Consider the following 110,933-nt stretch of genomic DNA (forward strand, 5'->3'; position numbering starts at 1 on the left):
GATTTCTTCTGCGCGATCGCCGCCAGCAGACCCGAGCGATCGAAATACACTTCGTTGCGACGGATCTTGCCGGCCTCGTCCAGTTGCACGAAACACACGCCGACGATGTCGAGCACCGACTCGCCAACCGGAATGCGCGCGCGCCACTTGTTCAGGAAGCCATCCTCCATCGGGATGCCTTCGATCTGCGACCACACCCAGTCGGGGTTGTGGGCCAGCAGCTTCGTGAAATACGCCAGCAGCGCGGGCTTGCCGCGCACGCCCTGCGTCATGCCAGGGTCGAGATAGAACGCGTCGTCGGAATAGAAATCGGCCAGTGCGGCGGGATCGTTGCCGGTCCAGGCGGGCAACCAGCGCTCGGCGAACTGTCGGGCTTCGTCGGCGCTGAGGAACTTCATTCTTTCTATTCCTGGAGGGGACGCGCTCCGATCATACCTGCTCGCTCGCGCCGAATCGTTCGCTGTCCAGACGACGGGGCATGCGCGGCGCGGACGAAGCACGCCTGCGATTGAACACCAGCTCGACGAAGATCAGGTTCGGCGCCCAGCAAATCCAGGCAATCACCGGATAGGACTGGTCGAAGGGAATCCCGGAAAGGCCGGCCGCCGGCAGATACAGGCGCAGCATCACCGCCGCGAACGTCAGCGAGAAGTTGCGCAGGACCCACTGGCGATGTTCGGCCACGCGGCCCTGGCGAATCGACAGGAACGCGCGCAGGCCGGTGTACAGCCACATCAGGGCGAGACCGGTGAAGCCCGCTTTCGAGACGATGCCGCCATAGGCGTGCGCCGCCATGTACAGCCCGGAAAGTCCGCCGAACAACACGCCGATGCCGAGGTAGACGCGGCCCGCGAGGCGGTGAATGCAGGGGAAGTGATACCTCAGTATCGGCAGCAACTGCAACGGACCGAGCAGCAGCGCGGTCGCCGACGCGAAGATGTGCGTGTAGACGATGCTCTTGTGCGACAGGAAACTCAGCCGCATCGCTTCCGGAAGGTTCGCACCCATCGGCTGAAGCGTATAGATGGCGATGGCGAGGATCGCAATCGCGAAAGAAAGGAAGGCGATGCTCAGCCAGCCCAGGGTTTTCATGGCAACGGACTCCGGGAATCGGATCGGTGTTGCCTATGGATACGGGCAGGGCGGGGGCGGTTGCAGTTCTTGCTGCAGTACCCGCAGAGGCGCAGGCCGCACCTTCCGCCTGGGCCTCAACCGTAGCGCTGCTTCACGTCGTCGATCGAATCGATCACCAGCGCTTCGAGCACCGACTTGTCGATATCGGCCATCTGTTTGAAGTACAGGCAGCACTTGCTCATCTTGTGCTTGCCGAGTTTGGTCAGCAGCGACTTCTGGTTCTCGTTCTCGCAACACAGATAGACCACCAGCTCGCGGCCGCGGATGGCGAAGCCCGCCAAGGGCGCCTCGCCGGTGCGACCGCTCGCGTAGGTGTAGCGGTAGACGCCGTAGCCGACGATGCTCGGGCCCCACATCTTTGGCGCCTTCCTGGTGATCTTCTTGAACATGGCCATCAGCGCCTTGCAGTCCTTGCCCTGCTGTTCGTTGGCGCGCGAGGCGATGTACTCCTCGATGCTCGCATCGGTGGGTTTGGTCTTGTTTTCGGCCATGGGAGCGCTAGGTCGCCGCGGGATTCCAGGGTGCCCGCCAGGAAGGAGCGTAAAACAATTCAGCGCCCGGTGCGGCAACCTGGCCCCAGGCCGGACAGCGCTGTCGGCGGCCAAGCCCCTGACATGTCCTCAGCCGTTTGAAAGGCTGGACAGGGTTTATTGATCGCGCCGGGCCGCAAGCGGCACCGACGTCAAGGTTTTTCCAGGCACTAAGCTAGATGCTCGCCTGCCACCAGATGACCGCATCGGAAATCCGGAGCGAACGCGCATCGTCGGAAGAACTGTCGAAACGGAGAACATTGTTCCCGGCCTTCAGGACGCCGGAGGCGATCACTTCCTGGAAATACTGGACGCGTCTTCCGTCGGAGTAGTTCCAGTTCCAGATCTTCTCCCCGTTCAGGCGCAGGACGATGCTCGCGTCCTCGATGTTGAGGAACTCGAGCATGAAGCCGAGGACCGAACGGGATCCGGTGTGGAGCGTGTCCGGCACTTCAAACTCCACCTGCTCGTCGCCGAACTCGGAGACCCAACTATCGGTGATGATCGTAAAGTCAGCGATTCTTGCCATGGAAACTTCCCTCCTGGCGCGATGCGCGCGTCAAAAGCAACGCAGGAATGCGATGTTCACGGACATCCGGAAAGGGCCTGGCGTCCGGATCAGCTTCGGATGAACCCTCAGGCCCCCAGATAGCTCTCCGGCACCGCAATGCCCTGCTGTCGGAAGAACGAGAGCTGGTCGAAGTAGCCGCGCTGAAAGACGATCTGATCGTTCTGGACGCGGAAGAAGCCGCAGCCACGCAATCCAGCGGGATCGCGCCACTCCAGGATGGCCCATTCACCGTCCTCGAAGAGGTTCTCGGGGATGCAGGTCATCTTGGCTCGACCAAACTCGATGTCGAACATTCGGCGAATGGCGGCGCGGCCGTGGAGCGGATCGGTCACCACCTGGTGGTTGACCGCATCGACGGCGTACAGCGACTCGAGGCCGTCGATATCCGCATCGTTGAATCGTCGAACCCATTCCTGGACCAGTTGCTTGGGTGACATATGCTCTCTTTGTTTCAGTCGAGATTCCTGGGATGGCCCCGAGCCCAGCGGCCGCCGCACGCCGGTGCGGCCTTGCCTGTTCCAATGAATGGTCAGGCCACACTTCGAAGCCATGCAAGCAATGACGGGGCGAGATCCTTGCAGCCTAAGTATGCCCGCGTGAGCCCAGCTGCCTGAACTTCGTCTTCGTCGCCGTACACCATCAATTGGCCGCGGTCGTGAAGCAATCGAAACGCCCGGCCGGGACGGCTGAATGTGATTTCGAAGTTCCCGAACGAGTTCGGATGAAAACCATTCAACGTCGCAACGAAACCCATTCCCTCGATCTCAACGAGCAGATCACCGAGGGCTTGGCGAACCCGGAGGGGGAGTGATTCAGTGGTGGAATTCCGCTCGCCCATAGGCCGCCACCCCCCGGGCAGTCAATTAGGCCGAGTCTACACCCCGGCGCTTCGCTGCAATGATCGGCTAGGTGGCCAGCACGACAAACGGAACAGCCTGGTGCCACTGGCCGTCAATCAACCATTCCAGGACGCCACGGTCGGGACGATTCTTGCTCCCGACATACCGGAGATCGCGCTCAATCAACCGACTGACGAAAGCCGTCACTTCTTCGGCCATGTCCTCGTCGAGCTCTGAGACCGGCCTGTTGTCGTAGCCTTCGTAGTCGCACCAATCGGTTGCCCGCGAACCGGAGGGGCGCTGCTCGACATCGACAAACCATTCGAGGACTTCCGCGGGAACAACGACTCGCACTTCGACATCACCGCGCACCAGCTTCAGCTCCAGGGCAGCCCCTTTGGCTGCGATGGATACGCCAGGACGTCCATCGAACTGGCGAAGCTGGTGGAAAGCCGCAGTAGTCACTGGAATCCGCCTGACGATCGAACCGGGCGGCCGCACCACGGCGGTGAGCCTTTGCCTGCGAGGCATGCTAGCAGAGGCGTGGAGGGCAAGGCCTGCGGTGTCGACGCGGCCGCTCCCATGAACTGATACAACTCATTGGGAAGGAATCTGATGGGAAATCGTCGTGCGGCCGAGATGAAACGTTACGATGCGGCTGGTGCGGTCGAACTGAACCAATCGAACTTTCTGTTCGGTGAGCAGCCCTGGATCAACCTCTTTCAAGTCGAGCCGCTTCAAGAAGATTGACTCTGTGGTGGACTGGTCTATGGGTCTGTCGATGCTTACCTGGTAGAAAAGGTAAGTGTTGTTGCGTTCGTCATGGAAAAAGGGAACCCGGTCATTTCGAATGATGCCTGGGCCGTAACACGCGAGGTACGGCTCGGCACCGGGAAGGGGCGTGCAATTGATGCTCCATGTTTCCTTGCTCTGAGGCGGACCGGAGCAACCGGCAGCTGCCAAGAGAGTGATCAGCAGAATGCACTTTGGCAGCATCGTTGGGCCTAACGTGGGAGTTCAGTCGCGGCGCATGAGAAGCGAGGCTATGAGCGCGATGCCGGCTGGAAAGAGTTGTTGCGCGTCATGCGGTATCCGCCAGCAAGGAGACGATGCTTCCAGGCTTGCGGCTCAGGATTCCGCCAGCACCTTGAAGCCACCGTAGGTCATTCTCTTCATGTCGAATGGCAAATCCAGGTTAGCCAAACGCTTGTCCTTGATGACGCGCGCGTTCACCTGGTCTCGGTGCTTCCGCGATCTGAACAGACCCCAGCCGAACACGACGGATTCCGTAGGTTTCAGTTTCAGCAGCTTGGGGAATGGAAGGCCTGGTTGCCCCTGCATCGCGTCGCCCAAGCATTCAACGTAAGCGAGCGCACCGTGCTCTCGCCAGATCTTGGCTGCCAACCGGGCGATACGGCGATACTTCGCCAGATTCTTGGTCGGGACAGGGAGAACGAATCCGTCGACATAACTCATGTTGTGTTCCTTCGTCGCCTGTGCGTTGGTCTCAGTCTTGGCTCAAGCAGTGATCATGGCGCCCAAGCCTGAATTGTGCCGCTGACCCACCACGCAGCGACTGGGGCGTCGGCTTGAATGAATTGTTAGCTGTCAGTCCCCTGGACGTTCTTGTCATACCAAGCCTCAGAGTGAACGTCAGTCCTAGCTACCGCAATCCACTCCTCTAGCTGGTCGAGTGGAATGCGTACAGTTTGTCCGTGAACATTGATCTCCAATGACAGCATCTCGTCGTCGGGGTCAGCAACGAAGCTCGCGAAATAGGTTCTTACGCCGGCGACCTCGCATGCGAGCTCTAGCTGCATTCCCTCGCCAATTGGGCCGGCCCAAATCGCCTCAATGGCGGGGTAGAGAGGGTCGTTGCTCTTCATGACAGCTAACGCCTGAATTGAGCCGCCGCCGGCCGGCAGCGGTTGCATGCGCCGAGTCTACACCCGGCGGTCGGCTTGAATGAGTTGTTAGAACCCAACGACGCGCCAGGTCGTGCTGTGGGCACCTGGGGGCCTCAAAACTCTACGATCGCGACCTCGCCAGGAATGTCGATTTGGGTGGCGAGAGCAATCGCGTCTTCCATCGACTCGGGGTAGGCATGTGACGCGGTGAGCATGTCGTACGGGTTCGCGCCGTCCCCGATGCAGAACCAGTCGATAGCTTCTTCAACGTCTTCGGCGTCAACTCCGACCACGCCAACGTACTGAACCCCTGCGGCCATCCACTCAGCGACGAGCGCATCCAGCCCGGGTCGAAGGCCGCTCGTAGAGTGCAAAACAATCTTGCGCGCCGATGGCATTTGGGTTCTAACGCTTGAATCTAGCGGGCCGCCGGCCGGCAACCCTCGCATGAGCCAAGTCTAACCCCGGCGGTCCGCTGGAATGAGTAGTTAGGCCACAACGCCGGGCCGCCTACTTGCTTTCGTGCGACCGTCCCAGCCATTCGCAAGACTCGACTCTCTTGAGTTTGTCCCAGCTCTTCACGGTACGCTTTCCGCGGGTGTCACGGTATTGGAGCATCGGCTGGCCGGATTCACGGCTGATAAGGAGCGGTCCATTCAACCCGAGCGGTCGCTTGTCGGGATGCTCGGGTAGTAGTTGTAGGTGATTCGCATTGCGACTCCACTTGCCACTGGCGGTATCGATAGGGCCAATGTCCGCGACAACCGCCAAGTTGTATGTGCCATCGGGATTGAGTTCGATAAACAGCTCGAATCCCAGCGGCACCGGGCTCGCGCCGAAATAGCACCCAGGAAGTTCGCTATCGGTCGGGATCGGGTGGGTCTTGGCTGATGCTGAGGCGCAGATGCCCCCGAGAACAATCGCAACAGCCAATTTGGTCAGGACACGCATAGGTTTTCACTTGGGGCCTAACGATTGAATTGAGCGGCCTGCCGGGATGGCTGACCGCGACTGGCTGCCAGCATACCTGCCCGCGGCCAGGCGCGGCACCGCAGCGGTGAGTAGGCCCGTTCCAATGAATTGTTAGACGCCAATGCCAGAGCTCACTTGATCATTCTTGCCAAGACAGTCGGCACGCCATAGCCCCACATGGGCAGTGACAGGCCATCAGCCTGATGCGGTAGATCACCAAAGTCGATTGAGCTCTCACCTATAACGCTCCCGCCAGACTCGGTGATCGTCTTGATGTGTGCGAGTCCGTGTTCCACGAGCGGGCGACCGGCCAAGTCCTCGGTACGCGGTGGTGCGTTGCCCCGCCAGTTCACGACACCCGCAATGAAAATCCGGGTATCGGCCTTGCCGTACTTCGTGCAAGTGCCCACCACGCACCCGGCTCCGAACGTTCCATCTGAGACCGGAATCGCCCAGAACTGGCCGCGCTTTAGGAACGCCGTTGATTTTGGAACTAGCGCCATGCTGGACGTTGGCGTCTAACGCCTGAATTGAGCCGCGGACCAATCGCGCAGCGATTGGGACGTCGGCTTGAATGAATTGTTAGACGACACGCGGAAGATCACGACGTTTCCGGTAGCGCCGTAGCCCCTCCATGACTAGAGAGAACCTGCTACTTGCTCTGTAGTTGGTCAGAATGGCGAGTCCGCCCGTTGCTGCAATGAGGGCTTTAGTAGCTAAAGGATGCAAGGCGGTTGTGCATCTATCCGCGGCGGGTGAGGCGGCGCAGATGATCTCCTTGAGCTCGACTAAGGCAGGAACAGAGGCGAAGATGCCGAGCAAAAGGAGTGAAATGGTCACCAAACCCATTAAGCGGATCATTGATAAGACAAGAAATATTTCATTGTTCGCGAGGGCTTCAAATAGAACTTCGCGACGCGCTGCCTTGGCCTTGCGGCGCTCTCTAAAGCTATCTGAGAACCTTGCAATCAGACTGGCTATCCAGTCTTTCAGAAAGCCCGCAAAAATGCTGACAATGATGCCCACCAAGAACACGGTGAACCACCAAGACGGGTCTTTGATGTTCGAGATGATGGATTGCATGGTTGTGTCGTCTAACGCCTGAATTGAGCCGCGGACCAATCGCGCAGCGATTGGGACGTCGGCTTGAATGAATTGTTAGGCGTCTGCCTCAAGCAGCTCGCCTGCCTGTTGGAAATTGCCCTGCGAAACTAGCACAGCGGCTTGCGCAGCCCTAGCCATTTGCTCATCAGTGATGGTGGGAAGTGCCGACGCCGCGAAGCCGCCAAGCGCCACCAGCGCGCTTGCGAAGCTCTCCCGCATCTCCGCGGACGCATCAACTGGATTGTCATTGTCAGCAATGGCGATTGAGGCGGGAAGTAAGAAGAAGCTGAGGGTTGCTTTGTTTGGAGCCCGTGACAGCGTAGAGACGATCCGAGGAACGACCGCGATAGACGCCGGATAAATGTCGCCTTGATGGTAGAGTGCGCTCCAAAGGGAGAACCACGGCTCAGCATGCCAATCTGCCTCAGTCGGAAAGGTCTCAGTACGCTGCAGTAATGCCGGGATATCACTGGCAGAGCCGAAGGCATGGTGCAGCCGTTCCCAGTCAACCGTTTGCGATGCAGTCATGTGCTGACGCCTAACGCCTGAATTGAGCCGCGGACCGATCGCGCAGCGATTGGGACGTCGGCTTGAATGAATTGTTAGGCCGCACTAGTGCATGACTCCCCAGGACTCACAAATGCCGCCAAATGGCTGCATTGTTGAGCTGGTGCGGCGCTGAACGGAAGTAACTCCCTCGTAGGTGATGGGCCCAACAACCTGGAAGAGAACGTACCCGTCTCCGTCCTCATCTGGCTCGAACACCTCAATGCTGCCGTACTGCGAACGGAGTACCTCAAGTGCCGCTGAAGCAGGAGGCCAGGACTCAAATTCCACGTTGTAGTCAACGGCATAAGGTTTGGAGAAATCGAAGCCGTTGGCCTCAAGACGCCGAAACACATCCCCATCCGCATCATCTGGCCAGCTCATTGAACTCTCCATGCGGCCTAACGCCTGAATTGAGCCGCCGCCGGCCGGCAGCGGTTGTGTGCGGCGAGTCTACACCCGGCGGTCGGCTTGAATGAATTGTTAGGCGCCAGAATCTCTCGCCTTGCGATCTTTGGCTGCATGAATTTGAGCGGCAACCTCGGGCTCTAAGCTCCAAGTCATGTGGCATGCACATCCTTCTACTGGGCATTCCATCCAGCCTTCGGTTGGAGGATCGCCGTACCCCAGAAGGCGATGGGGATTGAAGGGGTGACCGCACTGCTCGCAAAGCTCATCTGAGCCTGGGATTTCAGCGGAATCCTGAGTCGTTGCCATCCTGTTTGGCGCCTAACGCCTGAATTGAGCCGCCGCCGGCCGGCAGTGGTTGTATGCGGCGAGTCTACACCCGGCGGTCGGCTTGAATGAATTGTTAGGGCCCACATTTTGTTGGAGCCAAGCGAGACCAGCCTGAGAATGATACTGCGCCGCTTGGCAATGTGAGAGTGCCATTTCGGTTCCGGTGCAAAGTGGTGGATTTGTTGATCAGGGCGCCGTTTGGTTTGCTTGCCTGGAGATAGATCTCGCTTCCAGACAACGACCAATTGCCAGTCGCATCACCCCAAACAGTGATATCTCCCTGGAGCCGCGCAGAAAAGGTGCCGTCAGACGAAAGACGAAGATATAGATGGTTGTATCTGCTTCCATCTCCCGCGGAGAAGCAGCCAACTGGGTCGACAGAAACTGAGCTCGTGGCGCACGCGCAAAGGCATAGCAATACTGACATCGACGACAGGATGCGCATGTGGGCCCTAACGCCTGAATTAAGCCGACCCGCGAAGCGGGTTCGGCTTGAATGAACTGTTAGGTGCCACGCCACGCTGTGCAATGAGCTCAGCGGCCTCGGCGAGATTCTTGCGGTCGAAGTCCATCTCGTCTTGGTAACCATCATAAGGCGTACGAAATGTGACTGTCCGATCGCCGACTTGCAGGAGCAGCCTGGGGACCCAGCGTGAGTCTTTGAAGCTGGCCTGCTTGATGTCGGAGAGCGGGTAGCGCCGCCAACGGGCGAGCCATAGCCAGAATGGCGAGAACAAGTAAACGGCGCTGCCAGTAATGGCAATTCCGTAGTCCCAGGTGCGATGAAAGGTAGGATTACTCGCGCACCAGATGACTTCCTCATCTTCCGACAATGTCAGCTTTGAGAACGGGAAGTGCCGGAGTGCGTCCATGTGGCACCTAACGCCTGAATTTAGCTGCGGACCAATCGCGCAGCGATTGGGACGTCGGCTTGAATGAACTGTTAGGCATTTGACCCGGAAAGACGGCGTTTGAGCAAGCGGACAGCTTTGGCGCGCCCATCATTGGACGGCAAGGCCTCTAGCCTGGAAATCTCTTGTTCCAGATCATGTCGGCTGCGGACGGCAGCTTGGTATGTTGCCAACTCCCGAGCCAAACGCTCTTGAGCCAATTGTTGCTGCAATGCCGCCCACTCACGGGGCTTGCCCTTGGGCGGGACCGGAATCTTGTAACCAAGGTACACGCACAGCTTGCCGCAAGTCGGGCAGGGAACCTCAGCGGTATAGGCCGTGTTGCGCCTTACCGAAGCGCGACACTCAAAGCACACCCAAGCCGCCGTACCCATGATTCAAATGCCTAACGCCTGAGTTGAGCGGCATTGAGCCGCCGAGAGCTACCAGTCTATGACATGAACCTGGCTGCGGCCCAATGTCCGCTTGAACGACTGGTTAGCCGCCGTACTGGCTGCCTAGGGAAACCAGAAGCACCGTATAGGCGCACACGCCAAGCCACCAGATCAGGCGATACCAGCTGGGAGATACAAATACCATGACAAGCTCGATGAGCGAGACCGCTGCGCCGAGCAGAAACAGAAAGACCAACGCGACGGCTCCGCCATGGACGTTGTTGAAGTCGCCCCAGCCCATGACTAGCAAGCCCAGCTGAATGAGTGCGGCAAGGGAAACGAGTAGGAGCTCGAACCAGCGAAGCTTGGCGCGCCCGGCGAAAGCGATTGCCAAGCAGACCGTCAGAAGACTTAGAAGAATTACGAGAAGGGCCAACGGAAACCTAAGCGGCTAACGCCTGAATTGAGCCGCGGAACAATCGCGCAGCGATTGGGACGTCGGCTTGAATGAATTGTTAGGCCGCACTAATGCATGACTCCCCAGGACTCACAAATGCCGCCAAATGGCTGCATTGTTGAGCTGGTGCGGCGCTGAACGGAAGTAACTCCCTCGTAGGTGATGGGCCCGACAACTTGGAAGAGAACGTACCCGTCTCCGTCCTCATCTGGCTCGAACACCTCAATGCTGCCGTACTGCGAACGGAGTACCTCAAGTGCCGCTGAAGCAGGAGGCCAGGACTCAAAGTCCACGTTGTAGTCAACGGCGTAAGGTTTGGAGAAATCGAAGCCATTGGCCTCAAGACGCCGAAACACATCCCCATCCGCATCATCTGGCCAGCTCATTGAACTCTCCATGCGGCCTAACGCCTGAGTTAAGCCGGCCCGCTGAGCGGGCGCGGCGATGGTTCAATCATAGCGCCAGCGCCGAGACCGCGAAGCGGGCTCGGCTTGAACGAATTGTTAGGGCGCGCTAGCTGAAAGAAAGACGGCGAGGGTCCTGCGCCTCGCCGTTGTGTTGCTCAGTGGGTGAGGAGGAGCCAAATGACAAGCAGGAGCTTGGTCGCTTGGCGCAGGTCCACCTTGACCCTGACGGAGATAGTCAGCATGTCGGTTGTCCGGCATGTGGCGTCCCCGGTGCACCGAGGACACCGTGAAAGTGCCCTCCATTCTTTAGCGTGGCGTTGCTACCACGTCACACCGGCGGGCTAGCACCGCAAGTGCAATTTCCGAGTCCTCCCATACCCTTGTCCTTTCACGCGGCGCCGGGTTTACGTCTGGCTAGGACGGGGTTGCCAGCCCCTCTGTCGTCGGGGCCATTCACGAGGTGCGCTAGTTGGATGGATATGGAACTTCCCGTTGAGCAGCTGGAGGGCCACTCCGGCTCCTTTCCAGGGAGCCTAGACCGCCTGATCGGGCACCGCCCGGACGATCTAAACGCACCATGGGGATAGTGAACCTGGCTTTCAAGGGCGGAAATTCTCTGAAGCGCCCTAACGCCTGAATTAAGCCGACCCGCGAAGCGGGTTCGGCTTGAATGAATTGTTAGGCCGTAGCTACCGGCACGGCAGTGAGCCAACCTTGCAGCCAGGTAGCTAGTGCCTGGCGATCAATATCATTCTCGCGGCCTGTCTCAACGGCTTGCATGAGCTGGCCATAGACAAGCTGTGCCTCTTTTACGCGCCCGTACTCCACTCCCTCAAGTGCGGTGCTGCTTCCGTAGAGTTCGGATGCGAATGATCTGACAGAGATGCGATCATGCTCGTAGTCCTGACCAACTTCCCGAAGCCGGGCCACAATGGTTGAGTTCGACATATCTTTCTCTGCGGCCTAACGCCTGAATTAAGCCGAGCCGCGAAGCGGCTTCGGCTTGAATGAATTGTTAGGCGATTCCTGCGACCGCCGCTTCGTATTGCGATCGCTCGAAAACAAAAGGACCGAACTCATTGTAGTGCCAATGACCGGCGGCAGAGTCCTCGCCCCTATGCGGCTGTTCAAATGAGCTCCAGACGACCTCGCTTGGGCCGACGTCAATTTGCACCAACAATGGCCAACAGCCGGGCGAGCCACATTGGCACGCTAGTAGTTCAACTCTATTGTTCTCGTCCGCGTCGATTCCAAGAAAGGCATCACGGGTAGAAGTTGACGCATAGGGCCAGGCGTAACCACCGGCAATATTTGAGTGCCCCTCGCGTTGGGCATATGGCATCTCGTGAGCTCGGAGCATCTCTAAAAAATCATTCCCATCAACGCTAATGCGTACGGCACGATAAGGCACTTCCATCGCATCTTGCGATTCTTCTATTTGGATTGCGATGGTGTTCACAAGAATCGCCTAACGCCTGAATTAAGCCGTGCCGCGAAGCGGCATCGGCTTGAATGAATTGTTAGGCGCCGCCACTCGGAGTGGATGCGCGGGATTGTCACGTATAAAAGCCTCAACGTCAGCTAACCTGTCCGGAAGCGGTGGCCCTGAGGTGCTGCGATAGCTGAAGAAGCGGAAGCCCGCCGCGAACAAGGCTTGGACCTTTGCCCATTGCGCCAAGTCCTTAGCGGGAGGCGCTTTGAAGGAGCGCCCCATCTCGTGGATTGTCCCGCCGCAACTAGGGCATACGGCCGACAAGTCTTGGCGGGGCGCGACCTTGAAGCTCTTGCGGCAGTCAAAGCAGGCATGGGCAATCAAGTACTTTGGACTTGGCATGCGATTCACCTGCAAAGGCGCCTAACGCCTGAGTTAAGCCGGGCCGCTTTGCGGCCACGGCAGAGTGACAATCCTACGACGCTCTGCCGTGGCCGCAAAGAGGGCTCGGCTTGAACGAATTGTTAGCGCTAAGGCAGTAGAGCAATGGGCGGCTCTGTGCACTCTGGATAGTTTGCGTCCACGAGCGGCCCGATCACGATTGATGAAGCTTCCGGTCTGAACGATAGCCAAGAACGAAGAGTCTCCCGGTCACTCTCGCTGGCGGACCCGATGCCATCGCGGTACACAAACGCTGATTCATTGCCGGCGAATAGCAGCTTGTTGGCTTCGATATGGGCGATGAGCGCGTCCCAGAAGCCGTTACTCTGCGCAATGGTCAGTTCATCGGACAACTTGAAGTCGACCTGGAACCCGAACTCTTGAAACTCGGCAATCCGAAGCTTCTTGCAAAGGCGGCGCTTACGCGGAGAGCGAGCCATTGGCTTCATTAGCGCTAACGCCTGAATTCAGCCGCCGCCGGTCGGCAGCGGTTGCTTGCGCCGATTCTACACCCGGCGGTCGGCTTGAATGACTAGTTAGGCCGCAATCGACGTTTCGAGGTTTGCGTGGAGCTGACGCAGCCGAACAAAACAATAGATTGGAGCGGCGATGACCCCGGCAAACAGCACGCCCACCAGCCAGGCAAGCCGCTGCCGTATCTCGATTGGGACGTCGAGCAGGATATAGATCGCCAGCAGGATCGTGCTAATAGAGTGCAGAGCAAAAGCGACGAACCACCAGTAGGCTATTACGTGCTGAAGGAAGCCAACAAACAGAAGATTGCAATTAGCCAGTCCTGGGTCGCAGAAGTATTCTCTTGCGAGGTAGTTCATCACGTCGATTCCGCCGAGAACTGCGAAAGCGACAATCGCGAACGGCGCCAGCACTACAACGAACAGGGTTCGTAGCAAGTAAATCCGTGCTTTCATTGCGGCCTAACGACGTGTAGACCCCAAAGTGGGGTGATAAACCGTATGGTCGGTTGAGCAGTGGTGCCCGTCAAGGGCAGATTCTTACAGGGTTTTCCGTCATTTTCCTTGCCAAGTCCTAAGCCGGATCGAGCTACGGTTCGCGGCATGACACGGCAAAACCACCCCGATACAGAATATCGGGGTCAGGACACCCCGAATAAGATTCCCAACGGCGGCGTGCCACCGCCTCGCCTGATGGATCAAGTTCGCGCCCGCTTGCGCCTCAAACACTACAGTTTGCGGACAGAGAAGGCTTATCTCTATTGGATTCGTCGGTATATCCACGAGCAAGGCAAGCGCCATCCTCGCGAGCTCGGCGGGGTGGCCGTTGAAGGATTTCTCTCGCGACTTGCGACAACGTACCAAGTATCCGCCAGCACCCAGTCGCAAGCGCTGTCAGCCTTGCTGTTCCTGTATCGGGAAGTGCTGGCAATCGATCTTCCCTGGATGGAGAACATCGTTCGGGCGAAGAAGTCCCGTTTCATCCCGGTCGTGCTGTCGCGAGCCGAGGTGGCCAGGGCGCTTGGGATCCTGCAAGGGCGGGAATGGCTGATGGCCAGTTTGATGTACGGCAGTGGATTACGCGTGATGGAATGCGTCCGCTTGCGCGTCAAGGATGTGGATTTCGAACGACACGAGATCGTGGTTCGCGATGGCAAGGGCGGGAGGGACAGGCGCACGATCCTGCCAAGCAGTCTGGTGGAACCCCTGAGCCGACAATGCCGGGAGGTGGCCGTTCTGCATCGCCGTGATCTGGACGCGGGCTTCGGCGAAGTCTGGCTGCCGTTTGCGTTGGCAAGGAAGTACCGAAGCGCGCCGCGCGAGCTTGGGTGGCAGTACATGTTCCCGGCGAGCCGCCGGGGAATCGATCCCCTCGACGGGCGCGAGCGCCGACATCACATCGACGAAAAGATCGTGCAGCGAGCCATGCGTCGGGCGGTGGTGGAGGCCGGCATCGTCAAACCGGCGAGTTGTCACACCCTGCGTCATTCTTTCGCCACACACCTGCTGGAGTCGGGTTCCGATATCCGCACCGTGCAAGAGTTGCTGGGCCACAAAGACGTGACGACCACGCAGATATATGCCGCACATGGATGTGCAAATGACGCGAAGGGCAGGACGCCCGAGAGCGTCCACGCATGTACTGAACCGTGGCGCTTCGGCGGTGCTCAGCCCTCTGGATCGGAGTTGACGGCGCGATGCGCCAGCCCCCGCTCCGGTGGCCCGAACAATTGCTTCAGTGCACCACGCAATCCCTGCGCGCGTCGCGCGTCGCGGAACATCGCGGCCCATTCGTGGAAGGTCAGGGTGATCGGGTTGTGGCTGTGCACTTGGCCGATGATGCCGTACTCGCAGGGCACGGCCAGGTCTTCCTCGACGAAGCTGCCGAACAGCTTGTCCCAGATGATCAGCACGCCGGCGTAGTTGCGGTCGATGTACTTGGCGTTGCGCGCATGGTGAACGCGGTGGTGCGAAGGCGTGTTGAACACCTTCTCGATCCAGCCGAGTTTGCCGATGGCCTGCGTGTGCACGAAGAACTGGAAACCGAGGTTGATGGCGACGACGGCCACGATATGCGTCGGTTCGAACCCCAGCCAGGCCAGCGGCAGCCAGAATAGCCACATGCCGGAGATCGGGTAGGTCAGGCTCTGCCGGAAGGCGGTGGACAGGTTCAGGCGTTCGGAGGAGTGATGGGTGACGTGCGAGGCCCACATCCAGCGGATGCGGTGATGCGCTCTGTGAAACCAGTAGTAGAAGAAATCCTGGCCGAGCACGAGCAGAAGAATGCCCCACCACGTCGCCGGCACGTCGAACAAACGATGCTGGTAAACGAGATAGAACAGGCCGATCGTCAGTGTCCAGGCGACGGCATCGGCGACTTGGTGCATCAGCGCGAGGCCCGCGTTCGAAAACGTGTCGACCCAGCTATAGATTTCCGGCCGGCGCGAACGCCAGTACCAGGCTTCCCAGACGATGAGCCCGAGGAAGACCGGCGCCATGCCGAGCAGGATCCACTTCTCCATCAGCGCGGTCCTTGCGCCAGCGCGCGCAGGCATTCGCGCATCGCGCGCTGCATGAAGAGTTTCAGCAGGGGCGCGGCCAGCGGCCAGACCAGCGGCGTGGTCAAGGTGAAGACGTAGTCCCAGCGCACGTCGGTGCCTTCGGGGATCCGGATGAATCCTTCGGCCATGAGGTTGTAATGCGCAACGGCAGCCACCGGGGCGAATCGCCAGTCGGCTTCGCCCTTGCGCACCAGCCAGGCCAGCGGCGGGCGCAGGCCGGAGAGTTCGTAGGCGTGGCGCACGCCGGGCTCGAAGGCGGTGATGCGCTCGTGCAGCACCGCGCCATCGCTGCTGTGCACCGCGCGTTGCGCGCCCAATGCCGGCTCGCCCAGCAGCTCGATCCTCGTCAGCGCTGGAATCGGCCCGGCGCCCCGAAAGGCGGCGACGAAACCTTGCGGATCGAGCGACTGCGCGAACACGAGCGCGGGCGCGGCGGCGAAACGCTGTTCGGCGGAGAGTCGGACTTGCATGCGGCCAGTGTTGCCGGACCCGCGCGCCCAGTAAAGGGTCGTTTCACCAACCACCAACCCGGTGCCAGAAAGAGGTTGGTGGTTCGTGGTGCGTGGTTTGTGGTGAAAAGCGACGGGCAAGGCTTTGCTGCTCTAACCACAGACCACCCATCACGCACCATCAACCCATTCTCAGTCTGCGTACTTGACCGAACAACCATAGGGCCGCGTCAGGGCGACACTGACCGGCTTGCCTGCCTTCAGTTCGGCCAGCGCCTTCGGTACGTACTGGGTGGCGGCGGCGATGTCGCCAGGGTCCGAACTCGGATTGCTGTCGATCGCGCCGGCGTAACGCAGTAGGCCGCGGCCGTCGATGATGTACATATGCGGCGTCGTCTTGGCGGCATAGGCGCGGCCGACGCTACCCTGCGGATCGAAAAGATAGGCGGACTGCGCAGCGCCGAGTCGGGTACGCGTGGCCTGGGCCTGTGCGGCATCCATATGCCCTTGCTTGCCGTCGGCGGACGAGTTGATCGTCAACCAGACGACGCCGGCCGCCGTGGCGGCGCGTTGCTGCGCCTGCATGTTCCCCGCGCCGTAATGCTTCTTGACGAAGGGGCACTCGGGATTGTTCCACTCCAGCACGACGGTCTTGCCCGCGTAGTCCGCCAGCGCGTGCTTCTTCCCGGTGGAGTCGATCAATGCGAATGCGGGTGCCGGTTTTCCGACCGCAGCCGTCGCGGCGGCGGCATCCTTTGCGGCGGGATCTTCGTAGGCCGCGAAGGCCAGGGCACCGACCAGGGCGGTGGCGAGCAGTCTGGTTTTCATCGTTTTCTCCTCCAGGCGAACAGCATCAGAACCAGGATCAGGCCGCCGGACAGGGCGTACAGCATCACGGACGACGGCCTGGGCGTGACGGGTTTCTTGTCGGTGAGTGCGGGCGTAGTGGTGGGCGCAGGCAGCGCGGCGGCGTGGGCGGCAGGCGCCGCGAGGCGGGCGACGAAACGTCGGGCAACGCCTTCGTCTTCGACCGCGACCATCGCAACCTCTGCAGGCAGGGTGGTGAAGTATTCGCTCTTGGACCATCGCGCCTGCCAGGTGTCGGCCGTGCGGCGCCACTGCGGATGCGCGCCGTTGGCGACGAGCTCGGGCGTTTCCGGAAACCATTGCCATGCCACCGGCATCGCGGCGGCGTCGAGGCCGCTCAACGTCAATAGCATCGCATCGCCGTCTTCGGCGATCGTCAGCACGGCCGGGGATTCGCTCGGCTGGTCGCGGCGTGCGGTCGCGAAATCGCCTTGCCATTGCCGATCGGGCTCGGCCGTGCGCCGCACCGGTAAATCGAGCGCGTACTCGGCCTTGCCGGGGATGCAGTTCTCTTCGCAGATCAGCCAGCGCGCCTTGACGCGGACCGGCAGCGTCAAGGCGGCGTAGTCGGCAGGAATCGCGATGATCACCGGCAGCAAATGGCGACCGCTGTAGCCGAAGTTGACGATGCCGGATATTTCGAAACGCTCCGGATGCGGCCAGGCGATCGGCGCGGCGACCACGCCCGGCGGCAGCGTCAGGTCGAGCCGCGTCGGCAGGCCGGAATCGCCCGGGTTGCGCCAATAGGTATGCCAATGCGGATCGTGCTCGAGCAGCAAACCCAACGTCAGGCGCGAACCCGGAACGGCGGTCGACGTTTCAGCGACCAGTCGTGAGCGCAGATGATCGGTCTGCACCGGCCCCGAGCCTGCCGCGAACGCGCCCGCCGACGCCAACCATGCGGCGAGCAAGGCGAACGACAGCTGCGGAATCAATGAGCGCGTCATGCCGGCACGAGGTCCTTCATGGATCTGGCGACGCGTCCAGCCTACCGCGATCGGCACCGCCGATCGCGTGCCGAAGGTCGGGGCCGGCAATTCGCAGGCCGGGCTTCGCGTCGTAGGCTGGGCTGACAAGCCCAGCACATCGGGATCACTCTCGGCGCTGGGCGTCGCGTCGTAGGCTGGGCTGACAAGCCCAGCACGATCTAGCGATGATCAATGCTGGCCTTCGTAATGCTCAGCCCAAGCCTACGGTTCTCGCCCAGCCTGCCGTCTGGGCTACCGCCCACGACACAGCACCCACCATCAACCCGCTCTCAAACGTCGATCATGGTCTTGAAGCCGCCCCAGAACATGCGCTTGCCATCGAAAGGCATCTTCTTCGGGTCCATGTATTTCGCCAGGCGCGGGTCGGACATGATCTTCTTGTTGGCGGTATCGCGCGCCTTGCGCGACTTGAAGATGGCGAAGGCGAAAACCACCACTTCGCCTTTCTTCAGCTTCACGCTCTGCGGAAACGAGGTCCACTTGCCGGGCTTGACGTCGTCCTCGACGGATTCGAGGTACTGCAGGCAGCCGTGATCCTTCCAGACCTTGCTGGCGAGGCGTGCCATCTTCTTGTAGTCGGCGAGTTTGGCTTGCGGAATCGGAAGAACGAAACCATCGACATAACGGGCCATGCGATTTCTCCTTGGGTGATCAGTGCGAAGCGCCCGAACGCGGTTGCTCGCGGATCGGGCGGAGGGGGCGGACTTCCACGCAGCCGACTTTCGCCGGCGGAATCTTGCTGGCGAGCTGGATCGCCTCGTTCAGGTCGCGCGCTTCGATCAGGTAGAACCCGGCAAGCGCTTCCTTCGTTTCGGCGAACGGGCCGTCGAACACCGACAGGCGACCGTTGCGCACGCGTACCGTCGTCGCGGTCGCGACCGGCTGCAGCGCTTCCGACGCGAGGCAATGGCCGCTCTCGCGCAGCTCGCGGTCGTAGGCCAGGCATTCGTGGTCGTCCATTTCGGCGATGCGGTCTTCTTCGCCGTAGACCAGGCACAGGTATTTCATCTCAGTCTCCTTGCCGTGCTTTTTCGAATGCCGTCATGTCCATGACCATCGGCTCCCAGATGTGGCCGTCGAGGTCCTGGAAGGAATGCGAATACATGAAACCGTAGTCGTCCGGCGCTCGCAGGGTCTTGCCGCCATGCGCGACCGCGAGGCGCACCAGTTCGTCCACCTGGGCGCGGCTGTCCAGCGAGATGCAGAGCAGGACCTCGGACGCCTTCTTCGCGTCGCTGATCGGCAGCGGGGTGAACTGGCGGAACTTTTCCTGCGTCAGCAGCATGACCGCCATGTTCTCGCCGACGATCATGCAGGTGGCGGTCTCGTCGGTGAACTGCGGGTTGAAGGAAAAACCGAGCGCGGTGTAGAACGCGATCGACTTCGGCAAGTCCTGCACCGGCAGGTTGACGTAAAGGCCGCCGGCGGTGAGGGGTTTGGCATTGTTCATGGCATTGCGCCTCAGGCTTGGGCAACGGGGAAGTTGAGCATCCACTGCACGCCGAAGCGGTCGGTGAAGCTGGCGAAGTAGGCGCCCCAGAACATGTGCTGCAGCGGCATTTCGATCTTGCCGCCTTCCGACAGCGCCTTGAACAGGCGTTCGGTTTCGGCCTGCGTATCGGGTTCGAGGCTGATGGAAACGTTGTTGCCGAAGCTCAGCTTGCCCATCGCCTCGGGGGTGTCGGTGCCCATCAGCGAGTGACCGCCGTACAGGGGCAGTTCGACATGCATGACGTAGTTGGCTTCGGCTTCGGCCGGCGGCGGGCAGTCGGGCATCGGCGGGATATCGCTGAAGCGGCGGATGCCGCCGTTGAATTCGCCGCCGAAGACCGAGCGGTAGAACAGGAAGGCGGCTTCGGTATTGCCCTGGAAGTTCAGGTAGGTGTTGACGCGTGCCATGGAGAAACTCCGTTGCGAAAGGGGTGGTGCGATGCCGGGAGCGCGGGCCTTCAGGCCTTGCCGCCGTGCGCCTGGCGGAACGCGGCATCGCCGTCCATGCCGATCTCGCGGAAACGCTCGAGCGACTCGCTCTCACCGAAATCCTCGAGCTCGAACATCTGCCGCACCTCGATCGCGCAGGGCGAGTCGTCGTGGTTCGGATTCGGGAAACGGCGCGACCATTCCAGCGCCTGCTCGCGCGTGTCCGTCCGGATGATGGTGAAACCGGCGATGATTTCCTTGGTCTCGGTGAAGGGCCCGTCCACGACGGTGCGGGTGTTGCCGTCGTAGTGCACGCGCCAGCCCTTGCTGGTCGCCTGCAGGCCGGAGCCGTCGATCAGCACGCCGGCGGCGGCGAGCTCCTCGTGGTATTTCGCCATCTCGGCGAACTTGGCTTCCGAGGGGCATGACGCTGGCTTCGGAGGCGGCGCTGGCCTTGACGATGATCATGAAACGCATGGGAATCTCCTGGGTTCTGGGGTGGCAGGCCGGCCTGGTTCGCGCCGCCTTCACTAGCTAGTCGAACGGGGCGGCGCCATTTCGACATCGTCCCGAAAAAATATTCCCGCCGTTCAGCCGAGCGCCGCCAGGCGGTCTTCCAGGAAGCGCCGTTCGGCGGCCTGCCGGGTCAAAGCCAGAGCGGCGACGTAGGCTTCGCGGGCTTCTTCGCGGCGGTCGAGGCGGCGGTAGAGATCGGCACGGGCCGCATGCGCCAGCCCATAGTCCGCCAGTTCGCCGCTGATGATCAGCGGGTCGATCAGGGCGAGGCCGGTTTCGGCGCCATCGCGCATGGCGACGGCGACGGCACGATTGAGCGCGATCACGGGCGAAGGGTGGACGCGCAACAGCACGTCGTACAGGCCAATGATCTGCGCCCAGTCGGTGGCATCGGCCGTCGCGGCCTGCGCATGCACGGCGGCGATCGCCGCCTGGATCGCATAGGGGCCGATGCGTCCGTCGCGAAACACGCGCTCCACCAGCGGCAGGCCTTCGGCGATCTGCGCATGGTTCCAGCGCGCGCGGTCCTGGTCTTCGAGCAGGACCAGTTCGCCCTCGGCCGACATCCGTGCGTCGCGCCGCGAATCCTGCAACAGCATCAAGGCCAGCAGCGACAGCGCTTCCGGCTCGGGCAACAGTTCCACCAGCAAACGTCCGAGCCGGATCGCCTCATTCGACAGTTCATGCCGCAGCAGGCTGTCGCCCGAATGCGCGCTATAGCCTTCGTTGAACACCAGGTAGATCACCCGCAGCACCGAGTCGAGTCGTTGCGGCAATTCGTTCGCCGTAGGGACTTCGTAGGGAATGCCGGCGTCGCGGATCTTGGCTTTCGCGCGCACGATGCGCTGCGCCAGGGTCGGCGCCGGCGTCAGGAACGCGGCGGCGATGTCTTCCGTGGCGAGGCCGCAGACTTCGCGCAGCGTCAGTGCGACCTGCGCATCCGACGCCAGGGCCGGATGGCAGCAGGTGAACACCAGGCGCAGGCGATCGTCTTCGACGCTGTCGGCCTCGGCCGATGGATCGTCCGTACCGCCGACATCGTGCCTTCCCTCGTCGAAAGCGTCGAAGCGCGCGGCGCGGCGCAGCGCGTCGATCGCCTTGAAGCGCCCGGCCGACACCAGCCAGGCGCGCGGCTTGTCGGGCAGGCCTTCGCGTGGCCAGCGTTCGAGCGCGGCGCGGAAGGCTTCGTGCAAGGCTTCTTCGGCGACGTCGAAATCGCCGAGCAATCGGATCAGCGTCGCCAGTACCGCGCGCGATTCGCGCCGGTAGATCGCTTCGATGCTCCCTGCCGTGGCTTCTGGCATCGCGCGTTCTCTCCGTGAACGGTCAGCGTCGGCGAAAGCGGCCTGCGTGCCGGCGGACTACAGCGGCTCGCGCGGCAGCAGCGGCAGTCCGTGCTCGTTGCGCTGCTCAAGCACCGCTTCGGCGGCGATCTGTTCGCGCAGCGAACGGCCGCCGGGATTCAGGGTCGTTTCGCCGCGCTGCGCCCGCAGCGCGTTGGCGTAGCTGAGCTGGGCACGCGCGCTGTCGTTGCCGGCGGTATGCAGGTGCCCGAGTTCTTCCCAGGCTTCGCTGCCCGCGCCCTGCGCGATCGCGCGGCTCAGCATGTCCTCCGCTTTGCTCCACGATTGCTGGCGCAGGTAGATGCGCCCGAGTGCGAGCGACAGTGCGGCGTCGGCCGGATGCTGGATCAGCCAGCGCTCGGCGCGCGCATGACGACGATCATCGCGTGCGGGCGGCAACAAGCCGAAAGCGCGCACCAGCGCCTCGTCCCACCGCTGGTCGAGCGCATCTGCCAGCGTATCGGCCGCCTGGGCTTCCAGCCCCAGTGCGCCGGCGCGTTCGGCATAAGCGACGATCAACGCGTGTTCGTCGCGCGCCGTCGCCGGCAGCGCCATCCAGCGGCGCTGCAGCTCGTTCGCGTCCGGACTCTGCCGCAGCATCGTCGCGCGCCAGCGGCGCTCGAGCAGCAGCAGGTTGTCGATCGACAACACATGTTCGCCGCGCAGCGACTCGATCGAAGACAGCGCCTCGTCGGCGCGGCCGAGCTGGCAGAGCGCCTCGCCACGCTGCAGTACGCCGCGCGGCGGCAGGTTGCGCTGCTCGACGAAGGGCTGCAGCAATTCGAGCACATCCTGCGGACGTTGCTGCGCCAACAAGCTGTCGGCGGCATGCAGGGCGGCGGCGATCGGATCGTTTTCGGTCAGCGCCGCCTGCAAGGTCGCGGCCGCGACGAGGTCGCCGCGGCGCAGGGCCGCTTCGCGCGCACCGATGCGCGCGAGCAGGCGGGCATCGTCGTCCGCGGCGGCTTTCGCCAGCAGGCTTTCCGCGCGCGCATGCCGGCCCTCGTGCAAAGCGACCAGTCCGCTGATCAGGCGTTGCCTCGCCTGCCGTTTCGCATGTCGGCGCCAGGCGACGAAAGGCAGTCGCGCCAGCGACCATAGGGCCCAGAACAACAGGCTGAGGATGGCCCAGGCGACCAGGGCGAAGGCGACGGTCGTGGTGATCGTCGTGCCATGCCAGCGGATGACGACATTGCCCAGGTCCTGCGACAGCAGTTCCCAGGCCAGCGCACCGAGCGCGGCCAGCACGAGCCACCAGAGCAGATGGCGGAAGAAACTCATGGCCGCGGCTGGCGACTGCGCTGCAGTAGATGCAGTTGTTCGAGACTGGAACCAGCCACCGGCAAGTCCAGCGTCAGCGGCTGCTGGCCGAGGCGACGCAGGCGTTCGCGTCGCTCGCGCAGCAGGGGCGCATCGGCGTACAGGCGCCGCAACCAGCTGTCGATGCGGACAAGCGAGGCCTTGAAAGCGGGTGCGTTGCGCCGCTCCAGCGCCGTGCGCGCCAGCGCGAGTTCGAGCGCGAGACCGGCTTCGCCGGCGCTGCGATCGGCCGGCGTCACCAGATCCTGTTCGCCGCTGGGGCGGACCTGCACGAGCGCATCGAGCAGGCGCTGGAAACCGGACGTGCCGCGGCCCGGTGTCGCCGTCGCGGGTTTCGCCGGGCCGCTGGCGGCCAGTTGCGGCAATACCGCTTCGAGCGCATCGAGTTCGCCGCTGGCCAGCGCCTTCGGATCCTTCGGCATCGCGCGCAGCGCGGCGAGTTCCTGCGCCAGCGACTGGCGAAGGTTCAGTGTGGCCGGATCGCGCAACGAGGACAGCACGCTGTCGGCCAATTCGGTGGCGCGGATCGCACCGGGCACGTCGCCGGCGAGCTGCAGTCGTTGCGCGGCCAGGGTCAGCAGCAGGTCGGCTTCGTCCAGGCGCAGCGCTTCTGCGCCTTCGCGGCGGTCGTCGGCCATTTCGCGCAGGCTGTCTTCCAGCAGGGCCGAACGTTGCGTGATGCCGAGCACTTCGTCGCGCAGCAGATTCGTGCGCGAGCTGGTGTCGCTCAAGCGTTGCTGCAACGATTCCTGGCTGCGATGCAGGCTGCCGAGTTTGCCTTCGGCCTGCAGCAGGCGCGAGTCGAGCGCTTCCGGACTCAGATCCGGCGTGTCGTCCGACACCATCGCCGGTGCCTTGTAATGGCGCCAGCCGACGAAACCCGCGAGCACGGCGCCGATCAGCAACAAGCCCCAGAGCGCGGCCGGAAAGCGGCGCCGGGGCGTCGTCGCGGCGACGGATGCGGGCGAGGTGTCGGGCGTGGAATCGTCCATGGCGCAGGCCGGGGTGAGGTAGGGAATGCTACCGGATGCGACCGCCGAGATGGGCTTCGGCGGCCGCGACCATCGCCGCCGCGCTGGTGTCGTCGGCGAGCACGCAGTTCCGCAAACCCCGGTCGGACAGATGCGCGCGCAGGCGCTCGCTGCTGGCGACGCAGCGGAATCGCCGCAATCGTTCGCGCTGTGGCGCGTTGCAGCCTTGCCACAGCGCGTCGAAGGCTTCGGCGCTGCTGACCAGCAGCACGCTGCGCGGCGGCAGGTCGAACAGGGCGGCCAGTCGCGATGCCGGGATGGGCCTGACGACGCGGCGATAGACCTCGGCCAGCGCAATGCCCATGCGCTGGCGCGACAGCGCCGCCGCGATTTCGCCGCGGCCGCCGGGGGCCGTGATCAGGCCGACGCGGTGGCCCTGCATCGCGGCGAGCGGAAGTTCGGCGAGCAGGTCTTCCGAGGTGGCGCCGCGGCGTGGCGTGCGCACCGCATCGACGCCGGCGCGTTCGAGCGCGGCCGCCGTACCACGACCCAGTGCGAACCAGGTCTGGCCGCGCCGGCGGCGCAGGTTCGCCTGCGCGGCGGCGAAACGCGCAGCGGCCGGACTGGTGGCGATCACCCACGGGCTGGACAGCGCCTTCGCCAGCGCAGTGCGCGCCGGCAGCGCCTGCAGTTGCAGCGTCGTCATGGCGAAACAGTTCGCGCCGCGCCGCGCCGCGGCGCGGCGCACGCCCGCGTGTTGGCCGAGCGGGCGCAACGAGATGACGTACCATGCAGGCGAATGAGCCGGGAGCGCGCGCGACATGGCGCGAGCTTGGCACAGGCTTCCCGACCAGGTCACGCATGGCGACAGGCATGGATGTTCCCGAGATCGCGGCCGATGCGCTCGCTGCGCTCAACGCCGAATACGAGGCGATGCCGCCGGTCGCGGCGATGCGCATCCGTGCCGTCGCCTTCGACGGCGAACGCCTGCGCCTGCTCGCCCCGCTGGCGAACAACGTCAACGACAAGGGCTGCGCCTTCGGCGGCAGCCTCGCCAGCATCATGACGCTGGCCGGCTGGGGCCTGGCGGTGCTCGAGTTGCGGGTGGCGGGCCTCGCGGCCGAGGTCTACGTGGCCGACAGCCAGATCCGCTACCTCGCGCCGCTCTACGATGAATTGCGCGCCGAGGCTGGCCTGGTTGCCGACCAGGACTGGCCGGCGATCCTGCAATGCCTGCGTCAACGCGGCCGCGCCCGCTTGAACGTGCACGCGCAAGTGAACGATGCTGGAGGCCGCGCCGTGGCCACGCTCGAGGCGCGCTTCGCCCTGATTGCCCCCGCAGGAGACTGACGTGATGAAAGCCATGATGCGTATTGCCACCCTTGCGCTGCTCGCATTGCTGTCCGCCTGCGGCACCACCAGCGGAAAGAGCGCCCAGCAAAGCACGTTGAGTGAGTACGCTGCGGCGATCCGCTGGGGCGAGTTCGATCGGGCGCAGGACTTCGTCGATCCGGTCCATCGCCAGGAACATCCGATCACCGACCTCGATCGCGAGCGCTTCAAGCACATGCAGGTGTCGGGCTATGAGGTGAAGCACGCCAGCATGACGCCGGACGGCGGCCTGCAGCAGACTGTCGAGATCCGCGTGATCAACAAGCTCACGCAGAGCGAACGCACCCTGACCGATCGTCAGACCTGGCGTTGGGACGAGGCCGGCAAGCGTCTGTGGCTGACGAGCGGCCTGCCGGATTTCTCGCAGCCGTAAGCCGGGTCGGGGCGCGGGGCGGCGGCATCGCCTGCCCGGCGGACGTTGCCCCTCCGGCGCCCGCGCCGGATAATGCCGCCCCCGTTCGTTTCGAGTCCTCGCATGACCCTGGAAGCCTTGCTGGCCTTCGCCCGCAGCAGTCCGATGCTGTCGCTGGCCTTCGTCGGCCTGACCCTGGCCATCGTCTATACGGAGATCGCGCGTCTGTTCCGCGGCTACCAGTCCGTGTCGCCAGCGACCCTGACCCAGCTGCTGAATCGCGACAATGCCCTGCTGATCGACGTCAGCGCGCTGGCCGATTTCGACAAGGGCCATATCCCGGGCGCGAAGAACGTCCTGCCGAGCCAGCTCGACCCCGAATCCAAGCTGCTCGCCGGCGCGCGCGAGCAGCCCGTCGCCCTGGTCTGCCGCAACGGCGTCGCCTCTTCGCAGGCCGCCCAAAAGCTGGTGAAGGCCGGTTTCAGACAGGTGAGCTGGCTGGACGGCGGCGTCGCCGCCTGGCAGCAGGCCAACCTTCCCCTGGTCAAAGGCCGGGGCTGATTCTCGCCGGATCGCTTGATTTGGCCGGTCTCGGGCCCCATGCGATAATGGCCCGTTTCCGTTTCCCACATTAATTTCCGCTTTTTTCCGGAGTTTTTCCCATGACCGACCAGACCACGCCCGTTGCCGGCGCCGACGATGCTGCCCAGGCGGCCCAGTTCACGATCGAGAAGCTGTACCTGAAAGACGTGAGCTTCGAAGCCCCGAACGCACCGCAGGTGTTCAACGAGCCGGGCCAGCCGCAGCTGAGCATGAACCTCAACCAGAAGGTCGGTCGCCTCAACGACGGCGCGTTCGAAGTCGTGCTCGGCGTGACGCTGACCTGCACGATCAACGACAAGACCGTGTACCTGGCCGAAGTCGCCCAGGCCGGCATCTTCGGTCTCGCCGGTTTCGACGACCGCACCCTGGACATGATGCTCGGCACCTATTGCCCGAACGTACTGTTCCCGTACGTGCGCGAAGCGGTCAGCGACCTGATCAACAAGGGCGGCTTCCCGCCGTTCTACCTGCAGCCGATCAACTTCGAAGCGCTGTACGCCGAAGGCCTGCGCCGTCGCGTCGAAGGCGCGCAGGGTTCGATCGAAGTGGCCGAGGGCGGCAACGCCTGATCTTGCCGTCGATCGCGCGAGCGAGGCGATGAGCGATTCCAAACCGCGTATCGCGGTACTGGGCGCCGGTTCCTGGGGAACCGCGCTCGCCTCGCTTTCCGCACGGCACGGTTATCCGACCGTGCTGTGGGGGCGCGATGCCGCGCAGATCGAATCGATCGCGCTGCGGCACGAGAACACGCGTTACCTCCCGGGCGTCGAACTGCCCGACACGCTCGGCGCCACCACCGACCTCACCGAGGCGGTGCGCAACGCCGAGCTGCTGCTCGTCGTTACGCCGAGCCACGCTTTCAACGAAACCCTGCACGCGCTGGCGCCGTTTCGCCAGCCGAATGCCGGCGTCGCCTGGGCAACGAAAGGTTTCGAGCCCGGCTCCGGGCGTTTCCTGCATGAAGTCGCCGGCGCCATCCTCGGTGTCGGCGTGCCGCTGGCCGTCGTCACCGGGCCTTCGTTCGCGAAGGAAGTCGCGATGGGCCTGCCCACCGCGCTGACGGTGCATTCGGACAACGACGACTTCGCCCAGACCGTCGCCGACGCGCTGCACGGCCCGGCGTTCCGTGCCTATACCGGTTCGGACATGCTCGGCGCCGAACTCGGCGGCGCGATGAAGAACGTGCTGGCGGTCGCCACCGGCATCGCCGATGGCATGGATCTGGGTCTGAATGCGCGTGCCGGCCTGATCACGCGCGGACTCAACGAAATGCTGCGACTCAATGTCGCGCTCGGCGGCCGCGTCGAAACCCTGATGGGGCTCGCCGGACTGGGCGACCTGGTGCTGACCTGCACGGGCGACCTGTCGCGCAACCGTCGACTGGGCCTTGCCCTCGGCCGCGGGCAATCCATCCGCGAAGCCGTCGCGCAGATCGGCCAGGTGGTCGAGTCGGTCCAGACGGTCGACGAAGTGATGCGCCTGGCCGAACGCCATGGCGTCGAGCTGCCGATCAGCGCGCTGGTGCAGCGCGTGCTGCACGAAGACATCACGCCGGCCGAAGGCCTGAGGCTGCTGCTGGCGCGCGAGCAGAAGCCGGAGTATCCGAACGGATTGTTCGGATGATGCTGGCGGTTCGCGGATGAAAAAAACCCGGCGAGAGCCGGGTTTTCTTTTCATTGCGCATCGCTCCGGGTCAGAAACTCGCGCGCACGCCCGCGCCCCAGGTGTTGAAGTGGTTGCTGTCGCGATCGGCGTAGTCGTACGAGGCGTACACGCCCCAGGTATTGCTGATGTGGAACAGGCCGCTGACGCCGGCGCCGAAACCGTTGCCGTAGTCGCCGACATCGGTGTAGGTCGCTTTCACGCTGCCCTCGAACTTGTCCGACATCAGGCTGCGCACGCCGCCGGCGACGCGGTAGCCGTTGTCGCTGCCGACCACATCGAGATCGTCCTGGACGAACGAGGCCTCGGTGAAGAAGTCGGTCTTGTCGCTGAGGCCGTGGCGGAAACCGACGCCGACGGCGGTCTCGGACAGATCGATGCCGTTGTCGCTGACGCGGTCGTAGGACGCGAGGCCGTAGAACTTGTCGCCGAAGGCGACCGAGCCCTTGACGCCGTAACCGTCCATGTCCAGGCCACCGATGTCGGCGGCGCTGTAACCGCCCTGGACGTAGTTGTACTTGAGGTCGGTCGCGTTCGCGGCGGTGAAAGGAAGAGCGGCGGCAAGTGCCAGGGCGAGCAGGGAAAGATTGCGATTCATGTTTATTGACGTCCTTGATATTGGAATTCACCCAGGGGAGGGCGAGGCCAGTATCGAAAAACGCGCGCAACCGGTACTTAATGCTGTTCTGCGCGGCGGGAACTTTTTCGCGCGATTCAGATTGCCGGCGATTCAGGAGACGCGCGATCGCTGCGACTCAGGGCTTCGCGCCGACGAAATCCCACTGGCGCCAGGCTTCGAACACCGCGACCGCGGCGGCATTGGAAAGATTCAGGCTGCGCTGGCCTTCGCGCATCGGCAAGCGCAATCGCTGCGCCTCGTCGATGCGCGCCCACAGTTCGGCGGGCAGGCCGCTCGATTCGGAACCGAAAAGAAACGCATCGCCTTCCTGGTACGAGACCTGGTCGTAGCGTCGCGTCGCCCGCGTCGAGAAAGCGAACACGCGCGTCGGCGCGATCGCCGCGAGGCAGGCGTCGTAGCTGTCGTGGACCCGCAGCGAGGCGTATTCGTGATAGTCGAGGCCGGCGCGACGCAGGCGCGCGTCGTCGAGTTCGAAGCCCAGCGGGCCGATCAGGTGCAACTGCGCGCCGGTGTTGGCGCAGAGCCTGATGATGTTGCCGGTGTTCGGCGGGATCTCGGGGCGATGGAGCAGGACGTGCAGGCGCATGCCCGCATTATCGTCTGCCCGATGCGTTCAGGCGCGGCAGGCGGTGGCGAAGCGGAACGTGCGCTGGTGCAGGTCGCCCGGGGCCGAGGCCAAGCGCAGTCGCGTGACCGATGTGATGCAGGCGCCTTCGCCGACCGAGGTGGTGACGGTGACCGGCGTATTGATGTGCACGATCCGGCCATCGCTGGCGGCCGCGCTGGCGACGTGCACCGCGGTCGGGATGGCCGCATCGGCTTTCTCGACCGTGTTGCCGAGCACTGCGAAGAAGCCCAGAAGGGACAGGGCGAACAGGCCGCGATTGATTTGCATGGAGAAGGACATGACGGACTCCTTGGCTGACAAGCCATAGATGCAGAAGCCGTGCCAAAGGTTTAAGCAAATAAAATCAGCGACTTGCGCCACTGTCCGGGGTGTCCGGACTGTCCGCGGCGTCCGCTTCAGCGTCCGGTCCGGCAGGTGGACAGCGGTACCGAGAGCGCCGCCGCCCACTCGGCCTCGGCCGAATCGCGCGGGGGCCGGGCGAAATCTATGCGCGCGTTCAGCGGCGCCCGGCCGGCATCGTTGCGCAGGTTGCTCGGTCCTTCGAAACGCAACAGGCGCTGCGTGCGCTGGCTGTAGAGCACATCGACATGCGGGGCCAGGAAGCGCAACCAGCCGCTCAGGCTCAGCCGAAACACCCAGGCCGGCTCGCCGGCGAAATCGGCGGCGCCGATGCGTTTGAGCGTGAAGCCGATGCTCTGCTGGCGCGCCGGGATCGCGAACGCCAGCGGCACGTCGCGGCCGGCGACGAGGCTGGGCCACTGGCGGCGGATGAATTCGTCGAAGCCTGCATCGGCCACCAGCCGCGCGGGCGCCAGCGTCGCGGCCTTCTCGCGTCCGGCGCCGCCTTCGCGCACGTACACCGCCGGCCCGTCGTTCCAGCGTAGTCCTTCGACGTAGTCGAATCGCCGGTCCTCGAAACGGAAATCGGGCGCCACGGTCGACCGCCGGTAGTCGATGCGCTTGCGCGCGAACGCGGTCCCGTCCGCGCAGCGATAGAGCACGATTCTTTCGCCGATGCCGTCCTCGCCATGCCGCGTCCAGTGCTCTTCGCGGTAGAGCAGGGCCTGCGACGCCGGATCTTTCGCCAAGCCTTCCTGGTAGCTCAATCCGGCCCAGGCCGGAGCGGCCCAGCCGAATCCGGCCATCGCCAGCACCGACCATGCGGCGGCGAATCGTCGCGAAAATCCGCGGAAATCCCCTGTCATGGCCGCAGTATGCCTCCGGCCCTAGTGTACGCGCCGTCAAACGCGGCTAGCATGGCCGACGTTTCTCCCCCAACAGGTCCTCCATGTCCCGTCTCGCTTTCCGGCCCCGCGCCTCCCTGCTCGCCCTGTCCATCGCGCTCGCCACCGGCCTGCCGCTCGCTTCGGCGCCCGTCGCCGCGAAACCGGCCGCGGTCGACATCGCCTTCGAACAGTTCACCCTGCCCAACGGCCTGCGCGTGATCGTGCACACCGATCGCAAGGCGCCGATCGTGGCGGTCAACATCTGGTACCACGTCGGCTCGAAGGACGAACCGGCCGGTCGCAGCGGTTTCGCGCATCTGTTCGAACACCTGATGTTCCAGGGCAGCGAGAACCACAAGGACGAATACTTCGTGCCCTTCAAGAAGGTCGGCGTGACCGACCAGAACGGCACCACCAATTCCGATCGCACGAATTACTTCCAGAACGTGCCGACCACCGCGCTCGATACCGCGCTGTTCATGGAATCCGATCGCATGGGCCATCTGCTCGGCGCGATCGACCAGGCCGCGCTCGACGAACAACGCGGCGTGGTGCAGAACGAAAAACGCCAGGGCGAGAACCAGCCCTACGGCCGCGTCTGGGACGCGCTGCTGAAGGCGAGCTATCCGGCCGGCCATCCCTACCAGCACAGCACGATCGGTTCGATGAACGATCTGAACGCCGCCGCGCTGGAAGACGTCAAGAACTGGTTCCGCGCCTGGTACGGCCCGAACAATGCCGTGCTCGTGCTCGCCGGCGACATAGACGTCGCGACGGCGAAAGCCAAGGCGATGGAATATTTCGGCGATATCCCGGCCAGCGCCACCCTGGTGCCGAAGCAGCCGATGCCGGCGCCGCGCAAGACCTCGACGCGCGAAACGCTGAGCGATCGCGTGCCGCAGACGCGCATCTACAAGGTCTGGAACGTGCCGCAGTACGACACCGCCGATGCCGATCGACTGGCCCTGCTCGGCCAGGTGCTGGGCGGCAGCGCGTCCTCGCGACTGGACCGTCGCCTCGTGCTCGGCGACAAGCTCGCCGACAACGTCAGCGCTGGCACCGACAGCAGCGAACTCGGTGGCATGTTCATCGTTACCGCCGACGTGAAGAAAGGCGTCGATCCGGCCAAGGTCGAAGCGATCATCCAGGAAGAACTCGACCGCCTGCTGGCCGACGGCCCGACGGCCGATGAACTGGTGCAGGCGCAGACGGTGATCCGCGCCGGCTTCATCCGCGGCATCGAGCGCATCGGCGGATTCGGCGGCAAGGCCGACGTACTGGCCGAATGCGCGGTCTACGCCGGCGACGCCGGCTGCTTCCGCGAATCGCTGGCGCGCCTGCAGAGCAGCACCGCCGCGCAAGTGCGCGATGCCGGCCGCACCTGGTTGCGCCAGGGCGATCACACCCTGACCGTGGTCCCCGGCGATGTGACGCCGATCGTCGAAGCCGCCGCCGAGAAGGCCGCGCCGATGACGATCCCGGCCGCCGATCCGAAGTTCAAGACCACCGCGAGCGCGCTCGATCGTTCCAAGGGCGTGCCGATGCCGACGGAATTCCCGAAGCTGGTCTTCCCGACCCTGCATCGCGCCACGCTCGACAACGGCCTGAAGGTCGTGCTCGCCGAACGGCACGATGTGCCGGTCGTGCAGATGAGCCTGCAGCTCAACGGCGGTTTCGCCAGCGACCCGGCCGGCAAGGAAGGCTTGGCCAATTTCGCCACCGGCATGCTCAACGAAGGCGCCGGCGACTACGACACCATCGCGTTCAACAATCGGGCCGAGCGCCTGGGCGCCAATCTCGGCGCCAACGCCGGTCTCGACGGCGCCGCCGCCAGCTTGTCGGCGTTGAAGGAGAATCTCGGCGATTCGCTGGCCCTGTTCGCCGACATGGTGCAGCGTCCGCGTTTCGACGCCACCGAAGTGGAGCGCGTTCGCGCGCAGCGCCTGGCCGGCCTGCAGCAGGAGAAGGCGCGCCCGCAGATGCTTGGTCAGCGACTGCTGCCCGGCCTGATGTTCAGCAAGGATCATCCCTACGCCAAGCCGATGAGCGGCACCGGCTACGAGTCGTCGATCGCCGGCCTCACCCGCGACGACCTGCTCGAATACCAGCGCCGCTGGCTGCGTCCGGAGAACGCGACACTGGTCGTCGTCGGCGATACCACGCTGGCCGAACTGGTGCCGCAGTTGCAGAAGACGCTCGGCAGCTGGAAAGGCCAGGGTGAAGCCGCCGCGGCGATCGCACCGAAGGCGCAGGCGAACGAGGACAAGGCGCGCGTGTTCCTGGTCGATCAGCCGGGTGCGGTGCAGGCCAACATCTTCGCCGTGCAACTGCTGCCGCCCTCGACCGATCCGCTGGCGGTCAAGCTCGAGTTCGCCAACGGCGTGTTCGGCGGCGATTTCACTTCGCGCCTGAACATGAACCTGCGCGAGAACAAGCACTGGTCCTACGGCGCACGCAGCGGTTTGCCGAGCGCGCTCGGTCCGCGCCTGTGGTCGGCGGCGGCGCCGGTGCAGATCGACAAGACGGCCGAGTCGGCCGCCGAGATCGCGCGCGAGATCGGCGAGTTCGCCGGCGGCAAGTCGCCGGCGCGGCAGGACGAAGTCGACCGGATCCGCGCGATCCAGGTGCTGTCGTTGCCCGGTTCGTTCGAAACCGCCGGCGCCGTGATGGCGCAGGTGAACTCGAACCTGCGCTACGGCCGCCCCGACAATTATGTCGAACTGCGTCTGGCCGAAGTGAAAGCGCTGACGCCGGAGCAGGTGCAGTCGGTCGCAGCGGCGAACTTCCGTCCGAACGCGCTGACCTGGCTGATCGTCGGCGACCTGAAGAAGATCGAGGCCGGCGTGCGCGCACTGAACCTCGGCGACGTGAAAGTGCTCGATGCCGAAGGCAAACCGGTGAAATAAGCGGCAACGGTCATCGACGGTTCACCACGGGCAGGGCGACAATCCTGCCCGTGGTTTTTCCGCCAAACGTTCTACACAACGGAGTGGATATGCGCGCACTGATGCTCGGCACCGGACTGCTGCTGCTAACGGCCTGCAGCTTCGAATTCGTCAAACTCGCGCCCGGGGCGGACAAGGTGCGCGTCGTGCGCAAGACCCAGGACATGGGGGCCTGCCAGAAGCGCGGCGAGATCGAGGTTTCGGTGAAGGATCGGCTCGGCCCGTATTCGCGCGACGCCATCCGCGTGCGCGACGAACTCGAGACCCTGGCGCGCAACGAAGCGCCCAGCTTGAAGGCCGATACCGTACAGCCCAAGGACGAGCCCAACGACGGCGTGCAGCGCTTCCTGGCCTTCCGCTGCGACGGCGCACCGATCCCACCCGCGCAAACGACGCGCGAAACCCAGGGCGCCGAGACCCGCCCGCTGCAGGACTGAAGCCCGAAACCTGCGGTTTTCCGCGACGAAGCCGGCAGATTGGCCGGCCTTCACGGCGTTTTCTTGAGGCCGGGGGCGGAAAAAGGTAAATTCTGCCGGTTTCCCCCAAGGCTACGCCCATGTTGTTCCAGCACGTCGCCATCGCCGGCCTCGCCCATATCGATGCCCCGCACGCCCTGAGCTCGGCAGACATCAATGCCCAGCTGAAGCCCACGATGGATCGCCTCGGCATCAAGACCGACGTCCTGCAGGACATCGCCGGCATTTTCTCGCGCCGCATGTGGGACGCGGGCGTGCAGTCGTCCGACGCCGCCACCCTGGCCGCCGAGAAGGCGTTGACCGACGCTGGCGTCGATCGCGCCAAGATCGGCCTGCTGGTGAACACCTCGGTCAGTCGCGACTATCTCGAGCCGTCCACGGCCTCGATCGTCTCGGGCAACCTGCGCCTGGGCGAGAACTGCCAGAACTTCGACGTGGCCAACGCCTGCCTCGCCTTCCTCAACGGCATGGACATCGCCAGCCGCATGATCGAGCGTGGCGACATCGAATACGCGCTCGTCGTCGATGGCGAGACCGCGAACCTCGTTTACGAAAAGACGCTGGCGCGATTGTCCGACCCGTCCGTCACCGAAGAGCAGTTCCGCAACGAGCTCGCCTCGCTGACCCTGGGCTGCGGCGCCGCCGCGATGGTGCTGGCCCGCGCCGAACTCGCGCCGGAAGCGCCGCGCTACAAGGGCGGCGTGACGCGCGCCGCGACCGAGTGGAACACGCTGTGCCGCGGCAATCTCGACCGCATGGTCACCGATACGCGCATGCTGCTGATCGAAGGCCTGAAGCTGGCGCAGAAGACCTTCATCGCCGCGCGTCTCGCCCTGGGTTGGGCGGTCGAGGAACTCGACCAGTTCGTCATCCACCAGGTCAGCCGCGTGCATACCGAAGCCTTCATCAAGGCCTTCGGCATCGATCCGCAGAAAGTACTGACCATCTTCAACGAGCACGGCAACATCGGCCCGGCCTCGGTGCCGATCGTGCTGAGCAAGCTCAAGGAAATGGGTCGCCTGAAGAAAGGCAATCGCATCGCCCTGCTCGGTATCGGCTCGGGTCTGAACTGTTCGATGGCCGAAGTGGTTTGGTAAAGGCGCCTGCTGCGCTCGTTCACGGGTGGCCGGGCGCAGGCTTTCACGCATGAATGCCGACAATCTGAGCGCCGAACAGGCGCGCGTGCTCGCCCAGGGCCCTTTCCCGGACTATCCGTTCACGCCGCAGGCCTTCGTGCACGCGAATGGGCTGACGCAGAGCTATCTCGACGAAGGCCCGCGCGACGGCGAAGTCGTGGTGATGTTACACGGCAACCCGTCCTGGAGTTTCTACTGGCGCAAGCTCGTGCTCGGCTTGCGCGATCGCTATCGCTGCATCGTGCCGGACCACATCGGCATGGGCATGAGCGACCGCCCCGGCGACGATCGTTACGAATACACGCTGCAATCGCGCATCGACGACCTCGATGCGCTGCTGCGCCATCTCGGCATCGACGGGCCGGTGACCCTGGCCGTGCACGACTGGGGCGGCATGATCGGTTTCGGCTGGGCGCTGAAGCAGAGCGAGCGCGTGCGCCGACTCGTCGTATTGAATACTTCGGCCTTCCCGTTGCCGACCGCCAAGCGCATGCCGCTGCGCCTGCGCATGGGTCGCGATTCGCGCATCGGCGGCTTCCTCATCCGTCGCTTCAATCTGTTCGCGCGCGGCGCGGCGCATTTCGGCACGCGCCGTCGTCTGTCGCCCGATGTGCGTCGCGCCTATTCGGGCTTGTACGACGGATGGGATGCGGCGATCAGCACCCTGCGTTTCATGCAGGACATCCCGCTGGCGCCGGGCGATCGTGCCTGGCCGTTGGTGGAAGCCTCGGCGAAGAAACTGCCCGACTACGCCGACCGACCGGTCTTCCTCGGTTGGGGCCTGCGCGATTTCGTTTTCGACAGGCATTTCCTCGAAGGCTTCCGCGCCGCGCTGCCGAAGGCCGAGCAGCTCGTCTATGGTGATGCCGGCCACTATGTACTCGAGGACAAGGCCGACGAGTTGGTGCCGGCCATCCGCGCCTTCCTCGACAAGCATCCTCTCTGAGCGCGGCGGCAGGCAGGATGCGCGCATGAGCGAGACCTGCAACATCGCCGCGATCCTGCCGCGCATGGCCGCCGAACGCGGCGAGCAGATCGCGATGCGTTGCCCGGGCCGACGCGGCGCCGACGGCTTCGCCGCCTATGACCTGACCCTGAGCTATCGCGAACTGGAGGATCGCTCGAACGCGATCGCCGCCGGCCTGCGCGGTTTTGGCATCTCGCGCGGTACGCGCACCGTGTTGATGGTCCGGCCGTCGCCGGAATTCTTCCTGCTGATGTTCGCCCTGTTCAAACTCGGCGCGGTGCCGGTCCTGGTGGACCCGGGCATCGCGCGATCGGCACTGAAACAATGCCTGGACGAAGCCGAACCGGAAGCCTTCATCGGCATTCCGCTGGCGCATGTCGCGCGCATCGTGCTGGGCTGGGCGCGCTCGGCCACGTGCCACGTCACCGTCGGCCGTCGTTGGGGCTGGAGTGGACGCACTCTGGCGCAGATCGAAACCGAAGGCGCCAATGCCGGCCCGCAACTCGCGGATACCGCATCGGATGAAATGGCGGCCCTGCTGTTCACTTCCGGATCGACCGGCGTGCCGAAGGGCGTCACGTATCGGCATCGCCATTTCGTCGCGCAGATCGAGTTGCTGCGCAACGCCTTCGGCATGCAGCCCGGTGGCGTCGATCTTCCGACTTTCCCGCCCTTCGCTCTGTTCGACCCCGCGCTCGGATTGACTTCTATCATTCCCGACATGGATCCGACGCGCCCGGCGCAGGCCGATCCGCGCAAGCTGATCGATGCGATCCGCCGCTTCGGCGTGACCCAGCTGTTCGGGTCGCCGGCGCTGGTGGATGTCCTGTCGCGCCACGGCGAAAAACTCCCGACCGTCACACGCGTGACCTCGGCGGGTGCGCCGGTGCCGCCCGACGTCGTCGCGCGCATGCGCGCGCTGCTGCCGGAAGGCGCGCAGCTGTGGACGCCCTACGGCGCTACCGAATGCCTGCCGGTCGCCGTGATCGAAGGGCGCGAACTGCAATCCACGCGCGACGCCACCGAACACGGCGCGGGCACCTGCATCGGCCGCCCGGTGCCGCCGAACGAGGTGCGCATTATCGCCATTGGCGATGAGCCGATATCCGAATGGCGCGACCGCCTGCTGGCATCGCCCGGGGTCGTCGGCGAAATCACCGTCGCCGGCCCCAGCGCAACCGACGAGTATTTCCGTCGTCCGCAGGCCACCGCGCTGGCGAAGATCGCCGAGACGATGGCCGACGGAACGCAGCGCATCGTGCACCGCATGGGCGACCTGGGTTACTTCGATCGCGAAGGCCGGCTGTGGTTCTGCGGCCGCAAGTCCCATCGCGTGCGCGCGGCAGGCGGCGAGCTCTATACCGAGAAGGTCGAGCCGGTATTCAACGTGCAGGCCGACGTGCGCCGTACCGCCCTGGTCGGCGTCGGCGCGCCGGGGTCGCAGCGCGCCGTGCTTTGCGTCGAACTCAAGGCCGGGACGCCATCGGCGAAGCGCCAGCAGGTGCTGGACGAGTTGCGCAGGATTGGCTCTGCGTTCGACCACACCGCCGATATCGACACCTTCCTGTTCCACCCGAAGTTTCCGGTGGATATCCGGCACAATGCCAAGATCGGTCGCGAGCAGCTCGCGCGTTGGGCGGCAAAAGAATTGGGAGCGAAGGCGTGAAGATTCTCGTCACGGGCGGCGGCGGTTTCCTCGGTCTGGCCCTGTGCCGCGGCTTGGTCGAATTCGGGCACGAGGTCACCAGTTTCCAGCGCAATCGCTCCGCCGAACTCGATGCGCTCGGCGTGCGCCAAGTGCTGGGCGATCTCGCCGACGGCGAGGCAGTGATGCAGGCCGGCGCCGGTCAGGACGCCGTCTTCCACAACGCCGCGAAGGCCGGCGCCTGGGGCAGCTACGAGAGTTATCACCGCCCGAACGTGATCGGCACCGAAAACGTCATTGCCGCCTGCCGCTTCCACGGCATCGGCCGTCTCGTTTACACCTCCACGCCCAGCGTCACCCATCGCGCGACGAATCCGGTGGAGGGCGGCACGGCCGAAACCGTGCCTTATGGCGAACATTTCAAGGCGCCGTACGCGACGACGAAGACGATCGCCGAAAAAGCCGTGCGCGCCGCCAGCGATTCCAACCTGCTGACGGTCTCCCTGCGTCCGCGCCTAATCTGGGGCGTCGGCGACAACCAATTGCTGCCGCGCCTGGTCGAGCGTGCGAAGGCCGGGCGACTGCGCCTGGTCGGCGGTGGACACAACCGCATCGACACCACCTACATCGACAATGCCGCGCAGGCGCATTTTGATGCCTTCGCCGCGCTGCAGCCGGGCGCGCCCTGCGCCGGCAAGGCCTATTTCATTTCCAACGGCGAACCGAAACCCGCGCGCGAAATCGTCAACTCGCTGTTGCAGGCCGTCGGCGCGCCGACGGTGGACAAGGCGCTGCCGTTTGCCGCGGCCTATGCCATCGGCGCGGTCTGCGAAGCGGCCTGGCATGCCTTGCCGCTGAAGGGCGAACCGCCGCTGACGCGGTTCCTGGCAGAGCAGCTGTCGACCACGCATTGGTACGACATGGCGCCGGCGACGCGCGATTTCGGCTATCGCCCTCGTGTCAGCATCGCCGAAGGCCTGCGTCGCCTCGGCGAGGACTGGACCCGGCGCCACCCGTAGTTCCGATGCGGCCCGGTACAATGAGCACATGAACCAGCCCGCGCCTTCGCCCTTCGATGCGTTCAAGCCCATGGCCGGCCGCGCGCTGGAAATCGCGCTGAATCGCGTGATCGCGCTCGATCCGGAAACCCGGGCCGCACTGGACTCGCTGGATGGTCGCCGCATCGAAATCGCGCTGGAATCCCCCGCGCTGGCGCTGTCCATCGCCGTACGCGATCGCAAGCTCTGGGTCGGTCCGCCCGAAACCGGTAGCGAACCCGACCTCGGCTTGCGCGCGACCCTGGGTGGCCTGCTGTCGCAGCTGCCTTTCACCCGTCGCGATGGCGCGCCGCCGGTCGGCAAGCTGCGCATCAACGGCGATGCCGAACTCGCCCGCACGCTGCAGAAGCTGGCGCAAGGTTTCGATCCGGACTGGGAACGCCCCTTCGCCGATGCGCTCGGTCCGATCCTCGGGCCGCAGGCGGCGCGGATGCTGCGCGAAGGCTTGCGCAACGGCCGCCGCGTCGCCGGCAATTTCGCGCGCGATGCCGCCGAGTTCGTCACCGAGGAAAGTCGCGATGTCGTCGGCAAGGACGAGCTCGCCGCTTTCCACGACGACGTCGATGCCTTGCGCGATCGCGCCGAACGATTGAACGCGAGGGTGGATCGCCTGCGGCAACGCGGAGACGCGGCATGAAGCCTTTCATCCGCGCGCTCGGCATCGCCCGCGTGTTGCTGCGGCATCGGCTCGACGGTCTGCTCGAGAACACCGCCTTCGGTCGCTGGTTATGGTTGCTGCGGCCCTTCGCCGGTGTGCGCAACGAGGAAGCGAACCTGCCGCGCGGACAGCGCCTGCGCCTGGCCTTGCAGGAACTCGGCCCGATCTTCGTGAAGTTCGGCCAGATCCTGTCCACGCGCCGCGACCTGATGCCGCCCGACGTCGCCGACGAACTGGCATTGCTGCGCGACCAGGTCGCGCCTTTCGATGGCGCGCTTGCGCGCGCCGAAATCGAACGGGCCTTGGGCAAACCGATCGAAGCATCGTTCGCGAGCTTCGACGCGACGCCGCTGGCGTCGGCATCGATCGCGCAGGTGCATGCCGCCGTTCTGCCGGACGGACGCGAGGTCGCGGTGAAGGTGTTGCGGCCTGGCATCCGCGCGAAGATCGAAGCCGATATCGCCTTGCTGCGCTCGCTCGCGGCCCTGGCCGATCGCCATCACCCCAGCGCGGACAAGATCCGGCCGCAGGAGATCGTTTCGGAGATCGAAACGACCCTGCACGCCGAGCTCGACCTGCAGCGCGAAGGCGCCAACGCCAGCCTGATGCGCCGCCTGTGGGCGAATTCTGACGACCTGTACGTGCCGGAAGTGCACTGGCCGCTGTCCGGCGAGACGGTGCTGACGATGGAGCGCGTGCGCGGCATCGGTTCGGACGACATCGCCGCGATCGACGCCGCCGGCATCGATCGTCGCCGCCTGGCGGAGAAAGGCGTGCGCGTGTTCTACACGCAGGTCTTCCGTGACAATTTCTTCCACGCCGATGCGCATGCCGGCAACATCTGGGTGGATACCGCCCGGGCCGAAAATCCGCGCTTCATCGCCCTGGATTTCGGCATCGTCGGGCAGCTCACTTCGCGCGACCAGTACTATCTCGCCGAGAACTTCATGGCGATCTTCCAGCGCGATTACCGGCGCATCGCCGAACTGCATGTCGAAGCGGGCTGGATGCCGGCGCACCTGCGCATCGACGAACTGGAGGCGGCCACGCGCGCCGTCTGCGAGCCTTATTTCACCCGCCCCTTATCGCAGATCTCGCTGGCCGAGGTCCTGCTGAAGCTGTTCCGTACCGCCCAGCGTTACGAGCTGACCCTGCAGCCGCAGTTGATCCTGCTGCAAAAGACCCTGCTCAATGTCGAAGGCGTCGCGCGGCAACTCGACCCCGAACTCGACATCTGGGCGGTCGCGCGGCCGGTACTGGAAACGATCCTGCGCGAACGCTACAGCCCGCGCACCCTGCTCGGCGAGTTCCGCAAGCGTCTGCCGGAGCTGGTGACGCAGGCGCCGGACATGCCGCGTCTCGTGCGCGACTGGCTGGCGCAGCAGGTCAGCGGCGCGCATACGCTGCACATGCAGTCGAACGAACTGGCCGAGCTGGCGAAGATCTCGCGCGAAGGCCAACGGCAGACGGTGTTCGCGATCCTCGGCACCGGATTGCTGATCGTCGCGGCCGTGCTGTTCTCTTTCGACCGCGGCGGCCCGCACTTCTTTTCGCTGACGGCAGCGACCTGGTTGGCGGGGCTGGGCGCGTTCGGCGCGTTCCTCGCCGCGTGGCCGCGGCGTCGGTGATCCTGTAGGAGCCAGCTTGTTGGCGACCGGCGTCCAGCGAGAATCGTTCCGATGAAGCGATCAGTCGCCAGCGAGCTGGCTCCTACGGATGGATTCGCCTTTGATTGAAGTGTTGTACGCCGACGCGCGCTTCGCCGTGGTGAACAAGCCCGCCGGCCTGATGGCGCACGCCAGCGCGATGGCGCGCGGCGAGGACGATTTTCTCGACGAACGCTTGCGCGAGCAGTTCGGCACCGCGGTGCACCTCGTGCATCGGCTCGATCGCGCCACCAGCGGCTGCCTGCTGGTCGCGCTCGATCGCGACAGCGCATCGGCGCTGGGCAAGGTCTTCATGTCGCGCGAGGTGCGCAAGGACTATCTCGCGGTGTGTCGCGGCTGGCCGGAGCCTTCGTTCGTGCTCGACTACGCGTTGGACGGCGGCCCGGGCAAACCGGAGAAGAAGCCGGCGATTACCGCGTTCGAGCGGCTGGCGACGGCCGAGCTCGACAGTCCCGATGCGCGCCATGCCACGTCGCGTTACGCCCTGATGCGTTGTTCGCCGGAGACCGGGCGTTACCGGCAGATCCGCCGCCACCTCAAGCACCTGTCGCACCATTTGATCGGCGACAGCAGCCATGGCGATGGCCGGCACAACCGCGCGTTCCGCATGCGCGGCGTGCACCGCATGCTGCTGCATGCCTGGCGCCTCGGTTTCGAACATCCGTTCAATGGCGAACGCGTCGAGGTGGAGGCGCCGCTGGATGCGGAGTTCCATCGGGCGCTGGAACTGCTGGACTGGGATCCGGCGACATCCGGCTTCCGCCAACGGCCCGTCGTCAAGGCTTGATCGCAGAAGGGCGAAGGCCCAACCTATCCCCATGGCCAAGCTCTATTTCTACTATTCGGCGATGAATGCCGGCAAGACGACGACGCTGCTGCAGAGCGCGTACAACTACCACGAACGCGGCATGCGCACGCTGGTGCTGACGCCGCGCCTGGATACGCGGGCCGGCGAAGGAATCGTCGCTTCGCGCATCGGCCTGAAGGCGAAGGCGATCGCCTTCGAACGCGACGACGACCTGTTGCAGATCGCCCGCGACGACATCGCGACGCGCGGCGAACTCGGCTGCGTGCTGGTGGACGAAGCGCAGTTCCTGAGCAAGTCGCAGGTCTGGCAGTTGAGCGAAATCGTCGACAAGTTGAAAACGCCGGTACTCGCCTATGGGCTGCGCACGGATTTCCGCGGCGAGCTTTTCGAAGGCAGCCAGTATCTGCTGGCCTGGGCCGACAATCTGGTCGAACTCAAGACCATCTGCCATACCGGCAAGAAGGCGACGATGGTCGTGCGGGTCGACGAGAACGGGCGCGCCGTCACCGACGGGCCGCAGGTGGAGATCGGCGGCAACGATCGTTACGTGTCGGTTTCGCGCGCCGAGTTCAAGAAAGTGATGGCGGGCGAAGGCCGCATCGAGGCGCAACAACCGCCCTTGCCGCTCGAGTAGTCGCGCTTCGCGCCTCAGTCCGGAATGCCGCGCCGGCCCGTGCCGGTCGTGCCCAGACAGGGATTGCCGATCGCACGCAGGCGGCGCTGCAGGCGCAGGTTCTCCGGCTCGGCATCGTGCGCCAGGCCCATCGCTTCGTTCAGGCTCATCGTTCCGCTGACGGCGGCGCCCTGCCGGCAGGCCGCCGCCGACTGCAGGGCCAGCGCCTGCCAGCGCCAGCGCCGGTCGGCCGTGGCCGAAGAACGCAGTTGCTGCGCCAGTCGCGCCATCGCGGTGCCGCCGCCGTCCTCGAGCTCGACGCGCGCGCGCGCCAGCAACAAGGCGGCGCTGTCGCCGCGATCGTCCGGCCACAGGGCCAGCCAATCCCTCGCCTGCTTGCGGTCGCCGCGATCGAGCGAAGACTGCACCAGTTCCGACAGGCGCACGCCGGCATCGCCCGTCCGCGCCGTGATCAGCGCATCGACACAGTCGCGGCCGAACTTCCAGCCGGCGGCTGCCTGCCCGAGATCGATGTGCGCGTTGGCGTTCTGGCACAGGGTGTGGCGGTACTCGCTGTCGCGATCGAGCTGGCGCCAGATGCGCTGCGCATTGTTCAGGGCCGGCACCGCTTCGTCGGCGCGATCGCGCATCAGGGCAAGGGCGCCGAGGCGGTCGTCGACGATCGCCACCGAATTGCTGTCGTCGCCCCAGCGCAGGCGTTGTCCCTCGCGCGAAAGTTCCACCAGCCGTTGCGCCTCGGTCAGCTTGCCGGCGGAGGACAGGGTTTCGGCGAGGTAACCCTGGGCCACGACGGTGCGCGGATGGCTGGCGCCGAAACGCGTCAGGCTGATGTCGAGCGCCTGTCGATACGCGGCTTCGGCTTCGAGGCGATTGTCCATCCGGCGGAAAGCGTGGCCGAGGTAACGCCAGATATCGACGCCCAGCGCATTGCGCTCGCCGCCGGCCTGGCGCAACTGGTCCAGGGCTTCGCGCAGTTGCTTTTCCGCTTCCTGCGGCTTGTTGGCATCGAGCAGCAGCAGGGCGAGATCGGTGCGGCTTTCGGCTTGCAGCGCGAGATTGTCGCTGTGCAGACGACGCAATTGCAGCGCCTGGCCGAACAGGTCGCGCGCGACGGCCTGGCCTTCGAGCTGGCGATGGCAGCGGCCGAGCTGGCTGAAGTACTCGGCGACTTGCAACGGATAGGTTGCGGTAGCGGCGTGCGCGGTCGTCAGCAGATGGCCGATGCTGTCCAGGCATTGCTGGCTGCGGCCGAGTTCGCGCAGGCTGCGACCGCGCAGGGCGGCCGATTCGAGCAGCATGCCATCGGTCGCCTCCGGGCCGAGGATGCGCAGCAGCTCCTGTTGGCGGTCGAGCAATTGCAGCGCTTCGCGATCGTCGCCGAGGCCGGCGCGCAGGCGCGCGATCAGCCCGAGCAGCTGCGCGCGCGCGACGGGTTGGGTTGTCAGTTCGGTATCGGCGCGACGCACGCCGGTGTCGAGCAGGGCGCGCACGTCCAGGCCCTGGTTGCCGCGCGAGTTGCCGGTGTTCTCGAACAGGGCGATGACGAAGTCCTGCATCGCCTGCGCGCGCGCCGCTTCCTGGAAGGCACGGTTGGCCTGCCAGGCGACGATGCCCAGCGTCACGGCGAGCACGAGGCAGATGCCGAGCGAGAGCACCATGCCGAGCGCATGTCGGTGCAGGTATTTGTGGATGCGATAACCCAGGCTCTGCGCGCGAGCATGCACAGGCTGGCCGTCGCGATAGCGACGCAAGTCCTGCGCCAACGCCTCCACCGAGGGATAACGCTGGTCGGGCTCCTTGTTCAGCGCTTTCAGCACGATGTTGTCGAGGTCGCCGGCGATGGCGCGCGCACGCCGGCGATCGCTGGCCAAGCCGCTTTCTTTCGCCAGGCGCATCGCCGCCAACGATGGCCTCAAGGCCTCCTCGTGCAGGATGGCTTCTTCCCAGGCCGCATCGCTCTGGCGCTCGACGTCGTAGGGTTTGCGTTCGGTCAGCAATTCGTACAGCACGACGCCGAGCGCATACACGTCGGTCATCGTCGTGATCAGTTCGCCGCGCAGTTGTTCCGGCGCGGCGTAGTGCAGGGTGAAGGCGCGCCCACCGGTCTTGGTGATCTCCACGCCCGGGTCGGTTACCTGGTCGAGCAGCTTGGCGATGCCGAAATCGAGCAGGCAGACCTCGCCGGCCGGCGTGACCAGGATGTTCGACGGCTTCAGATCGCGATGCACGACGAGGTTGGCGTGCGCGTGGCTGACGGCATCGCAGATCTGCGCGAACAGCGCCAGCCGCGTCGGCACGTCGAGGTTCTGCGTGCGCGCATAGGCCGTGATCGGATCGCCGCGGATGTAATCGAGCGCGAGGTAGGGCTGGCCGTCCTGGCTGATGCCGGCATCGAGCAGGCGAGCGATGTGCGCGTGGCCGAGTCGCGCGAGGATCTGCCGTTCGCGGGTGAAGCGCGCGCGCAGGCCGGCGTCGCCGAGACCGGGACGCAGCAGTTTCAGCGCGACGCGACGTTCGTACAGGCCGTCGGCGCGCACCGCCAACCAGACCTGGCCCATGCCGCCTTCGCCCAGCGGTACGACCAGGCGGTAAGGGCCGATCTCCTGGCCGGCCTGCGGCGCGAACACGGCACCGTCGACGACGGGATGCGCCATGAAATCGGGGCGCTCGTCCTCCAGCGCGATCAACTTCTTCAGCTCGGCCGCCAGCGTCGGGTCGCGCGCCTCGATCTGGCGCAGACGGTCGCTGCGCGCCTCGCCGTTGAGTTCCAGCAATTCGTCCAGCAGAGGCGACAGCTCGGTCCAGCGCTCGCCGATCATTCGGGGCCTCAGCCCTGCAGCGAGGCGAGCAGGTAGAGGCGGGCCTTCTGCCAGTCGCGGCGAACGCTGCGCTCGGATCGCTTGAGCAAGGCGGCGATCTCGGTTTCGGACAGTCCGGCGAAGTAGCGCAGCTCCACCACCTGCGCCAGGCGCTGGTCCACTTCGGCCAGGCGGTTCAGCGCCACGTCGAGGCCGAGCATTTCTTCATCCAGCCTCAGGCCGCCGCCGACGTCTTCGGGCAGGTCGGTCACGCGGTGCAGGTCGCCGCCGCGTTTCACCGCCAGGCGCTGGCGGGCGTAGTCGACGACCACGCTGCGCATGGCCGAAGCGGCATAGGCGAAGAAATGCGCGCGGTCTTCGAACTGCGCATCGGCGCGGCCGACCAGGCGCAAATAAGCCTCGTGCACCAGGCCGGTGGCGTCCAGCGTCTGGCCGTGCTGGCCGTTGAGCTGGCGACGGGCCATGCTGTGCAGCTCGCGGTAGAGCGTGGACAGCACGCGATCGAGCGCGCCACGGTCGCCCTCACGCGCCGCGCTCAGCCACTGGGTGATTTCGGCCGTCTCGCTCATGACTCCCCGGTCCCGTCTGCGCGGGTTTTGCACACTATAGCCCGATTGCGCGACAGCCATCGCAAAACGGCCTGTTTCAGGGTCGGAAAACCGCCGGTTCAGGCCAGGCAGGTTCAGGTCTGGCAGCGCCCGCACCAGGCGGTCGCCCGGCCACCCAGCCGGTCGCCACGCAGGCGCCGCCCGCAGACCTTGCAGGGCTCGCCTTCGCGGCCGTAGGCGAACAACTCCTGTTCGAAGTAGCCCGGCTCGCCATCGGGCGCGAGGAAATCGCGCAGGGTCGTGCCGCCGCGTTCGATGGCATGGACCAGGATGCGTTTGACCTCGACCGCCAGCCGCTCGTAACGCGCGCGACCGACGCTGCCCGCCTCGCGCAGCGGCGAAATGCCGGCGGCGAACAGGGCTTCGGCGGCGTAGATGTTGCCGACACCGACGACGATCCCCTGATCCATCAGGAAGTTCTTCACCGGCGCCTTGCGACCGCGGCTCAGGGCGAACAGATAATCGCCATCGAACGCATCCGACAGCGGTTCGGGGCCGAGGTCCCGCAGCAGTTCATGCGTCCGGCCTTGCGGTTGCCACAGCAGGCAGCCGAAGCGACGCGGATCGTTGAAGCGCAGCACGCGCCCGGAATCGAGCGCGAGATCGACATGATCGTGCGTGCCCACCGGCGTCGCGGCCGGCAATACGCGCAACACGCCCGTCATGCCCAGGTGCAGGATCGCGCTGCCCGGTTCGGTATCGAGCAACAGGTACTTCGCGCGCCGGCGCACACCGAGGATGCGTTGCTCGGGCAACAGGCGACGGATCTGCGCTGGAATCGGCCAGCGCAATTCGCGGCGGCGCAGCGTCACGCCCGTGATTCGCCGGCCTTCCAGATGCGGCGCCAGGCCGCGGCGCGTGGTTTCTACTTCGGGTAGTTCGGGCATGGGAGCGTGCGCTTGCGTACGGCCCTCATTGTCGCCCTTCCACCTCGTTCTTGCTTGAACCTTCGTCCTTCGGCCCCACTAATTCCCGTGACGCCCGCCGCGCCGCCGGGCATCATGTATCCGTCCCGACGCGTCGTCCCCCGGAGTGTTCATGTTCCCCGACCTGCTCAGCTGGCTGAGCCGAGGCCTGACCCAGGCCGAGTATTGGCAGATGGCCTTGGTGTTCCTGGCCCTGATCCAGACCACCATCTTCACCGTCACGCTGTACCTGCATCGCAGCGCGACGCATCGCGGCGTCGATTTCCATCCCGTGCTCGCGCATTTCTTCCGTTTCTGGGCCTGGCTGACGATGGCCATGGTCACCAAGGAATGGGTGGCCGTGCATCGCAAGCACCACGCCAAGGTCGAGAGCGCGGAAGATCCGCACAGCCCGCGTTTCTACGGCATCAACCGCGTGCTCTGGCGCGGCGTCGAGTTGTATCAGGATGCGCGCGAAGACGAGGCCATGTTGGAGAAGTACGGCCGCGGCACGCCGGACGACTGGATGGAGCGAAACGTCTACAGCCGCTGGTCGAATTTCGGCCCGATCACGATGCTGGTGATCGACGTCGCCTTGTTCGGTTTGCCGGGCTTGCTGATGTGGGCGCTGCAGATGGCCTGGATTCCGTTCTGGGCCGCCGGCGTCATCAACGGCCTTGGCCATTGGTGGGGCTATCGCAACTTCGATACCGACGACACTTCGACCAATCTCTTGCCCTGGGGCGTCTGGGTCGGTGGCGAAGAGCTGCACAATAACCATCACGCGTTCCCGAGCTCGGCGAAGTTCGCGCTGCGCCGTTTCGAGTTCGACATCGGCTGGGCGGCGATTCGCGTGCTCGAGACATTGCGCTTGGCGAAGGTGTTGCGCGTGGCGCCGGAGCTCGACGTGCGTCCGAACATCCCGGTGCCGGATGCGGAAACGCTGAAGGCGATGATGGCGCACCGCTGGCAGGTGGCGACGGATTATTTCTCCACCGTGCTCAAGCCGCAGCTGGCGATCGAAGCGCGCGAACTGCCGCGCCGCCTGCGCCGCGCGATGCGCAGCGAAGGCCGCTGGCTGGACGACGCGCATCGCGAGCGCATGCAGAAGTTCATCGACGAGCGCCCGCAACTGGTGCAACTGATGCAGTACCGCCAGCGCCTGCTCGACATCTACGAGATCAAGAGCGCCGCCGCCGAAGCCAAGCTCGAGGCCCTGCGTGAGTGGTGCGCCGAGGCCGAAGCCTCGGGTATTCGCGCGTTGGAAGAATTCTCGTTTCGCCTGAAGGGTTACGCCCTGGTACCGGCGCGGGTTTGATCGCGTCGCAAATCAGGTTGCTCGTAGGCTGGGCTGACAAGCCCAGCATTGCTTCAAGAGATCGATCGCCGCGGAAATCCTGCAGCACATAAGCTGGGCTTGCCAGCCCAGCCTACGGCTCATGGAACGTTCCGGGCTACGATCGCCGAATCGGTCGGCAGCTTGCCGGCGACAACCCCCGGGTTTCGCGCTACGCGCTCAATCCGGGCTACGTATTGCGCCGTTCGCGCAGCAGCGACTCCACCACGCCCGGATCGGCCAGCGTCGAGATGTCGCCCAACTGATCCGGTTGGTTCTCGGCGATCTTGCGCAGGATGCGGCGCATGATCTTTCCCGAACGCGTTTTCGGCAGGCCCGGCGCCCACTGCAGGTGATCGGGCGTGGCGATTGGTCCGATTTCCTTGCGGACCCAGGCCACCAGTTCCTTGCGTAGTTCTTCGCTCGCCGTTTCGCCGGCATTGAGCGTCACGTAGGCGTAGATGCCCTGACCCTTGATGTCGTGCGGGAAGCCGACGACCGCCGCTTCGGCGACTTTGGCATGCGCCACTAGCGCGCTTTCGACTTCCGCCGTGCCGATGCGATGGCCGGAGACGTTCATCACGTCGTCGACGCGCCCGGTGATCCAGTAGTAACCGTCGGCATCGCGCCGGCAACCGTCGCCGGTGAAATATTTGCCGGGATAGGTACTGAAATAAGTCTCGATGAAACGCGCATGGTCGCCATAGACCGTACGCATCTGGCCCGGCCACGAATCGAGTAGTACGAGATTGCCTTCGGCTTCGCCGTCGAGCAGTTCGCCCTGTGCATCGACCAGCGCCGGTTGCACGCCAGGCAGCGGCTTCGTCGCCGAGCCCGGTTTCAGATCGGTCGCACCGGGCAGCGGCGAAATCAATATGCCGCCGGTTTCGGTCTGCCACCAGGTATCGACGACGGGGCAACGCGAATCGCCGACCGTCTCGTAGTACCAACGCCATGCCTCGGGATTGATCGGTTCGCCGACGCTGCCGAGAAGGCGCAAGGATTTTCGCGAGGTCTTCTTCACCGGCGCATCGCCTTCGCGCATCAGCGCACGGATCGCCGTCGGCGCGGTGTAGAAGACCGTGACCTGGTGTTGGTCGATGACCTGCCAGAAGCGCGAGGTGTCGGGGAAGTTCGGTACGCCTTCGAACATCAAGGTCGTTGCGCCATTCGCCAGCGGGCCATAAACGATATAGCTGTGGCCGGTGATCCAGCCCACGTCGGCCGTGCACCAGTAGATGTCGTCTTCGCGCAGGTCGAACACGCACTCGTGCGTGTAGCTGGCATAGACGAGATAGCCGCCGCTGGTATGCAGCACGCCTTTCGGTTTGCCGGTGCTGCCCGAGGTGTAGAGGATGAACAGCGGATCCTCGGCGCCCATGCGTTCGGCCGGCGCGTCGTCCGGCTGGCCTTCGACCACGGCTTCCATCCAGCGGTCGCGTGGCATCTGCATCGGCACCGCGGCGCCGACATGGCGTACGACGAGCACGGTCTCGACGCAAGTCGTCCCCGGGCGGCGCAGGGCCTCGTCCACGTTCGCCTTCAATGGCACGGGTTTGCCGCCGCGACGGCCTTCGTCGGCGGTTATGACCAGCTTGCTGCCGCAATCGGCGATGCGTCCTGCGAGCGAATCGGGCGAGAAACCACCGAACACGACCGAATGCACTGCACCAATGCGTGCGCAGGCGAGCATCGCGACGGCGGCCTCGGGGATCATCGGCAGGTAGATGGTGATGCGATCGCCCTTGTCCACGCCGAGATTGCGCAGGGTATTGGCCAGGCGGCCAACGCGGGCATGCAGCTCGCGATAGCTGATGTGCTGCGCGGCCGCCGCCGGATCGTCCGGCTCGAACACGATCGCCGTCTTGTCTCCGCGTTCGGCCAGATGGCGGTCGAGACAATTCGCGGCGACGTTCAGTTCGCCATCGCCGTACCAGCGGATGCGGAAATCGTCCTTGTCGAAACTGACGTCGCGGATCTGCGTCGGCGCTTTCAGCCAATCGATGCGCTTGGACACATCGCGCCAGAACGCATCGGGCTCGGCCACAGAACGGGCATGGTCGCGTTCGTAAGCGGCGCGATCGATGCGCGCATGGGCGGCGACGGCGGGGTCGACGGGATAGAGTTCCTGGGACATGGCGGTTCCTCCGCTTGCGACTTTACTGCAGCCGGGGCGGGAATCGCGATCCATGGGCGCAACGGACCGTCCCCTGCAACGCGCGCAAACAAAAAGCCCGCCGAGGGGCGGGCTTTTCGTCATCGAACAATCCGCGGGCGGATTATTTGATTTTGCCTTCCTTGTACATGACGTGCTTGCGTACGACCGGGTCGTACTTGAGCATTTCCATCTTGTTCGGCGTCGTCTTCTTGTTCTTGTCGGTCGTGTAGAAGTGACCGGTGCCGGCCGAGGAGATCATGCGGATCTTGTCGCGCTTGGATGCCATGGTGATTTCTCCTTAGACCTTTTCGCCGCGGGCGCGCATTTCGGCGAGCACGGCGTCGATGCCGTTCTTGTCGATGGTACGCAGGCCATTGGCGGAGACGCGCAGCTTGATCCAGCGGTTTTCGCTGGCTACCCAGAAGCGGCGGTCGTGAACATTGGGGTTGAACGTGCGGCGGGTGTGGTTGTTGGCGTGCGAGACGTTGTTACCGCTCATCACGCGCTTGCCGGTTACCTGGCAAATACGGCTCATGACGTACCTCGATATCGGTTTTGTCACCCATGGCCCGGGTGAATTCGGCCCTGCGCGAACGGTTTCGCCGCGGCGCACGCGATGCAGGAGGGGAAAACACGTCGCGCCAGGGTCCGGAATCGCGTTTCCGGAGGGCCAGGCCACAAGGGCAGAGCGCAGCGAGCCGCGAAGTATGGGGGGATTGGTCAATCCGGTCAAGGACTTAGCGGGGTTTTTAATGGCTCTAAGCGGGGTCCTGCTCAAGCAGGCTTCGTGGATTTCCTGAAAAAACAAATATTTACGGAAATCCATCGCTTTGCCCTGCGGGCGGCGGCACCTTTTGTTTCGGCAAAAGGTGCCCCAAAACCATTGCGCCCGACACTCGCCGGCTCGAAATCCTTTCTCGCCGTACCCTGCGCTTCTCGCCGCCCGCGGGCCGGCCCGAACTCGCGCATCCCTGCGCTCGGACAGTCGGGCCTTTCCCCCGCGGTCGACTGCGATGCTCGGCTCGCTCTAGGGCGCGTTCGGCTCTAGGGCCGCGCATCCTGCGCCGCATTCCGGCGAGTGGGACCAGAAACGCCCTGCTGCCCGCAGGGCATTGCCCGGCGCAGCCGAACAGTTGCGACTTGCAACGCTCCTACAACATTGAGCGGATTAGGCCGGACTAGTGGTCCGCGCGATCGCGATGCCAGCCGCGGTGCTTGATGTCGAGGTACAGGCTGTAGGTCGCCGTGAAGGCGGGGAACAGGTTCTGCAGCACGCCGACGGCGTCCTGTTTCGACGAGAACAGGAAATAGCTCAGCGTCATCAGGCTGCCGACGATGCTCATGTACCAGAACGCGCGCGGGATCACCGGTTTGCCGTAACGCTTCGACGCGATGAACTGTATCAACCAGCGGCCGCCGAACATCAACGCACCGGTGAGGCCGATCAGTTTCCACGGCGTGATGTGCACGCCAAAACCGCTGAGCCAGACGATCTGCTCGTTCATGGCCTCACTCCAGCTCCTGCGTGCCGGTGACCTTGCTGCGCTGGATCAGCCAGGCGACGCCGCGCAGGTCTTTCAGGCCGACCCAGGCGCGGCCGAGGTTGTTGTACTTCGACACGCCGGCCGTGCGCTCGCGATGGTTCACCGGCACGCTCACCGAACGCCAGCCGGCGCGCTTCACCAACGCCGGCAAGTAGCGGTGCATGTGATCGAAGTAAGGCAAGTCGAGAAAAACCGCGCGATCGAACAGCTTGATGCCGCAGCCGGTATCGGGCGTTTCGTCGCGCAGCAGGCGCGAGCGGATCGCATTGGCGAACTTCGAGGCCCAGCGCTTCGAGCCGGTGTCCTTGCGGTTCACGCGCCAGCCTGCGAATAGCTTCACGTCCGGATCGGCGGCGTCGCGCGCGTCCAGCAGTTTCGGAATATCGGCAGGATCGTTCTGGCCATCGCCGTCGAGCGTGGCGATCCAGGCGCCGCGCGCGGCCTTCACGCCCGTGCGCACGGCCGTGCTCTGCCCGCTCTGCTTCAGGTGCGAGATCACGCGCAACTCCGGCGTCGTTGCCTTCAGGGCGCGCAGCACATCGAGGCTGTCGTCCTTCGACTGGTCGTTGACGTAGACGATCTCGAACGGAATCCGGCCGCGCAGCGCCGCCACCACCTCGCCGACCAGGGGCGGGATGTTGTCGCGCTCGTTGAACACGGGGACGACGACGGACAGTTCGATGCTCATGCCTGGCTTCCGAAATAATCGCGGCACCACTGCACGACGGGCGGCAGGCCGTCCTCGATGCCGGTGTGCGGCTCGAAGCCGAAGGCCGCCTTCGCGCGCGAGGTGTCCGCCATCGTCTCGACCATGTCGCCGGGCTGAAGTTCCTTGTAGATCTTCTGCGCGGGCCGGCCAGCCGCCTGTTCGATGACGGCGATGAAATGTTCGAGCTCGACCGGCGTGTGGTTGCCGAGGTTGAATACTCGATGAGGAGCGGCGCGGTGCGGCTTGGCGTCCTGCGAGGGATTGTCGAGCGCGCCGATCACGCCGGCGACGATATCGTCGACATGGGTGAAATCGCGTCGCATCTTCCCGTGGTTGAACACGTCGATCGGGCGCCCGGCGAGCACCGCGCGCGAGAACAGCAGCGGCGCCATGTCGGGCCGGCCCCAGGGGCCGTAGACGGTGAAGAAACGCAGGCCCGTGCTGGGCAGGCCGTAGAGATGCGCGTAGGTGAAGGCCATCAGCTCGTTCGCGGCCTTGCTAGCCGCGTAGTAGGACAGCGGCTGGTCGACGCGCTGGTCCTCCGAAAACGGCGGCTTGGCGTTGCCGCCGTACACCGAGCTCGACGAGGCGTAAGCGAGATGCTTTACGCCGTGATGGCGGCAGGCTTCCAGGATATGGGTGAAGCCGACGAGATTGCTGGCCGCGTAGGCTTGCGGATTCTGCAGCGAATAGCGCACGCCGGCCTGGGCCGCGAGATGCACGACGCGATCGGGCCGGATTTCGTCGAACAAGGCGCGCAGGGCCTCGCCATCGGCGACGTCGATCTCGGCGATGCGGGTGTTCGGGCAAAGCGCTGCGACGCGATCGCGCTTGAGCTGCGGGTCGTAATAGTCGTTGTAGTTGTCGAGGCCGACCACGCTCTCGCCGCGCGCGGCCAGCGCCTTGCACGTATAGGCGCCGATGAAGCCGGCGGCACCGGTGACCAGGATACTCATGCCAGAACCCCGCTTCGCCTGCTGCGCTCGGCATTGCACCGTCGTGCGGTGCTCGGAATGCTCATGTATTTGTACATACACTGCGCTTCCTGCGCTCCACCGCCGGCGCACTGCCTTCGCTCGCTACGGCGCACCGGGGCTCTGAAGAGGATCATCGCCGTACAGGCTACGCCTACTGGCTACCGCCGCGCAGCTTCTCGAGGATGCCGTCGAGCGTTTCCAGGCCGTGGTAGGCGATGACGAGCTTGCCGCGTCCGCCGCGCCCGTGCTGCACCGACACCTTGGCGCCGAGTCGTTCGGAGAGTTCGCGTTCGAGCGAGGCGATGTCGGCATCGGCCTTCTTGGCCGGCTTCGGTTCGCTCTTGGTCGGTACGCGACCCTGCGCCAGTTGCTGGCCGCGGCGCTCGACCTCGCGCACCGACAGCCCCTGTTCGGCGGCGGTATTCGCCAATGCGATCGCCGCAGCCGGCGCCAGGGTCAGCAGGGCGCGCGCGTGGCCCATTTCCAGTCGCTTGTGTTCGAGCAGCTTGCGGATCTCTTCCGGCAGTTCGAGCAGGCGCAGCAGGTTCGATACCGCCGCACGCGACCGGCCGACCGCTTCGGCGGCCTGCTGGTGCGTCAATGCGAATTCGTCGATCAATCGCGACAGAGCCTGCGCTTCTTCCAGCGGATTGAGGTCTTCGCGCTGGATGTTCTCGATCAGCGCCATCGCGATGACGGCGCGATCGTCGACTTCGCGCACCACCACCGGCACGTCGGCCAGGCCGGCCAACTGCGCGGCGCGCCAACGCCGCTCGCCGGCGATGATTTCGTATTTGTGCCGGCCGGTTTCGCGCACGACGATGGGCTGGATGACGCCCTGCGCCTTGATCGATTCGGCCAGTTCGGTCAGACGCTCCGGATCCATGCCGGTGCGCGGCTGGTAACGACCCGGATGCAGCAGGCCGATTTCCAGCGTGCGCATGCTGTCGCCGCGCACTTCTTCGGCGGCGGCCGCGGCCGGCTTGCTGGTGCCGAGCAGGGCTTCGAGCCCGCGCCCCAGGCCGCGCTTCTTGGTCGCCATCACGCGGTCTCCTTGTGTTTCTTCTCGCGCCGGATCACTTCGCCTGCCAGGCCCATGTAGGCGATGCCGCCGCGCGAGGAGCGGTCGTAGCCGACGATGCTCTGGCCGTGGCTGGGGGCTTCGGCCAGGCGCACGTTGCGCGGGATGATCGAGCGGAAGACCTTGTCGCCGAAATGCGAGGTCAGTTCGCCCGACACCGCGTTGGCCAAGTTGTTGCGCACGTCGAACATCGTTCGCACGATGCCTTCGATCTGCAGCGACGGGTTCAGGCGCTGCTTCAGGGCCTCGATCGTATTGACCAGCGCCGACAGGCCTTCGAGCGCGAAGTATTCGCATTGCATCGGCACGATGACGCCATCGGCGGCGGCCAGCGCATTCAGCGTCAGCAGCGACAGCGAAGGCGGGCAATCGATCAGGATGTACTGGTATTGCTCGCGGATCGGCTCGAGCGCGGCCTTCAGGCGGTTCTCGCGCGCCGGAAGATCCATCAGCTGGATCTCCGCGGCGGTCAGATCGATATTCGTCGGCAACAAGTCGTAGCCTTCCGGACTGCGCACGATCGCTGCGCGCGCTTCGGCTTCGCCGAGCAGCACTTCGCAGGCCGAGTCGCCGATCTCGCGCTTGTCCACGCCCGAGGCCATCGTCGCGTTGCCCTGCGGATCGAGGTCGATCAGCAACACCTTGCGTGGCGCGGCGGCCAGCGCGGCGGCGAGATTCACCGCGGTGGTGGTCTTGCCGACTCCGCCCTTCTGGTTGGCGATGGCGATGATGCGCGACATGCAATCCTCGATCGATGGCGTCGACGCTTTTCCATCGCGCGGCGGCCCGGGTCCGGACCGCCCGCGACCGGAAGGGACGGACGCAGGAAAGGGGATTATGGCCGCTCTAGGATTCGCGCGCGACCACGACCAGCTGCCGCTCGGCGTCCAGGCCGGGAACCGTGAGCGGATGCACGGCCTGCAGGCGCCAGCCCGGCGGCAGTTCGGCGACCTCTTCGTCCACGCGGGCGGCCTTCATGGCCAACAACTGTCCGCCGGGGCGCAGCAGATGCCCGCCCACACGCACGATGCCCGCCAGCCGGTCCAGGGCACGGGCGGTGATCAGGTCGTACTGCCCGGCTTCGTCCACCGCTTCGGCCCGCGATTCGATCACGCGCGCGTTTGACAAGCCGAGCTGTCGGACCGCCTCGCGCAGGAAGCGGGCCTTCTTGCCGTTGCTTTCCACCAGCGCCACCCGTAGCTGCGGCTTGGCGATGGCCAGCGGAATGCCGGGCAGGCCGGGGCCGGTGCCGAGATCGGCCAGGCGCTGGTCGTCGACGAAGGCGTGCATCGCCAGGGAGTCGAGCAGATGCTTGACCAGCATCTCGCGCGGATCGCGGATCGCGGTCAGGTTGTAGGTCTTGTTCCAGCGTTCGAGCAGGCTCAGGTAATAGAGCAGTCGTGGCGCCAGCGCGGGCGCGAGATCGAGTGCGATCAGGCCCGATTCCAGCGCAGGCTTGAGTTCGGCGAGCGGCGAGTTCATCGCCGCATTGTCCACGCAGCGACGGCCCGGGCCAAGGACGCGGGGTTCAGGCCGGATGCAGGGCGCAGCGCACGACGCGCAATCCGAGGCGCCCGACCCGGCGATTCATTTCCTGCTTGAAGGTTTCGGCAGACGCGCCGGCCTGCGCGATGGCCTCGCGGGTTTGCGCCGCCACCCAGTCGTCGACGCTGTCCAGGGCTTCGCCGGTCAATGCCGGCTCGAGGATCTGGTAGTACAACTCGGCTTCGCCGCGCGCAGCATCGGCGGGCACGTGCAGATGGTGTCCGGCCAGTTCGACGGTGGCGCCGGCGCGTTCGAGTCCGGGGCAGAGCCAGCGCCAGCCACTGCCCAGCGTGCGCCGGTAGCGGCCGAAACGATGCACGGTGAGCGCACTGCCCTCGGGTACGCGGCGCAGACCTGCGGCCGCCAGCAAAGCGGCGGCCGCAATGAACAGGGACAGGGCTACGAGGAAATCCATCTTCGTCGCCAGCGTTGGGGGGAAGGCCATCATTCTCCCGGCCGCGCGCGAAAAACGTGCGACAAGTCGCAATTCGGGTGTGAATGCCCGCCTTAACGCCGCGTAGGAATCAGGAGGCGAGTGCGCGTTTGGCCGACAACTCGCCCAGCGGCTGCGGCCGATCGAACAGATAACCCTGTCCGGCGCTGAGGCCGAGCAGGCGCAATTGCTGGCGTTGTTCCTGCGTCTCGACGCCTTCGGCGATCACTTCCAGTCCCAGCGAGTCGGCCAGCAGGCGGATCGCGCGCACGATCGCCGTACTGCCGCCGCTCTCGCCGGAACGCAATGCCGCGACGAAACTGCGATCCACCTTCAGCCCGTGCAGCGGGAAGCGGTGCAGGTAGGACAGCGACGAATAGCCGGTACCGAAATCGTCGAGCAGGGTGTGCAGGCCCGCCTCGCGCAATCGCGACAGGCATTGCCGCACCTGTTCGGGATTCTCCAGCAGCGCGCCCTCGGTGACTTCCAGGCGCAACTGCGCCGGATTGACCTGGTAATCGTGCAGCAGCGCAAGCAGGCGGCGATCGAAATCGGTGGCGCGCAAATGCCGCGGCGACACGTTCAGCGTCACATGGCCGACGCCGCCGAGCAGGCGCGGCAGGTCGCGGCAGACCTGCTCGTAGATCTGCCAGTCGATCTGCTCGAGCAGGCCGGATTCTTCGGCCGTCGTCAGGTATTCCATCGGCGACAGCAGGCCGCGTTCGGGATGCTGCCAGCGCATCAGCGCCTCGTAGGCGATCACGTTGCCGTCGGCGAGGCGAACGATCGGCTGGTAATAAGGCACGAATTCGCGGCGCTGCAGCGCGCGGCGCAGATCGCCTTCGAGTTCGAGCTGGCGCAGCGCATCCTCGTGCAGGCGTTCGTCGAACAGCGCGAAAGCGTTGCGGCCGGCGGCCTTGGCGCGGTACATCGCCACGTCGGCGTCGCGCAGCAGTTCTTCCGGATTGCGATAACGCCCATTGGCCAGCGCGATGCCGATGCTCGCCGAGGTGTAGAGCTCCTTGCCGGCGATGCGCATCGGTTCGGACAGGCTGCGGATCACCCGCTCGGCCACCATCACCGCGTCGCCGGGTTCCTGGATGCGATCGATGACGATGGCGAATTCGTCGCCGCCCAGGCGCGCGACCGTATCGGGCTCGCGCACGCAGCGGCCGATGCGGCGCGCCGCTTCCTTCAGCAGTTCGTCGCCGACCAGATGGCCGACCGAATCGTTGACGACCTTGAAGCGGTCGAGGTCGAGGAAGAGCACGGCGAAATCGTCGCCGCCTTCGCTGCGATAGCGGTTCAGCGCCAGCCCCAGGGTCGCCAGCAGCTGGCTGCGGTTCGGCAGGCCGGTCAGGGCGTCGTGCAGGGCTTCGTGCTTGAGCCGGTACTCGATGCGCTCGCGCACCGAGATCTGCTTGCGCAGTTCGACGTTGGTGTCGGCCAGCTCGCTCGTACGCGCTTCGACGCGCTGCTCGAGGTCGGCGTAGGCCTGGCGCAGGGTCTCGTCGGCCTTGCGGCGCTCCAGCGCGTTGGCGATATGGAAGGAGACGAAGCTCAACAGCTCTTCGTCGCGCGGCGTGTACAGGTAGTCGGGCGTGTAGCTCTGCACCGCGATCAGGCCGATCGCCTTGCCCTCGCTCATCAGCGGCACGCCGAGCCAGCAGATGGACTTCGTGCCGACCACCTTCACTTCCCCGGTTTCTTCCAGCCGCGTGGTGCCGGCGCGGTCGGTCAGCAGCGGCGCGCGCGTGCGCAACACGTATTCGCTCAGGCCGCGGCCGAGCGGGCGGCTGCGCTGGCGCTGGTCGCGCTCGTCGACCGAATAGGCGAATTCGAGCTGATCGCCGGCTTCGTTCAACAGCGCGATGTAGAAATTGCGCGCGTCGAGCAACTCGCCGACGATCTCGTGCACGCTGGCGTAGAAGGCGTCGATGCTGGCGCTGCTGCCGGACACCTCGGCGATGCGATACAGCGCGCGCTGCAGGCGTTCGCCGCGCTGGCGCTCGTTCACCTCGTGGCGCAGCTCGCGCGTGCGCTCCTCGACCTTGCGTTCGAGCTCCTGCTGCGCTTCGCGCCGCGACAACGCGTTGAGGATGTGCTGGGCGACGTAGTTGAGCAGAATCTGGTCGTCTTCGCTGTAGCGCACCGCCGGGTCGTAGCTCTGCACGACGACGGCGCCGCGCACGAGTCCGTCCTCCAGCAGCGGCACGCCGAGCCAGTCCTCGCTGTCCGGGCCGAGGCGGTCGTCGCGGGCGACGCCGAGTTCCTGCCGGATCAACGCGGACGGTCCGCGCGCCGGGCGGCCGTAGCGGATCATCGCCAAAGTCAAACTATTGCCGAGCTCGCTGACCGGCGTGTCCTGGTCCGGATCGGGCACGTCGGTGTCGTGGCTATCGGCGAAATACACGAAGCGCAAGGTCTCGCGTCCGGGATCGAAACGCGCGATGTAGAAGTTCTCGGCGTACATCAGCCGGCCGACGATCAGGTGCAGGCCGTGCAGCACCTCGTCGGTGCTCTGGTCGGAACTGGCGAGATCGCTGATGGCGAACAGCGCGCGCTGCAGGCGCTCGGCCGTGGCCAGGCGCTCCACGTCCACCTGCAGCCGTTGCGTATGCAGCAGGGACTGCGCGCGCAGCGACAGCGGCGGCAGGCATTCCTGCCAGTCGCGATCGACGCGATCGGGATGGAATCGGCTGATCAACGCCGCCCAGAAGCCGGCGTTCTGCGCCAGCACCTGGGCGCGTTGCACGCTGCCGTCGCCGAAGCTTCGTTCGGCCGTACCGCCTTCGCCGCGCGCGCGGTCGAGCAGGCGGCGCGATTCGGTCGGCAACGGTTCGTCACCACCGGTATGCAGCTGGCCGGGGTCGCTGGGCTGGTGGTTCCAGACCAGGTCCACCTGGTCATGACCGAGTTCGAGCAGATGCACGCTCGCCACGCGCGCCAACACCGTCATGTCGCTGGCCCCGAGCAGGGCGCGCACGAAGCCGTCGTGGGCGCGTAGCGAGGCGGAGTTGGACGGAAGGGCCATGACCCGATTGTTCACCAATTCAGGCAGGCCGGGTAGCCGGCCGACCCGCCAGCAAGGCGCGGGTCGCCGGATGCCGGGGGTTGGTCAGCACGGCTGACATGGCGCCCTGTTCGACCACTTCGCCGGCATGCATGACCGCGATCCGCTCGGCCAGGGCGCGGGCGGCCGCCATGTCGTGGGTGATGAACAGCAGGGCCAGGCGACGCTCGCGCTTGAGTCGATCGAGCAGGCCCAGGATGCCGGCCCGGTGCTGGGCGTCCAGGGCCGAAACCGCCTCGTCGCAAACCAGCAGGTCCGGATCGGCGGCCAGGGCCCGGGCGATGGCGATGCGCTGGCGTTGCCCGCCGGAGAACTGGTGCGGGTAACGATCCAGCGCGGCATCGTCCAGGCCGACCTGGGCGAGCAGGGCCGAAACACGCTGGCGGCGGGCGGCGGCATCGAGTTCGGTATGGATGCGCAGCGGCTCGCCGATCACATCGACGATGCGCTGGCGCGGGTCGAGCGAAGCGAAGGGGTCCTGGAAGACCACGCCGATGCGTCGGCGCAGGGCGCGCAGGCGGGGTCGCGACGCCGTCAGCAGGTCTTCGCCATCGAGTCGTGCCCTGCCCTGGATGTCGCCGCGCAACAGTCGAAGCAGGGCGCGACCGAGCGAACTCTTGCCGCTGCCGCTTTCGCCGATCAGGGCCAGGCATTCGCCGCGACGCAGTTCGAATCCGGCGTCGCGCAGCGCGGGCGCCGGCGCGCGCGGATAACGCAGCGACAAGCGCTGCACCGAAACCAGCACATCCCCGGCGACGCCAGGGGCAGGCGCAGGCAGCGCATCGGCCGCCAGCAGTTCCCGCGTGTACTGATGACTCGGCGAACGAAACACCTGCGTCGTCTCGCCGAACTCCACGCAGTCGCCGCGACGCAGGATCGCCACCGACTGCGCGAATGCACCGAGCAATGGGAGGTCGTGGCTGATCAGCAGCAAACCCAGGCCGCGTTCGCGCCGCAAGCGGTCGAGCAGCTCGAGCATTTCGTGCGCCAGGCGCGGATCGAGCGCCGAGGTCGGTTCGTCGGCGATCAGCCAGGTCGGATCGCCCGCCAACGTCAGCGCAAGATTCACCCGCTGGCGCTGGCCGCCGGAAATCTGGTGCGGGAAACGCATGGCGAGCTGCGCCGGCGCCGGCAGTTCCAGTTGATCTAGCAATCGCAGCGACTCGGCTTTCGCCGCGGCGCGGTTGAACCCGCGCAATGCCATCAGGCTTTCGACCAGTTGCGCACCGAGGCTGCGCATCGGATGCAGGCTGGCCAGCGCATCCTGCGGCATCCAGGCGAGCTGCCGGCCACGCAAGCGCCGATGCGCATCGGAGCCCAGCGGGATTCGCGTATCGCCGACCTGCAATTCGCCGGATGCGATCAGGCCCGAGGGCAACAGATCCATCATCGCCAGCGCCGTCAGGCTCTTGCCGCTGCCCGATTCGCCGACGAGACCCAGGCAACGGCCGGCGTCGAGCTGCAGATCGATCGGGCCAAGCAATCGCGCGCCGTTCGCGCGCAGATGCGCTTCCAGCCCGGCGACCGACAAGGCGTTCATGCAACGCCCTCGCGTGGCGCGCGCCGCACATCCAGCCAGTCGCGCAAGGCGTCGCCTAGGAACTGGAAACAGGCCAATGTTGTTACCAGGAAAGCCGCAGGAAAAATCAGCGTCCAGGGCGAGACCTCCATCTCCTGGCTGCCTTCATACAACAGCGCGCCCCAGCTCGCGGAGGGTTCGTCCACCGACAGGCCGAGGAAACCGAGGAAGCTTTCGATCAGGATGGCCTGCGGCAATATCAGGCCGAGGTAAACCAGCGCCAGCGGCAGTAGGTTCGGCAGCAGATGCCAGCGCAGCACCTGCGAAAAACTCGCGCCGGCGGCGCGCGCCGCCAATACGAAGGGGGCTTCGCGCAGGCGCGCGGCTTCGGCGCGCATCACCCGGGCGAGATCGATCCAGACATAACCGCCGATCGCGGCCAGCAGCAGGGGCAAGGATCGCCCGAACAGGCTCAGCAGCAGGATGACGATCAACAGGAAGGGCAAGGCCGAGAGCACGTCCAGCCCGCGCAGCATCCAACGCTCGCCCGCACCGCCGGCCAGACCGGCGATCGCGCCATAACCCAGGCCCAGCACCAGCGCGATCAGGCTCGCCATCAATCCGATACCCAGCGACAACCGGCCGCCGGCCAAGGTGCGCGCGAACAGGTCGCGTCCGATGGCATCGGTGCCGAACCAATGGCCGGAGGCGAATGAAGGCGCGGCCGAGAGCGCCTGCCAATCCGGGCGATGCGGATCGGGCAGGCCGAAGCCAGGCGCGAGCCAGCACAGGGCCGTCAGCAACGCCAGTCCGGCCAGGCAGACCTTGGCGCTGCGCGGCAGGGAGGAAAGTCGCGGCATGGCGCCATGCTAGCCGGCGTTACAATGCGCGCCTAGCCATCGCGCGACGAAGCCCGCATGTCCTATCCGTACTCCCGTCCGCGCCGGATGCGTCGCGATGATTTCTCCCGGCGCCTGATGCGCGAGACGGTACTGAGCGCCGACGACCTGATCCTGCCCTTGTTCATCCATGAGCTTGCCGGTCGCGCGCCGGTGGCGTCGATGCCGGGCGTCGAGCGCCTGTCGGTGGACGAGTTGCTGCGCGAAGCCGAAAAAGCGGTGGCCCTGCGCATCCCCGCCGTCGTGCTGTTCCCGGTTACGGCGCCAGAAGCCAAGAGCCTCGATGCGAAAGCGGCTTGGGCGGAAGACGGGCTTGCGCAGCGAGCGATTCGCGCCTTGCGCAAGCACTTCCCCGAACTCGGCGTGATTACCGATGTCGCGCTCGATCCGTACACCAGCCACGGCCAGGACGGTCTGCTCGACGCCGACGGTTATGTCGTCAACGACGAGACGGTCGAGGCGCTGGTGAAGCAGGCGCTGTCGCACGCCGAGGCCGGCGCGCAGGTCGTCGCGCCCAGCGACATGATGGACGGGCGCATCGGCGCAATACGAGAGGCGCTCGAATCGGCCGGTCACATCAATACGCGCATTCTCGCCTACGCGGCGAAATACGCATCCAGTTTCTACGGCCCCTTCCGCGACGCCGTTGGTTCGGCCTCCGCCCTGGGCAAGGGCAACAAATTCAGCTACCAGATGGATCCGGCGAACAGCGACGAGGCCCTGCGCGAAGTCGCGCTCGACCTCGAGGAAGGCGCCGACATGGTGATGATCAAGCCCGGCCTGCCCTATCTCGACATCGTGCGTCGCGTGAAGGACCAGTTCCAGGCGCCGACTTTCGTCTACCAGGTCAGCGGCGAATACGCGATGCTGAAAGCCGCCGGACAGAACGGCTGGCTGGACGAACGCGCCTGCGCATTGGAAGCGCTGACGAGCATCAAGCGCGCAGGCGCCGACGGCATCCTGACCTATTTCGCATTGGACGCGGCGCGCTGGCTGCAGGAAGCGCGCTGAAGCGAGCGAAACGCGCGAGGCATTGAGTCCCCGCGCCGATGCGCATAGATTGACCGGACGTTCCTGGCATTCGGGAGGCGACATGGGCAAGCACTACGCGGTATTCGGCCACCCCGTTTCGCATTCGCTGTCGCCGCGCATCCATGCGGCGTTCTCGCGACAGACCGGCGTTCCGCTCGACTACGTCGCCATCGATGCGGCGCCGGAAGATTTCGCGGCGGCATTGGCGCGTTTCGCGAACGGCGGCGGCGATGGCGCCAATATCACCCTGCCGCACAAGCAGGCCGCGGCGGCCCTGTGTTCGAGCTTGAGCGAACGCGCGCGCCGCGCCGGTGCGGTCAATACGCTGGTCCGCGCCGGCGAACACTGGCAGGGCGACAACACTGACGGCATCGGCCTCGTGCGCGACCTGACCGAACGCCACGGGCTCGACCTGCGCGGTCGCCGCACGCTCCTGCTCGGCGCCGGCGGTGCGGCGCACGGCGTCGCGCCCGCCCTGCTCGACGCTGGCATCGCCGAGCTCACCATCGTCAATCGCAGCCCGGAAAAAGCCGACGCGTTGGCCGATGCGCTCGGCGAACCCGGTCGCGTGCACACGCGTTACTGGAACGATCTGGTTTCGCTCGGCCCTTACGACTTCATCGTCAACGCGACCTCGGCCGGTCGCGATCAACTCACCCTGAGCTTCCCGCGCGCGATCGCGACCTCGCGCACGCTCGCCGTCGATCTCAGCTACGGCGAGGCGGCGATCGCCTTCCTCGCCTGGGCGCGCAGCGCGCAATGCGCACAGGCCATCGACGGCCTCGGCATGCTGGTCGAACAGGCGGCGGAAAGCTTCGCGCTATGGCATGGTCGCCGGCCCGAGACCGACAGGATCTACGCCGAACTCAGCGGGCAGTCGGTGGCCCTGCATACGGCGGATTGAGGGGCCGCGGCATTGGAAATGGGGCTGTGCTTCGGGCGCGGCGCTGCCCTGGCGCGACGACCGTGAATCGTTCGGTAAGCGGAGGCAGGACGCCGTAGCGGCCGCGAGTCGATGGCCAGGGATGGCGAATCGACCGAGCGGGACCGAAGGATCGCGGTCGGCGCACTGCGTGAGGCGAAGCGCGCAGGTCGCGCATTCCAGAGCGCCACGAACGAATCCGGGCGCTTGCGTGGTCATGGTTGGGCGGGTTCCAGCTTCGGATTTGGTGTCGTGCTGTAAATCACGCGATCCAGTTCGAAAGAGCCATCGGCCACGAAGCGCAGTACGTATTCCCGCTCTATCCGGGAAGGCAGTGGATCGTCGACCAGGACTGCGCAATAGTCGCAACTGATCTTCCGCATCCGCAGAATCGTGCGTGCACCGACCTGTTCGACCCGACCCTCGAACACATGAAAGCCGCCATCTGACGCAGACGCCGTTACATGACCCCGCGAAAGAACGCGTGGGGATTGTTCAAGTCTGACGTCAGGACCAGATGCGCGGAGCTCGCTCCGGTAGTACCAGAACGCATCAGGGTCCTCCTCGGGCGACAGATTCTCGATGCCCTCATAGCCAACATAAACGCCATCTCTTAGCGCCAGCTTTGCGACGGCCGGTGCGACCTGATCAGCTTCTGGTGCGCAGGCGCACAAGAGGGCGGCCAAGATGCACAAGATCCATCCTTTGGTGTAGCGCATGTCCTTGCTTCCTCCGGTCGGGCCTTGCGGGTCAGCTCCGTCCATCCTGCCGATGACGTCCACTAGCCTACCTGCGTCTCTCCAAAAGCGCGCGACGATGCCAGGGGTTGGTCGCCACGGGTCGCCAGGCCGGAAACTGCTCCTGCGTTTCCGGCACTTCCGCCATCCATGGCGGTCGCAAGCTGGCTCCTGCGACAGGCGGATTCCTACAGCAGGCCTTCCCGCTTGATCGCCAGGTAACGCTCGACCAGTGCGGCAGGTAGTTGGGGGCAGGTCACGTCGAGAACGGTGACGCCCTGGCCGCGCAACGCGGCGTGCGCCCGGTTTCTCTCTTCGAGGTAGCGCGCCAGCGCACCGGCCTGGATCGCGTCCTCGATCGTGTGCACCGCCTTCTCCATCGTCTGGTCGAGCACCTTCTCGCGCAGGCTGGCCACGCAGACGATATGGCGGCGTTGCAGCAGGCGCACGGCGGTCATCAGGTCTTCGATGTCTTCGTCGCGCACGTTCGTCACCAGCATCACCAGGGCGCGACGGCGTTGGCGTTGCGCGAGTTGGGTGGCGGCGGCGAGGTAGTCGGTTGCGACCGGCTGCGCTTGCAGGTCGAAGACCGTATTGAGCATCGTATCCACGGCGCCGAGGCCGCGCTGTGGCGCCAGCCAGCGCGAATCGCCGCCGCTGGCCAGCAGGCCGACGGCATCGCCTTGGCGCAGCGCGAGGTAGGACACGACGAGGCTGGCGTTGAGCGTGTGATCGAAATGCGACAGCGCATCGTCCTTGGCCAGCATGCGCCGGCCGGTGTCGATCATCATGATGACCTGCTGGTTGCGCTCGCTCTGGTAGTCGCGGGAAATGAGCTTGCGCGCGCGCTGCGTCGCCTTCCAGTCGATCTGGCGCAGGGTGTCGCCGACGCGGTACTCGCGCAGCTGGTGGAACTCCGTGCCTTCGCCGCGATTGCGCCGCACATGCGCGCCGACCACACGCGAGGCCTGTTCGGCGCTGAACAGGGCGAAGCGCGCCAAGGGCGCGAAGTTCGGATACACGCGAACCTGCCGCGCCAGGCCGATGACGCGGCGTTGGCGCCACAGGCGCAGCGGCGAATGCAGGCGCACGTCGCAGCCGGCGAACTCGAAACTGCCGCGCTGTTCGGGCACGAAACGATAGGTGACGATCGATTCCTGGCCTGGATGCAGGCTCAGCGAACGCGGCAGGCCCTGCACGCGCCAATCGCCCGGCAGGCCATCGAACACGTCCAGCGATTGCGTCGTGCGGCCCGGCGTGCGCAGCAACAGGCGCGCCTCGCGCTCGACGCCGACCGGCACGATCGGCGGCAGCTCGCGCTCGAGCTCGGGGCTGGGCCGGCGATGCAGGGTCCATGCGTCCAGTGCCGCCACTGCGAACAACATCGCGCCCGCGCCGATCCACGTCGCCAGCGGCGCCCAGCCGAACGCGACGGCCGCGCCCAGCAGGGCCCACAGCAGCAGGCAGGCGATCAGGGCACGCGCTGGCCTCATCGACGCGGCGCTTCCACCTTGGCCAGCAGCGCCGCGATGACGTCGTCGATGCGCTGCCCTTCGATCTGCAGCTCCGGCGCCAGCGTGAGGCGGTGGCGCAGGGCCGGCTTCGCGATGGCACGCACGTCGTCCGGCGTGACGAAATCGCGCCCTTCGATGACCGCCTGTGCGCGTGCGGCGCGCACCAGGGCGAGGCTGCCGCGCGGGCCGGCACCGAGGGCGATGCCCGGCCAGGCGCGCGTGGCGCGCACCAGGCGAACGGCGTAATCGAGAACGACCGGGTCGACGGTGACATCGGCGGTACCGAGCTGCATCGCGACGATCTCGGCCGGGCCGATCACGCGCTGCAACTGGCTCAGGTCGAAATCGTGCGCATTGCGGCCGCGGCTGACGTTGCCGACCATGCGCACTTCGTCTTCGTGCTCCGGATAGCCCATCAGTATCTTGAGCAGGAAACGATCGAGCTGCGCTTCCGGCAGCGGGTACGTGCCTTCCTGCTCCACCGGGTTCTGCGTCGCGATCGCCAGGAAGGGCGGCGCCAGCGCATAGCTGCGGCCTTCGATGGTGACCTGCTGTTCCTGCATCACTTCGAGCAAGGCGGCCTGCGTCTTCGCCGGCGCGCGATTGATTTCGTCGGCCAGCAGCAGGTTGGTGAAGATCGGACCGCGGCGGATCTTGAAGCTCTCGCTCTTCGGGTCGTAGAACGCATGGCCGCTGATGTCGCTGGGCATCAGGTCCGGGGTGAATTGCACGCGGGCGAAGGCGCAATCGAGCGCCGTGGCCAGCGCGCGCACGAGCAGGGTCTTGCCCAGGCCCGGCACGCCTTCGACGAGCACGTGGCCGCCGGCGAGCAGGGCGATCAGGATCTGGTCGAGCACCTCGGCCTGGCCGATGAACGCTTGCGCGACCTGAGCGCGCACCGCATCGACCTTCTGGATCAGCGCCTCGCCGGTGATCGGCGCGGGCAGGGGCATGTTGTCGCTCATAGTCGGTTTCTCATGTCGATCAAGGTGGAGATGCTCTGCAAGAACGCGTCCGGGCGGTTGAGCCCGACCGGTCGCAGGGCCTGGCGGATGCGCCCGGCATCGATGCCGAGGCGCTGCGAAAGGGCGTCGACCTGCGCATCGCCGTCGAGCGCGGCGATCAGCGGGTCGCGCAGGGCGAGGCGTTTGCGCAGCAGCTGCAGTACGGCGGCATGCAAGGCCACGCTGCGATGGCGGCGCCAGGCGAATTCGCCGGCCGCGCGCACATGTTCGAGCAGGGCGCGGCGACGCGCCTCCGGGGCGGGTTGCAGCGGGCCGAAGCGCTGCGCCCGCATCGTCAGCCAGGCGAACAGGGCCAGCATCAGCGGCAGCACGATCATCCAGCCGTACATGAGGATCAGCTTACCCAGCGACGGCGACTCGGCCGAATAGACCAGCAGCATGCGGCCCTGGTCCAGCCGCGGCGCGAGCAGCGAAAACGCCATGTCGCGCGCCGGGCGGCTTTCGAGCCATTGGTTGTCGAGAAAATCGAGGTCGCTGATCACGCTCACGACACCGGCGCCCCAGTCGAAGCGGGCGAAACGATAGCCGGCGTCTTCATCGCCGCTGCCGTAACTCACCTCATCCAGATCGCTGGCGAAGCGGGGGCGGCAGAACGACAGATTGCCGCGATCCTTCATTCCGGACGCGACGTAGTCGCAGTCGCGCTCTTCGTCCTCGATCGCGTACAGCGCGAAGGCCTCGGCCAGCGGACCGCCGGCCTCGGCGGTCTGCGGCGAAGGCATGACCAGATGTCCGCCGGCTTCGATCCAGGCCAGCAGCGCGTCCGCCTGAGCCTGCGTGACCGATTCGGGCTGCGTGTACAGCACCAGCGTGTCGCCGGGCGCGGGTTTCATGGCATCGAGATCGAGCCAGGCTTGCGTCTGCACCTCGAGGCCGCGCGCCTGCAAAGTCTTCTTCAGGGCGTAGAGCGGGTTGTAGGCCGCCTCGCCGCGCGGCGGCAGACGCACTTCCATTTCGACCTGCTTGAAGAAATGCAGGAAGCCGGCGATGCCGGCCGCCACCACCAGGGCGATGCCGACAGCGATGATCGCGACGGTGCCGCGCTTCATCGCACGAGCTCCGGTGTCTGCAACCAGCGTTGCAACAACGCCGCGAAGGCTTCGTCGTCGGGCACGCGTCGTGCGTAGGCGGCGCCCTGCCACAGACGGACGACCTGAGCGAAACATTCGCGCAAGGCGCCATCGGGCAGGCGGCGTGCGCGACGCAGGCAGTCGGCTTCGGTGGCGCCGGGCGGCAGCGGACTGCCGTGCGCGCGTTCGATCGCCGCGACGCCGGCGCGATACAGCAAGGCCAGGGCATCGCGGTGGCGCTGGCGCGACCACAGTTCGCGTGCCACCGTAACCACGTCGTCGGGCAGTTTTTCCGGCGACAGCACGGCGTGTTCGACGATGGGATCGGGTTCCGTCGTTTGCGGCAGGCGATCGCGCACCCAGGGCAACCAGCGCGGAAGTTGCCAGAGCAACAAGGCCAGCAGGATGCCGGCCAGGATCCACAGACCGTACTCGCCGATGGCGCCGAACAGCGCACCGAGGCCGAGCGACCAGGACGGCAGGCGCGTGTCGCTCTTCTTGTCCGGCTTGGGCGGGTTCTTCAGCACCCAATGTTTGTTCTTCTGCGTCGGCGAGAGCAGGGGATCGTCGACGACCTCGCGTGCGGCCGCTTCCTGCCGCGGATCGCTGGCGCGCAACTGCTCGCCGAACACGTCTTTCGGACGACAGGGTTTGTCGCAATCATCGGCTTGCGGGATGGTCGGCGCCGCCAGCACCGGCATCGCCGACCAGGGCGCCAGCCACGTCGCCAAGACGAACATGGCCGCGACGGACAATGCACGCAGTCGTTCCGCCAGGCGCCGGAAACTCAGTTCCACGTCCCAGGCTTCGAGCTGCGTGCGACGGTTCAGGTAGAGACCGAAACCCGCGCCGGCGTAGAAGGGACCGATCAGCGACATCGCCAGCCACGCGACGCCGTTGCCGACGACGACAGCCCACTCGGGCGGCGCCTGGAAGAACGTCGTCCACATCGCGCGCGCCGACTCATCCAGGTGCGCGATCGGTTCGAACATCAGGACCAGCACCCACATCGCGATGAACAGCATCAGCTCGAACGACAGGCAGGCCAGCATCAGACCCCAGGCCTGCGCACCGACGGCGCGTTGCAATACCGCCGCGCGCTGGCTGCGGCGCGAGCCGCGCAGTCCTTCGAGCAGATCCACCGGCATCAACATCGAACGCGCCGGATGCAAGCGACGCCAGCTCAGCCAGGCCAGCAGCGAGCTCGACGCCCACAGTTCTTTCGACCGCAGGGTTTCGCGCAGGCTCGGCGCCTGGCCGAACACCGCGCGCGAAAGTACGTAGAGCGGCGCGCGCTCGAACAGGGGCTTGAACCACCACATCGCCAGGCCGGCAAGCCAGGGCTTGTCGGCCCACCAGGCCAGGGCGTTGAAGACGATCAGGAAAGGCAGGCTCAGCGCGATCCAGCTTTTCCAAGCCGCGCCGGCGTGCTCGCGCGCCAGGGCCTGGCCGAGATCCATCGCTTCCCAGGGCGTGCGCGGTCGCAACACGATGCTCAGGCGATCAAGCCGCATGACTGACTCCGCGACCGCCGCGCCAGAGCCAGTACAGGATCGCCGCCCAGAGCGTGCCGCCGAAGCTGAACTTCACCCAGGTCGGCATCCAGCCGATCGACGACCAGTACGCTTCGACGAAAGCCGCGAGCACCAGCATCGCGAACACGCCCATCGCCAGCTGCGCGCCGTCGCGTCCGGCTTCGACGAGGGCACGACTTCGCGGCAGGCGACCCGGGGCGATCAAGGCCCAGCCGATGCGCAGACCGGCGCCGCCGGCCAAAACGATCGCCGTCAGTTCCGGCCCGGTGTGGCCGGAGACGAAGCGCCAGAACGGATCGCCGTAACCGATGGCGGTCAGGTGCCCGGCGACGCCGCCGATGTACAGGCCGTTGAAGCCGAGGAAATACACCGCGCCGACGCAGCCCAGCAGTCCGCCGGCGAACGTCTGGAAGGCGATGCTGACGTTGTTGAAGATGTAGAAGCCGAACATCTGCAGATTGGTGCCGCCCTCGCGGCCGAGCGCATGATGCTCGTCGCTGGGGTCGTACATCGTCTGGAACTGCGCCAGCTCCTTCGCCGAGAACAGCGAGTGCACCAGCTCCGGATACCACTGCAGCAACGCGATCATCGTCAGCAGCGGGCCGAAGAACAGCAGGGCCGATACCCACATGTAGGCCTGGTGCTGGCGCACCAGTCGCGGAAAGCCGGCGGCGAAGAAATCGAGCAGGCGACGCCAGCGCGGCGTCGGCGGCCGGTACAGCACATGATGGCCGCGCTGCATCGCCTGTTCGAGGCGCTCTAGCACCAGCGGGCTGTAACCACGGCGTTGCGCGACCGCCAATTGCTGGCAGAGGCGGCGATAACGTCCGGCGAACTCCAGGTCGTCGAGTTCGACGTAGTCCGTGCGCTTGCCCGGGCGCACGCCGCCGCGCAGCTCCAGCCATTGTTCCAGCACGCGCCATTCGTCCTGATAGCGGGCGACGAAATCTTCCTGGCGCATGTCAGCGACGTCCCAGCAGATGATTGGCGATGCCGAACAGGCGATGCACGCCGCGTTGCCCCTGCGCCTGCGTCAACGGCGCCAGCAGGTCGGCGAGTTCTTCCTGTCGCTCGACCGTCATTTGCGGCGCACGCTCGGCGAAAGCGACGATGGCGCCCTGCTCGTCGATGCGCAGCGCCTGCGGCGGCGCCAGGGCCGGCACCGGCGCCGCCGCGACGCGCGAACCGACCCGGTCGACGTAGACGACCACGGTACCGGCCGCCAGGTCGCCGAGGCGTCGGCCATGGCGATCGAACAGGCCGCAGACCAGGCCGAAGCCGTAGCCGAGCGGCATCATGTCGACGAAGCGCAACAGATTGCGCACGATCGACGGCAACCACGTCACCGGCGTGCCGTTGCCGTTCACCACGCGCAGGCCCATGGCCTTCTTGCCGAGGGTTTGTCCGTCCAACATCACTTCGAGCACGATCGGATAACCCCAATACAACAGGAACATCGCCAGCAGGGCGAGGCCTTCGCCGGCGTCGCCGAAGATCGCGAGCAGGGACGCCAGCGTGCCGATCACCGTCCAGCGCAGGGCGAAATCGATCAGCCAGGCGTAGGCGCGCGGCATCACGCCGGCGCAGCGCAGGTTCAACGCCAGGCCTTCCGGCGTTTCGACATGGCGCAGGGTGTCGAGCATCAGATCGTCACGCCCGGTTCGTCTGGGAAATCCAGGGAGCGGGCGGTGTTCGGGCCTCGTGTCGGGCGGAACCGGAGAAAGGGCAGGGACAGGGACACGGGGCTTCGCCTGGAAAAGGCCATTTTATCGGCCGATCGCCAGGCTTGCCCATGGGCGCCAGCGTGACCGGCGGCGCTTTTCGGCGTTCAGGTGCCGTCCTGCAGGTACTTGTCCTTCAGGCGCACGTAGTGCTGCGCCGAGTAATACAACTGCTCGATGTCCTTCTCGCTGAGCTTGCGCACGCAGCGGGCCGGGTTGCCCAGCCAGAGTTCGCCGCTGCCGACGGTCTTGCCCGGCGGGATCAGGGCGCCGGCGCCGACGAAACCGTGCTTGCGCACGATCGCGCCATCGAGCACGGTCGCGCCCATGCCGATCAAGCAGGCGTCCTCGATCACGCAGGCATGCACGATGGCGCCGTGGCCGATCGTCACGTCGGCGCCGATGACGGTGGCGAAACCGCCTGGCGGGTTGAACGGTCCGTCATGGGTGACGTGCACGATGGTGCCGTCCTGGATATTGGTGCGGGCGCCGACGCGGATGTAGTTCACGTCGCCGCGCAACACCGTGCCGGGCCAGATCGAGACGTCGTCGCCCAGCACGACGTCGCCGATGACGGTGGCCGCAGGGTCGACATAGACGCCTTGGCCGAGGGTGGGCGCGATGCCCTGGAACGTACGGATAGAGGTCATGCCGGCATTCTACCCGCGACTGGCGCAGAACTCGGGCACGCTCGCCCCCGGCGGCGGGACGCGACAGGCGCTAGACTTCGCCGATGGATACTCCGATCACCCCCGCCGAACAGCTGCGCCCCCTGTTCGAGCGCATGCGCGCCGCCCAGCGCGCGCATGTATTCGACGCGAACGAGCGCCGGGCCCGGCTGGCGAAGCTCGGCGACGCCGTGCGCCGGCATTGCGACGAGCTGGTCACGGCCGCGGCTGCGGATTTCGGCCGCCGCGCCGCGCTGGAAACCCTGGGTGCGGATGTGATGGTGAGCCTGGACGAGATCGCGCATGCGCGCCGTCACCTGCGGCGCTGGATGCGGCCGCAGCGACGCGCGGTGAACTGGACCTTCCTGCCGGCGCGCAGCGAGATCCGCTACCAGCCGCTGGGCGTGGTCGGCGTGGTCGCGCCCTGGAATTATCCGATCCAGCTCGCCCTCGTGCCGCTGGCGAATGCGCTCGCAGCCGGCAATCGCGTGATGATCAAGCCCTCGGAGTTCACGCCGCGCGTGTCGGCCTTGCTGGCGCGCCTGCTCGGCGAAATCTTCCCGGCCGACGAAGTGGTGGTCGTGCAGGGCGGCGCGGATGTCGGGGCCGCTTTCTCGCAACTGCCCTTCGATCATCTGCTGTTCACCGGCTCGACCGCGGTCGGCCGCAAGGTCATGGCAGCCGCCGCCGCCAACCTGACGCCGGTGACGCTGGAGTTGGGCGGCAAGTCGCCGGCGCTGATCGCGCCGGACTATCCGATCGAACATGCCGCCGACCGCATCGCGTTCGGCAAGGCCTTCAACGGCGGCCAGACCTGCGTCGCACCGGACTACGTGCTGGTGCCGCGTGAGCAGCGCGACGAATTCGTGCGCGCCTACCTGGCGTCGATGAAGCGCCGTTATCCGACGCTGGCGCAGAACCCGGACGCGACGGCCATCGTGAATCACCAGCAGGCGGAACGATTGCGCGACTGGCTCGACGATGCGCGCGATCGCGGCGTGGCCGTGCTGCAACACCGTCCCGATCACGATGCCGCGCCGCCGCCGGGCGTCGAACTGGTGCCGCCGACCGTGCTGCTCGATCCGCCGGACGAGGCCAAGGTCATGCAGCAGGAAATCTTCGGCCCCTTGTTGCCGGTCAAGGCCTACGATAGCCACGATGCGGCGATCGACTACATCCTGGCGCGCGACAAGCCGCTGGCCTTCTATCCCTTCGATCGCGATTCGAACCGTCTTCAGGCCACGTTGGGGCGAGTCAGCGCAGGCTCGGTCTGCGTCAACGACACCCTGGTGCAGTTCGGACAGGATGAACTGCCCATCGGCGGCGTCGGCGCCAGCGGCATGGGCCGGTACCACGGCCATGCCGGCTTCCTGACCTTCAGTCATGCGATGTCGGTGATGTACCAGGCCCGGGTCAACGGCATGCGTCTGTTCGACGCCCCGTATTCCCGATTCGCCCGCCGACTCGTCGACTGGCTGGTGCGGTAGCCGGTGCGACCGCTGTTCCCCCGGTGAAACCCAAAGGAGCAGTCCGATGAAATTCCGAGCCCTTGCCCTGGTCGCAGTCGCGCTTGCGCTGGCCGCCGGTGCGGCCGATGCGAAGAAGCGCGTCAACTACGCCGATTACGCCGGCGAACCGGTGTCGAAATTCCGCTACAGCCAGCTCTACAACTGGCAGCGTAGCGACAATCGTTCGATGGTCGTGTGGACCAAGCCGAGCGAAGCCTATCTGCTGACCTTCGCCAACGATTGCAGCCAGATGAGCGGTCGCTACCAGATCCAGATCGGCGGCGTGGCCAGCATCGGCGGCTTCGTGCGCGCCGGCGACGACGTGCTGATTCCCGGGCAGATGAGCTGCCGCATCGCCGAGATCCGTCCGATCGACCTGGTTCGCCTGAAGAAGGCGTGATCCTCAGGTAGCGCTGCCTGCTTGCGCGAGGAAGGCTTCTTCCTCGCGCAGCTTGTTCATGGCGTAGCGGTAGCCGAGTTCGATCGCGCGATCGAACTCGCGCCATTCCAGCAGATCGATGCCGGGCAGTTCCGGCTTGAGCAGCAGGCGCGTCTGCTTGCGTCGGCGCTGCACCGTCGCCGCCGAATTCACCATGCCGGCGCGCAGCAGGATCTGCGCGATGCCCGGCCGGCGCTTGCGCACGAATTCCGGCAGCAATCGCCACCAGGGCGGCAGCTCGGTTTCGTGCAATGTCGTTTCCAACCGATAGTTGCCGCCGACATCGACCGCGATGATGTCGCCGGCCAGGCGACGGCGCATCTCCGCCACCGGCAGGTTGTCGATCACGCCGCCGTCCACCAGCACGCGGCCGTTCTCCAATACCGGCGGCAATACGCCGGGAATGGCGCAGGACGCCCGCAGGGCGTACCAGAGCGGGCCACGCTCGTGCGCCGCCAGCACGCCGGCGGTGAGATCGCTCGAGACGCAAAAGAACGGCAGGGCCAGGTCTTCGATGTCGCGCTCGCCGTAGGCATGGCGCAGCAACTGCGAGACCTTGCGTCCGCGGCGCAGCGATACCAGCGGCAGCGTCCAGTCGGCCAAGGGGTTGGTGCCGACGAAACAGCCGCGGATGACGTCGACCCAATGTTCCTGCGACCAATCGGCGGCGATGCCGGCGCCGAGCACCGCACCGATGCTGGCGCCGCCGACGTAGTCGATCGGCACGCCGCATTCGCGCAGGGCCTGGACGATGCCGAGATGGGCGAAGCCGCGCGCGCCGCCGCCGGACAGCACGAGGCCGATCGCGCGCCCGGTCAGGCGACGCGCCACGCGCGCCATGTCGCGTCGCCCGCGGATGTGGTGCAGGGCCGCGAGATTCGGATACATCGCATGCCAGGCGATCGCACCGCCGTCGGACGGTTCGCCGCGCTGCTGCAGCATCAGGTGCTGCGGCATGTGCGGCGTCGGCAGGGGAAGCGTTTCGCGCAGGCCTGCGTCAGGGGCGCGCGCGCCGTCGCCGAGCAGCAGCAGGCAATCGCATTGGCGCAGGCATCGCTGCTGCCAGTCGAGGTCGGCATTGCCGACATAGATCAAGTGCTCCGAGCGCGTTTCGCGCGCGTTGAACCAGCCCGGGTCGCGGCCGCGCGCCTGTTCCTCGGTCACCAGCGCGCGCAGCGGATCGGCGCCGAGCGCGTGGGCGAATTCGAGCGCGAACGCATGTATGTCCAGGCCGCCTTGGGTCGGCAGCAGGGCGAAACAATGCGGCGTGGCGGGGGCGCCGGCCTGCATGCCGCTGCGACGCAGGGCGACGCGCGCCATTCTCAGCATCGCCGCCGGGTGCATCGCCACGAGTTTTTCGAACGCCGGGCGCGGCAGGCGCAACAATTCGCTGTCGCGCAGGGCGAAGACGCTGGCGCTGCGCGGCTGGTTCGTCATCAATCCGACTTCGCCGACGCACTCGCCGGGTGCGACGGTGCCGAGATTGCGCTCGCTGCCGTCTTCGCCGCGCCGGATCGCGGCGAGTCGGCCGTACAGCAGCACATACAGCGCATCGGACGGTTCGCCCTGCGTCATCAGGGTTTCGCCGCCCGGCAGCAGCAACCACTGCATCGCATCGGCGAGGTCGGCGAGGCTGCCGGCATCGAGGCCGGCGAACAGCGGCAGCGAGGCCAGCCGGCTCAGCAACGCACGACGCGCCGATTCCGATTCGCTCTGCATGCCCACCCCCTGTTGCCCGGTCGCGAGAACGCGACCCGACGGAGGGAATACTACGCCTGCGCGGCGCCGGCGGTCTTGCGGCGCTTGGGCGCCGGCTCGCGATAGATCATGTAGACATCGGAGCGCTGGTAGTGCGAATCGGGCTTGCGGCCCGGCTGCATCTCGAAACCCGCGCTGGCGTAGAGCTTCAGTGCGGCCTGCAGACGGCGATGCGATTCGAGAAACAACTGCTTGCCGCCGCGCCGATGGTATTCCGCGACTACCGCATCGAGCAGGCGACGGCCGAGGCCGAGGCCTTGCCGGCGTTCGGTCACGGCCATCTTCGTGAGTTCGTACACGCCGGGCGATTCCGGCATCAGGGCGCAGGTGCCCAGGACTTCGTCGCCGAGCACGGCGAAGAAAATCGCGCCGCCCGGTTCGAGGATGTGTTTCTCGGGGTCCGACAACACCGCATGGTCGATCGGTTCGATGCGGTAGTACTTGCTCAGCCATTCGGCGTTGAGCCGGTAGAAATGCGGTCGCAGCGCCGCCGAGTACGGAACGATGCGTATCGCGTCGGCATCCAGGCCGCGGCGCCGGCGCGCGACTTCCGGCGGCATCGGATCGTCGGCGAGATTCTTCTGCAGGCTGTCGAGCGCCTGCAGCACGTCGGCACCGGTCGCCGCCAGGCGCGCCTCCACGCTGGCGCGCAGAGCCTGCCAGAGCGGGCGCGCGGCTTTCAGTTCGTTCTCCGCCTTGGCCGTCAGCGCGAGCAGGCGTTGGCGCCGGTCGCTGCTGCCGGCGCGTGCGCGCACGAAGCCGGACGCGGCGAGTTTCGTCGCGAGCTGGCTCACCGCCGAATGCGTCAGGCCCAGTTCGCTGGCCGCCGCGCCGATGCTGGTCGGGCCGCGTTCCTGCAACAGGCGCAGCAAGGGGAACCAGCGCGCCTGCAGCTGCGAGCCATGCTCGCGATAGACCTGGTCGACGGCTTCGTAATAGCCGTCGCTGAGCGACTTCAGCCGGCTGGCGAGGGCGAGCGCGCCCTGTTCGGAGAGAAAGCTCATGACTTAGTTAAGCAATTATGTAAGCACTAACATATATCGCCAGGGCCAACGACGCAAGGGCCCTTCGACCGCCAGCCGGACTAGCGGAAGAAGCGGCCGAACGCCGCGACGGTACGGGCGATGCCGTCGTCGTCGATGCCCAGGTGAGTGACCATGCGGATCTGCGGCAAGTAGCCGATCGACATCCGGATGCGGGCATCCGTCATCTGCGTCTTGAAATCGCCCAGGCGCTCCGCCGGGACTTCGATGAAGACCATGTTCGTGTGCTGGGCGGCGACGACCAGGCCAGGCAGATCGCGCAGTCCGTCGGCCAGTCGCGCGGCACGCGCGTGGTCGTCGGCCAACCGTGCCACGTGGTGATCGAGTGCGTACTGGCAGGCGGCGGCCAGGAGACCCGCCTGGCGCCAGCCGCCGCCGGTCACCTTGCGCCAGCGTCGCGCCTGGTCAATCAGTTCATGCGAACCGACCAGCACCGAGCCCACCGGCGCACCCAAGCCTTTGGACAGGCAAACCGAAACGCTGTCGAAATGTCCGGCTATTTCGCGTGCGGGGACGCCGCTGGCGATCGCCGCGTTGTACAAACGCGCGCCGTCGAGGTGCAGGGCAAGACCGCGTTCGTCGACGAAACGACGCGCGTCGGCCAGATAGTCCAGCGGCAACGCACGGCCATGCCAGGTGTTTTCCAGGCAGAGCAGGCGTGTACGGGCGAAATGCGGGTCGACGGGCTTCACCATCTTCGCGACGACGTCCAGCGGCAGGCTGCCGTCGGCCGCATGAAGGATCGGTTGCGGCTGGATAGAACCCAGCACCGCGGCGCCGCCGCCCTCGAACTTGTAGGTATGCGCTTCCATGCCAACGAGATATTCGTCGCCGCGCTGGCAGTGCGACATCAATGCGAGCAGGTTCGACTGCGTGCCGCTGGGCACGAACAGGCCGGCTTCGAAACCGAGATCGGCGGCCAGTCGCTCCTGCAAGGCGTTGACGGTCGGGTCTTCGCCGTAAACGTCGTCGCCGACCTCGGCTTGCATCATCGCCTCGCGCATCGCCGCCGTCGGTTGCGTGACGGTGTCGCTGCGCAGGTCGGTCCATTCCATGTCGCTCATGATCGGGTTCCGTTCAAAGCATGCGGCGCAGGGTGTCGTCGCGCCGGAGGAGGTGATGGAAGATCGCGCCGGCGATGTGCAGGCCGATCACCCAGTAGAAGATCTCGCCCAGGCCTTCGTGCAGGTCTTCGAGCTGCTCGTGCAGATCATGGTTCTCGGCGATCAGGGCAGGAATCTCCAGGCCCGTGCCGAAGATCGCGATGCCGCGGCCGGCCGACCAGACGGTGAGGATGCCGAGAATCGGCTGCGCGATCAGGAAAGCGTACAAGGCCAGATGCGTCAGCTGCGCCGGCAGATGCTGCCAGGCCGGCAGCGGCGGCGTGATCGGCGGTGCGCCGCGCATCAGTCGCAGGGCGATGCGTGGCCAGGCCAGCAGGAAGACCGCGAGACCGGCCAGCATGTGACCCTGGGTCAGGCCGGTGCGCAGCGCGCTTCCGCGTTCCGCCTCGCTGCGCAATTCGATCAGCACGTAGGCGGCGACGATGCAGGCGAAGACGAACCAGTGCAGGAACCGCTGCGCGCCGCTGTAACGGGAGGGGATCGAGGCCATCGGTCGCTCCTGCGAGGGGATGCGGGATTGTTGCCGGAACGCCGGTGCGCGTGAAGCCCCGTCCGCGCCCGGCAATCGCTACACTGCGTGCAAACCGAACGCGGGCCGCGCAATGAAGATCGCCAGCTGGAACGTCAATTCGCTCAACGTCCGCTTGCCGCACCTGGAGGAATGGCTCCGCGCGGCCCAGCCCGACGTCGTCGGCCTGCAGGAAACCAAGCTCGAGGACGCGCGCTTTCCCGATTCGGCCCTGGTCGGCCTCGGCTATCGCTCAGTGTTTTCGGGGCAGAAGACCTACAACGGCGTCGCCATCCTGAGCCGCGAACCGGCGCACGACGTGCAGATGGGCATTCCCGGTTTCGACGACGAGCAGAAGCGCGTCATCGCCGCGACCATCGGCGACGTGCGCATCGTCAATCTCTACGTCGTCAACGGCCAGGATGTCGGCACGGAGAAATACGCCTACAAGCTGCGCTGGCTCGAGGCCGTGCACGGCTGGCTGGCCGAGGAGATCAAGGCGCATCCGCGCCTGGTGGTGCTCGGCGATTTCAATATCGCGCCGGAAGATCGCGACGTACACGACCCGGCGATCTGGAACGAAGACAGCATTTTGACCTCGACCGCCGAACGCGCCGCCTTGCGTCGCCTGATGGATCTCGGCCTGCACGACAGTTTCCGCCTGCATCACGAAGAAGGCGGCATCTTCAGCTGGTGGGACTATCGCGCCGCCGGTTTCCGTCGCAACCTCGGCCTGCGCATCGATCTCGCACTCGTCAGCGATGCATTGGCACCGCATGCGAAGGCGGCGGGCATCGATCGCGAACCGCGTACCTGGGATCGCCCGAGCGATCACGCGCCGGCCTGGGTGGAATTGGGCTGAAGCGTTGAGTTTTCGCGCGGCTCAAGCCGCGACGAACGCGCCTTCGATCTCGACATCGAGCTCGCGCCGGCAGACATCGCCGCGCAGGTAGAGCACGCGATCGGTCGGCAGACCCGAGGCGGCGATCGCCTCGCGGGCGATCGCAAGATCGCCCGGACGACGAAGATAAACGCGCAGGGCTTCGCAGTTCGCCAACGGAAAAGCGCGCCCGGCCTGGCGTTCGCCCTCGGCCAATAGGGCATCGAGATTCGCCAGGCTCTCGTGCAACTGCGCGCCGACATCGCCGACGTGCTGCGAGACGTGACCGACGATGCTGGCGGTGCCCGACGCGAGCAAGCGCGGCGAATCGGACTCGGCGTCGAGCAATGCGCCGCGCGAGAAACCCGGCGATACCGGGCCGAACTCGCGCGGATAACGCCAGGCCGGCGTCTGCCGCGGATTCTCCAGCGCCAAGGCCGGCGCGCTGGCGCAGAGCGCGATCAGTTGCACGCGGTTCGGCCGTCCGTCCGTGCCGATCGCGGTCGCGGCCGGCGGCGGATCGTTGAACATGCCGTCCACGGCGCGCGCACGACCGACACAGAAACGGCGATAACGTTCGTCGTCGCCCTCGCCTTCGTTGATCGCGGCGAAATAATTCCAGATGCGCAGCAGGTACGGATGTTCGGACGGGCGCACGCAGGTCAGCAAGCGCTCGTAGGCCGTCGCCGCCGCGGTTTCGATATCGCCGTCCGCTTCTTCGACCGAGACCGCGCACAGCGCGTAGTGCTTGCCATGCGCCCAGGCGGCGCCGACGGTTTCGGCGCTCTCGCGGATTCCACCCGCGAACCAGGTCTCGACCGGGCCCGGGCCGTGCAGCGGGGCGCAGGCCACGCGCAACGGTTCCGGCGCGGGCGCGCCGAATTCGAAGCGGATCAGGGCGGCGCCGTCATCGGCATGGGCGATGCGCAGCCGGGCGGCGGGGGCGGGGGAAGGACTCATCGACGGCGGGATTATACCGGGCCGCCTCGTCCCGCCGGCACGGCCGGTATCATGTCGCCAGCCTTGACGGATACGCCCATGTCCCAGATCGATGCCGTGCACGCCTACCTGACCGACTTGCAGGACCGCATCTGCGCGGCGCTGGAAGGCTGCGACGGCGCCGCACGTTTCGTTGAAGACCGCTGGCAGCGCGAAGCTGGCACGACGCCGATCAAGGGCGGCGGTCGTTCGCGCGTGATGAAGCAGGGCGCCGTGTTCGAACAGGCCGGCGTCGGTTTCTCCGATGTCAGCGGCGACGCGTTGCCGGCTGCCGCTTCGGCGCATCGCCCGGAACTGGCCGGCGCGCCCTGGCGCGCGGTCGGCGTATCGCTGGTGATCCATCCGCGCAACCCCTACGTGCCGACCTCGCATGCGAACGTGCGTTACTTCGAAGCGCGACCGAAGGCCGGCGCGCCGATCTGGTGGTTCGGCGGCGGCTTCGACTTGACGCCCTTCTATCCTTTCGACGACGACGTGCGGCACTGGCACCAGGTCGCGCACGATCTGTGCACGCCGTTCGGCGAAGGACGCTATGCCACGCACAAGCAATGGTGCGACCGCTATTTCTTCCTCAAGCACCGCGACGAAACCCGCGGCGTCGGCGGCCTGTTCTTCGACGATCTGAATGAAGGCAGCTTCGAACAATGCTTCGCCTACCAGCGTGCGGTCGGCGACGGCTATCTCGATGCTTATGTTCCGATCGTCGAGAAGCGCAAGGCCACCGAATACGGCGACCGCGAGCGCGAGTTCCAGTTGTACCGGCGCGGACGTTACGTCGAATTCAATCTGGTCTGGGATCGCGGCACGCTGTTCGGGCTGCAGAGCGGCGGCCGCACCGAGAGCATCCTGATGAGCCTGCCGCCGCGCGTGCGCTTCGAATACGGCTACGTGCCGGAAGCGGGCAGCGAAGAAGCGCGATTGGCCGAATACCTGAAGCCGCGGGATTGGCTGTAACCCGGGTATCGCGCCGGCGGCGCTCAACCCGGGCTACGAATCACAAATAAAAAGCCCCGCAAGCCAGGGGAAGCCTGCGGGGCCGGGGCTGTGATCCACCGGGGAAAGTGGGTCACAGCGGGGATCCACTCAGGGGAGGGAGTTGATCCACGACGGACATTGCATCCGTCGCGTTCAGTAGACCCCTTCGGGCATGAGAAGTTCGTGAATCGGAACGTTAAAAAACCGTACGGTTCAGGAAGTGTTTAGCCTGGCGCAAGGTATTGATCGGAAAAGCATTACTTTCGGCCTATAGGCCTTGCCGGGCTGCGTTTTTTCACGCCTTCAGTGCGCCTCGTCCCAGTTCGCGCCCTTGCCTGCATCGACCACCAGCGGGACGCGGAGTTCCGCCGCCGATTCCATCCGTTTTTTCACCTCGGTCGTCAGTGCGTCGGCGAAGCCCGCGTCGACCTCGAACACCAGTTCGTCGTGCACCTGCATCAGCATCAGCGCGCGGCCCGATAGCGGCCGTATCCAGGCATCCACCGAGGCCATCGCGCGCTTGATGATGTCGGCGGCGGTGCCCTGCATCGGTGCATTGATCGCCGCGCGTTCGGCGCCGGCGCGCTGGCCCTGGTTCTTCGAGCGGATCTCCTGCAGGTTCAATCGCCGGCCGAAGATCGTTTCGACGTAACCGTCCTCGCGCGCCTGCGCCCGCGTGCGTTCCATGTAATCGCGCACGCCGGGATAACGGGCGAAGTACAGCGCGATGTAATCCTGCGCTTCGCCGCGTCCGATGCCGAGCTGGCGCGCGAGACCGAACGCGCTCATGCCATACATCAGGCCGAAGTTGATCGCCTTGGCGGCACGACGTTGATCGCCGCTGACGTCCTGCACTGAAACGCCGAAGACTTCTGCTGCCGTCGCGCGGTGCACGTCCTGTCCGCTGGAGAACGCCTTCAGCAGCCCGGCGTCTTCCGACAAATGCGCCATGATGCGCAACTCGATCTGCGAATAGTCGCAGGCCACCAGCACGCGGCCCGGCGGCGCGACGAAGGCGCGGCGGATGCGTCGTCCGTCTTCGCTGCGGATCGGAATGTTCTGCAGGTTCGGATCGTTCGAGCTCAGGCGGCCGGTCGCGGCGCCGGCCTGGTGGTAACTGGTATGCACGCGACCCGTCGTCGGGTTCACCATCTCCGGCAGTTTGTCGGTATAGGTGCTGCGCAGTTTCGCCAGGCCGCGATAGTCGAGGATCAGGCGCGGCAGTTCGTGCTGGTCGGCGATGGCTTCCAGCGCTTCTTCGTTCGTCGATGGGGCGCCGGTCGGCGTCTTCACCAGGGCCGGCAGTTTCAGCTCGTCGAACAGCAGCGCGCCGATCTGCTTCGGCGAATCGAGGTTGAAGTTGCGCCCGGCGATCTCCGTGGCGCGCTGCTGCGCGGCCAGCATGCGCTGCGACAGGTCGGCGCTCTGCCGGCGCAATTCGGCCGCATCGATCTTCACGCCATTGTTTTCCATGCGCTCGAGCACCGGCACCAGCGGCATTTCGATCTCGCGATAGACGAACTCCAGGCGCGGTTCCGCGCGCAGCTTCTCCGCCAGCACCCGGTGCAGGCGCAGCGTCACGTCGGCGTCTTCGGCGGCGTAACGCATCGCGTCGTCCAGCGCCACCTGCGAAAACAGGATCTGCTTGGCGCCCTTGCCGGCCACATCCTCGTACTTGATCGTGGAATAGCCGAGATGGCGGCTGGCGAGGCTGTCCATGTCGTGGCGCTGCAGGCCGGCTTCGAGCACGAAGCTTTCCAGCATCGTGTCCTCGCGATAGCCCTGCACGTCGATGCCATGGCGACGCAGGACATGCAGATCGTATTTGCCGTGCTGCCCGACCTTGGCGCGCGCCCCATCCTCGAAGAAAGGCTTCAACGCGGCCAGCGTTTCCTTGAGCGGCAACTGCGCCGGCGCCCCGGGATAATCGTGTCCCAGCGGCAGGTAACAGGCGCGGCCCTGTTCGATGCAAAAACTCAGGCCGACGAGATTGGCCTGCATCGGATCGAGCGAATCGGTCTCGCTGTCGAAGGCCACGAGCTCGGCGGACTCCAGGCGAGTTATCCATTCCCGCAACTGCGCCTCGGTCGATATCGCTTCGTATTCGCCTTTCTCCGCCAGTTTCGGGTCCGGCGGCGAAGTCTCCGGCGCGATGTTCGTGAACGCGCGCGGCGCCGACGCGCCTCTGCCGCCAGCGGCGGCCGCCGTCCCACCGTCCAACTCTTTGAGCGCCGCATTGAACCCATAGCGCGCATACAGTTCGCGCAGGGCGTCGGTATCGCGCGGTCGCAGCTTCAGCTCGTTCGCGCCCTGGTCGAGCTCGACGTCGGTCTTGATCGTCACCAGCTGGCGATTCAGCGGCAGGCGCGGCAGGGCCGCGCGCAGGTTCTCGCCGATCTTGCCCGTGATCTTGTCGGCGCTGGCCATCACCGCATCCAGCGTGCCGTATTCGCCCAGCCATTTCGCGGCCGTCTTCGGCCCGCATTTCTCCACGCCGGGCACGTTGTCCACCGTGTCGCCCATCAGCGCCAGGTAGTCGACGATCTGATCGGGCCGCACGCCGAACTTTTCCACCACGGCGGCATCGTCGAGCACGCTGCCGCTCATCGTGTTGGTGAGCGTGATGCCGGGGCGCACGAGCTGGGCGAAATCCTTGTCGCCGGTCGAGATCGTCACCGGGATGCCCTGCGCCTGCGCCTGCAGCGCCAGCGTGCCGATCACGTCGTCGGCTTCGACGCCGCCGATGCGCAGGATCGGGAAACCCAGCGCTTCAACGATCTGCATCATCGGCTCGACCTGGGCGCGCAGGTCGTCCGGCATCGGCGGGCGATTTGCCTTGTACTCCGGGTAAATCGCATCGCGGAAGGTGCCGCCCGGGGCATCCACCACGAAGGCCATGTAATCCGGGTTCTCCTTCAGATGCCCGCGCAGCATGTTGACGATGCCGAACAGCGCGCCGGTGGGCGAACCGTCCGGGCCGGTCAGCGGCGGCAGGGCGTGGAACGCGCGATACAGATAGGAAGAACCGTCGATCAGGACGAGGCGGGACATGGCGTCACCCGGGGCAGTCGGACGGCCATTGTAAGGATTCCCGGCGGCACGGTTCCTGCTGCGACGGCTTGAGCGGGCCAGCCGCAGATGCGATGCTGCCGCGCAACCCGGGAGCCTTCCGATGAAAACCGCACTCGTCACCCTGTTGTTGCTGGCTTCGGCCGCCACCGTGTCCGCGCAGGAGCGCAAGGACGCACCGGTGCCGGAGAAGATCCCCTCGCCGCCGTCCGAGGAACTGCCGCCGCCCACCGTCAACGTGCGCACCGCCGACAATGGCGATGTCGTGCAGGAATACCGCCAGGGCGGCAAGATATTCATGGTCCGCGTCATTCCGAAACACGGCAAGGCCTATTACCTGTACGACGACGATGGCAACGGCCGCCTCGATCGCATCGATGGCGAGCGCAGCGTCACGCCGGCCATGTGGACGATCTACGAGTGGGATTGAAGCCTTGAGCCCGTGCCGTCGCGGGCCCGCGAACGGGCGTATTCGCTGAGATGGGCCTGCGCATCGGCACCGATCCGGCCGAGATCGATTTCGATCGCGTGCATGGGTTCCTGAGCCGCGAGGCTTACTGGTGCAAGGGCGTGCCGGCCGACACCCTGCGCCGCGCGATCGAACATTCCCTGTGCTTCAGTGCGTTCGACGGCGATGCGCAGGTCGGTTTCGCCCGCGTCGTGACCGACCGCGCCACCTTCGCCTATCTCTGCGATGTTTTCGTGCTGCCCGAAGCGCGCGGCCTCGGCGTATCGAAGGCGATGATGCAGGCGATCGACGCGCACCCCGAGCTGCAGGGTCTGCGTCGTTTCATCCTCGCCACGTCCGATGCGCACGGCCTGTATGCGCAATACGGTTTCGAGCCGCTGACGCGGCCCGATCGTTTCATGGAACGGTACCGGCCCGAAGTCTACCAGTCGGGCTGAAGCGCGGCCTCAGCTCTTCTTTTTGTCAGCCACCGGCGGCAGCGTGCGCAGGTAGGTCCAGATCGCCGCGAGTTCGGTGTCGCTCATCTGCTTCATCACCGGCCAGGGCATGAAGCGGTTCAGCTCGCGGCCGTCCGGACGCTTGCCTTCGCGGATCGCGCGGACGAAATCGTCCTGCGTCCAATCTTTCAGACCATCGGCATGCGGCGTCAGGTTCGCGGCGTCCGGGAATTCCGGCGGCGTGCCCGGCACGTGCTGGCCGGCGTAGAAGCCTTGAGCCCGTGCCGTCGCGGGCCCGCGAACGGGCGTATTCGCTGAGATGGGCCTGCGCATCGGCACCGATCCGGCCGAGATCGATTTCGATCGCGTGCATGGGTTCCTGAGCCGCGAGGCTTACTGGTGCAAGGGCGTGCCGGCCGACACCCTGCGCCGCGCGATCGAACATTCCCTGTGCTTCAGTGCGTTCGACGGCGATGCGCAGGTCGGTTTCGCCCGCGTCGTGACCGACCGCGCCACCTTCGCCTATCTCTGCGATGTTTTCGTGCTGCCCGAAGCGCGCGGCCTCGGCGTATCGAAGGCGATGATGCAGGCGATCGACGCGCACCCCGAGCTGCAGGGTCTGCGTCGTTTCATCCTCGCCACGTCCGATGCGCACGGCCTGTATGCGCAATACGGTTTCGAGCCGCTGACGCGGCCCGATCGTTTCATGGAACGGTACCGGCCCGAAGTCTACCAGTCGGGCTGAAGCGCGGCCTCAGCTCTTCTTTTTGTCAGCCACCGGCGGCAGCGTGCGCAGGTAGGTCCAGATCGCCGCGAGTTCGGTGTCGCTCATCTGCTTCATCACCGGCCAGGGCATGAAGCGGTTCAGCTCGCGGCCGTCCGGACGCTTGCCTTCGCGGATCGCGCGGACGAAATCGTCCTGCGTCCAATCTTTCAGACCATCGGCATGCGGCGTCAGGTTCGCGGCGTCCGGGAATTCCGGCGGCGTGCCCGGCACGTGCTGGCCGGCGTAGTCGCGCGCGTGGCAACCGGTGCAAGCGCGAGCGAGGTATTCGCCGTATTCGGCCGTGACCGCGACCACCGGCGTCGCGCGTTCGCGCGGCGAATGATCGATGTGCTCGGCCGGGAGCAGCGGCAGTTTGCCGAGGCCGAACAGAATGTAGCCCAGCGGCTTGAGCGCGCTCTTGCCCGGATCGTTCGTCGAGCGCGGCATCGATTGGATGTAGGTGACGAGCGCGGCGGTGTCCTCGTCGGACAGGTGGGCGAAATCCTCCGAAGGCATCACCAGCAGGGGCGTGCCGTCGGCGCGCAGGCCGTGGCGGATGGCGGCGGCGATGCCGTCGGCGTCGTAGCTGGCCGGCAGCGCGCCCGGCGTCAGGTTCGGTGCGACGATCACGCCCACCGGGCCGGCATCGATCGCGATCTGGCCGCTGCCGTCCTTGCCGTGGCATTCGACGCAGGCGAGCACGTTGAACTGGTGGCGGCCGCGTTCGATAGTGGCCGCGTCGCGCACGAGCGTCAGCTTCGGATCGGCGATCGGATAACGCTTCGCGGTCGCCTGGCTGAAGCGCCATTGGCCGTAGGCGAACAGCGCGGCCACGATCAGCACGAGGACGACGATCAGGGCGAGGAGCAGTTTCAGCAGCTTTTTCACGAACGATTCCCGTTTGTAATGGCGGCGCGGACGGGCCTTCCAGCCTGCGCCGAATCCCGGAATACGCAAGCGCGGTGCGGATCAGGACAGGCTGGAAGCCCGGAAAACCGCCGGCCATGACTTCCGGCGGGGCATCCGGCCGATTCCGTGACGGCCTAAGCGGAAACTTAACCCCCGGCGCCGATCCTGTCCTGCGCCCGGGCCTGCTTCCGTGTGAATACCACTAGGTCTACCATGACCTTGCCGGCGCCAAAGGGCCCGGCAATCCAGAGGATTCTTGAAATGAAAGCCAGGGTGGGACATTACGAGATCGTGGCCGAACTCGGTCGCGGCGGCATGGGCGTGGTCTACAAAGGCTACGAGCCCGCGCTCGCGCGCTACGTCGCGATCAAGGAGCTGGCACCGGCGCTGGCGCACGACACGATGCTGGTCGAGCGCTTCCTGCGCGAGGCGCGCTCGATGGCGGCGTTGAACGACCCGCACATCATCCAGATCTATTTCATCGGCCAGGAAGACGAGCAGCCCTTCTTCGTCATGGAGTTCGTCGACGGCGAGTCGCTGTCGCAAGTCATCAAGCGCGAGCAGCGCCTGCCGGTCGGCGATGCGTTGAAGATCCTGCACCAGGCCACGAAGGGCCTGTCGGTCGCGCACGACCAGGGCGTGATCCATCGCGACATCAAGCCGGCGAACCTGATGCTCACCCAGCGCGGCCAGGTCAAGATCGCCGACTTCGGCATCGCGCTGGCCAATCGCGACTTCGACAGCAAGCTCACCGGCACCGGCCAGCTCGTCGGTACGCCGGGTTACCTGTCGCCGGAAGTCTGCCTCGGGAAACCCGTCGACCAGCGTTCGGACATCTTCGCGCTCGGCATCGTGCTGTTCGAGATGCTGACCGGTCGCACGCCGTTCTCGGACGAAAGCCCGCTGAAGCTGATGCTGGACGTCGTGCAGTCGCAGATTCCCGACGTGCGCGAACTCAACCAGTCGGTCGATGCCGATGTCGCCGCACTGCTGACGAAGATGCTGGCCAAGGATCCGGCCGATCGTTACCAGGACGCGCACGAATTGATCCGCGATCTGGAGAAGCTGCCGCAGGTCGTGCAGGGCGGTCCGTTGTCGATGAAGGTCGCCGCGCCCTCCGGCCCGGCCGCCACGCTCGTCGCGATGGCCACGCCGGTCACGCCGATGTCCTCGCGCGTGCCCACGCCGCCGCCGCGTGTCGGCAGTCTGCCGTCCACCAGCGCCGCGCCGGTGGTGCCGGCCGTTGCGGTGGAAACCGCGATGGGCTCGACGCGTCCCGGCGTCACGCAGCCGTCGTCGGAACCGGCGCCGCGTCCTTCGCGCACCGTGTGGCCGGCCTGGGCCGCGCTCGCGCTGTTGCTCGTCGCGGGCGGTGCCTTCGGCGTGTACAAGATGGTGACGCCGAAGCCGGCCGAACCCGTCGCCGTGACGACGCCGACCGAAACCGACAAGGCCGCCAGCCTGATGGGCGACGCCAGCGCCGATGCCTCCGCCGCGCTCGCGGCCGATGCCGCCGCGAACAAGGCGCCCGATGGCAGCAGCGACGCGGCGCCCGCCGTCGCCGAGCCGCCCGCGCCGCCGCCGGTCAGCGAACCGGCCCCGGCCGAACAAGCCGTCGCGCAGGTCGATGAACCGGCCGCCGACACCGGCACGAAGTCGCGTCGCGAGCGCATTGCCGAAGCGCGCAAGGAGCGCGTCGAAGAAGTGCGCGCCGCAAACACCTTCGCCGTGCAGACCGATGGCGACCCGGCGCTGATGATTCCGGCCGAACAGCTGATCGAGGACAAGCTCAGCAATGCCGGTTTCTCGGTGGTCAATCCGTCCCGCGCCGACATCGTGTTGCGCGTGAAGGCCGAGATCATCGGCAGCCAGAACCTGCAGTTCTACGGTCAGAGCGCGACGGTGACGACGGCCTATCTGATCGTTCGCCCGTATCGCAACGGCCGTCCGATCGGTTCGGGCATCCGCCAGAAGCTCGACTACACGCCGCTCAACGCCGAAGACAAGGTCGAGATGGCGCTGCGCACGCCGATGGAACGCCTCGCCGATTCGATCCGGCAGTAGGGTGGGCCTTGGCCCACCGGGCGAGGAATGAGTGGAGAGCAACGAGTAGAGAGTAAAGAGGGGCGGCGAAAGCCGCCCTTCTTCTTTGGTGGGCTTGAGCCCACCCTACCGCCCGCCCTACGTCCTACAATCGCCCGACGCGAGCGAAAAGGATTTCCTGCCGATGAGAGCTGCCCTGTTGTTGCTGCTATGCCTGGTGGTCGGCGATGCCTTCGCGCAGGACTACGCCTGGGAACCCGCCAAGGCCGATGACGCGGCCGCGTTGAATCGCTCGATGCACGCCCTGGCCGAACGCATCGAACGCGACTACCGCGAACCGGACCGCGATCGTTACCTGTCCACCGTCTTCCGTTCGCAACTCGCCGCGGGCCATTACGATGCCGCGCTCGAATCCATCCGGGAGCTGCGCGCCCTGCGCGGCGACGGCGCCGCGACGCTGTTCCTGCAATACGAGTTGTACGCCTGGGCGCTGAAAGCGCATCCGCATTTTCCCGCGGCGTTCCGTTCGGTGTTCAACGCGCGCTTCGCCGCGCTGGACGATCTGAGCGCGGCGCGCATCGAGCCCTCCTTCGGCGGAAACCTGCCGATGGCGAAGGCCAGCCTGGACGCAGCGCTGGAGAAGCATCGCGACGCGCGCAGCCTCGCGCAGGCGGACGCGCTCGAGCTCATCCGCCTCTATCAGTTCCACCGCACCTTCGCCGCGATCCTGCCCGAAATGCCGGCCCTGCTGGCTGCGGACGAGGCCCGCCGATACACCATCGAACGCGATGTGCTGGTCGGAACGCCCGACGGTGCGCGGATATCGACGCTGGTCGTTCGGGCGAAGTCCGTGCAGGGCCGCCAGCCGACGCTGATGGGATTCACCGTGTACGCGAACGACGACTGGGCATTGGCGGATGCGAAAACCGTGGCCTCGCACGGCTACCACGCCGTCGTCGCCTACAGCCGCGGCAAGGGCGCCAGCCCGGACGCGATCGCGCCGTTCGAACACGATGGCGACGATGCCGCCGCCGTGATCGACTGGATCGCCGCACAGGACTGGAGCGACGGCCGCGTCGGCATGTACGGCGGCAGCTACAACACTTTCGCGCAATGGTCGGCGGCGAAGCGCCATCCGAAGGCGCTGAAGGCGCTGATGACGTCGGCCAGCGCGGCGCCCGGCATCGACACGCCGATGCAGGGCAATGTCTTCCTGAATTTCATGTACCCGTGGCCGTTCTACGTCGGCAACAACAAGGCGTTGGACGATGACACCTACGGCGATCGCGCGCGCTGGGAAAAACTCGATCGCGACTGGTATCGCAGCGGCCGCGCCTATCGCGACATGGATCAGGTGGACGGCACGCCGAATCCGATCTTCCGCCGCTGGCTCACGCATCCGGCCTACGATGCCTACTGGCAGGCGATGATTCCGTATCGCGAGGAGTTCGCCGCCATCGATATTCCCGTGCTGTCGACGACCGGCTATTTCGACGGCGCGCGCGTCGGTGCGCTGTACTACTTCCAGGAACATACGCAGCGCAATCCGAAGGCGGATCACACCCTGGTGATCGGCCCCTGGGGTCATCTGGCGATGCAGGCGGGCGTGGCGCGCCATGTCGATGGTTACGATGTCGATCCGGTCGCGCAGATCGACCTGCAGGCCCTGCGTTACGACTGGTTCGATCATGTCTTCCGCGGCAAACCGAAGCCCGCGCTGCTGCGCGACCGCGTGAACTACCAGGTGATGGGCGCCGACGCCTGGCGCCATGCGCCGTCGATCGATGCGATGTCGAACGCGCGATTGAGGTTCCGCCTGCAGGCCGACGGGCAAGGCCCGCATCGCCTGGCCGAAGCGAAACCGGCGAACGTCTCCTCGCTCGCACAACAGGTGGACATGCGCGACCGCAGCGACGCCGACCTGCCGATTCCGACGCAGGCCATCGTCGATGCGCCGGACCTGCGCAACGGCCTGCTCTTCCTCAGCGCGCCGGTGACCGAACCGACCGAAATCGCCGGCCTGTTCTCGGGCGAACTCGACTTCGTCGTCAACAAGCGCGACCTCGACCTCACCGTCACGCTGTACGAAAAAATGACCGACGGGTGCTATTTCCAGCTCGCCCACCACCTGGGACGCGCCAGCCATGCCGAAAGCCGCAGCGAACGGCGCCTGCTGACGCCGGGCAAACGCACGCGCCTCGCCTTCACCAGCGAACGCCTCGTCAGCCGCAAACTGTCGCCCGGCAGCCGCCTCGCCATCGTGCTGGCCGTGAACCGCCAGCCCGACATGCAGATCAACTACGGCAGCGGCAAGGATGTCGCGGCGGAAACCATCGACGACGCCGGCGAGCCATTGCGCGTAGAGTGGTTGTCCGACAGCTATATCGATATCCCGATCTGGCGTTGACCCCACCCGCAAGGGAGGTGAGGCATGTACGCGAATGGCGATAGCGGGCATCGCCCGCTCTGGCGCCGCTTGTGGCGCGCTTTCCTCTGGATCGCGTTCTTCATCGTGTTGGCGACCAGCATCGCCTGGTATCTGTCGCGGCCCGACGCGCCTGATGCGTTCTACGCCGCGCCGACGAACGCCCGCCTCGTGCCTGGCGCATTGCTGCGCAACGAACCCTTCGCGCGCGATGTGCCGGCGAACGCGCGGGGCTGGCGCATTCTTTACGCGACGACGCGCGGCGACGGCAGCCCCGCCGTCGCCAGCGCGCTGGTGCTCGCGCCGAAAGAGTCCCGGTCGACGCCGCGCGGCCTGATCGCCTGGACACATGGCACCACCGGTGCCGCAACCGGTTGCGCGCCCTCGCTGCTGGAACATCCGTTCGCGAACATGCCGGGGTTGAGCGAAGCCCTGGCCGCGGGTTGGGTCATCGTCGCGACCGATTACGTCGGCCAGGGCACGGCCGGGCAACATCCCTATCTGATCGGCGAAGGCGAGGCGCGTTCGGCGCTCGATTCCATTCGTGCGGTGCGCGCCTTCTCGCAACTGGAATTCGCGCCTGACACCGTCGTCTGGGGCCATTCGCAGGGCGGTCATGCGGCTTTGTGGACCGGCGCGCTGGCGCCGACGTACGCGGCGGAACTGCATCTCGTCGGCGTCGCGGCCGCCGCGCCGGCCAGCGATCTGAAAGCGCTTGTGGATGCGAACCAGCACGCGCCCGTCGGCCGCATCATGTCGTCCTACATCCTGCGCGCATATGCGGCCGACTATGCCGATGTGCGCCCCGCCGAACTCGTCGCGAGCTGGAAGCTTCCGCTGGTGAACGACATCGCCGCGCAATGCCTCGCCGGAAAACGCGCTCTGTTCTCGGTGGGCGAAGCGCTGGCGCTCGGCGGTTCGATCTGGCGCATTCCGCCGACGCAGGGCGCGCTGGCGGCGCGGCTCGAACAGAACACGCCGCGGTCGATCGTGCCCTCGCCCCTGTTCATCGCGCAGGGCGAAACCGACGAGCTGGTCTTGCCGGAGATCCAACGCGCCTACGTGCGCGAACGTTGCGCTGCCGGCCAGGCGCTCGAATACCGCAGCTACGCCGGGCGCGATCATCTGAGCGTGGTCGCGGCCGATTCGCCCTATGTCGCGGATCTGATTGCCTGGACGCGGGCGCGCTTCGCGACCCAAGCGGCGGCGAATACCTGCGCCTCGCTCGATTGACACAGGCGCCCCAGGGCATACCAGACGAACCCGACGCGATTTGTAGTTTCGGCCACGATGTTCACATCGTCTCGTCGCCGCGGTCGGCTAAGATCGGCGCTTCGACCCGGAGGTGTCAGTGATCAAGTTCGGCATGTGGAGCACGATCCTGTTGATCGGCAGCCTGCACGGCTTGGTCGTAGCCGTTCTGTTGTTGAACGCGGCGCGCAACCGCATCGCCAATCGTTTCCTCGCGGCGCTGTTGTTCGCCACCGTGCTGATGATCACGCCTTACACGATCGGTTATGCCGGCTTCTACGACGCCCATCCCTGGCTGACGTTCGCGCCCTTCTATTGGCAGCTGCTCTTCGGCCCCTTGATGTATTTCCACGTGCGGCAGCTCGGCAGCGAACACCTGCCGTCGGGCTGGGCCTGGCATCTGTTGCCCGGCGCAGGGCAGGGGGCGTACTACCTCGCGCTCTTCTGCCTGCCCTTGCAAGCCAAGTGGGATTGGAACGAACGCATGCACCTGCCTTACGCCTTGCCTGCGATCAGCATCGCGACCCTGCTCTCGCTGGCGATCTATTGGCATCTGTCGCTCCAGCGATATCGCCGATATCAGCACTGGCTGGTGAACAACAGCGGCCTGCGCGAAGAACTGCGCCTCGGCTGGATCGTCGGCTTCCTGTACGCCATCGCCGTGGTCGTGGCTTTGAGCATCGGGTTTCAGGTCGTCGATACCTGGATCCGTCCGCTCGACTACTACGGCTACTTCCCGTTCTATGTCGCCTTGACCGCGCTCGTGTATTACCTCGGCATCGAAGGCTGGCGCCATGCCGGCCTGAAACTGCCCGCGATGCCCGAAGCCGGAGAAGCAACCGCCGCGGACACGCCCAGGGAAGACAGCAGGACATCATCCGAGCCGCGCGACTGGAACGGCCAGGCCCAGGCTTGGGCAGCGAAAGTCGCCGAGGCCGGGTGGTGGCGCGAGCCGGATCTGAGCCTCGCCGATCTCGCGCGCCGTCTCGGCACGAATACCAACTACCTGTCGCGCGCGCTCAACGACGGCCTGGGCCAGAGCTTCAGCGAGTTCGTGAACCGGCAACGCATCGCCGAGGCGCAGCGCCGCCTGGCAGGCGAGGGCGATGTGCTCGACATCGCGCTCGCCGTCGGCTTCGGCTCCAAAGCCAGCTTCAACCGCGCCTTCCTCGCCTATGCGGGTATGACGCCGAGCGCCTGGCGGCAGCGGCATGCAGGTAGCAAAAGCTGAAAATCTGCGGCGGCATGCGGTTTCGCGACGCACCGCGACCGTAACAAGGTCAGGCTGCGCTTCCTCTTCGTGGAAGCCCGCCATGCATCGACTCCTGCTGATCCTGTTCCTCGTCCTGCCCTGGCAGGCGCACGCTGTGCCGGGCGATGCCTGGCGCGCCGATGTCGATGTGCTCGAACAGGCCTACACCCAGTTGCATCCCGGCCTGTATCGCTACAACACGCCCGAGCAGATGCAGGCGAACTTCGCCGAATTGCGCCGGGCGCTGGCCGCTCGCCCCGATCTGGCCGGCAGCTATCTTGCCTACTCGCTGTTCGCCGCCAAGGTCCGTTGCGGCCACACCTATCCCAACTTCTACAATCAATCGAAGACCGTTCGACAGGCCCTGTTCGAGCACGACCGCCGCCTGCCCTTCCTGTTCCGCTGGCTGGATGGCCGCATGATCGTGACGCGCAACCAGTCGAGCGAGCCGGCATTGCGGCCCGGCACCGAGATCCTCGCCATCGACGGCATCGCCAGCGGCGAAATCCTCCAGCACCTGATGACGATCGCCCGCGCCGACGGAGGCAACGACGGCAAACGCATCAGCCAGCTCGAAGTGCAGGGTGTGGATGAATACGAAGCCTTCGACATCTACCTGCCGCTGCTGTATCCGCAGATCGGCCATCGCATGAGGCTTCGCCTGCGTGCGTCGGGCGAATCGGCGCCGCGCGAGCTGACGGTGGAGGGCCTGACCCGCGCGCAGCGACGTGAACGCGCCGATGCGGGCGAATCCGATCCCGCCGCCGGCTGGCGCCTGGATTTCCGCGACGATGGCATCGCCGTGCTGCAGACGCCGAACTGGGCCCTGTACGACAGCGATTTCGACTGGAAGGGCTTCCTGCGCGCCAGCTTCGAGCAACTGCAGGCACGCAAGGCAAAAGCGCTGGTGATCGACCTTCGCCCGAACGAAGGCGGCGTCGATGTCGGCGACGTCCTGCTCGCGCACCTGAGCGCGACGCCGGTAACGATGCCGGGTTACGAACGCCGCACGCGCTATCGCAGGATACCCGCCAACTTGAAGCCCTATCTCGACACCTGGGATCGCCGCTTCGACGATTGGAGCGAGGCGGCAACGCCGCTCGGCGATGGCTTCCATCGCCTGATGCGCGACGCCGACGACAAACCGGGCTACACGATCGCGCCGCTCGCTCCGCGCTTTGCCGGCAAGACCTATGTTCTGATCGGCGCGGTGAACAGTTCGGCGACCTTCGAGTTCGCCCGCGCGGTGAAATACACAGGCGTCGCGACGCTGGTCGGCCAGACCACCGGCGGCAACCGCCGCGGCATCAATGGCGGCGCGTTCTACTTCCTCCGCCTGCCGAACTCCGGCATCGAACTCGACTTGCCGCTGATCGGACAGTTCCCGTTGCAGGACGAACCCGACGCCGGCATCGAACCCGATATCCGCGTCGTCGCGACATCCGCCGACATCGCGGCAGGCCGCGATGTCGAGATGCAGGCCATCCTGACCGATCTGGGTCGGACGGCGCCCTGACGCTTCCGGAACTTTCGCGCTTGCGCCACACTCCTTCCGACATCGCAGGGGAGAAGGCGCATGCGACACGTCTTGATCGTGATGTTGCTGGTCAGCACCGCGGCCTGGGCGCAGGTCACACCCGCGCCCGCGCCTGCCGTGAAGCCTTCGCCCGCCGCGAAACCCGCGATGCCGCCGCGCCCCGTGCAGATCGAACAGGCGGTGCAACGCCTGATTACCGCGCCGACCAGCGCGAATCTCTGGCCCGGTTTCGAACCGCTGAAGATTCCGCTCGCCATCTACGACGGTGAGAACACCTGGCTGTTCCGGCACCCTTCGCCACCGGCCGATTTCGTTTCGCTGTCCAGCCAGCAGGGTGTGTTCGTCAAACCCGGACGACTCGACGGCCTCGTCGCGAACACCAGCATGGACATCGGCGGCGTCAATACCGGCACGCTCATCGCCGATTCGGCCAAGGAGCGCAGCCCCGACGAATGGGCGGCGATCGCCGTGCACGAAGCCTTCCATGTCTTCCAGCGCGCGCGTCATCCGGGCTGGAGCGGCAACGAGGCCGACCTGTTCGTCTATCCCATCGACGATGCGAATCTGTTGTCCTTGCGTCGCCTGGAAACGCGCGGTTTCGAACAAGCGCTGGCGACGGACGAGCGCGAAGTGTCCGCCTGCTGGGTGCGACTCGCCCTGAACCTGCGTAATCGCCGTTACGCGGTGATGGACGCGCCTTTCGCCGCCTACGAACGCGGCACCGAACTCAACGAAGGCCTCGCCGCCTATGTGCAGATGCAGGCGCAGGGCCAGTTCGCGATCGACTGGCCGCCGGCGGAATACGCACCGGCGCAGGTCAGGCAGCGCGCCTACACGGTGGGCTCGGCGCTCGCCCTGTTGCTCGACCGCTTCTCGCCGACCTGGCGTAGCGCGTTCGAAAGCAACGACAAGCAGACATTGGACGGCGCCTTGACCCAGGCCGTCGGCGCCGGCCGCGTCTGCGCCTTCGAGCCGGCCCTGCAGGCGGAAGAAGAACAGATCGCCGCGCGCGATATCCAGGAACTGCAGAAGGAACGCCAGCGTGCGCTCGAGCAGTTGGAAGCCAAGCCCGGCTGGCGGCTGATCGTCGAAGCGGCGAACGGTGCACCGCTATGGCCGCAGGGTTTCGATCCGCTGAATGTTGTGCGTATCGACGGCAAGCGCGTGCTGCATACGCGTTTCGTCAAACTCGGCAACGACGGCGGCCAGGTCGAGGTCATCGGCGCCGCGTCGCTCAGCGAAGGGCTTGGCGCGCATCCGCTGTTCAACGGCCTCAAGAGTCTTCAGATCACCGGCCTGCCGCCGCCGACCGTGCAGCAGGTAAACGGCGGCGCCATCATCACCGCGCAAGGCTTGGCATTGCAGTTCAAGAAGGCCACGGCGACGACCAGCGGTGAAACCGTACGCGTGGTATTGCTTCCTTAGGGTGGGCCCTGGCCCACCGACTTCTTCGCCAAACATACGTAGGGTGGGCCCTGGCCCACCGACTTTCCCGCCACGCGCGCGTAGAGCGGGCCCTGGCCCACCGACGCCCTCGCCGCGCGACCGGCTCTCGCGACACGCCGTAGGCTGGGCTGCAAAGCCCAGCACGTAGGAGCGCCCTCTGGGCGCGACTGTTTTCGTAATGGTGGGCTGAAGCCCACCCTACAGCCAACCGCACAACACACCCTATTCCTCCGCCGCCTTCTTCTTCGCCTCGTCCAGCGCTTCCTGCGCTTCGACAATCGCCTTCATCTGCTGAAGAAGCGCCGCTTCTTCCGTCGCCACCGTCTTTTTCTTCTGCGTGATGTCCACGCGCAGCGTCAGCAGGTCGCGGATCTGCGTCAGCGTCGCCTCGCTGATCTTCCACGGCACCGAGACGATGGCCACGGCCGGGCTGGGCCGTGCGTTGTCCACCGAGACCAGCATGCCGTTGCTGAAACCGTAGTTCGACTTGTTGGTGACGAAGGCCGTGGCTTCCATGTCCAGCGCATCCACCGGCGCCTCGTTCGGCACCATCAGCAGCACATTGCCGATGCTCTGCTTCAGGCCCTTCGCGTCCTTCAGTTCGATATTGACCACCAGCGGGCGCTCGCGCCGGTAGTAGATGCCGTCGCCCGTGCGGCGCGTCGCCAGGCCCTGTTCGCTGCTCACCATAGCGGCCGAGCGCGTGGCCAGGCTCAGTTCGTAGTCGAAAGCCTCGTCCGCCGCCACGCCGATGCCGCGCACGCGCGCCGACTGGCTGATGCTGGCGCCGACGCGCGCCCACTCGCCGGCATTGGCCGGGTCGATGACGAATTCGAGCTTGCGCGGCTCCCAGGCCAGTTGCTTGCAGCGGTTGCCGTCGGCCATCAGGCCCTTGAACGGCGAATCCAGCATCTCGGAAAACATGCTGTTCGCGAGAGGCGACGGACCCGACCACGCCGCGATCGACCGCGCCAGGTTGATCAGCACCTCGCCGCTCTCGTCCTTCTGTTCGATGTTCGCCGTCTGCAGCAGGCCCGAGGTTGTCGTCGTCATCTTGAACGTGTCGCTGCGGAACGCACTGGACTGCGGCTGCAGCAGGTAACGCGCCGAGGTGTCGGGCACGAAGTCCAGCAACTGCACCTGCACCGCATCGGACCAGCCGCACATGGCCTTGGCATCGGCCAGCTGCAGCGCTGCGGCCTCGGCCTGGTCGGCTTTGGCTTTCGCGGTGGCGACGTCCTTGGCGGCTGCGACCTCGGCCTGGCGCAGCTTCACCAGCTCGGCCAGTGCCGCGATATAGGGCGCATCGGTTTCCTTGATGCCGCTCTTCTTCATCTCGGCCATCCACTCGGCCTGCGCCAGCGCGGCGGCTTTCGCGCCGGCGAGTTTCGTTTCCGCTTCCTTCAGCGCGGCTGTCGCTTCGGTGAAGGCCTTGTCGGCCTTGTCGTCCGCCTTGACGCGCGTGAACGTGACTTTCGCGTATCGCATCGGCAGGTAATAGGACACGCCGAGCGGCCGTGCCGTGGCGCCCTCCGCGTCCGAACCGAGCGACGACACCGACCGGATGCCGGTCGTCGTGCAACCGGCGAGCAGGATCAGCGACGAGAACGAAAGCGTCGCGAACGCGACGCGCGAGCGATGACGATGGCGCATGATGGCTCCCCCAAAGCCAGGCACACGCTTTCACCATGAACGCATCGCGATGCGCATGCATCATGCGCAGCAGCAGGAAATCTGTGCAGGTTCTCACTCGCGAGGTGAGCGCCGCTTGCCTCGGCCCGTAGGGGCGATGTTCGCTTCTGACGGCCGAAGGGCCGGTAGATCGCGACCCAACCTCGCCGTGATCCTGTAGGAGCGACGGCACTCGCAGCCGGTCTCGCCTCAACCATGTAGGAGCGACGCGAGTCGCGACCGTTCCTCGTGCGCGTGGCCGTATCTGGGGGCACGGCCCCACTGAAAAACGCCCGAAAACCTCATTCGGTGTGAACTATTTCACATGGATTCTGTTGCGTTCCGCCCGATCGGCGTAAGTTTGGCTTCCGGACCATCGCGATGGGGGATCGCCATGAGACCGAAGCGGAACGTATCGCCGCACCTGCGGCTTATCGTGCTAGCGGCGCCACTGGCGATCGCCTGGCCCCTGGCCGCCGGCGAGGCCTCGGTGCCGGTACGCATCGGCACGCACGAACAGCCCGATCTCGATGCCTGCCTCAGCGTCGGCGAAGTCTCAGGCCTGAAACCCAGCGGCGACGGCTTCCTCGCCGTGCGTCGCGGGCCCGGCACCCACTACGCCATCGCCGACAAACTCACCGCCGGCCGCCGCTTCCATCTCTGCGACTGGAAGGAGGAAGGCGGATGGCACGGCATCGTCTATTCGCCTGACGGCTCGCTGGATTGCGGCGTCAGCTCGCCGGTCGCATCGCCGCGTGTCTATTCCGGAAAGTGCAAGAGCGGTTGGGTGAACAGGCGGTGGGTGAAGGTGGTGGCGGGGTGAGAAATGACCGCAACTGACCCAACCCTGGCGCCTAGTCTCCAAAGACTTCGCTGAATAGCCAAAGGTCCGTGAAACAGCAAACTCATTTCTCTCAATGACTTTCAATCTACCGAACGGAATGGCGAACGCAGAGGTGCAAGAATCAAGGACGGCTTGCTGTCTCGTTTGTTACATTTCCGCCGGCAAGGGCATTCAGGCCTGCGCCTGTCGGCGCGGCTTAACTCAGGCGGTACGGCAAATTCCACTTGTCAGAGGATCTTTATGACCGACGAAAAAGACAACGACGAGGTTGTAGATGACACCTCATCAGACGGAGCTGTGCCAGTCGAGAAGTACGCCATCACAAGCTTTGGAATCGACTTCGACGTCGAAGGCATGGTCCGCAGGCTTCGCAAGAAGGAGCTCTACGTAGCAGAGTTTCAGCGAAAGTTTGTGTGGAGTCAGGCTGAGTCATCTCAGTTCATCGAGTCGTTGCTTCTTGGGTTGCCAGTGCCTGGAGTCTTCTTGGCTAGGGAACACGATTCACAAAAACTAATGATCATTGATGGCCAACAAAGATTGATGTCGCTGCTCTATTTCTATGACGGCTTTTTTCGACCTGATGAGAGCCAGAAGAGCAAGACCGTATTCTCGCTATCTAAAGTGCAACCGCAGTTCAGCGGAAGGACTTACGAAACCCTTGAAACTGACGACAGGCTCCGTCTGGATAATTCAGTTATTCATGCAACAATCCTCAAACAAGAAACACCAGTGGAGCAAGAGGATTCAAGTCTCTACTACGTTTTTGGGAGACTAAACTCAGGTGGGCGCAAGGTAACGCCGCAAGAAATACGCACCGCTATATACAGAGGCCCTCTAATCGACCTTGTTCGCGAGCTGAACAAAGATAAGAATTGGAGAGCCATCTTCGGCGGCATGAGCGCAAGACTGAAGGACGAAGAACTTATTCTTCGATTCCTCGCGTTCCGCGATAACTTTGATAAGTATGAACGGCCAATGGAGGAGTTCATAAATCGGTTTTGTCGTGCGAATCGGAAGCCAAGCAAGGCATTTCTAGCGGGTGCGGAGGGCAGTTTTCGTGCGGTGTGCGAACTGGCTAAGACAGCGCTTGGCGAGCAGGCATTTCGGCCAAAGAGAAGTTTGAACGCGGCAGTGTTCGATTCGATCTTCTATGGGCTGGAGAAGCGAATTGCAGCTGGTCCTATCAAGAACCGCGGGGCATTGAAGTTTGCCTATGACCAGCTTCTTAAGGATGCCAATTACGTCAATGCAACATCGAAAGCGACTTCGGATGAGACAAGCGTCATCATTCGACTGACATTGGCCAAGGACGCGTTCGCAAAGGTTGGCTGATGAAAACTGTTGAGGTCATTCGCCAGATTTCGGCGCTAAAGTCTGTCATCAGGTCAGCGGGGCATCATTCGTCCAACAAATCTATGGAGATGATGTCGCACTGGGCGAAGTATGCATGCGTTGTCGAGGCTGGCATCGTAGAAAACATTGTAAGGAACGTGTATGGCGCCATGGTGGGTCAGCAAGCTTCTACTCGCGTGGCCAGCTTCGCTCGCGCGCAGCTTGAAGGTGTTCAAAACCCAAAGTGCGATAAATTGGTCAAGATTGCGGCGTCTTTTGACAGAAGTTGGGGGAAGGATCTAGATGTCTTCTTGAAGCTAGACTTTCGTCAGGACGCGATAAACGCTGTCATGAGCAATAGGCACTTAATCGCTCACGGTCGTAACTGCAACATAACTATTGCGCAGGTTTCACTCTACCTCGGCAAGATCGAGGAGGTCGGTGACTACATAGAAGGGCAATGCGGCGTTTAGCGCGTTGTTTGGGCTGCCGCTGCGCCTCGGCGCTGCTTGACACTAATGCTAGCTGGCTTGGCGTCACGTCTGCTTCTGCCAGGAAGCGGACCTCCAAAGAGTGGTCTACCGCAATGGAAACGTCACCCCGCTAAATCATCCAGAATCGGACACTCCGGCCGTTGATTGCCGCGGCAGTGTTTCGCCAGGTCGAGCAGGGTGCGTTGCATGGCCTGCATCTCGAGGATCTTCTCGCCGAGTTCGGCGGCATGTGCTTCCGCCAGTTTCCGGACGTCGCAGTTGGCGCGGCGGTTGTCCTTCCATAGCGCTAGCAGGATTTCGATCTGCTTCATCGAAAAGCCGAGGCTGCGCGCGCGCTTGATGAAGCGCAGGCGGTGCAGGTCGGCGTCGGCGTACAGGCGGTAGCCGGCGAAGGTGCGGCCGGCTTTCGGAATCAGGCCGATGCTTTCGTAGTGCCGGATCATCTTGGCGCTGACGCCGGTTTCGGACGCGGCGTCGCCGATATTGTGGAAGCCGTCGCGACGGGCGTCGGCGAGTTCGGGGCGGGCCATGGGCTGGCTCCTGGTGTTCTCCAGCCTGCAGCCTAAACCTTCCTGCCATGGGAAGGTCAAATATCCGGGGTGTTGTTGACCTTCCCACGGGGGCAAGGCCCAGCCTGTATCAACGGCATTCCGCCGTGACCCCCCCAGGAGATGACCATGAACACCGAAACCGAGAAGAAGACGCCCTGCGGCTGTTGCAAGTGCACGGATTGTAAGTGCAATCCGTGCAACTGCTGCCAATGTGGCGACACCGGTGGCTGCGGTTGCGGCGGCAAGAAGTGAGAGAAGGGGCCGAGAGGCCCCTTTCTCTTTGTTGGGCCTTTGCGAGATGCGGTCGCGACTCGCGTCGCTCCTACATAGGCTGAAGCGAGAGGCGGTCGCGACTTGCGTCGCTCCTACAACGCTCCTGCATGGGGTTGAGGCGAAGAGCGGTCGCGGCTTACGCCGCTCCTACATGGGCTGAAGCGAAGAGCGGTCGCGATTGCCATCGCTCCTACAGAGCTCCTACATGGCTACCTGCGATCAGAAGGTGTGGTTCAGCGCCAGGCGAATGCCGCGGCCCGGACGCGAGTAACGATCGACCAGCGGGCTGGTGGCGGCCACGCCGGGCACATCGGACCAGTCCCAGTACTTCTTGTCCCCGAGGTTCAGCAGGGCGAGTTCGAAACGCGTGGTGTCGGCGAGCTTCACCGAGGTCAGCAGGTCGAACACGCCATAACCCGCCGGGGCGAAGGCTTTCGTGCCGAGGCTGTCGAGCGGCGCGACGCGGGTCTTGTGCTTGGCAAAACTGCCGATCAGTTCGGCGCCGAAACGCTCGCCCTGGTAACCGATGCCGAGCACGGCCTTCGGCGGGTCGATGCTGTTGAGCGGCACCTTCGCCGTCTCATCGTCGCCGCGGGCGGTGGATAGCGCGGCGCGTGCGTTCCAGCCGTCCGCACCCCAATGGCCGAGGTCGATATGCGCGCTGAGTTCGGCGCCGCGGATGCGCACCTTGGCGATGTTCTGCGACTGGAAGACCATCAGGCCGCTGTTCGGGTCGATGCCGATGAAGCGCAGGCTCTCGATGAAATCGGAGTAGCGGTTGTCGTACACGGCGAACGCGATCGAACCCCAGTCGCCGCTGGCCTTCGTGCCGATCTCGTACCCGCGGCTCGTTTCCGGGCGCAGGTTCGGGTTCGGAATGGCGGTATAGCCCTGTTGCAGGTTGGTGAAGCCGAGGTTGGCGTCGTTGTACGGCGGCGCGCGGAAACCTTCGGCCGCGCTGGCGTAGATGGACCAGTTCTCGCTGATCTTCCAGGCGGCGGCGAGCTTCGGCGAAAGATGGCTCTTGCTCAGCGAGACCGGCGAGATGCCCGGGTTGTCGCCGGCGAAAATGTTGTCCACGGTCGGCGTGAGGCGGTAGCGATCCCAGCGCAGGGCCGGCGAGATGTGCAGGCGGCCGTCGAAGAAGCGCATTTCGTCCTGCACGAACAGGCCGAGTTCCCGCGTCTTGCTGATCGGGAAATCGCGCACCGGAAAGGTATCGGGGCTGATCGCTTTCGTCACGACGCCGGTGGTCAGGTTGGTGCTCTGGCCGTCGCGCTTCTGCTCGATGTCGGTGTCCTTGTACGACAGGCCGTACGTCAGCGCGTGCTCGCTGCCGCCGCCGGTGAATTCCTTGCGCAGCTGCAGTTCGAGGCCGGTGACGGACTGGTCGAAGGTGAAGATGCGCTCGCGCAGCGCGGGATTGACCTGCACGCCGCCGACGACCGTGGCGCGGTGTTCGCGCGTGTACTGTTCGGTGCGGCTGTTCTGGCGATAGAGCTGCACCTGGTAGGCGTTCGCCCAGCCCCAGCTCAGGTCCTGGCCTTCCATGCCGAGGGAAACACGCTCGCGCTGCTGTTCGTCGTCGGCCAGCAGCGAGTTCGTCATGACGGTCTGGCCGAACACGACCTGCGCACCGCGGCTGCTGAGCACGTCGGTGTCGCTGGCGGTGCGGCTGCCGTCGACGGTGAGGCGCAGGCGATGGCCGTTGCCGCTGTCGCGCACGAGCTTGGCCAGCACGCCGCTGCGGGTGATGTCCTGTGGATTGTTGGCGGTGCGCGAGCGGTCGTTGGCGAAGTTGTCGCCTTGGTTCTCGACTTCGTTGCCCTTGTTCTGGTGGAACTGCAGCATGCCCTGCCAGACCGCGCCGGTTTGCGCGAGCAGGGCGCTGGCGCCGAGGCTGCCGTCGTCCTGCACGCTGTGCGCGCCGAGGCGGAGGGCCCAGTCGCGGCCGGTGAGGCGGGTGATCGCATCGGGGTCGAGCGTGCGGAAGCTGACGACGCCGCCGAGCGCATCGGAACCGTAGAGCGCGCTGGCCGAACCGCGCAGCAGTTCGACGCGTTCGATCAGGTCGGGATCGATGAAATCGCGGCCGGCGCTGGAGAAGCTGCCGATCGAGAAGCTGTCGGAAATATCGGCGCCGTCCACCTGCAACTGCACGCGGTTGCCGCCGAGGCCGCGAATGCGCACATCGCCGATGCCGAAGCGCCCATAGGCCTGGCTGACCGAGACGCCGGCTTCGTAGCGGAACAGGTCTTTCAAGGTGCGCGATTGTTCGCGGTCCAGACGTTCGCGATCGATCACCGAGACGGTGGCCGGCACATCGACGGCTTCGTGCTCGCTGCGCGTGGCGACGACGGTGACGGTGCCGATGGTCGGCGCGTCCTTCTTCTCGGCGGGCGTGGTGTCTTCGGCGAGCGCCGGGAACGACAGCAGGGCGAGGGCGATGGCGGAAACAAGGCGTGACGGATGCATGAGGGCTCTTCGGCGCATAGCGCGTGCTAAGGCCGGCAGAGCTTGCGTCGGGCGATTCGTGGCGAATCCCCGCGCTGGCAGCCGGATCGGTTGTTGGAGTGGGTTACTTGACGAGGATCAGCTTGTCGTTGCGTGTGTGGCAGAGGCGATAACGCTGGTCGCCGTGCTGGATCCACAGTTCCTTGCGCCCCTGGAACAGCTGCACGCTCGACACGCTCTGCGGATTCGGGCTCTGCGCATTCACGGACCGACGCGCCTCGGCCGGCGAGGCGGCGGGTTTCAGCGTCAGGGTGGGCAGGTCGGCCATGGTTTCAAATGATAATGATTATCATTGGCCTGTCAACAGGGGCGAAAACAAGGGGTTTTTCGAGCGGGGTTCGTCTCCTGTTTCCGGCACCGGCCGGGCGCCCGGGTGCGACGTTGACCCCCGGCGAGCCGCCGCCGGATCATGCGTGCATGTCGAAGCGCAACCCGAAGGAAGGGCGTGAGCACATTCCAGGACCTGATCGCCCAGTCGCGCGAGTTCGCGCTGGAGCTGGAGCGATGCGTCGCGTTGCCGATCCACGACGACAGCGAGCGTTTCCGCATCAGCCACGTGCTGTGCTCGCTCGCGTTCGAGCATGGACATGCCGCGCGCCTGCTCGCCGCCGGCGGTTTCCTGCCCTCCGCCCTGGCCGTGCATCGCACGCAGTTCGAGACCCTGCTGCGTTCGATGTGGGTGCTGTATGCGGCGAACGACAATCACCTGGCCAAGCTCGGCGCCGATCTGAACGAAGATTCGGAGCAGGCCGCCCGTGGCATTCCACTGGCGATGGACATGATGAACGAGCTGGCGAAGAAGGCGCCGCCGAACGCCTACAAGCCGATCGACGATTTCAAGAAAGGCGGTTGGGCGTTGCTGAACTCGTACGTGCATGCCGGCATCCATCCGATCAAACGGCATCGCGAGGGATATCCGATCGGCCTGCTCGAAAGCGTAGTGCGAAACATCAACGGCCTCACTGTCGTCACGGCGATGCAGGCGGCCGTGCTGGCCGGCGAAATCGGCCGCCAACGAGACGTGCTCGCCATCGGCGAGCGTTATGCGTTCTGTTTGGTCAAGCCGTAGCCCGGGTTGATCGTGTAGCCCGGGTTGAGTGCCGAAGGCACGATACCCGGGACCGCACTGGCCATCATCCGCCCGTCGCGGCGCGATAACGCGGCGGAAGTGTTGCGAGCAGCGGGAAATACCGGATCCAGGGACCGGCTTCCTTCAACACGCGTTGCACCGACGGGCGCTCCAGCAGGCGATCGAAGTATGCGCCGAGCGCCGGATAGTCGCGCTCGAACGGGACGATGGCCGCGGCATAGAACAGCGCCGGTTCCGCCGCGCAATCGGCGAGGCTGAAGTCGGAGCCTGCCAGCCAGCGGCGATCCGCAAGATGCCGGTCGAGTACGCCGTAGGACACGGCGAGTTTTGCCTGCACTTCCGCGAATACCTTGGCTTCCTGCACGGCATCGCCGGCGATGCGCGACGCTACCGCGCGTTGCAAAGGCAGCATCACGTGGAAATCGCTGAAACGGTCCCAGAGCCGCGCATCGAGCCGTGCATCGGGATCGGAAGGCAGCATCGCGCGCTCGCCCGGATAAAAGCGATCGAGGTATTCAATGATGATCGTGGTCTCCGGCACGGTCTTGCCGCGCGCCGTGTCCTGCAACACCGGCATTTGGCCGGGCGGCCACATCGCAAGATGCGAAGCGCGCGATTCCGGATCGCCGGGATTGAACAGCCGGAATTCGAAAGGCGTGCCGGCTTCGTACAGCGCGATCAATACCTTGTGGCAGAACGAAGACAACGGATGGGCATGCAGGACCAGGGACATCGCGACCGCGCCTGTGGATTCGGTGCGCTCACTGTAGCCCGGGTTGAGGCCGCAGGCCGATACCCGGGGAATCTTTCGCGAGTGTTCCCGGGTATCGGCCTGCGGCCTCAACCCGGGCTACGAATCACGACCCCGGGTCAGGAGCTTACGCCGCTTCCTTCGCCACGCGCGGACGCGAGGATTTGCGCTGGGCGACGCGTTCGATGCCGGCGGCGGCGGCTTCGGCTGCGGCTGCGGCCTGCGTCAGATGCTGGCAACGCTTGGTGTCTTCGCAGAGCACCTGCATGTAGTCGGTGTCGAAGTTCAGGCGCTCGACGAGGAAGTCGACGAAGGCGCGCACCTTCGGCGATTGCACCATGCCGCGCGGGAACACGGCATTGAGATCGTACGAGGGGCCTTTCCAGCCGGCGAGCACGCGCTGCACCAGTCCCTGTTCGGCATAGGCGCGCAGCAGGACATCGGCCGTCAGCATCAGGCCTTCGCCGCAGAGCAGGGCGCCGCGCAGCGGTGTCGGATCGTTGGCGATGAATACCGGCGAGACCGCGAAGTCTTCCGTGCGCTTGCCGTCCGACAAGGTCCAGTGATGGCTGTGGTCCGTTCCGGCCTTGCGCATGCCGAGCGCGCGATGGTGTTGCAGGTCTTCCGGATGCAGCGGCTCGCCGTAGCGTTCGATGTACGAAGGGCTGGCATAGACGTTCGTGTGGAAGACGGAAAGCTTGCGCGCGACGAGGTTGGAATCGGGCAGGTTGCCGACGCGCAGCGCGACGTCGATTTCCTTTTCGATCAGGTCCAGCGGCTCGTTGTCGAGCACCATCTCGACGCGCACTTCCGGATGGCGCGCATGGAACTCGCCGAGCAGCGGCGCGATGAAGGTCGTGCCGAGCGAGTAGGGCGCGGTGACGCGCAACCAGCCGCGCGGACCGCTCTGCAACTGGCCGACGGCGCTTTCGGCTTCGTCGAGTTCGCGCGCGATGCGTTGGCAGTGTTCAAAGTACACGTTGCCCGCTTCGGTGAGCCCGAGCTTGCGCGTGGTGCGGTGGAGCAGCTGCGCGCCGAGGCGCGTTTCGAGTTCCTGCACCTTGCGGCTGACGGTGGTCTTGGGCAGGCGCAGGGATTTTGCGGCACTGATGAAACTGCCGGTTTCGACCACCTTCACGAAGACGAGGGTGTCGTTGAGATCGCGGGTCATTGTGCATCCCCTGGATAGGGTCGGGTCAGCGATTGGCCCGATCACGGGACAATTATTCCCTGAATTGCCGGCTAATCAAGCGGCCTTCGCGCGACTAGATTGGCCACCTGTTCCAGATGGGAGCCTTCCATGTCCCCGCTTCGACTCATACCGCTGGTCTTCCTGCCCCTGATGATTGGCGCGCTTTCGGCCTTGCCGGATGTGCCCGATCAGGCCGCTCGCCCAGCAACGACGCAGGTTTCGCCGGCCCAGCCGGCCCGCCTGGTCGCCGTCCAGCCCGGCCCGCGCAGCGCGCACGCCGGCGCACCGTCCCAGGCCGCTGAGGGCCAGATCGTCCCATTCGTGGGAAGTAATGTCCCGGAGATGGGACGATGAAATCCCCCGTCGTTGTCCTGGATGCCGCCCGAGGCGCTGGCCGCGGGGTCGTGGAGGCCGCGCTGGACGAGGGTCGCGCCGTCATCGCGGTCTCTCTCGATCCGACCGAACTGCGAGGCCTGCACAAGCGCTACCCGGGCGCGGATCTGAACATCGTCGCCGGATCCATCGCCGACGAAGCCAGTGCCGCGGCGCTGGCCTCGGCGTTGCGCGAACTCGAACGTCCGATCGCCGGCGTCGTCATCTGCACCTGCAGTGAGCCGGTACCGGGCCGCGTGCTCGACCATTCCACCGACGAGCTCAAGCGCCGCTTCGAAGGCGACCTGTTTCCGCAGCTCGCCGCCGCCCGTCATCTGATTCCGCTGCTGGCCGAGTCCGGCCGCAATGGCGGTTACGTCGTCATCGGCAGCCCCGGTAGCGAGAACCCGTGGGCCGGTTACGGCCACCGTTCCATCGCGGCATCGGCGATCAGCATGCTCGTGCGCGTATTGCACGAGGAAGCGCGGCAGATCGGCGTACGCGTGCAACTGCTCGGCGTCCTGCGCCCGGTGCGCACGGCCGAGAACGATGCGCTGGCCTGCGAAGGCTGGCCGAGCGCGACGGCCATCGGCGAACAGGCGCTCTCCCTGATCGACCAGAGCGATGCGCGCCGCGCCGCGATGGCGGTCGTTCCCTTCAATCCCGACGCGCCGCGCCGTCCGAAATCGGCCGCGCGTTTCGAACCGCAGGAACCGGCGCTGCTGGCGCAGATGGTCGCGCCCAAGCCGCAGGCCAAAGCACAGTTTGCGGATAGCGGCCCGCCTATCGAAGGCCAACGCTATCTCGACCAGGCCTGGTCATTGCTCGAACCCCTTTTCTCCCATCAACGCAACGAGGCGAAGCAGAAATGAAAACCAACATCAGCCAACTGTATCTGCGTACCGCGACTCCGCTGCTGGCGCTGTCGCTGGCCATCGCCTCGGGCATCCTGCTCGGCGGTTGCGGCACCCAGGCCGCCGAGCAACAGGCCGGCGGTCCGCCGCCGGCGCAGGTCAGCGTCGCCAACGCGATCGAACGCAATGTGCGCCAATGGGACGACTACACCGGTCGCGTCGCCGCCGTCGAAAGCGTCGAACTGCGTCCGCGCGTCAGTGGCTACATCGAACGCGTCGCATTCGAGGAAGGCCAGGAAGTGCGCAAGGGCGACCTGCTCTTCGTGATCGACCCGCGCCCCTACCAGGCGCAGCTGGCGCAGGCGCAGGCCCAGCTCGAGCGCGCACGCAGCGAAGCCAAACTGGCGCAAACGCAGGGCGCCCGCGCCCAGGCGCTGATCGAAGCCAAGGCCATCTCGCGCGAAGACTTCGAGTCGCGCATCGCCGCCAGCGCGTCCGGCGATGCCGGCGTGCGCGCGGCCGAAGCCGCCGTCGCGGCGGCCCGACTGAACCTGCAGTTCACTGAAGTTCGCGCGCCGATCTCCGGTCGCGCGGGTCGCGCCCTGGTGACGGTCGGCAATCTCGCGCAGGCCGACGGCACCTTGTTGACGACGCTGATGTCGCTCGACCCGGTGCACGTCTACTTCGAGAGCGACGAGCAGGCCTACCTGCGTTACAACGCACTCGCCCGCGAAGGCGAACGCGACGCCGACCGCAATCCGGTGCGGGTGGGCCTGGCCAACGAGACCGGCTATCCGCACGAAGGCTATGTCGATTTCGTCGACAACCAGGTGGACCCGAACACCGGTACCATCCGCGCCCGCGCCGTGCTGGCCAATCCCGATCGCGTGTTCACGCCGGGCCTGTTCGCCCGCGTGCAACTCGAAGGCAGCGCCGAGTTCAAGGCCGTGCTGATCGACGACAAGGCCGTGCTGACCGATCAGGATCGCAAGTACGTTTACGTCGTCGGCCCGGACCACACGGCGCAGCGCCGCGACGTGACGCTCGGCCGCGAAGTCGAGGGCCTGCGCGTGGTCAGCCATGGCCTCAGCGCGAAGGACCGCATCGTCGTCGATGGCGTGCAGAAGGTCTTCTTCCCCGGCATGCCGGTGAAGGAAACCGTCGTCGCGATGGGCGGGTCGCCGGCGCCGGACAAGAAGGCGGTCGCGTCGCGCTAAGCCAAGGGTTTCGTTGCGTCGTCGGTCGGAAGCGCCCTCCCCCTCGCTTACCCCGCCGCCCGGCGACGCAACGAGCTGTATCCGATGTTTCTCCCGCCGCGTCCGCGCGGCGCAAGGTTTCTGCGGCCCCGAGCCGCCCAGGATCGAGTCATGGACTTCTCAAAATTCTTCATCGATCGCCCGATCTTCGCCGCGGTGCTGTCGATCGTGATCTTCGCCGCCGGCCTGATCTCGATCCCGCTGCTGCCGATCAGCGAATATCCCGAAGTGGTGCCGCCGTCGGTCGTCGTGCGCACCGTGTATCCGGGCGCCAATCCGAAAGTGATCGCCGAAACGGTGGCGACGCCGCTGGAGGAAGCGATCAACGGCGTCGAGGACATGATGTATTTCAAGTCCGTCGCCGGTTCGGACGGCGTGCTGCAGATGACCGTCACCTTCAAGCCGGGCACCGACGCCGACGATGCCGCCGTGCGCGTGCAGAACCGCGTCAGCCAGGCGCTGGCGCGCCTGCCCGAGGACGTGCGCCGGCAAGGCGTCACGACGCAGAAGCAATCGCCTGTCTTCCTGATGGTGGTGCATCTGGTTTCGCCGGACGGCAAGTACGACACCTTGTACCTACGCAACTACATGCGCCTGCACGTCAAGGATGAGCTGTCGCGCATTCCCGGCGTCGGCGATGCGCAGCAGTTCGGCGGCGGCGACTATGCGATGCGCCTGTGGCTGGATCCGGACAAGATCGCCGCCCGCGGCCTGACCGCCGGCGATGTGCTTCGCGCGATCCGCGAGCAGAACGTGCAGGTCTCGGCCGGTCAGCTCGGCGCCGAACCGATGCCGAACGACA

At 65.5% G+C, this 110,933-nt stretch carries 113 protein-coding genes and 1 pseudogene (2 of these 114 cut by a window edge); 40 read left to right on the plus strand and 74 right to left on the minus strand.

Annotated elements, in window-relative coordinates:
* The 6 genes from QM707_RS14100 to QM707_RS14125 form a co-directional block, all read right to left on the minus strand.
* On the minus strand, positions 1-398 hold the 5' portion of the coding sequence (locus QM707_RS14100) for a YybH family protein (protein ID WP_415002511.1). The gene continues 7 nt to the left of window position 1, outside the view; the window shows 398 of its 405 coding nt (coding positions 1-398); its start codon is at positions 396-398; its stop codon lies off the left edge, out of view.
* Positions 399-429: 31 nt separating this feature from the next.
* Entirely contained in the window at positions 430-1,092 is a 663-nt protein-coding gene (locus QM707_RS14105) for a DUF2306 domain-containing protein (RefSeq protein WP_415002512.1), read from the minus strand.
* 116 nt (positions 1,093-1,208) lie between these two features.
* Positions 1,209-1,625 carry a DUF1801 domain-containing protein gene (locus tag QM707_RS14110; protein WP_415002513.1) on the minus strand — a complete coding sequence of 139 codons (417 nt, stop codon included), beginning with the start codon at positions 1,623-1,625 and terminating at the stop codon, positions 1,209-1,211.
* 214 nt (positions 1,626-1,839) lie between these two features.
* Positions 1,840-2,193: a hypothetical protein gene (locus tag QM707_RS14115; RefSeq protein ID WP_415002514.1), complete on the minus strand. Its 354-nt coding sequence runs from the start codon at positions 2,191-2,193 to the stop codon at positions 1,840-1,842.
* A 107-nt stretch (positions 2,194-2,300) separates the two neighbouring features.
* Positions 2,301-2,672, minus strand: coding sequence for a nuclear transport factor 2 family protein (locus QM707_RS14120; RefSeq protein ID WP_415002515.1), 372 nt, complete (start codon positions 2,670-2,672; stop codon positions 2,301-2,303).
* Between the two features lie 468 nt (positions 2,673-3,140).
* A complete protein-coding gene (locus tag QM707_RS14125; protein ID WP_415002516.1) occupies positions 3,141-3,578 on the minus strand; it encodes a hypothetical protein in 438 nt (145 codons plus the stop codon).
* Between the two features lie 111 nt (positions 3,579-3,689).
* On the opposite strand from QM707_RS14125, the gene QM707_RS14130 reads away from it, so the two are divergent.
* Positions 3,690-3,824, plus strand: a complete 135-nt coding sequence (locus tag QM707_RS14130) for a hypothetical protein (RefSeq protein WP_415002517.1) — start codon at positions 3,690-3,692, stop codon at positions 3,822-3,824.
* Between the two features lie 378 nt (positions 3,825-4,202).
* On the opposite strand, the gene QM707_RS14135 is transcribed toward QM707_RS14130, so the two are convergent.
* The 13 genes from QM707_RS14135 to QM707_RS14195 form a co-directional block, all read right to left on the minus strand.
* Positions 4,203-4,550, minus strand: coding sequence for a DUF1428 domain-containing protein (locus QM707_RS14135; protein WP_415002518.1), 348 nt, complete (start codon positions 4,548-4,550; stop codon positions 4,203-4,205).
* A gap of 125 nt (positions 4,551-4,675) precedes the next feature.
* Positions 4,676-5,008: a hypothetical protein gene (locus QM707_RS14140; RefSeq protein ID WP_415002519.1), complete on the minus strand. Its 333-nt coding sequence runs from the start codon at positions 5,006-5,008 to the stop codon at positions 4,676-4,678.
* 86 nt (positions 5,009-5,094) lie between these two features.
* Positions 5,095-5,379 (minus strand): hypothetical protein, encoded by a 285-nt coding sequence (locus QM707_RS14145; protein WP_415002520.1) that lies wholly within the window; start codon positions 5,377-5,379, stop codon positions 5,095-5,097.
* A 112-nt stretch (positions 5,380-5,491) separates the two neighbouring features.
* Positions 5,492-5,932 carry a hypothetical protein gene (locus tag QM707_RS14150; protein ID WP_415002521.1) on the minus strand — a complete coding sequence of 147 codons (441 nt, stop codon included), beginning with the start codon at positions 5,930-5,932 and terminating at the stop codon, positions 5,492-5,494.
* Positions 5,933-6,535: 603 nt separating this feature from the next.
* Positions 6,536-7,036 (minus strand): hypothetical protein, encoded by a 501-nt coding sequence (locus QM707_RS14155; protein WP_415002522.1) that lies wholly within the window; start codon positions 7,034-7,036, stop codon positions 6,536-6,538.
* A 75-nt stretch (positions 7,037-7,111) separates the two neighbouring features.
* Complete coding sequence (locus QM707_RS14160; RefSeq protein WP_415002523.1) at positions 7,112-7,585, minus strand: hypothetical protein; 474 nt, start codon at positions 7,583-7,585, stop codon at positions 7,112-7,114.
* A gap of 84 nt (positions 7,586-7,669) precedes the next feature.
* Entirely contained in the window at positions 7,670-7,987 is a 318-nt protein-coding gene (locus tag QM707_RS14165) for a ribonuclease E inhibitor RraB (protein ID WP_415002524.1), read from the minus strand.
* A gap of 818 nt (positions 7,988-8,805) precedes the next feature.
* Complete coding sequence (locus QM707_RS14170; protein WP_415002525.1) at positions 8,806-9,213, minus strand: hypothetical protein; 408 nt, start codon at positions 9,211-9,213, stop codon at positions 8,806-8,808.
* A gap of 516 nt (positions 9,214-9,729) precedes the next feature.
* Positions 9,730-10,020 (minus strand): hypothetical protein, encoded by a 291-nt coding sequence (locus tag QM707_RS14175; protein ID WP_415002526.1) that lies wholly within the window; start codon positions 10,018-10,020, stop codon positions 9,730-9,732.
* A 131-nt stretch (positions 10,021-10,151) separates the two neighbouring features.
* The gene (locus QM707_RS14180; RefSeq protein ID WP_415002527.1) at positions 10,152-10,469 is read right to left on the minus strand and encodes a ribonuclease E inhibitor RraB; all 318 of its coding nucleotides are present in this window, start codon (positions 10,467-10,469) and stop codon (positions 10,152-10,154) included.
* Between the two features lie 1,036 nt (positions 10,470-11,505).
* Positions 11,506-11,949 (minus strand): hypothetical protein, encoded by a 444-nt coding sequence (locus tag QM707_RS14185; protein WP_415002528.1) that lies wholly within the window; start codon positions 11,947-11,949, stop codon positions 11,506-11,508.
* A 503-nt stretch (positions 11,950-12,452) separates the two neighbouring features.
* Positions 12,453-12,812 (minus strand): YggL family protein, encoded by a 360-nt coding sequence (locus QM707_RS14190; protein WP_415002529.1) that lies wholly within the window; start codon positions 12,810-12,812, stop codon positions 12,453-12,455.
* Between the two features lie 87 nt (positions 12,813-12,899).
* A complete protein-coding gene (locus tag QM707_RS14195; protein ID WP_415002530.1) occupies positions 12,900-13,292 on the minus strand; it encodes a hypothetical protein in 393 nt (130 codons plus the stop codon).
* A 237-nt stretch (positions 13,293-13,529) separates the two neighbouring features.
* Here QM707_RS14195 and QM707_RS14200 point away from each other — a divergent pair.
* Positions 13,530-14,417: pseudogene (locus QM707_RS14200) on the plus strand (integron integrase); the annotation flags it as partial.
* An 86-nt stretch (positions 14,418-14,503) separates the two neighbouring features.
* Here QM707_RS14200 and QM707_RS14205 read toward each other — a convergent pair.
* The 13 genes from QM707_RS14205 to QM707_RS14265 form a co-directional block, all read right to left on the minus strand.
* Complete coding sequence (locus tag QM707_RS14205; RefSeq protein WP_415002531.1) at positions 14,504-15,358, minus strand: sterol desaturase family protein; 855 nt, start codon at positions 15,356-15,358, stop codon at positions 14,504-14,506.
* The gene (locus QM707_RS14210; protein ID WP_415002532.1) at positions 15,358-15,867 is read right to left on the minus strand and encodes an SRPBCC family protein; all 510 of its coding nucleotides are present in this window, start codon (positions 15,865-15,867) and stop codon (positions 15,358-15,360) included. Before QM707_RS14210 ends, QM707_RS14205 begins: the two co-directional genes overlap by 1 nt.
* Positions 15,868-16,038: 171 nt before the next feature.
* The gene (locus QM707_RS14215) at positions 16,039-16,674 is read right to left on the minus strand and encodes a redoxin domain-containing protein (protein WP_415002533.1); all 636 of its coding nucleotides are present in this window, start codon (positions 16,672-16,674) and stop codon (positions 16,039-16,041) included.
* Complete coding sequence (locus QM707_RS14220) at positions 16,671-17,660, minus strand: protein-disulfide reductase DsbD domain-containing protein (RefSeq protein WP_415002534.1); 990 nt, start codon at positions 17,658-17,660, stop codon at positions 16,671-16,673. The genes QM707_RS14215 and QM707_RS14220 overlap by 4 nt, the downstream gene beginning before the upstream one ends.
* 311 nt (positions 17,661-17,971) lie before the next feature.
* A complete protein-coding gene (locus QM707_RS14225; RefSeq protein WP_415002535.1) occupies positions 17,972-18,334 on the minus strand; it encodes a DUF1428 domain-containing protein in 363 nt (120 codons plus the stop codon).
* Positions 18,335-18,353: 19 nt separating this feature from the next.
* Complete coding sequence (locus QM707_RS14230; RefSeq protein ID WP_415002536.1) at positions 18,354-18,710, minus strand: YciI family protein; 357 nt, start codon at positions 18,708-18,710, stop codon at positions 18,354-18,356.
* A gap of 1 nt (position 18,711) precedes the next feature.
* On the minus strand, positions 18,712-19,152 hold the full coding sequence (locus QM707_RS14235) for a VOC family protein (RefSeq protein WP_415002537.1): 441 nt from the start codon (positions 19,150-19,152) through the stop codon (positions 18,712-18,714).
* Between the two features lie 11 nt (positions 19,153-19,163).
* A complete protein-coding gene (locus QM707_RS14240) occupies positions 19,164-19,601 on the minus strand; it encodes a VOC family protein (protein ID WP_415002538.1) in 438 nt (145 codons plus the stop codon).
* A gap of 50 nt (positions 19,602-19,651) precedes the next feature.
* Positions 19,652-20,020 (minus strand): YciI family protein, encoded by a 369-nt coding sequence (locus QM707_RS14245; protein WP_415002539.1) that lies wholly within the window; start codon positions 20,018-20,020, stop codon positions 19,652-19,654.
* Positions 20,021-20,212: 192 nt separating this feature from the next.
* Entirely contained in the window at positions 20,213-21,442 is a 1,230-nt protein-coding gene (locus QM707_RS14250; RefSeq protein ID WP_415002540.1) for an RNA polymerase sigma factor, read from the minus strand.
* Positions 21,443-21,499: 57 nt separating this feature from the next.
* Positions 21,500-22,762 (minus strand): heme biosynthesis HemY N-terminal domain-containing protein, encoded by a 1,263-nt coding sequence (locus QM707_RS14255; protein ID WP_415002541.1) that lies wholly within the window; start codon positions 22,760-22,762, stop codon positions 21,500-21,502.
* Positions 22,759-23,793 carry a uroporphyrinogen-III C-methyltransferase gene (locus QM707_RS14260; protein ID WP_415002542.1) on the minus strand — a complete coding sequence of 345 codons (1,035 nt, stop codon included), beginning with the start codon at positions 23,791-23,793 and terminating at the stop codon, positions 22,759-22,761. Before QM707_RS14260 ends, QM707_RS14255 begins: the two co-directional genes overlap by 4 nt.
* A 28-nt stretch (positions 23,794-23,821) precedes the next feature.
* Positions 23,822-24,595 carry a uroporphyrinogen-III synthase gene (locus QM707_RS14265; protein WP_415002543.1) on the minus strand — a complete coding sequence of 258 codons (774 nt, stop codon included), beginning with the start codon at positions 24,593-24,595 and terminating at the stop codon, positions 23,822-23,824.
* A gap of 50 nt (positions 24,596-24,645) precedes the next feature.
* Here QM707_RS14265 and QM707_RS14270 point away from each other — a divergent pair, with 50 nt between their 5' ends.
* The 5 genes from QM707_RS14270 to QM707_RS14290 all read left to right on the plus strand — a co-directional run bounded on the left by QM707_RS14270 (position 24,646) and on the right by QM707_RS14290 (position 27,742).
* Entirely contained in the window at positions 24,646-25,122 is a 477-nt protein-coding gene (locus QM707_RS14270; protein WP_415002544.1) for a YiiD C-terminal domain-containing protein, read from the plus strand.
* A 4-nt stretch (positions 25,123-25,126) separates the two neighbouring features.
* On the plus strand, positions 25,127-25,537 hold the full coding sequence (locus tag QM707_RS14275; RefSeq protein WP_415002545.1) for a hypothetical protein: 411 nt from the start codon (positions 25,127-25,129) through the stop codon (positions 25,535-25,537).
* A 102-nt stretch (positions 25,538-25,639) separates the two neighbouring features.
* Complete coding sequence (locus tag QM707_RS14280) at positions 25,640-26,077, plus strand: rhodanese-like domain-containing protein (protein WP_415002546.1); 438 nt, start codon at positions 25,640-25,642, stop codon at positions 26,075-26,077.
* Between the two features lie 101 nt (positions 26,078-26,178).
* Positions 26,179-26,688 carry a protein-export chaperone SecB gene (gene secB / locus QM707_RS14285; protein WP_415002547.1) on the plus strand — a complete coding sequence of 170 codons (510 nt, stop codon included), beginning with the start codon at positions 26,179-26,181 and terminating at the stop codon, positions 26,686-26,688.
* A 28-nt stretch (positions 26,689-26,716) separates the two neighbouring features.
* Complete coding sequence (locus QM707_RS14290; RefSeq protein ID WP_415002548.1) at positions 26,717-27,742, plus strand: NAD(P)H-dependent glycerol-3-phosphate dehydrogenase; 1,026 nt, start codon at positions 26,717-26,719, stop codon at positions 27,740-27,742.
* Positions 27,743-27,812: 70 nt separating this feature from the next.
* On the opposite strand, the gene QM707_RS14295 is transcribed toward QM707_RS14290, so the two are convergent.
* The 4 genes from QM707_RS14295 to QM707_RS14310 form a co-directional block, all read right to left on the minus strand.
* Entirely contained in the window at positions 27,813-28,379 is a 567-nt protein-coding gene (locus QM707_RS14295; protein ID WP_415002549.1) for a hypothetical protein, read from the minus strand.
* Between the two features lie 157 nt (positions 28,380-28,536).
* On the minus strand, positions 28,537-29,007 hold the full coding sequence (locus tag QM707_RS14300) for a tRNA (cytidine(34)-2'-O)-methyltransferase (protein ID WP_415002550.1): 471 nt from the start codon (positions 29,005-29,007) through the stop codon (positions 28,537-28,539).
* A gap of 27 nt (positions 29,008-29,034) precedes the next feature.
* A complete protein-coding gene (locus QM707_RS14305; RefSeq protein WP_415002551.1) occupies positions 29,035-29,328 on the minus strand; it encodes a hypothetical protein in 294 nt (97 codons plus the stop codon).
* Positions 29,329-29,444: 116 nt separating this feature from the next.
* Entirely contained in the window at positions 29,445-30,254 is an 810-nt protein-coding gene (locus tag QM707_RS14310; protein WP_415002552.1) for a hypothetical protein, read from the minus strand.
* Positions 30,255-30,337: 83 nt separating this feature from the next.
* Here QM707_RS14310 and QM707_RS14315 point away from each other — a divergent pair, with 83 nt between their 5' ends.
* The 10 genes from QM707_RS14315 (at position 30,338) to QM707_RS14360 (ending at position 42,269) form a co-directional block, all read left to right on the plus strand.
* On the plus strand, positions 30,338-33,181 hold the full coding sequence (locus QM707_RS14315) for a M16 family metallopeptidase (RefSeq protein WP_415002553.1): 2,844 nt from the start codon (positions 30,338-30,340) through the stop codon (positions 33,179-33,181).
* An 89-nt stretch (positions 33,182-33,270) separates the two neighbouring features.
* The gene (locus tag QM707_RS14320) at positions 33,271-33,657 is read left to right on the plus strand and encodes a DUF4156 domain-containing protein (protein WP_415002554.1); all 387 of its coding nucleotides are present in this window, start codon (positions 33,271-33,273) and stop codon (positions 33,655-33,657) included.
* A gap of 119 nt (positions 33,658-33,776) precedes the next feature.
* Positions 33,777-34,793, plus strand: a complete 1,017-nt coding sequence (locus QM707_RS14325; protein ID WP_415002555.1) for a 3-oxoacyl-ACP synthase III — start codon at positions 33,777-33,779, stop codon at positions 34,791-34,793.
* Positions 34,794-34,842: 49 nt separating this feature from the next.
* Positions 34,843-35,778: an alpha/beta fold hydrolase gene (locus QM707_RS14330; RefSeq protein ID WP_415002556.1), complete on the plus strand. Its 936-nt coding sequence runs from the start codon at positions 34,843-34,845 to the stop codon at positions 35,776-35,778.
* A 25-nt stretch (positions 35,779-35,803) separates the two neighbouring features.
* Positions 35,804-37,465 (plus strand): olefin beta-lactone synthetase, encoded by a 1,662-nt coding sequence (gene oleC / locus QM707_RS14335; RefSeq protein WP_415002557.1) that lies wholly within the window; start codon positions 35,804-35,806, stop codon positions 37,463-37,465.
* Complete coding sequence (oleD, locus tag QM707_RS14340; RefSeq protein ID WP_415002558.1) at positions 37,462-38,463, plus strand: 2-alkyl-3-oxoalkanoate reductase; 1,002 nt, start codon at positions 37,462-37,464, stop codon at positions 38,461-38,463. Before oleC ends, oleD begins: the two co-directional genes overlap by 4 nt.
* 28 nt (positions 38,464-38,491) lie before the next feature.
* Positions 38,492-39,139, plus strand: a complete 648-nt coding sequence (locus tag QM707_RS14345) for an SCP2 domain-containing protein (RefSeq protein ID WP_415002559.1) — start codon at positions 38,492-38,494, stop codon at positions 39,137-39,139.
* Entirely contained in the window at positions 39,136-40,788 is a 1,653-nt protein-coding gene (ubiB, locus tag QM707_RS14350; protein ID WP_415002560.1) for a ubiquinone biosynthesis regulatory protein kinase UbiB, read from the plus strand. Before QM707_RS14345 ends, ubiB begins: the two co-directional genes overlap by 4 nt.
* Positions 40,789-40,876: 88 nt before the next feature.
* A complete protein-coding gene (locus tag QM707_RS14355; RefSeq protein ID WP_415002561.1) occupies positions 40,877-41,614 on the plus strand; it encodes a pseudouridine synthase in 738 nt (245 codons plus the stop codon).
* A 31-nt stretch (positions 41,615-41,645) separates the two neighbouring features.
* Entirely contained in the window at positions 41,646-42,269 is a 624-nt protein-coding gene (locus QM707_RS14360) for a thymidine kinase (protein WP_415002562.1), read from the plus strand.
* A gap of 14 nt (positions 42,270-42,283) precedes the next feature.
* Here QM707_RS14360 and QM707_RS14365 read toward each other — a convergent pair whose 3' ends face one another.
* The 3 genes from QM707_RS14365 to mutM all read right to left on the minus strand — a co-directional run bounded on the left by QM707_RS14365 (position 42,284) and on the right by mutM (position 46,583).
* Complete coding sequence (locus QM707_RS14365) at positions 42,284-45,088, minus strand: protein kinase domain-containing protein (protein ID WP_415002563.1); 2,805 nt, start codon at positions 45,086-45,088, stop codon at positions 42,284-42,286.
* Between the two features lie 8 nt (positions 45,089-45,096).
* Entirely contained in the window at positions 45,097-45,657 is a 561-nt protein-coding gene (locus QM707_RS14370; RefSeq protein WP_415002564.1) for an ECF-type sigma factor, read from the minus strand.
* A 113-nt stretch (positions 45,658-45,770) separates the two neighbouring features.
* Complete coding sequence (gene mutM / locus QM707_RS14375; protein ID WP_415002565.1) at positions 45,771-46,583, minus strand: bifunctional DNA-formamidopyrimidine glycosylase/DNA-(apurinic or apyrimidinic site) lyase; 813 nt, start codon at positions 46,581-46,583, stop codon at positions 45,771-45,773.
* A 151-nt stretch (positions 46,584-46,734) separates the two neighbouring features.
* On the opposite strand from mutM, the gene QM707_RS14380 reads away from it, so the two are divergent.
* Entirely contained in the window at positions 46,735-47,919 is a 1,185-nt protein-coding gene (locus QM707_RS14380) for a fatty acid desaturase (protein WP_415002566.1), read from the plus strand.
* Between the two features lie 208 nt (positions 47,920-48,127).
* Here the strand turns inward: QM707_RS14380 and acs are convergent, their stop codons facing one another.
* The 13 genes from acs to QM707_RS14445 form a co-directional block, all read right to left on the minus strand.
* Positions 48,128-50,074: an acetate--CoA ligase gene (gene acs / locus QM707_RS14385; RefSeq protein ID WP_415002567.1), complete on the minus strand. Its 1,947-nt coding sequence runs from the start codon at positions 50,072-50,074 to the stop codon at positions 48,128-48,130.
* A gap of 142 nt (positions 50,075-50,216) precedes the next feature.
* Positions 50,217-50,381, minus strand: coding sequence for a 50S ribosomal protein L33 (rpmG, locus tag QM707_RS14390; protein WP_415002568.1), 165 nt, complete (start codon positions 50,379-50,381; stop codon positions 50,217-50,219).
* A gap of 12 nt (positions 50,382-50,393) precedes the next feature.
* Positions 50,394-50,630 (minus strand): 50S ribosomal protein L28, encoded by a 237-nt coding sequence (gene rpmB / locus QM707_RS14395; protein ID WP_415002569.1) that lies wholly within the window; start codon positions 50,628-50,630, stop codon positions 50,394-50,396.
* A gap of 643 nt (positions 50,631-51,273) precedes the next feature.
* Entirely contained in the window at positions 51,274-51,600 is a 327-nt protein-coding gene (locus QM707_RS14400) for a lipid-A-disaccharide synthase N-terminal domain-containing protein (RefSeq protein ID WP_415002570.1), read from the minus strand.
* 4 nt (positions 51,601-51,604) lie between these two features.
* Positions 51,605-52,327, minus strand: a complete 723-nt coding sequence (locus QM707_RS14405; protein WP_415002571.1) for a glycosyltransferase family 2 protein — start codon at positions 52,325-52,327, stop codon at positions 51,605-51,607.
* Positions 52,324-53,304 carry an NAD-dependent epimerase/dehydratase family protein gene (locus QM707_RS14410; protein ID WP_415002572.1) on the minus strand — a complete coding sequence of 327 codons (981 nt, stop codon included), beginning with the start codon at positions 53,302-53,304 and terminating at the stop codon, positions 52,324-52,326. Before QM707_RS14410 ends, QM707_RS14405 begins: the two co-directional genes overlap by 4 nt.
* 172 nt (positions 53,305-53,476) lie before the next feature.
* Positions 53,477-54,367: a ParB/RepB/Spo0J family partition protein gene (locus QM707_RS14415; protein ID WP_415002573.1), complete on the minus strand. Its 891-nt coding sequence runs from the start codon at positions 54,365-54,367 to the stop codon at positions 53,477-53,479.
* Positions 54,367-55,146 (minus strand): ParA family protein, encoded by a 780-nt coding sequence (locus QM707_RS14420; RefSeq protein WP_415002574.1) that lies wholly within the window; start codon positions 55,144-55,146, stop codon positions 54,367-54,369. The genes QM707_RS14415 and QM707_RS14420 overlap by 1 nt, the downstream gene beginning before the upstream one ends.
* A 106-nt stretch (positions 55,147-55,252) precedes the next feature.
* The gene (gene rsmG / locus QM707_RS14425) at positions 55,253-55,888 is read right to left on the minus strand and encodes a 16S rRNA (guanine(527)-N(7))-methyltransferase RsmG (RefSeq protein ID WP_415002575.1); all 636 of its coding nucleotides are present in this window, start codon (positions 55,886-55,888) and stop codon (positions 55,253-55,255) included.
* Positions 55,889-55,934: 46 nt separating this feature from the next.
* Complete coding sequence (locus tag QM707_RS14430; RefSeq protein WP_415002576.1) at positions 55,935-56,396, minus strand: hypothetical protein; 462 nt, start codon at positions 56,394-56,396, stop codon at positions 55,935-55,937.
* 79 nt (positions 56,397-56,475) lie between these two features.
* On the minus strand, positions 56,476-59,418 hold the full coding sequence (locus QM707_RS14435; protein ID WP_415002577.1) for a putative bifunctional diguanylate cyclase/phosphodiesterase: 2,943 nt from the start codon (positions 59,416-59,418) through the stop codon (positions 56,476-56,478).
* Between the two features lie 19 nt (positions 59,419-59,437).
* Entirely contained in the window at positions 59,438-60,997 is a 1,560-nt protein-coding gene (locus QM707_RS14440) for an ATP-binding cassette domain-containing protein (protein WP_415002578.1), read from the minus strand.
* Entirely contained in the window at positions 60,994-61,836 is an 843-nt protein-coding gene (locus QM707_RS14445) for an ABC transporter permease (protein ID WP_415002579.1), read from the minus strand. Before QM707_RS14445 ends, QM707_RS14440 begins: the two co-directional genes overlap by 4 nt.
* 57 nt (positions 61,837-61,893) lie before the next feature.
* Here QM707_RS14445 and hemB point away from each other — a divergent pair, with 57 nt between their 5' ends.
* Together hemB and aroE are read left to right on the plus strand one after the other, a co-directional pair.
* A complete protein-coding gene (hemB, locus tag QM707_RS14450; protein ID WP_415002580.1) occupies positions 61,894-62,886 on the plus strand; it encodes a porphobilinogen synthase in 993 nt (330 codons plus the stop codon).
* 82 nt (positions 62,887-62,968) lie between these two features.
* The gene (gene aroE, locus QM707_RS14455; protein WP_415002581.1) at positions 62,969-63,811 is read left to right on the plus strand and encodes a shikimate dehydrogenase; all 843 of its coding nucleotides are present in this window, start codon (positions 62,969-62,971) and stop codon (positions 63,809-63,811) included.
* 233 nt (positions 63,812-64,044) lie between these two features.
* On the opposite strand, the gene QM707_RS14460 is transcribed toward aroE, so the two are convergent.
* From QM707_RS14460 to QM707_RS14495, 8 genes are all read right to left on the minus strand, one after another.
* On the minus strand, positions 64,045-64,548 hold the full coding sequence (locus tag QM707_RS14460; protein ID WP_415002582.1) for a hypothetical protein: 504 nt from the start codon (positions 64,546-64,548) through the stop codon (positions 64,045-64,047).
* A 206-nt stretch (positions 64,549-64,754) separates the two neighbouring features.
* Complete coding sequence (locus QM707_RS14465; protein WP_415002583.1) at positions 64,755-66,059, minus strand: DUF58 domain-containing protein; 1,305 nt, start codon at positions 66,057-66,059, stop codon at positions 64,755-64,757.
* Complete coding sequence (locus QM707_RS14470; protein ID WP_415002584.1) at positions 66,056-67,045, minus strand: AAA family ATPase; 990 nt, start codon at positions 67,043-67,045, stop codon at positions 66,056-66,058. The genes QM707_RS14465 and QM707_RS14470 overlap by 4 nt, the downstream gene beginning before the upstream one ends.
* Positions 67,042-68,154: a DUF4350 domain-containing protein gene (locus QM707_RS14475; protein WP_415002585.1), complete on the minus strand. Its 1,113-nt coding sequence runs from the start codon at positions 68,152-68,154 to the stop codon at positions 67,042-67,044. Before QM707_RS14475 ends, QM707_RS14470 begins: the two co-directional genes overlap by 4 nt.
* Positions 68,151-69,689, minus strand: a complete 1,539-nt coding sequence (locus QM707_RS14480; RefSeq protein WP_415002586.1) for a DUF4129 domain-containing protein — start codon at positions 69,687-69,689, stop codon at positions 68,151-68,153. The genes QM707_RS14475 and QM707_RS14480 overlap by 4 nt, the downstream gene beginning before the upstream one ends.
* Entirely contained in the window at positions 69,679-70,671 is a 993-nt protein-coding gene (locus QM707_RS14485) for a stage II sporulation protein M (RefSeq protein WP_415002587.1), read from the minus strand. The genes QM707_RS14480 and QM707_RS14485 overlap by 11 nt, the downstream gene beginning before the upstream one ends.
* 1 nt (position 70,672) lies before the next feature.
* The gene (locus QM707_RS14490; RefSeq protein ID WP_415002588.1) at positions 70,673-71,353 is read right to left on the minus strand and encodes an RDD family protein; all 681 of its coding nucleotides are present in this window, start codon (positions 71,351-71,353) and stop codon (positions 70,673-70,675) included.
* 185 nt (positions 71,354-71,538) lie between these two features.
* Positions 71,539-72,081, minus strand: a complete 543-nt coding sequence (locus QM707_RS14495; protein WP_415002589.1) for a gamma carbonic anhydrase family protein — start codon at positions 72,079-72,081, stop codon at positions 71,539-71,541.
* Between the two features lie 83 nt (positions 72,082-72,164).
* Here QM707_RS14495 and QM707_RS14500 point away from each other — a divergent pair, with 83 nt between their 5' ends.
* Positions 72,165-73,586, plus strand: a complete 1,422-nt coding sequence (locus QM707_RS14500) for a coniferyl aldehyde dehydrogenase (RefSeq protein WP_415002590.1) — start codon at positions 72,165-72,167, stop codon at positions 73,584-73,586.
* 46 nt (positions 73,587-73,632) lie between these two features.
* A complete protein-coding gene (locus QM707_RS14505; protein ID WP_415002591.1) occupies positions 73,633-74,007 on the plus strand; it encodes a DUF6491 family protein in 375 nt (124 codons plus the stop codon).
* 3 nt (positions 74,008-74,010) lie between these two features.
* Here QM707_RS14505 and QM707_RS14510 read toward each other — a convergent pair whose 3' ends face one another.
* From QM707_RS14510 to QM707_RS14525, 4 genes are all read right to left on the minus strand, one after another.
* Entirely contained in the window at positions 74,011-75,765 is a 1,755-nt protein-coding gene (locus tag QM707_RS14510; protein ID WP_415002592.1) for a patatin-like phospholipase family protein, read from the minus strand.
* Positions 75,766-75,815: 50 nt separating this feature from the next.
* Entirely contained in the window at positions 75,816-76,808 is a 993-nt protein-coding gene (locus QM707_RS14515) for a bifunctional helix-turn-helix transcriptional regulator/GNAT family N-acetyltransferase (protein ID WP_415002593.1), read from the minus strand.
* Positions 76,809-76,888: 80 nt separating this feature from the next.
* Complete coding sequence (ltaE, locus tag QM707_RS14520) at positions 76,889-77,902, minus strand: low-specificity L-threonine aldolase (RefSeq protein ID WP_415002811.1); 1,014 nt, start codon at positions 77,900-77,902, stop codon at positions 76,889-76,891.
* Between the two features lie 22 nt (positions 77,903-77,924).
* Positions 77,925-78,461, minus strand: coding sequence for a cytochrome b (locus QM707_RS14525; protein WP_415002594.1), 537 nt, complete (start codon positions 78,459-78,461; stop codon positions 77,925-77,927).
* Between the two features lie 112 nt (positions 78,462-78,573).
* On the opposite strand from QM707_RS14525, the gene xth reads away from it, so the two are divergent.
* Positions 78,574-79,341 carry an exodeoxyribonuclease III gene (xth, locus tag QM707_RS14530; RefSeq protein ID WP_415002595.1) on the plus strand — a complete coding sequence of 256 codons (768 nt, stop codon included), beginning with the start codon at positions 78,574-78,576 and terminating at the stop codon, positions 79,339-79,341.
* A gap of 21 nt (positions 79,342-79,362) precedes the next feature.
* On the opposite strand, the gene QM707_RS14535 is transcribed toward xth, so the two are convergent.
* Positions 79,363-80,319 carry a pteridine-dependent deoxygenase gene (locus QM707_RS14535; protein WP_415002596.1) on the minus strand — a complete coding sequence of 319 codons (957 nt, stop codon included), beginning with the start codon at positions 80,317-80,319 and terminating at the stop codon, positions 79,363-79,365.
* Positions 80,320-80,397: 78 nt separating this feature from the next.
* Here QM707_RS14535 and hemF point away from each other — a divergent pair, with 78 nt between their 5' ends.
* On the plus strand, positions 80,398-81,312 hold the full coding sequence (gene hemF / locus QM707_RS14540) for an oxygen-dependent coproporphyrinogen oxidase (RefSeq protein WP_415002597.1): 915 nt from the start codon (positions 80,398-80,400) through the stop codon (positions 81,310-81,312).
* 324 nt (positions 81,313-81,636) lie between these two features.
* Here hemF and polA read toward each other — a convergent pair whose 3' ends face one another.
* Entirely contained in the window at positions 81,637-84,384 is a 2,748-nt protein-coding gene (gene polA / locus QM707_RS14545) for a DNA polymerase I (protein ID WP_415002598.1), read from the minus strand.
* 121 nt (positions 84,385-84,505) lie between these two features.
* Here polA and QM707_RS14550 point away from each other — a divergent pair, with 121 nt between their 5' ends.
* Together QM707_RS14550 and QM707_RS14555 are read left to right on the plus strand one after the other, a co-directional pair.
* Positions 84,506-84,832, plus strand: coding sequence for a DUF2782 domain-containing protein (locus QM707_RS14550; RefSeq protein ID WP_415002599.1), 327 nt, complete (start codon positions 84,506-84,508; stop codon positions 84,830-84,832).
* Positions 84,833-84,882: 50 nt separating this feature from the next.
* Entirely contained in the window at positions 84,883-85,308 is a 426-nt protein-coding gene (locus QM707_RS14555; protein ID WP_415002600.1) for a GNAT family N-acetyltransferase, read from the plus strand.
* Between the two features lie 9 nt (positions 85,309-85,317).
* On the opposite strand, the gene QM707_RS14560 is transcribed toward QM707_RS14555, so the two are convergent.
* Complete coding sequence (locus QM707_RS14560; protein ID WP_415002601.1) at positions 85,318-85,641, minus strand: c-type cytochrome; 324 nt, start codon at positions 85,639-85,641, stop codon at positions 85,318-85,320.
* Here QM707_RS14560 and QM707_RS14565 point away from each other — a divergent pair.
* Positions 85,628-86,053: a GNAT family N-acetyltransferase gene (locus QM707_RS14565; RefSeq protein WP_415002600.1), complete on the plus strand. Its 426-nt coding sequence runs from the start codon at positions 85,628-85,630 to the stop codon at positions 86,051-86,053. The genes QM707_RS14560 and QM707_RS14565 overlap by 14 nt on opposite strands.
* Before the next feature lie 9 nt (positions 86,054-86,062).
* Here QM707_RS14565 and QM707_RS14570 read toward each other — a convergent pair whose 3' ends face one another.
* Positions 86,063-86,962, minus strand: coding sequence for a c-type cytochrome (locus tag QM707_RS14570; RefSeq protein WP_415002602.1), 900 nt, complete (start codon positions 86,960-86,962; stop codon positions 86,063-86,065).
* Positions 86,963-87,244: 282 nt separating this feature from the next.
* On the opposite strand from QM707_RS14570, the gene QM707_RS14575 reads away from it, so the two are divergent.
* The 6 genes from QM707_RS14575 (at position 87,245) to QM707_RS14600 (ending at position 96,916) form a co-directional block, all read left to right on the plus strand.
* The gene (locus tag QM707_RS14575) at positions 87,245-89,047 is read left to right on the plus strand and encodes a serine/threonine-protein kinase (protein ID WP_415002603.1); all 1,803 of its coding nucleotides are present in this window, start codon (positions 87,245-87,247) and stop codon (positions 89,045-89,047) included.
* Between the two features lie 163 nt (positions 89,048-89,210).
* A complete protein-coding gene (locus tag QM707_RS14580; protein ID WP_415002604.1) occupies positions 89,211-91,433 on the plus strand; it encodes a CocE/NonD family hydrolase in 2,223 nt (740 codons plus the stop codon).
* A gap of 24 nt (positions 91,434-91,457) precedes the next feature.
* On the plus strand, positions 91,458-92,684 hold the full coding sequence (locus QM707_RS14585; RefSeq protein WP_415002605.1) for a lipase family protein: 1,227 nt from the start codon (positions 91,458-91,460) through the stop codon (positions 92,682-92,684).
* 133 nt (positions 92,685-92,817) lie between these two features.
* The gene (locus tag QM707_RS14590; protein ID WP_415002812.1) at positions 92,818-93,933 is read left to right on the plus strand and encodes a helix-turn-helix domain-containing protein; all 1,116 of its coding nucleotides are present in this window, start codon (positions 92,818-92,820) and stop codon (positions 93,931-93,933) included.
* Between the two features lie 82 nt (positions 93,934-94,015).
* Positions 94,016-95,470: a S41 family peptidase gene (locus QM707_RS14595; protein ID WP_415002606.1), complete on the plus strand. Its 1,455-nt coding sequence runs from the start codon at positions 94,016-94,018 to the stop codon at positions 95,468-95,470.
* 60 nt (positions 95,471-95,530) lie between these two features.
* Positions 95,531-96,916 (plus strand): hypothetical protein, encoded by a 1,386-nt coding sequence (locus QM707_RS14600; RefSeq protein ID WP_415002607.1) that lies wholly within the window; start codon positions 95,531-95,533, stop codon positions 96,914-96,916.
* 243 nt (positions 96,917-97,159) lie between these two features.
* Here QM707_RS14600 and QM707_RS14605 read toward each other — a convergent pair whose 3' ends face one another.
* Entirely contained in the window at positions 97,160-98,590 is a 1,431-nt protein-coding gene (locus QM707_RS14605; RefSeq protein WP_415002608.1) for a hypothetical protein, read from the minus strand.
* 412 nt (positions 98,591-99,002) lie between these two features.
* Between QM707_RS14605 and QM707_RS14610 the strand changes: the two genes are divergently transcribed.
* The 3 genes from QM707_RS14610 (at position 99,003) to QM707_RS14620 (ending at position 101,257) form a co-directional block, all read left to right on the plus strand.
* Positions 99,003-99,431, plus strand: coding sequence for a hypothetical protein (locus QM707_RS14610; protein WP_415002609.1), 429 nt, complete (start codon positions 99,003-99,005; stop codon positions 99,429-99,431).
* Positions 99,432-99,692: 261 nt separating this feature from the next.
* Positions 99,693-100,784 carry a DUF262 domain-containing protein gene (locus tag QM707_RS14615; RefSeq protein WP_415002610.1) on the plus strand — a complete coding sequence of 364 codons (1,092 nt, stop codon included), beginning with the start codon at positions 99,693-99,695 and terminating at the stop codon, positions 100,782-100,784.
* Positions 100,784-101,257, plus strand: coding sequence for a HEPN domain-containing protein (locus tag QM707_RS14620; protein ID WP_415002611.1), 474 nt, complete (start codon positions 100,784-100,786; stop codon positions 101,255-101,257). Before QM707_RS14615 ends, QM707_RS14620 begins: the two co-directional genes overlap by 1 nt.
* Before the next feature lie 122 nt (positions 101,258-101,379).
* Here the strand turns inward: QM707_RS14620 and cueR are convergent, their stop codons facing one another.
* The 3 genes from cueR to hemP all read right to left on the minus strand — a co-directional run bounded on the left by cueR (position 101,380) and on the right by hemP (position 104,884).
* Entirely contained in the window at positions 101,380-101,808 is a 429-nt protein-coding gene (gene cueR, locus QM707_RS14625) for a Cu(I)-responsive transcriptional regulator (RefSeq protein ID WP_415002612.1), read from the minus strand.
* A 513-nt stretch (positions 101,809-102,321) separates the two neighbouring features.
* On the minus strand, positions 102,322-104,577 hold the full coding sequence (locus tag QM707_RS14630) for a TonB-dependent hemoglobin/transferrin/lactoferrin family receptor (RefSeq protein WP_415002613.1): 2,256 nt from the start codon (positions 104,575-104,577) through the stop codon (positions 102,322-102,324).
* A 103-nt stretch (positions 104,578-104,680) separates the two neighbouring features.
* On the minus strand, positions 104,681-104,884 hold the full coding sequence (hemP, locus tag QM707_RS14635) for a hemin uptake protein HemP (protein WP_415002614.1): 204 nt from the start codon (positions 104,882-104,884) through the stop codon (positions 104,681-104,683).
* Positions 104,885-105,061: 177 nt separating this feature from the next.
* Here hemP and QM707_RS14640 point away from each other — a divergent pair, with 177 nt between their 5' ends.
* Positions 105,062-105,685, plus strand: a complete 624-nt coding sequence (locus tag QM707_RS14640; RefSeq protein WP_415002615.1) for a DUF6988 family protein — start codon at positions 105,062-105,064, stop codon at positions 105,683-105,685.
* 64 nt (positions 105,686-105,749) lie between these two features.
* Here the strand turns inward: QM707_RS14640 and QM707_RS14645 are convergent, their stop codons facing one another.
* Together QM707_RS14645 and QM707_RS14650 are read right to left on the minus strand one after the other, a co-directional pair.
* The gene (locus QM707_RS14645; protein ID WP_415002616.1) at positions 105,750-106,439 is read right to left on the minus strand and encodes a glutathione S-transferase family protein; all 690 of its coding nucleotides are present in this window, start codon (positions 106,437-106,439) and stop codon (positions 105,750-105,752) included.
* Between the two features lie 145 nt (positions 106,440-106,584).
* Positions 106,585-107,628 (minus strand): LysR substrate-binding domain-containing protein, encoded by a 1,044-nt coding sequence (locus tag QM707_RS14650; RefSeq protein ID WP_415002617.1) that lies wholly within the window; start codon positions 107,626-107,628, stop codon positions 106,585-106,587.
* Positions 107,629-107,999: 371 nt separating this feature from the next.
* Here QM707_RS14650 and QM707_RS14655 point away from each other — a divergent pair, with 371 nt between their 5' ends.
* The 3 genes from QM707_RS14655 to QM707_RS14665 form a co-directional block, all read left to right on the plus strand.
* Positions 108,000-108,893, plus strand: coding sequence for an SDR family oxidoreductase (locus QM707_RS14655; RefSeq protein WP_415002618.1), 894 nt, complete (start codon positions 108,000-108,002; stop codon positions 108,891-108,893).
* The gene (locus QM707_RS14660) at positions 108,890-110,092 is read left to right on the plus strand and encodes an efflux RND transporter periplasmic adaptor subunit (protein WP_415002619.1); all 1,203 of its coding nucleotides are present in this window, start codon (positions 108,890-108,892) and stop codon (positions 110,090-110,092) included. Before QM707_RS14655 ends, QM707_RS14660 begins: the two co-directional genes overlap by 4 nt.
* Before the next feature lie 150 nt (positions 110,093-110,242).
* A protein-coding gene (locus tag QM707_RS14665; protein ID WP_415002620.1) for an efflux RND transporter permease subunit crosses the window boundary here: on the plus strand, positions 110,243-110,933 show its start. The gene runs 2,480 nt beyond the window's last position; only the first 691 of its 3,171 coding nucleotides appear in the window; its start codon is at positions 110,243-110,245; its stop codon lies beyond the right edge, outside the window.

Source organism: Arenimonas sp. (assembly GCF_047602345.1).
Taxonomy (GTDB): Bacteria; Pseudomonadota; Gammaproteobacteria; order Xanthomonadales; family Xanthomonadaceae; genus Arenimonas.

Excerpts from the sequence above, each read along its gene's own strand:
- QM707_RS14510 (WP_415002592.1), bottom strand. The coding sequence starts at position 75,765 with ATGCAGAGCGAATCGGAATCGGCGCGTCGTGCGTTGCTGAGCCGGCTG.
- QM707_RS14345 (WP_415002559.1), top strand. The coding sequence starts at position 38,492 with ATGAACCAGCCCGCGCCTTCGCCCTTCGATGCGTTCAAGCCCATGGCC.
- acs (WP_415002567.1), bottom strand. The coding sequence starts at position 50,074 with ATGTCCCAGGAACTCTATCCCGTCGACCCCGCCGTCGCCGCCCATGCG.
- QM707_RS14560 (WP_415002601.1), bottom strand. The coding sequence starts at position 85,641 with ATGCGCAGGCCCATCTCAGCGAATACGCCCGTTCGCGGGCCCGCGACG.
- hemF (WP_415002597.1), top strand. The coding sequence starts at position 80,398 with ATGTCCCAGATCGATGCCGTGCACGCCTACCTGACCGACTTGCAGGAC.
- QM707_RS14445 (WP_415002579.1), bottom strand. The coding sequence starts at position 61,836 with ATGCCGCGACTTTCCTCCCTGCCGCGCAGCGCCAAGGTCTGCCTGGCC.
- hemB (WP_415002580.1), top strand. The coding sequence starts at position 61,894 with ATGTCCTATCCGTACTCCCGTCCGCGCCGGATGCGTCGCGATGATTTC.
- QM707_RS14440 (WP_415002578.1), bottom strand. The coding sequence starts at position 60,997 with ATGAACGCCTTGTCGGTCGCCGGGCTGGAAGCGCATCTGCGCGCGAAC.
- QM707_RS14265 (WP_415002543.1), bottom strand. The coding sequence starts at position 24,595 with ATGTCGCGCGCGCTCCCGGCTCATTCGCCTGCATGGTACGTCATCTCG.
- QM707_RS14115 (WP_415002514.1), bottom strand. The coding sequence starts at position 2,193 with ATGGCAAGAATCGCTGACTTTACGATCATCACCGATAGTTGGGTCTCC.
- QM707_RS14220 (WP_415002534.1), bottom strand. The coding sequence starts at position 17,660 with ATGACGCGCTCATTGATTCCGCAGCTGTCGTTCGCCTTGCTCGCCGCA.
- QM707_RS14605 (WP_415002608.1), bottom strand. The coding sequence starts at position 98,590 with ATGCGCCATCGTCATCGCTCGCGCGTCGCGTTCGCGACGCTTTCGTTC.
- QM707_RS14325 (WP_415002555.1), top strand. The coding sequence starts at position 33,777 with ATGTTGTTCCAGCACGTCGCCATCGCCGGCCTCGCCCATATCGATGCC.
- QM707_RS14215 (WP_415002533.1), bottom strand. The coding sequence starts at position 16,674 with ATGAAAACCAGACTGCTCGCCACCGCCCTGGTCGGTGCCCTGGCCTTC.
- QM707_RS14290 (WP_415002548.1), top strand. The coding sequence starts at position 26,717 with ATGAGCGATTCCAAACCGCGTATCGCGGTACTGGGCGCCGGTTCCTGG.
- QM707_RS14205 (WP_415002531.1), bottom strand. The coding sequence starts at position 15,358 with ATGGAGAAGTGGATCCTGCTCGGCATGGCGCCGGTCTTCCTCGGGCTC.
- QM707_RS14130 (WP_415002517.1), top strand. The coding sequence starts at position 3,690 with ATGGGAAATCGTCGTGCGGCCGAGATGAAACGTTACGATGCGGCTGGT.
- QM707_RS14645 (WP_415002616.1), bottom strand. The coding sequence starts at position 106,439 with ATGTCCCTGGTCCTGCATGCCCATCCGTTGTCTTCGTTCTGCCACAAG.
- QM707_RS14435 (WP_415002577.1), bottom strand. The coding sequence starts at position 59,418 with ATGGCCCTTCCGTCCAACTCCGCCTCGCTACGCGCCCACGACGGCTTC.
- QM707_RS14255 (WP_415002541.1), bottom strand. The coding sequence starts at position 22,762 with ATGAGTTTCTTCCGCCATCTGCTCTGGTGGCTCGTGCTGGCCGCGCTC.
- rsmG (WP_415002575.1), bottom strand. The coding sequence starts at position 55,888 with ATGAACTCGCCGCTCGCCGAACTCAAGCCTGCGCTGGAATCGGGCCTG.
- hemP (WP_415002614.1), bottom strand. The coding sequence starts at position 104,884 with ATGGCCGACCTGCCCACCCTGACGCTGAAACCCGCCGCCTCGCCGGCC.
- QM707_RS14190 (WP_415002529.1), bottom strand. The coding sequence starts at position 12,812 with ATGAAGCCAATGGCTCGCTCTCCGCGTAAGCGCCGCCTTTGCAAGAAG.
- QM707_RS14105 (WP_415002512.1), bottom strand. The coding sequence starts at position 1,092 with ATGAAAACCCTGGGCTGGCTGAGCATCGCCTTCCTTTCTTTCGCGATT.
- QM707_RS14465 (WP_415002583.1), bottom strand. The coding sequence starts at position 66,059 with ATGAGGCCAGCGCGTGCCCTGATCGCCTGCCTGCTGCTGTGGGCCCTG.
- QM707_RS14610 (WP_415002609.1), top strand. The coding sequence starts at position 99,003 with ATGAGACCGAAGCGGAACGTATCGCCGCACCTGCGGCTTATCGTGCTA.
- QM707_RS14120 (WP_415002515.1), bottom strand. The coding sequence starts at position 2,672 with ATGTCACCCAAGCAACTGGTCCAGGAATGGGTTCGACGATTCAACGAT.
- QM707_RS14565 (WP_415002600.1), top strand. The coding sequence starts at position 85,628 with ATGGGCCTGCGCATCGGCACCGATCCGGCCGAGATCGATTTCGATCGC.
- QM707_RS14275 (WP_415002545.1), top strand. The coding sequence starts at position 25,127 with ATGAAAGCCATGATGCGTATTGCCACCCTTGCGCTGCTCGCATTGCTG.
- QM707_RS14650 (WP_415002617.1), bottom strand. The coding sequence starts at position 107,628 with ATGACCCGCGATCTCAACGACACCCTCGTCTTCGTGAAGGTGGTCGAA.
- QM707_RS14365 (WP_415002563.1), bottom strand. The coding sequence starts at position 45,088 with ATGATCGGCGAGCGCTGGACCGAGCTGTCGCCTCTGCTGGACGAATTG.
- QM707_RS14150 (WP_415002521.1), bottom strand. The coding sequence starts at position 5,932 with ATGCGTGTCCTGACCAAATTGGCTGTTGCGATTGTTCTCGGGGGCATC.
- rpmG (WP_415002568.1), bottom strand. The coding sequence starts at position 50,381 with ATGGCATCCAAGCGCGACAAGATCCGCATGATCTCCTCGGCCGGCACC.
- QM707_RS14555 (WP_415002600.1), top strand. The coding sequence starts at position 84,883 with ATGGGCCTGCGCATCGGCACCGATCCGGCCGAGATCGATTTCGATCGC.
- QM707_RS14420 (WP_415002574.1), bottom strand. The coding sequence starts at position 55,146 with ATGTCGCGCATCATCGCCATCGCCAACCAGAAGGGCGGAGTCGGCAAG.
- rpmB (WP_415002569.1), bottom strand. The coding sequence starts at position 50,630 with ATGAGCCGTATTTGCCAGGTAACCGGCAAGCGCGTGATGAGCGGTAAC.
- QM707_RS14360 (WP_415002562.1), top strand. The coding sequence starts at position 41,646 with ATGGCCAAGCTCTATTTCTACTATTCGGCGATGAATGCCGGCAAGACG.
- mutM (WP_415002565.1), bottom strand. The coding sequence starts at position 46,583 with ATGCCCGAACTACCCGAAGTAGAAACCACGCGCCGCGGCCTGGCGCCG.
- QM707_RS14170 (WP_415002525.1), bottom strand. The coding sequence starts at position 9,213 with ATGGACGCACTCCGGCACTTCCCGTTCTCAAAGCTGACATTGTCGGAA.
- xth (WP_415002595.1), top strand. The coding sequence starts at position 78,574 with ATGAAGATCGCCAGCTGGAACGTCAATTCGCTCAACGTCCGCTTGCCG.
- QM707_RS14210 (WP_415002532.1), bottom strand. The coding sequence starts at position 15,867 with ATGCAAGTCCGACTCTCCGCCGAACAGCGTTTCGCCGCCGCGCCCGCG.
- QM707_RS14480 (WP_415002586.1), bottom strand. The coding sequence starts at position 69,689 with ATGCGGCTTGATCGCCTGAGCATCGTGTTGCGACCGCGCACGCCCTGG.
- QM707_RS14240 (WP_415002538.1), bottom strand. The coding sequence starts at position 19,601 with ATGGCACGCGTCAACACCTACCTGAACTTCCAGGGCAATACCGAAGCC.
- QM707_RS14305 (WP_415002551.1), bottom strand. The coding sequence starts at position 29,328 with ATGTCCTTCTCCATGCAAATCAATCGCGGCCTGTTCGCCCTGTCCCTT.
- QM707_RS14380 (WP_415002566.1), top strand. The coding sequence starts at position 46,735 with ATGTTCCCCGACCTGCTCAGCTGGCTGAGCCGAGGCCTGACCCAGGCC.
- QM707_RS14660 (WP_415002619.1), top strand. The coding sequence starts at position 108,890 with ATGAAAACCAACATCAGCCAACTGTATCTGCGTACCGCGACTCCGCTG.
- QM707_RS14460 (WP_415002582.1), bottom strand. The coding sequence starts at position 64,548 with ATGCGCTACACCAAAGGATGGATCTTGTGCATCTTGGCCGCCCTCTTG.
- QM707_RS14410 (WP_415002572.1), bottom strand. The coding sequence starts at position 53,304 with ATGAGTATCCTGGTCACCGGTGCCGCCGGCTTCATCGGCGCCTATACG.
- QM707_RS14180 (WP_415002527.1), bottom strand. The coding sequence starts at position 10,469 with ATGAGCTGGCCAGATGATGCGGATGGGGATGTGTTTCGGCGTCTTGAG.
- aroE (WP_415002581.1), top strand. The coding sequence starts at position 62,969 with ATGGGCAAGCACTACGCGGTATTCGGCCACCCCGTTTCGCATTCGCTG.
- QM707_RS14250 (WP_415002540.1), bottom strand. The coding sequence starts at position 21,442 with ATGCCAGAAGCCACGGCAGGGAGCATCGAAGCGATCTACCGGCGCGAA.
- QM707_RS14400 (WP_415002570.1), bottom strand. The coding sequence starts at position 51,600 with ATGAACGAGCAGATCGTCTGGCTCAGCGGTTTTGGCGTGCACATCACG.
- QM707_RS14535 (WP_415002596.1), bottom strand. The coding sequence starts at position 80,319 with ATGAGTCCTTCCCCCGCCCCCGCCGCCCGGCTGCGCATCGCCCATGCC.
- QM707_RS14655 (WP_415002618.1), top strand. The coding sequence starts at position 108,000 with ATGAAATCCCCCGTCGTTGTCCTGGATGCCGCCCGAGGCGCTGGCCGC.
- QM707_RS14110 (WP_415002513.1), bottom strand. The coding sequence starts at position 1,625 with ATGGCCGAAAACAAGACCAAACCCACCGATGCGAGCATCGAGGAGTAC.
- QM707_RS14595 (WP_415002606.1), top strand. The coding sequence starts at position 94,016 with ATGCATCGACTCCTGCTGATCCTGTTCCTCGTCCTGCCCTGGCAGGCG.
- QM707_RS14495 (WP_415002589.1), bottom strand. The coding sequence starts at position 72,081 with ATGACCTCTATCCGTACGTTCCAGGGCATCGCGCCCACCCTCGGCCAA.
- QM707_RS14145 (WP_415002520.1), bottom strand. The coding sequence starts at position 5,379 with ATGCCATCGGCGCGCAAGATTGTTTTGCACTCTACGAGCGGCCTTCGA.
- QM707_RS14330 (WP_415002556.1), top strand. The coding sequence starts at position 34,843 with ATGAATGCCGACAATCTGAGCGCCGAACAGGCGCGCGTGCTCGCCCAG.
- QM707_RS14470 (WP_415002584.1), bottom strand. The coding sequence starts at position 67,045 with ATGAGCGACAACATGCCCCTGCCCGCGCCGATCACCGGCGAGGCGCTG.
- QM707_RS14430 (WP_415002576.1), bottom strand. The coding sequence starts at position 56,396 with ATGGCCTTCCCCCCAACGCTGGCGACGAAGATGGATTTCCTCGTAGCC.
- QM707_RS14550 (WP_415002599.1), top strand. The coding sequence starts at position 84,506 with ATGAAAACCGCACTCGTCACCCTGTTGTTGCTGGCTTCGGCCGCCACC.
- QM707_RS14300 (WP_415002550.1), bottom strand. The coding sequence starts at position 29,007 with ATGCGCCTGCACGTCCTGCTCCATCGCCCCGAGATCCCGCCGAACACC.
- QM707_RS14515 (WP_415002593.1), bottom strand. The coding sequence starts at position 76,808 with ATGAGCTTTCTCTCCGAACAGGGCGCGCTCGCCCTCGCCAGCCGGCTG.
- oleC (WP_415002557.1), top strand. The coding sequence starts at position 35,804 with ATGAGCGAGACCTGCAACATCGCCGCGATCCTGCCGCGCATGGCCGCC.
- QM707_RS14195 (WP_415002530.1), bottom strand. The coding sequence starts at position 13,292 with ATGAAAGCACGGATTTACTTGCTACGAACCCTGTTCGTTGTAGTGCTG.
- QM707_RS14295 (WP_415002549.1), bottom strand. The coding sequence starts at position 28,379 with ATGAATCGCAATCTTTCCCTGCTCGCCCTGGCACTTGCCGCCGCTCTT.
- QM707_RS14630 (WP_415002613.1), bottom strand. The coding sequence starts at position 104,577 with ATGCATCCGTCACGCCTTGTTTCCGCCATCGCCCTCGCCCTGCTGTCG.
- QM707_RS14505 (WP_415002591.1), top strand. The coding sequence starts at position 73,633 with ATGAAATTCCGAGCCCTTGCCCTGGTCGCAGTCGCGCTTGCGCTGGCC.
- QM707_RS14140 (WP_415002519.1), bottom strand. The coding sequence starts at position 5,008 with ATGCAACCGCTGCCGGCCGGCGGCGGCTCAATTCAGGCGTTAGCTGTC.
- QM707_RS14525 (WP_415002594.1), bottom strand. The coding sequence starts at position 78,461 with ATGGCCTCGATCCCCTCCCGTTACAGCGGCGCGCAGCGGTTCCTGCAC.
- polA (WP_415002598.1), bottom strand. The coding sequence starts at position 84,384 with ATGTCCCGCCTCGTCCTGATCGACGGTTCTTCCTATCTGTATCGCGCG.
- ltaE (WP_415002811.1), bottom strand. The coding sequence starts at position 77,902 with ATGGAATGGACCGACCTGCGCAGCGACACCGTCACGCAACCGACGGCG.
- QM707_RS14320 (WP_415002554.1), top strand. The coding sequence starts at position 33,271 with ATGCGCGCACTGATGCTCGGCACCGGACTGCTGCTGCTAACGGCCTGC.
- QM707_RS14235 (WP_415002537.1), bottom strand. The coding sequence starts at position 19,152 with ATGAACAATGCCAAACCCCTCACCGCCGGCGGCCTTTACGTCAACCTG.
- QM707_RS14500 (WP_415002590.1), top strand. The coding sequence starts at position 72,165 with ATGGATACTCCGATCACCCCCGCCGAACAGCTGCGCCCCCTGTTCGAG.
- QM707_RS14315 (WP_415002553.1), top strand. The coding sequence starts at position 30,338 with ATGTCCCGTCTCGCTTTCCGGCCCCGCGCCTCCCTGCTCGCCCTGTCC.
- QM707_RS14415 (WP_415002573.1), bottom strand. The coding sequence starts at position 54,367 with ATGGCGACCAAGAAGCGCGGCCTGGGGCGCGGGCTCGAAGCCCTGCTC.
- QM707_RS14475 (WP_415002585.1), bottom strand. The coding sequence starts at position 68,154 with ATGAAGCGCGGCACCGTCGCGATCATCGCTGTCGGCATCGCCCTGGTG.
- QM707_RS14485 (WP_415002587.1), bottom strand. The coding sequence starts at position 70,671 with ATGCGCCAGGAAGATTTCGTCGCCCGCTATCAGGACGAATGGCGCGTG.
- QM707_RS14270 (WP_415002544.1), top strand. The coding sequence starts at position 24,646 with ATGGATGTTCCCGAGATCGCGGCCGATGCGCTCGCTGCGCTCAACGCC.
- QM707_RS14490 (WP_415002588.1), bottom strand. The coding sequence starts at position 71,353 with ATGCTCGACACCCTGCGCCATGTCGAAACGCCGGAAGGCCTGGCGTTG.
- QM707_RS14405 (WP_415002571.1), bottom strand. The coding sequence starts at position 52,327 with ATGAGCATCGAACTGTCCGTCGTCGTCCCCGTGTTCAACGAGCGCGAC.
- QM707_RS14165 (WP_415002524.1), bottom strand. The coding sequence starts at position 7,987 with ATGAGCTGGCCAGATGATGCGGATGGGGATGTGTTTCGGCGTCTTGAG.
- secB (WP_415002547.1), top strand. The coding sequence starts at position 26,179 with ATGACCGACCAGACCACGCCCGTTGCCGGCGCCGACGATGCTGCCCAG.
- QM707_RS14280 (WP_415002546.1), top strand. The coding sequence starts at position 25,640 with ATGACCCTGGAAGCCTTGCTGGCCTTCGCCCGCAGCAGTCCGATGCTG.
- QM707_RS14575 (WP_415002603.1), top strand. The coding sequence starts at position 87,245 with ATGAAAGCCAGGGTGGGACATTACGAGATCGTGGCCGAACTCGGTCGC.
- cueR (WP_415002612.1), bottom strand. The coding sequence starts at position 101,808 with ATGGCCCGCCCCGAACTCGCCGACGCCCGTCGCGACGGCTTCCACAAT.
- QM707_RS14590 (WP_415002812.1), top strand. The coding sequence starts at position 92,818 with ATGTGGAGCACGATCCTGTTGATCGGCAGCCTGCACGGCTTGGTCGTA.
- QM707_RS14620 (WP_415002611.1), top strand. The coding sequence starts at position 100,784 with ATGAAAACTGTTGAGGTCATTCGCCAGATTTCGGCGCTAAAGTCTGTC.
- ubiB (WP_415002560.1), top strand. The coding sequence starts at position 39,136 with ATGAAGCCTTTCATCCGCGCGCTCGGCATCGCCCGCGTGTTGCTGCGG.
- QM707_RS14245 (WP_415002539.1), bottom strand. The coding sequence starts at position 20,020 with ATGGCGAAATACCACGAGGAGCTCGCCGCCGCCGGCGTGCTGATCGAC.
- QM707_RS14580 (WP_415002604.1), top strand. The coding sequence starts at position 89,211 with ATGAGAGCTGCCCTGTTGTTGCTGCTATGCCTGGTGGTCGGCGATGCC.
- QM707_RS14260 (WP_415002542.1), bottom strand. The coding sequence starts at position 23,793 with ATGGACGATTCCACGCCCGACACCTCGCCCGCATCCGTCGCCGCGACG.
- QM707_RS14355 (WP_415002561.1), top strand. The coding sequence starts at position 40,877 with ATGGATTCGCCTTTGATTGAAGTGTTGTACGCCGACGCGCGCTTCGCC.
- QM707_RS14135 (WP_415002518.1), bottom strand. The coding sequence starts at position 4,550 with ATGAGTTATGTCGACGGATTCGTTCTCCCTGTCCCGACCAAGAATCTG.
- QM707_RS14600 (WP_415002607.1), top strand. The coding sequence starts at position 95,531 with ATGCGACACGTCTTGATCGTGATGTTGCTGGTCAGCACCGCGGCCTGG.
- QM707_RS14160 (WP_415002523.1), bottom strand. The coding sequence starts at position 7,585 with ATGACTGCATCGCAAACGGTTGACTGGGAACGGCTGCACCATGCCTTC.
- QM707_RS14585 (WP_415002605.1), top strand. The coding sequence starts at position 91,458 with ATGTACGCGAATGGCGATAGCGGGCATCGCCCGCTCTGGCGCCGCTTG.
- QM707_RS14615 (WP_415002610.1), top strand. The coding sequence starts at position 99,693 with ATGACCGACGAAAAAGACAACGACGAGGTTGTAGATGACACCTCATCA.
- QM707_RS14310 (WP_415002552.1), bottom strand. The coding sequence starts at position 30,254 with ATGACAGGGGATTTCCGCGGATTTTCGCGACGATTCGCCGCCGCATGG.
- QM707_RS14155 (WP_415002522.1), bottom strand. The coding sequence starts at position 7,036 with ATGCAATCCATCATCTCGAACATCAAAGACCCGTCTTGGTGGTTCACC.
- QM707_RS14225 (WP_415002535.1), bottom strand. The coding sequence starts at position 18,334 with ATGGCCCGTTATGTCGATGGTTTCGTTCTTCCGATTCCGCAAGCCAAA.
- QM707_RS14230 (WP_415002536.1), bottom strand. The coding sequence starts at position 18,710 with ATGAAATACCTGTGCCTGGTCTACGGCGAAGAAGACCGCATCGCCGAA.
- QM707_RS14370 (WP_415002564.1), bottom strand. The coding sequence starts at position 45,657 with ATGAGCGAGACGGCCGAAATCACCCAGTGGCTGAGCGCGGCGCGTGAG.